Source organism: Duganella hordei (genome assembly GCF_040369125.1).
In the GTDB taxonomy this organism is placed as follows: Bacteria; Pseudomonadota; Gammaproteobacteria; order Burkholderiales; family Burkholderiaceae_D; genus Rugamonas; species Rugamonas hordei.
On the sequence record NZ_BPWI01000004.1, the window covers coordinates 57,672 to 173,014 of the forward strand.

General features: G+C 61.8%; 79 protein-coding genes, 2 tRNA genes and 1 pseudogene (2 of these 82 cut by a window edge). 28 read left to right on the plus strand and 54 right to left on the minus strand.

From position 1 onward, the window contains the following. From ABWW33_RS10935 to ABWW33_RS10975, 9 genes are all read right to left on the minus strand, one after another. Positions 1-385, minus strand: the 5' portion of a protein-coding gene (locus ABWW33_RS10935) for a DEAD/DEAH box helicase (protein ID WP_353401501.1). The gene continues 2,477 nt to the left of window position 1, outside the view; only the first 385 of its 2,862 coding nucleotides appear in the window; it begins with the start codon at positions 383-385; the stop codon falls past the left edge of the window. Then, a complete protein-coding gene (locus tag ABWW33_RS10940; RefSeq protein WP_353401503.1) occupies positions 372-2,321 on the minus strand; it encodes a hypothetical protein in 1,950 nt (649 codons plus the stop codon). Before ABWW33_RS10940 ends, ABWW33_RS10935 begins: the two co-directional genes overlap by 14 nt. Beyond that, complete coding sequence (locus ABWW33_RS10945; RefSeq protein WP_353401505.1) at positions 2,318-3,556, minus strand: hypothetical protein; 1,239 nt, start codon at positions 3,554-3,556, stop codon at positions 2,318-2,320. Before ABWW33_RS10945 ends, ABWW33_RS10940 begins: the two co-directional genes overlap by 4 nt. Positions 3,557-3,720: 164 nt before the next feature. Then, complete coding sequence (locus tag ABWW33_RS10950; protein WP_353401506.1) at positions 3,721-4,191, minus strand: ubiquitination-like system serine protease family protein; 471 nt, start codon at positions 4,189-4,191, stop codon at positions 3,721-3,723. Continuing rightward, positions 4,188-5,369 carry a ThiF family adenylyltransferase gene (locus ABWW33_RS10955; protein ID WP_353401508.1) on the minus strand — a complete coding sequence of 394 codons (1,182 nt, stop codon included), beginning with the start codon at positions 5,367-5,369 and terminating at the stop codon, positions 4,188-4,190. Before ABWW33_RS10955 ends, ABWW33_RS10950 begins: the two co-directional genes overlap by 4 nt. Continuing rightward, positions 5,344-6,093 carry a multiubiquitin domain-containing protein gene (locus tag ABWW33_RS10960; RefSeq protein WP_353401510.1) on the minus strand — a complete coding sequence of 250 codons (750 nt, stop codon included), beginning with the start codon at positions 6,091-6,093 and terminating at the stop codon, positions 5,344-5,346. Before ABWW33_RS10960 ends, ABWW33_RS10955 begins: the two co-directional genes overlap by 26 nt. 84 nt (positions 6,094-6,177) lie before the next feature. After that, a complete protein-coding gene (locus ABWW33_RS10965) occupies positions 6,178-9,561 on the minus strand; it encodes a UvrD-helicase domain-containing protein (protein WP_353401512.1) in 3,384 nt (1,127 codons plus the stop codon). Between the two features lie 2 nt (positions 9,562-9,563). Beyond that, positions 9,564-10,130 carry a hypothetical protein gene (locus ABWW33_RS10970; RefSeq protein ID WP_353401513.1) on the minus strand — a complete coding sequence of 189 codons (567 nt, stop codon included), beginning with the start codon at positions 10,128-10,130 and terminating at the stop codon, positions 9,564-9,566. Beyond that, the gene (locus ABWW33_RS10975) at positions 10,130-10,906 is read right to left on the minus strand and encodes an RNA polymerase sigma factor (RefSeq protein WP_353401515.1); all 777 of its coding nucleotides are present in this window, start codon (positions 10,904-10,906) and stop codon (positions 10,130-10,132) included. The genes ABWW33_RS10970 and ABWW33_RS10975 overlap by 1 nt, the downstream gene beginning before the upstream one ends. Before the next feature lie 453 nt (positions 10,907-11,359). Between ABWW33_RS10975 and ABWW33_RS10980 the strand changes: the two genes are divergently transcribed. The 6 genes from ABWW33_RS10980 (at position 11,360) to brxL (ending at position 24,904) form a co-directional block, all read left to right on the plus strand. Beyond that, the gene (locus ABWW33_RS10980) at positions 11,360-11,953 is read left to right on the plus strand and encodes a DUF1819 family protein (RefSeq protein ID WP_353401517.1); all 594 of its coding nucleotides are present in this window, start codon (positions 11,360-11,362) and stop codon (positions 11,951-11,953) included. Next, on the plus strand, positions 11,950-12,537 hold the full coding sequence (locus tag ABWW33_RS10985) for a DUF1788 domain-containing protein (protein ID WP_353401519.1): 588 nt from the start codon (positions 11,950-11,952) through the stop codon (positions 12,535-12,537). Before ABWW33_RS10980 ends, ABWW33_RS10985 begins: the two co-directional genes overlap by 4 nt. A gap of 74 nt (positions 12,538-12,611) precedes the next feature. Next, on the plus strand, positions 12,612-16,226 hold the full coding sequence (brxC, locus tag ABWW33_RS10990; RefSeq protein ID WP_353401520.1) for a BREX system P-loop protein BrxC: 3,615 nt from the start codon (positions 12,612-12,614) through the stop codon (positions 16,224-16,226). A gap of 92 nt (positions 16,227-16,318) precedes the next feature. After that, entirely contained in the window at positions 16,319-19,999 is a 3,681-nt protein-coding gene (gene pglX, locus ABWW33_RS10995; protein WP_353401522.1) for a BREX-1 system adenine-specific DNA-methyltransferase PglX, read from the plus strand. A gap of 220 nt (positions 20,000-20,219) precedes the next feature. Further along, complete coding sequence (pglZ, locus tag ABWW33_RS11000; protein ID WP_353401524.1) at positions 20,220-22,835, plus strand: BREX-1 system phosphatase PglZ type A; 2,616 nt, start codon at positions 20,220-20,222, stop codon at positions 22,833-22,835. Positions 22,836-22,843: 8 nt separating this feature from the next. Next, the gene (gene brxL / locus ABWW33_RS11005) at positions 22,844-24,904 is read left to right on the plus strand and encodes a protease Lon-related BREX system protein BrxL (RefSeq protein ID WP_353401526.1); all 2,061 of its coding nucleotides are present in this window, start codon (positions 22,844-22,846) and stop codon (positions 24,902-24,904) included. Between the two features lie 108 nt (positions 24,905-25,012). On the opposite strand, the gene ABWW33_RS11010 is transcribed toward brxL, so the two are convergent. The 10 genes and pseudogenes from ABWW33_RS11010 to ssb all read right to left on the minus strand — a co-directional run bounded on the left by ABWW33_RS11010 (position 25,013) and on the right by ssb (position 39,444). Then, complete coding sequence (locus ABWW33_RS11010; RefSeq protein ID WP_353401527.1) at positions 25,013-26,200, minus strand: S1 RNA-binding domain-containing protein; 1,188 nt, start codon at positions 26,198-26,200, stop codon at positions 25,013-25,015. Then, on the minus strand, positions 26,197-27,606 hold the full coding sequence (locus ABWW33_RS11015) for a GTPase family protein (RefSeq protein ID WP_353401528.1): 1,410 nt from the start codon (positions 27,604-27,606) through the stop codon (positions 26,197-26,199). The genes ABWW33_RS11010 and ABWW33_RS11015 overlap by 4 nt, the downstream gene beginning before the upstream one ends. A 101-nt stretch (positions 27,607-27,707) precedes the next feature. Continuing rightward, complete coding sequence (locus ABWW33_RS11020) at positions 27,708-29,960, minus strand: dynamin family protein (protein WP_353401530.1); 2,253 nt, start codon at positions 29,958-29,960, stop codon at positions 27,708-27,710. Positions 29,961-29,967: 7 nt separating this feature from the next. After that, on the minus strand, positions 29,968-32,385 hold the full coding sequence (locus ABWW33_RS11025) for a dynamin family protein (protein WP_353401532.1): 2,418 nt from the start codon (positions 32,383-32,385) through the stop codon (positions 29,968-29,970). Positions 32,386-32,553: 168 nt separating this feature from the next. Next, positions 32,554-32,727 (minus strand): annotated as a pseudogene (locus ABWW33_RS33120) (IS5/IS1182 family transposase); the annotation flags it as partial. A 191-nt stretch (positions 32,728-32,918) separates the two neighbouring features. Then, positions 32,919-33,353 (minus strand): hypothetical protein, encoded by a 435-nt coding sequence (locus ABWW33_RS11035; protein ID WP_353401534.1) that lies wholly within the window; start codon positions 33,351-33,353, stop codon positions 32,919-32,921. Next, positions 33,350-35,362 (minus strand): integrase, encoded by a 2,013-nt coding sequence (locus tag ABWW33_RS11040; RefSeq protein ID WP_353401536.1) that lies wholly within the window; start codon positions 35,360-35,362, stop codon positions 33,350-33,352. Before ABWW33_RS11040 ends, ABWW33_RS11035 begins: the two co-directional genes overlap by 4 nt. Beyond that, a complete protein-coding gene (locus ABWW33_RS11045; RefSeq protein WP_353401538.1) occupies positions 35,359-36,894 on the minus strand; it encodes a site-specific integrase in 1,536 nt (511 codons plus the stop codon). Before ABWW33_RS11045 ends, ABWW33_RS11040 begins: the two co-directional genes overlap by 4 nt. Further along, the gene (locus ABWW33_RS11050) at positions 36,878-38,179 is read right to left on the minus strand and encodes a tyrosine-type recombinase/integrase (protein ID WP_353401540.1); all 1,302 of its coding nucleotides are present in this window, start codon (positions 38,177-38,179) and stop codon (positions 36,878-36,880) included. The genes ABWW33_RS11045 and ABWW33_RS11050 overlap by 17 nt, the downstream gene beginning before the upstream one ends. Positions 38,180-38,943: 764 nt before the next feature. After that, the gene (gene ssb, locus ABWW33_RS11055; protein WP_176653429.1) at positions 38,944-39,444 is read right to left on the minus strand and encodes a single-stranded DNA-binding protein; all 501 of its coding nucleotides are present in this window, start codon (positions 39,442-39,444) and stop codon (positions 38,944-38,946) included. Positions 39,445-39,706: 262 nt separating this feature from the next. Here ssb and uvrA point away from each other — a divergent pair, with 262 nt between their 5' ends. Together uvrA and ABWW33_RS11065 are read left to right on the plus strand one after the other, a co-directional pair. Continuing rightward, entirely contained in the window at positions 39,707-42,553 is a 2,847-nt protein-coding gene (gene uvrA / locus ABWW33_RS11060) for an excinuclease ABC subunit UvrA (RefSeq protein WP_176653428.1), read from the plus strand. A gap of 8 nt (positions 42,554-42,561) precedes the next feature. After that, positions 42,562-43,467: an AraC family transcriptional regulator gene (locus tag ABWW33_RS11065; RefSeq protein ID WP_353401542.1), complete on the plus strand. Its 906-nt coding sequence runs from the start codon at positions 42,562-42,564 to the stop codon at positions 43,465-43,467. 3 nt (positions 43,468-43,470) lie between these two features. Here the strand turns inward: ABWW33_RS11065 and ABWW33_RS11070 are convergent, their stop codons facing one another. Further along, positions 43,471-45,279, minus strand: a complete 1,809-nt coding sequence (locus ABWW33_RS11070; RefSeq protein ID WP_353401544.1) for a DUF885 domain-containing protein — start codon at positions 45,277-45,279, stop codon at positions 43,471-43,473. 214 nt (positions 45,280-45,493) lie between these two features. Here ABWW33_RS11070 and ABWW33_RS11075 point away from each other — a divergent pair, with 214 nt between their 5' ends. Further along, positions 45,494-46,927, plus strand: coding sequence for an aldehyde dehydrogenase family protein (locus tag ABWW33_RS11075; protein WP_353401546.1), 1,434 nt, complete (start codon positions 45,494-45,496; stop codon positions 46,925-46,927). Here ABWW33_RS11075 and ABWW33_RS11080 read toward each other — a convergent pair. The 4 genes from ABWW33_RS11080 to ABWW33_RS11095 all read right to left on the minus strand — a co-directional run bounded on the left by ABWW33_RS11080 (position 46,896) and on the right by ABWW33_RS11095 (position 51,903). Further along, entirely contained in the window at positions 46,896-48,446 is a 1,551-nt protein-coding gene (locus ABWW33_RS11080; protein WP_353401548.1) for a carboxylesterase/lipase family protein, read from the minus strand. The two genes, ABWW33_RS11075 and ABWW33_RS11080, sit on opposite strands and share 32 nt — an antisense overlap. A gap of 84 nt (positions 48,447-48,530) precedes the next feature. After that, positions 48,531-49,154: an HAD hydrolase-like protein gene (locus ABWW33_RS11085; RefSeq protein WP_353401549.1), complete on the minus strand. Its 624-nt coding sequence runs from the start codon at positions 49,152-49,154 to the stop codon at positions 48,531-48,533. Between the two features lie 193 nt (positions 49,155-49,347). Then, positions 49,348-49,965, minus strand: a complete 618-nt coding sequence (locus ABWW33_RS11090) for a TetR/AcrR family transcriptional regulator (protein WP_176653423.1) — start codon at positions 49,963-49,965, stop codon at positions 49,348-49,350. Positions 49,966-50,037: 72 nt separating this feature from the next. After that, the gene (locus tag ABWW33_RS11095; protein ID WP_176653422.1) at positions 50,038-51,903 is read right to left on the minus strand and encodes a phosphoenolpyruvate carboxykinase (GTP); all 1,866 of its coding nucleotides are present in this window, start codon (positions 51,901-51,903) and stop codon (positions 50,038-50,040) included. A gap of 287 nt (positions 51,904-52,190) precedes the next feature. Here ABWW33_RS11095 and ABWW33_RS11100 point away from each other — a divergent pair, with 287 nt between their 5' ends. Beyond that, entirely contained in the window at positions 52,191-53,186 is a 996-nt protein-coding gene (locus ABWW33_RS11100; protein WP_176653421.1) for a D-2-hydroxyacid dehydrogenase family protein, read from the plus strand. Here ABWW33_RS11100 and ABWW33_RS11105 read toward each other — a convergent pair. Beyond that, positions 53,183-53,950, minus strand: a complete 768-nt coding sequence (locus tag ABWW33_RS11105; RefSeq protein ID WP_176653420.1) for an L-asparaginase — start codon at positions 53,948-53,950, stop codon at positions 53,183-53,185. The two genes, ABWW33_RS11100 and ABWW33_RS11105, sit on opposite strands and share 4 nt — an antisense overlap. Positions 53,951-54,079: 129 nt before the next feature. On the opposite strand from ABWW33_RS11105, the gene ABWW33_RS11110 reads away from it, so the two are divergent. Beyond that, a complete protein-coding gene (locus ABWW33_RS11110; RefSeq protein ID WP_176653419.1) occupies positions 54,080-54,565 on the plus strand; it encodes an asparaginase domain-containing protein in 486 nt (161 codons plus the stop codon). 18 nt (positions 54,566-54,583) lie between these two features. On the opposite strand, the gene ABWW33_RS11115 is transcribed toward ABWW33_RS11110, so the two are convergent. The 4 genes from ABWW33_RS11115 to dinB all read right to left on the minus strand — a co-directional run bounded on the left by ABWW33_RS11115 (position 54,584) and on the right by dinB (position 67,982). Then, the gene (locus tag ABWW33_RS11115; RefSeq protein ID WP_353401552.1) at positions 54,584-57,802 is read right to left on the minus strand and encodes a hypothetical protein; all 3,219 of its coding nucleotides are present in this window, start codon (positions 57,800-57,802) and stop codon (positions 54,584-54,586) included. A 118-nt stretch (positions 57,803-57,920) separates the two neighbouring features. Then, on the minus strand, positions 57,921-65,678 hold the full coding sequence (locus ABWW33_RS11120; RefSeq protein WP_353401554.1) for an SPM autocatalytic domain-containing protein: 7,758 nt from the start codon (positions 65,676-65,678) through the stop codon (positions 57,921-57,923). 172 nt (positions 65,679-65,850) lie between these two features. After that, the gene (locus ABWW33_RS11125) at positions 65,851-66,747 is read right to left on the minus strand and encodes a recombination-associated protein RdgC (protein ID WP_176653416.1); all 897 of its coding nucleotides are present in this window, start codon (positions 66,745-66,747) and stop codon (positions 65,851-65,853) included. 83 nt (positions 66,748-66,830) lie between these two features. Continuing rightward, positions 66,831-67,982, minus strand: coding sequence for a DNA polymerase IV (gene dinB / locus ABWW33_RS11130; protein WP_176653415.1), 1,152 nt, complete (start codon positions 67,980-67,982; stop codon positions 66,831-66,833). Positions 67,983-68,097: 115 nt separating this feature from the next. Between dinB and ABWW33_RS11135 the strand changes: the two genes are divergently transcribed. After that, positions 68,098-68,922 carry a substrate-binding periplasmic protein gene (locus ABWW33_RS11135; RefSeq protein ID WP_353401557.1) on the plus strand — a complete coding sequence of 275 codons (825 nt, stop codon included), beginning with the start codon at positions 68,098-68,100 and terminating at the stop codon, positions 68,920-68,922. On the opposite strand, the gene ABWW33_RS11140 is transcribed toward ABWW33_RS11135, so the two are convergent. Beyond that, positions 68,919-70,229, minus strand: coding sequence for an MFS transporter (locus ABWW33_RS11140; protein WP_353401559.1), 1,311 nt, complete (start codon positions 70,227-70,229; stop codon positions 68,919-68,921). The two genes, ABWW33_RS11135 and ABWW33_RS11140, sit on opposite strands and share 4 nt — an antisense overlap. 141 nt (positions 70,230-70,370) lie before the next feature. Here ABWW33_RS11140 and ABWW33_RS11145 point away from each other — a divergent pair. Next, positions 70,371-70,446, plus strand: a tRNA-Val gene (locus tag ABWW33_RS11145). Between the two features lie 22 nt (positions 70,447-70,468). Further along, a tRNA-Asp gene (locus ABWW33_RS11150) sits at positions 70,469-70,545 on the plus strand. A 50-nt stretch (positions 70,546-70,595) separates the two neighbouring features. On the opposite strand, the gene ABWW33_RS11155 is transcribed toward ABWW33_RS11150, so the two are convergent. Further along, entirely contained in the window at positions 70,596-71,645 is a 1,050-nt protein-coding gene (locus ABWW33_RS11155; RefSeq protein WP_353401561.1) for a Fic family protein, read from the minus strand. A gap of 69 nt (positions 71,646-71,714) precedes the next feature. Here ABWW33_RS11155 and ABWW33_RS11160 point away from each other — a divergent pair, with 69 nt between their 5' ends. From ABWW33_RS11160 to ABWW33_RS11175, 4 genes are all read left to right on the plus strand, one after another. Further along, the gene (locus tag ABWW33_RS11160) at positions 71,715-72,824 is read left to right on the plus strand and encodes a hypothetical protein (RefSeq protein ID WP_353401563.1); all 1,110 of its coding nucleotides are present in this window, start codon (positions 71,715-71,717) and stop codon (positions 72,822-72,824) included. After that, the gene (locus tag ABWW33_RS11165; protein WP_176653411.1) at positions 72,815-73,432 is read left to right on the plus strand and encodes an ABC transporter ATP-binding protein; all 618 of its coding nucleotides are present in this window, start codon (positions 72,815-72,817) and stop codon (positions 73,430-73,432) included. The genes ABWW33_RS11160 and ABWW33_RS11165 overlap by 10 nt, the downstream gene beginning before the upstream one ends. Positions 73,433-73,493: 61 nt before the next feature. Next, positions 73,494-73,976 (plus strand): cyclic nucleotide-binding domain-containing protein, encoded by a 483-nt coding sequence (locus ABWW33_RS11170; RefSeq protein ID WP_176653410.1) that lies wholly within the window; start codon positions 73,494-73,496, stop codon positions 73,974-73,976. Then, positions 73,973-75,103, plus strand: a complete 1,131-nt coding sequence (locus ABWW33_RS11175; RefSeq protein ID WP_353401565.1) for an AI-2E family transporter — start codon at positions 73,973-73,975, stop codon at positions 75,101-75,103. Before ABWW33_RS11170 ends, ABWW33_RS11175 begins: the two co-directional genes overlap by 4 nt. 41 nt (positions 75,104-75,144) lie before the next feature. Here the strand turns inward: ABWW33_RS11175 and ahpF are convergent, their stop codons facing one another. The 5 genes from ahpF to ABWW33_RS11200 all read right to left on the minus strand — a co-directional run bounded on the left by ahpF (position 75,145) and on the right by ABWW33_RS11200 (position 84,461). Further along, a complete protein-coding gene (gene ahpF / locus ABWW33_RS11180; protein ID WP_353401567.1) occupies positions 75,145-76,743 on the minus strand; it encodes an alkyl hydroperoxide reductase subunit F in 1,599 nt (532 codons plus the stop codon). A gap of 99 nt (positions 76,744-76,842) precedes the next feature. Continuing rightward, the gene (gene ahpC, locus ABWW33_RS11185) at positions 76,843-77,406 is read right to left on the minus strand and encodes an alkyl hydroperoxide reductase subunit C (protein ID WP_176653407.1); all 564 of its coding nucleotides are present in this window, start codon (positions 77,404-77,406) and stop codon (positions 76,843-76,845) included. Positions 77,407-77,568: 162 nt separating this feature from the next. Further along, positions 77,569-80,382: an EAL domain-containing protein gene (locus tag ABWW33_RS11190; protein ID WP_444550992.1), complete on the minus strand. Its 2,814-nt coding sequence runs from the start codon at positions 80,380-80,382 to the stop codon at positions 77,569-77,571. A 136-nt stretch (positions 80,383-80,518) separates the two neighbouring features. Then, positions 80,519-81,928, minus strand: coding sequence for an RCC1 domain-containing protein (locus ABWW33_RS11195; RefSeq protein WP_176653406.1), 1,410 nt, complete (start codon positions 81,926-81,928; stop codon positions 80,519-80,521). A gap of 187 nt (positions 81,929-82,115) precedes the next feature. Beyond that, the gene (locus tag ABWW33_RS11200) at positions 82,116-84,461 is read right to left on the minus strand and encodes a YgiQ family radical SAM protein (protein WP_176653405.1); all 2,346 of its coding nucleotides are present in this window, start codon (positions 84,459-84,461) and stop codon (positions 82,116-82,118) included. Between the two features lie 158 nt (positions 84,462-84,619). Here ABWW33_RS11200 and ABWW33_RS11205 point away from each other — a divergent pair, with 158 nt between their 5' ends. Beyond that, positions 84,620-85,129 (plus strand): DUF1269 domain-containing protein, encoded by a 510-nt coding sequence (locus ABWW33_RS11205; RefSeq protein WP_353401570.1) that lies wholly within the window; start codon positions 84,620-84,622, stop codon positions 85,127-85,129. Positions 85,130-85,174: 45 nt separating this feature from the next. Here ABWW33_RS11205 and ABWW33_RS11210 read toward each other — a convergent pair whose 3' ends face one another. The 4 genes from ABWW33_RS11210 to ABWW33_RS11225 all read right to left on the minus strand — a co-directional run bounded on the left by ABWW33_RS11210 (position 85,175) and on the right by ABWW33_RS11225 (position 90,021). Then, positions 85,175-85,453 (minus strand): DUF4404 family protein, encoded by a 279-nt coding sequence (locus ABWW33_RS11210; RefSeq protein ID WP_176653404.1) that lies wholly within the window; start codon positions 85,451-85,453, stop codon positions 85,175-85,177. A gap of 9 nt (positions 85,454-85,462) precedes the next feature. After that, entirely contained in the window at positions 85,463-85,672 is a 210-nt protein-coding gene (locus ABWW33_RS11215; RefSeq protein ID WP_176653403.1) for a VF530 family protein, read from the minus strand. Positions 85,673-85,758: 86 nt separating this feature from the next. Next, positions 85,759-87,888: a M3 family metallopeptidase gene (locus ABWW33_RS11220; RefSeq protein ID WP_353401572.1), complete on the minus strand. Its 2,130-nt coding sequence runs from the start codon at positions 87,886-87,888 to the stop codon at positions 85,759-85,761. Positions 87,889-87,891: 3 nt separating this feature from the next. Next, positions 87,892-90,021: a M3 family metallopeptidase gene (locus ABWW33_RS11225; protein ID WP_353401574.1), complete on the minus strand. Its 2,130-nt coding sequence runs from the start codon at positions 90,019-90,021 to the stop codon at positions 87,892-87,894. A gap of 216 nt (positions 90,022-90,237) precedes the next feature. Between ABWW33_RS11225 and ABWW33_RS11230 the strand changes: the two genes are divergently transcribed. Then, a complete protein-coding gene (locus ABWW33_RS11230; protein ID WP_353401576.1) occupies positions 90,238-90,603 on the plus strand; it encodes an MmcQ/YjbR family DNA-binding protein in 366 nt (121 codons plus the stop codon). A 517-nt stretch (positions 90,604-91,120) separates the two neighbouring features. Here ABWW33_RS11230 and ABWW33_RS11235 read toward each other — a convergent pair. From ABWW33_RS11235 to ABWW33_RS11260, 6 genes are all read right to left on the minus strand, one after another. Beyond that, positions 91,121-91,678: a TMEM175 family protein gene (locus ABWW33_RS11235; protein ID WP_176653399.1), complete on the minus strand. Its 558-nt coding sequence runs from the start codon at positions 91,676-91,678 to the stop codon at positions 91,121-91,123. A 279-nt stretch (positions 91,679-91,957) separates the two neighbouring features. Further along, on the minus strand, positions 91,958-92,368 hold the full coding sequence (locus tag ABWW33_RS11240; protein ID WP_353401578.1) for a type II toxin-antitoxin system Phd/YefM family antitoxin: 411 nt from the start codon (positions 92,366-92,368) through the stop codon (positions 91,958-91,960). 43 nt (positions 92,369-92,411) lie between these two features. Then, the gene (locus ABWW33_RS11245; RefSeq protein WP_353401579.1) at positions 92,412-92,906 is read right to left on the minus strand and encodes a hypothetical protein; all 495 of its coding nucleotides are present in this window, start codon (positions 92,904-92,906) and stop codon (positions 92,412-92,414) included. Further along, positions 92,903-93,349, minus strand: coding sequence for an SRPBCC family protein (locus tag ABWW33_RS11250; RefSeq protein ID WP_353401581.1), 447 nt, complete (start codon positions 93,347-93,349; stop codon positions 92,903-92,905). Before ABWW33_RS11250 ends, ABWW33_RS11245 begins: the two co-directional genes overlap by 4 nt. A gap of 96 nt (positions 93,350-93,445) precedes the next feature. Continuing rightward, positions 93,446-93,856, minus strand: coding sequence for a type II toxin-antitoxin system VapC family toxin (locus ABWW33_RS11255; protein ID WP_353401583.1), 411 nt, complete (start codon positions 93,854-93,856; stop codon positions 93,446-93,448). An 8-nt stretch (positions 93,857-93,864) separates the two neighbouring features. Further along, positions 93,865-94,101, minus strand: a complete 237-nt coding sequence (locus ABWW33_RS11260) for a type II toxin-antitoxin system Phd/YefM family antitoxin (protein ID WP_176653395.1) — start codon at positions 94,099-94,101, stop codon at positions 93,865-93,867. Positions 94,102-94,252: 151 nt separating this feature from the next. On the opposite strand from ABWW33_RS11260, the gene ABWW33_RS11265 reads away from it, so the two are divergent. Continuing rightward, positions 94,253-95,887 (plus strand): TonB family protein, encoded by a 1,635-nt coding sequence (locus ABWW33_RS11265; RefSeq protein ID WP_353401585.1) that lies wholly within the window; start codon positions 94,253-94,255, stop codon positions 95,885-95,887. 13 nt (positions 95,888-95,900) lie between these two features. Here the strand turns inward: ABWW33_RS11265 and ABWW33_RS11270 are convergent, their stop codons facing one another. Then, a complete protein-coding gene (locus ABWW33_RS11270; protein WP_353401587.1) occupies positions 95,901-97,082 on the minus strand; it encodes a GGDEF domain-containing protein in 1,182 nt (393 codons plus the stop codon). Positions 97,083-97,188: 106 nt separating this feature from the next. Here ABWW33_RS11270 and ABWW33_RS11275 point away from each other — a divergent pair, with 106 nt between their 5' ends. After that, on the plus strand, positions 97,189-97,656 hold the full coding sequence (locus ABWW33_RS11275) for a heme-degrading domain-containing protein (protein ID WP_353401588.1): 468 nt from the start codon (positions 97,189-97,191) through the stop codon (positions 97,654-97,656). Between the two features lie 12 nt (positions 97,657-97,668). Here the strand turns inward: ABWW33_RS11275 and ABWW33_RS11280 are convergent, their stop codons facing one another. The 4 genes from ABWW33_RS11280 to ABWW33_RS11295 all read right to left on the minus strand — a co-directional run bounded on the left by ABWW33_RS11280 (position 97,669) and on the right by ABWW33_RS11295 (position 101,574). Further along, entirely contained in the window at positions 97,669-97,881 is a 213-nt protein-coding gene (locus ABWW33_RS11280) for a SlyX family protein (RefSeq protein ID WP_353401590.1), read from the minus strand. Positions 97,882-97,929: 48 nt separating this feature from the next. Then, positions 97,930-98,391, minus strand: a complete 462-nt coding sequence (locus tag ABWW33_RS11285) for a cache domain-containing protein (RefSeq protein ID WP_413447752.1) — start codon at positions 98,389-98,391, stop codon at positions 97,930-97,932. 66 nt (positions 98,392-98,457) lie between these two features. Continuing rightward, positions 98,458-100,518, minus strand: coding sequence for a UvrD-helicase domain-containing protein (locus ABWW33_RS11290; RefSeq protein WP_176653391.1), 2,061 nt, complete (start codon positions 100,516-100,518; stop codon positions 98,458-98,460). A 63-nt stretch (positions 100,519-100,581) separates the two neighbouring features. Next, positions 100,582-101,574, minus strand: coding sequence for a zinc-binding alcohol dehydrogenase family protein (locus tag ABWW33_RS11295; RefSeq protein WP_353401594.1), 993 nt, complete (start codon positions 101,572-101,574; stop codon positions 100,582-100,584). A gap of 101 nt (positions 101,575-101,675) precedes the next feature. Here ABWW33_RS11295 and ABWW33_RS11300 point away from each other — a divergent pair, with 101 nt between their 5' ends. Then, a complete protein-coding gene (locus ABWW33_RS11300; protein ID WP_353401596.1) occupies positions 101,676-102,578 on the plus strand; it encodes a LysR family transcriptional regulator in 903 nt (300 codons plus the stop codon). A gap of 82 nt (positions 102,579-102,660) precedes the next feature. After that, positions 102,661-103,143, plus strand: coding sequence for an SRPBCC family protein (locus tag ABWW33_RS11305; RefSeq protein WP_176653388.1), 483 nt, complete (start codon positions 102,661-102,663; stop codon positions 103,141-103,143). 12 nt (positions 103,144-103,155) lie between these two features. On the opposite strand, the gene ABWW33_RS11310 is transcribed toward ABWW33_RS11305, so the two are convergent. Beyond that, complete coding sequence (locus ABWW33_RS11310; RefSeq protein ID WP_353401598.1) at positions 103,156-104,598, minus strand: dihydrolipoyl dehydrogenase; 1,443 nt, start codon at positions 104,596-104,598, stop codon at positions 103,156-103,158. A 96-nt stretch (positions 104,599-104,694) separates the two neighbouring features. On the opposite strand from ABWW33_RS11310, the gene ABWW33_RS11315 reads away from it, so the two are divergent. Next, on the plus strand, positions 104,695-105,585 hold the full coding sequence (locus ABWW33_RS11315) for an ArgP/LysG family DNA-binding transcriptional regulator (RefSeq protein ID WP_353401600.1): 891 nt from the start codon (positions 104,695-104,697) through the stop codon (positions 105,583-105,585). Here ABWW33_RS11315 and ABWW33_RS11320 read toward each other — a convergent pair. After that, the gene (locus tag ABWW33_RS11320) at positions 105,582-107,615 is read right to left on the minus strand and encodes a primosomal protein N' (protein ID WP_353401602.1); all 2,034 of its coding nucleotides are present in this window, start codon (positions 107,613-107,615) and stop codon (positions 105,582-105,584) included. The two genes, ABWW33_RS11315 and ABWW33_RS11320, sit on opposite strands and share 4 nt — an antisense overlap. Between ABWW33_RS11320 and ABWW33_RS11325 the strand changes: the two genes are divergently transcribed. Then, entirely contained in the window at positions 107,614-107,832 is a 219-nt protein-coding gene (locus ABWW33_RS11325; RefSeq protein ID WP_353401604.1) for a hypothetical protein, read from the plus strand. The two genes, ABWW33_RS11320 and ABWW33_RS11325, sit on opposite strands and share 2 nt — an antisense overlap. 567 nt (positions 107,833-108,399) lie before the next feature. On the opposite strand, the gene hemE is transcribed toward ABWW33_RS11325, so the two are convergent. Further along, positions 108,400-109,482, minus strand: coding sequence for a uroporphyrinogen decarboxylase (gene hemE, locus ABWW33_RS11330; protein WP_353401606.1), 1,083 nt, complete (start codon positions 109,480-109,482; stop codon positions 108,400-108,402). Positions 109,483-109,595: 113 nt separating this feature from the next. Between hemE and ABWW33_RS11335 the strand changes: the two genes are divergently transcribed. Both ABWW33_RS11335 and ABWW33_RS11340 read left to right on the plus strand, forming a co-directional pair. Continuing rightward, positions 109,596-111,560, plus strand: a complete 1,965-nt coding sequence (locus tag ABWW33_RS11335; protein ID WP_353401608.1) for a dipeptidyl-peptidase 5 — start codon at positions 109,596-109,598, stop codon at positions 111,558-111,560. A 6-nt stretch (positions 111,561-111,566) separates the two neighbouring features. After that, positions 111,567-115,343, plus strand: the 5' portion of a protein-coding gene (locus ABWW33_RS11340; RefSeq protein WP_353401610.1) for an SNF2-related protein. It continues 387 nt past the right edge of the window; the window shows 3,777 of its 4,164 coding nt (coding positions 1-3,777); the start codon lies at positions 111,567-111,569; its stop codon lies beyond the right edge, outside the window.

Below are 115,343 nucleotides of genomic sequence, written 5' to 3' on the forward strand. Positions count from 1 at the left end.
GCCGAAGGAACGGCATAGGGTCTCCGCCGGCAGGCTTCAGCGCGCAGCCCTTCAGCCGGTAGCAGGCACGTAGGAAAAATGACCATTCATCGCACCATTGGCGCTGCATCTCTGCATCCGAGCAGAGGATCACCACGCGTGAACTAGGCTTGTGCAGGAATTGGGTGGCGATCACGCCCATAGCCTGGCGCGTCTTGCCGGTACCGACTTCGTCGCCGAGGTACGCGAAGCCGCGCTTGCGCAGCAATGCCCACAGGCCGGCCACCGCTTCGGCTTGAAGCGCGGCCTGCTTGCTTGGTCGCGCCTTGCCTGCACCGTCAAAGTCGACATACGCTTGGACGGTGGCGCCGTTCATATCCTTGGGTAAAACGTTAGCCTTTGCCATTCGCATTCCTTTCCGCCATAGCGCCGTCAAACCAGTCCAGGAACTTGGCAGCGGCATCGCCGGCGCCATTGCGTTCGCGCAGCGTGCCGGGGCCGCGCAATAGTTTCTCAATCTCCGGTCGCAGCCCGACCAAGTCGGTGGCCAGGTGACGGTAGTCGGCGTCGTCGGGCGCAAGGAAACCGGAGGTGGCCAGCCCATCCCACGCGCACTGCAATTCGGCCAGTTGCACAAAGCGGCCAATCTGTTCTTGCGCGCTTTGAGCAGGCTGTACATGGATTGCGCGGTAGAGGCGGACCAGCCAGCGATGCGCCGTTTGTTGCTTTTTCTCAGCGCTGAAGGACTGCTGCAGATTCCAACTGGCTTGGAACAACGCATAGAAGTCGAAATCCGACTCCGCCCCGATGTCTTCACCGTCCCCGTCTAGGACCGTGCGCGCCTGGCGGCGGGTACGCTGCTGCGGGTCGTCGGAGGGGTCCACGGAGCACAATTGCGCCAACAGGTCCTTCAAGACCGGCGGCTGCTCGTACCCCAACTGGTCATCGTGTGCATTGACCTGAATAACCAGTCCACGCAGGTTTTTCGGCTGGTTGCTGTCGTCGCGGTACGTGATGCTAAAGGAACGCACCGGCTGTACCAAGCGCTGCGCAATGAGGGGCAAGTGGTGAACGCCGGCGGTCAGCGACGGCAATGGTACGGTGATTCCACCCACCGTCAGCTCGGGCTTGCGTACCGTGCCGCCGTCCGGCACAAAAATCTGACCGCCAAACGCACCGGCTTTCCAATCATAGTGCAACACTGCATCAAACGGAGGGAGCGGCGGGGCGCTTTCTTCCTCATCATCTGACTGCTCCGCAAGCGTATCTGGACTGATCGCTTGCAAAGCCGTTGGCCAGCCCATGGGTTCGTAGCGCAGCATCGCCTCTATGTTGGATAGCGATGGCGCTGGGTTGTCGCATAGCGCTGCGTGCGTGAAGTTGGCAGAGCCGACGTACAGGACGCCGCCGCTTCCTTCGTTTCCAAGCCAGATGCACTTGCCATGGCTGAAGGGAGGCTCGCCCGGCAGGATCGCGAACGCGCTGCGCTCTCGCTGCGCCGGCGACAAAGTGTTCATCGGAAAGCGAACGTCGTCCCCAAACCTGGTCGGCACGAAGGTGCATTGCTCCACGGGCAGTTGCGACATCAAACTCCCGGCATTGCTCCAATATGGCGAGGCTACGATGGCTTTGCGCCAAGGCTTGCCACTCCTGACAACGTCTATTAGGGATCGAGCCTTTGCCTTGCCGCCGATTTCGGCCGGCAAGGCTAGGTGCAGCGATGGCATGCCGGCGACGGGGCCAGCCAACCGGCTCCGGTTGCCCAGCGCCTTCTGCAGCGCCAACAATGTCGCGTCCACCTGCCCCTCTTCCTCACCGCGTTCGGCCGGCAAGAGCTGCAACACCTGTTCCCGCAGCCATTGCAATAAGGGCTTCAGTGCGTCGGCATGCTGACCGGTGACCCGCGTGGCGGCGACCACTTCGCGATTGATTCCCCATCCGGACAGCGTTAGGTTGCCACTGGCCACCGACAGCCATAAACCTTGGCCGCCACTGCGCAGCGCGCCGGATATAAGCATGATCTTGGGGTGGAAGCGGCCATGCCGCAGTCTGACCGGCAACAAGCCATATCGCATGTCACCTTTCGGCTCCGGATTAGCAGAACGGTCGCAAGCCAGCACGCAGCGTACTTGCTTCAGCCGCTGATTCATCTCCTGGCGAATGGCCTCCCCCCCCTGGAATTCCTCCAGGTCTTCGCCCAACAGCAGCGGGATGATATTGGCTTCGAAAAAGCGCGACGAAAAAGTGAAACTGGTGAACAGCACGTGCATCACATGCTGCGGGTCGAATTGCTGGACAATGTGCTGGATGGTTGCGCGCATCAATGGCGCCGGCTTCTTCATGCCGCATCCTTAAATAACTGGCGATGCATGATGGCGGCAGTCCCCAGGTAGTAGTCGTTCATCCATGGCGTACCCGAGGCCAGCCGGGCACGCGCGTCCGCCACACTGCGGTCGTGGGCGCTCAACACCTGCACGACATCGCCCTCCAGTACCAGCATCGGATCGCGGCGCCGTTCTCCCATGGACTTGTGATGGTAGTTAGCCAACGCTTCAACAAAGGCTTCCAGGCACGCTTCCGGTGTCGGGCCACCACGCACCAGCTCTCGCGCCAGGTCTTGCATGCGCTCGAGGCGTGGCCAGCTGGTCTCATCTCCCAATAATAGGAAAGCCCGCGCCCTCGGCTGCATGGCCGGATACAGGTCGCACAACTGGCGTGCCAGCGTACGCCAGTTGCCGCCGGGAGATGCGCGCAACAGATCGAACACATCCTGCAGTATCAACAAGAACGGTTCGCAGCGCGCAATGTCGCCAAGGCGCGCTTGCAACCGCGGCGATCTCAGGCGCAGGATACGGGCGCCCAATTCGTCCTTTTTCGATTGTTTGCCGAATTGGGCGGCCAGCGCGATGTGCGTTGCGTCGCCCAACAAGTTATCACTCAGAAACGTCAGCAGGAAGTCAGGGGCAAAGGTCGCCTCAAAGGCGCGGAACAAACCCGGGCGGCTAGCGAACAACTGCTGAGGCGACAGTTTCGGCACGCGCTTGCCGAGGTAGTCCTGCAGGGCCGCCACCAGCGATGCCACGGTTTGTCCGCGCCAGATCGCCTTCAGCGCGACGTGGATTGCGTCGCTGGCCTCCCCAGGCTCGAGGAATCTAGCGCGCATGCAGGTACCTCTGTAATACTGGAACAGGCCATTGGCTACCATTCCGGTGTGTGCGGCGTGAACCTCAAATGCCTCCGGTGCGCCAAACGACTGGCCGCCAAAACAAACCTCGCCTTTGTTTTCGTGCAGCCACCACTCGACCAGCCCTTCCATCAAGCGGTAGAAGCCGCGCATCTGTCCGCTCTTTTCCAGCATGGCGACGACGGCCCTATGCTCGAGCAGCCACTGGATCAACAACACGGCACGTACGCCGTCCAGCTGCCGCACCGTGGTAGCGAGAAAGGGCACGATTTCTCGCCCGTAAGCGCTCCAGACAGGCAACATGCCGAGCGGGTCGCGCGCTGCCGTGTTGCGGCTCAGCACTGGATCGGCAATCGTCATGTAAGGCAGTATTTGGTCTGGCGTGGCACGCATGCATGGTCCTGGTAAAATAATTGCCAATTATAAACAGTTATTTCAATATTAAAACTATCCAATTCTTCCCAACTCGCGCAGGACGAGTGAGAGGACCGCAACATCTTGCCCCGAGGCGAGCCGTCACTTGAGCGTTAGTACGCGACCATTGAGTTGTTCCTTCGTCAGTTGGTGAGCCACAGCTTGAAGCGTGACCACATACTTTGGAACGGTCGCCCCTTCGCCGGGCTGGCCGGGTTGGAGGCATTAAGCTCCGCTGCGGACGCGATGCTGGGTTGGGCACCCTTTAACTGGCCGAAGTGCATGGCTTTGGCTATCTTATCTCGGCGACGTTCCGTTTCAATCTGGGTATTAGACCAGGTACCGGACTCAAGCACGCGATTCCGCTGGATGACATAGTGGGACCGGCACTTCTGGTTCCAATTACCCACAGAAGGGTGAAGCGAGATGGATTCGCCGTCGAACGTCATGCGCCAGTCAGTCGGAGTGAATGGCGTCACCACACGGTCGCCGCAACCGCAGCAGCACGCGTGGACTGCGGTTGCGTAGTCCATCGAGATGTACAACACTCCCGCCTCTAGCTCACGCGGAACGTTTCGGACAAAACGATGCTCCAGGGTCTGATGGCGGATCACGACTGATCTCCATTGAGCAGCATGCCGCCGTCAGTCGTGTACGTGCTGTGATGCTCGTTCTCCAGGTCGCGATAGAAGCCGCGGAGCTTCTTCCACTTCACTACAGCCAGGCAAGCATTTAGTGCGTTGAGGTCCGCCACTTGGATGTTGGAGGCGTATACGTCCTGACCGCCGCCGCCCTCGAAAGAGATGCGACCCGCGTGAACGTGTTCGCGCTTCTCGGGCGTACTCGTCGTGACCCGCAAGATGCCGCCAAGGCTGCCATTCGAGAGCTCCAGCCCCATCCCGACGTCTATGAACGGAACTCCGAGCGCCTCCAGCTTGGCAACCACGGCACGCTTCTCCTCACCCGCATCCATGCTGATGAATGCGAATGTGATACCGTCGAGGAACCCTAGCGTTTCTGCGGTCATCTTGACGGCATGCGCCACGATGCCGCGATGCATCCGTTCGTAGATACCCTTCAGGTAGTGGACCTTCTTCGGGGCATCTCGCAGCTGCTCCAGGGACGGCGCTCCAGGCGCGCGGAATGCATTGTGCGAAAGGAAGTCGTCGTCATCGAAGAGCCGAATCTCCTTTACCGGCGTCTTCGCAACGAAGTCAAGAATGTAGCCGCCCGTCCCACCGGTACCCAGGATGCCAACCACCTCATTTTTCAGCTTGCTGGCAAGTGCGCCTAGACCCACTCGACTCGACGCCGTATCAAGATAGTTGAAAACGCTGTGTTCGTCTTCAACATCGGGGCTACGGTTCAACCGTGGGCTGAGGCCGTGCTGTAGGACGGCCGCCGGGCCAGCCAATATGGTTGCGTACGTGGACATCTTTGCGTAGTAGTCCGGATAACCGTCCTGGTTGGGCTTGCTGGAGAAGCTATGACGCGCAGTGAGCCCAAAACCAAGGTTGGTGTTTGGCGCCTGGTGAGAAATTCCAGGTAACGGCGATCCGTCCGCATTGCATGGAAACTCACCATCCCAATGGATCACGTGCGTTTCCGGCTTGCGCGTCTGATCACCTGCCAAGTCGAGTGTGGAAACCAGCGTGCCGGTGCGCACGCGACGCTGGGAATCCACATACGGAACCTCCCTCATGACCAAGAGGCTGCCCTCGATGCGGACGAGATATCCCTCAGCCCGCAGACGGGCCAGGTCGGGATTACGACTGAACAGTTCGTGTGACATTAAAGATACTCCCATGTTTTTTCACTTCAACAGACCCGCCTTCGCCGAGTTCACCGGCGTGCGGGAGCGAGGCCGCATTGCGGTACGTCATGGAGAACTTGACGTTCGTTTCAGGCGGCGCGTTAGGATGCGACAGTTTTACGACCTGTTCGAAGGTAACGTGCTTATCCGGCACCGTCTCCTCAACAGCGTTTACCACGATGACGTAACCTGTGATCGGCCGCGGGGCTACGATGAACCGCTCAATACCTGGAGCATCGAGATTGATCAGATCGTCTGGTTCAATCAGGCGATCCTCACCACCACGGACTTCCAGAAAGATTGCCTCCTCTTCCGACGGGGCAGCGAGCTCGTACAGAACGCTGCCCAGCAGCTCTGCATGGCCCCAGGCCATCTGGCGGTCGTTCAGAGTGAACTTGAAGTCGCGGTCGGATTTGAACGCGATGAAGCGCTCGGCACCTTTCCCTCGCAGGTCCACCGTCTCGTCGAGCCGGACGTCTTCGAAGTCGCCGGACGTCAACAGCGCGAACAGCAGGTAGTCGTTGCGACGGTCGAGCCCGGCGCAGTTGAGAATCTGCCGTCCCGTTGGGACCGGGTCCGGCACGTCGATGTGGCGGAAGGTAAGGTCATCCAGCGCGAAGCGGATGCGGTAAGTGGCAGCTTCCCGTAGAGGGCGATCCTCACGGATCGCGTCGCCAACGTCGTCAAAGTCAGGATGTTTCATTGGGTTCCTTAAGGTTGATGTGGTGAGATTTTTCTCGCCTACATCCCTCTAATCGGACCCGCCGGACTCAACCGGTAAATTTTTTCAGAAATTTTTGAAGAGTGTGCCCGGCGGTACCCCGCCACACACGAAGAACGCCGGACAGTTTGGACAAGTAGTGTCCGACGGACTGGTCTTGAATTCACCATCCCGGATGCCGCGGAAGATATCGCCCAGCTTTCCCTGTCGGTTGCTCAACTCTTTGGGGGATAGTGTTAGTGGCTTCGATTCGGAGTCCGCTAGATACACCAGCTCGACGTGTGCATCGGGGAAGGCGGCACGGGTTGCCAGCAAGAACGCAGCGGCCCCTACGTCCTTTCCGTCTTTGCTGGGCGCATGCCCAGTTCTCACCCGGCGGAAGGCACGCACGCCATTTCGCACCAGAATTTCATCCGGTCGGACCTCCACCTCAAAGTTTTCGAACGAGATGTGCAGCGCCGTTGGAGCCTCGACCTGCGCGCCGGCCCTCGAATCCAAAAAATACTGGAGCATCGTGGTCGCCATCGTGCGATAGTCATCCACGTAACCATGTCCATTCAGGCCGTGGGTGACAAACGCTTTCGAGAGCAAATCACCCAGCTCTTCAGCTGGCGCGCTTCCATGCGCCACGATGGCGCGGTAAACCTCACGGATTGCCTCATGCATCTGCATAAACGAACTCATCCGGCGGCGGCCTCCTACCTGAAGCAGATGAGTATAAAGAAAACGTCGAGCGCACGACTCGTAAAGTGCCACTGCATCAGAGCTGAAGCGTGGTGTGCCAGAAAGTGCAACGGAAATGGACACGTCGTCAGGAGCCGGGGGCATCACCGTAATCGGCGTCACAGTTCGCTCCGTGACTGTTCCAATGCGTCCGAGGAACGGCGACAGTGGCCTGGACCGGCTATTTGCTGTAGCAGTTGCCCCATAAAATGCTAGGTGATTCCTCGCGCGTGACATCGCGACATAGAAAAGGCACTCCTGCTCTTCATTGTGCGCCGCACGCCCAATCTCCTCAGCACTTCCGTGGCCACCAGCTACCATGCCTGCAGGCGGAGGGCACTTCGATGACTTGAACGATCCCGGGATCGAGTCTTGATTTACGCCTGCAATGTGCACTGCTTGAAACTCCAACCCCTTTGACCCGTGAATCGTCATTAGGCGCACAGCGTCAATACCTTGGGCTGCCGCAGGAAGTTGCCTCAGGTCCCTGTCATCCCGCAAACGCAAGAGCCTTCTTATGCGGTCGGAAAGCCGTTGAATCGGAAGCCCTTGTCCATTCGGCTGAACGCGGACAAAATTCATAAACTGCCATATCGCGATGCCCTGTGCACGCTCAGACACCCTGGTCGACGCAGCAATTCGCGCTGCCATCCTTGTCCGGTCCAAAAGAAGGGTCGTCAGGACGGTCCAAGGCTGTGAAGTTGCTCCGAAGCCCACAAAGGCTGATTGAAGGTTAGAAAGTGCGATCTGCCCGGCGGCAGTCAATTCATCTGGTGCGCCAACTTGCCATGCCCCGGCCTCCGCATCATTTTCACGCAAATATTCAAAGACGCGGACCACGTCCTCCAAATCCATCGCAAACTCTGGCAAGCAAGCGGCTCTGATCAGGCCCATGGCACGTCGGTCAATGAGGAGCGAAAGCAAAGCTACAAGGTCCTTCACTTCCGGGCGCTCAAAAAGGCTGCCCAAGAAAAGTACCGGAATACCGGCGCGCTCCAGGTCGCGTCCGACATCAGACAGCCGGTCATTTCCGCGGCACAGAACTGCTTGGTCGCGATAACGATAGCCCTTGGCACGCAGCTCTTCTATGTGATCCGCGATAGCAGATGTCAGCAGTGGTGTGCTGCCCACCTTGATAACCTCGGGTAGCTCGCCGCTCGGCCCTCTATCCGCATCAAGAGTTTTCTCACCGTCGGCAGCGGACATATTCGTTGCAAAGGTACAAAAGGCGTCGACCACTTCCGAAGTAGACCGGTAGTTGACTTCCAGGCTGTCGCGTACCGCGCCAGGGAAATCCTCCCGCCCAAAGCGGGACATGTTGAACGACGAAGCTCCGCGGAACCTGTAGATAGATTGTTTGGCGTCTCCAACCACCCACAGGTTTGCACCCGTAGGCTTCAAAGCCGTGAGGAGCCGCACGCTGCTGCGGTTTACGTCCTGGTACTCATCAACCAAGATGTGGTCATAGGCGCCCTGAAGCTGGGCTCTAACTGCTTTATCGGTTTCCAGCAGCAGCACCGGGCGCATGACCAAGTCACCAAAATCAATACATTGCGCGGCCGCTTTAAGCTCTTCATATCGCGCGTAGACCTTCGCAACCTCTGCTACCTTTTCAGCGGCAAGCACATCGCTTTCGTCGGACGCTGTAGCGCGCATCGAGGACGCCAGCGCCTGATACCCCGCCGCATCAACGACTTCATCCTTTGCTCGCGATACTGCATTCAAGATTTCAGCAACGGTCTGGGACGGGTCGTAGAGATTCCGGTAGTGGACTAGGCCGAGCCGTGGGAATTCGTTCTCAATGAGCTCTACAGCTTCCGTTCGATCCATCAACCGGGGGTCGGTAGGCAGGCCGCACCGGTCATTGAATCGACGTAGGATGTCCAAGCCAAAACTATGGAAGGTTCCTATGCAGAGTGCTGCAGCTTCCTTCGGCCGCTTCAGTGCGATGCGCTCGGCCATCTCAATTACGGCCTTATTCGAAAAGGTCAGGAGAAGGATGCGCCTTGGATCGACGCCCTCGTCTAACAGACTTTCAACTCTGGCCACTAGAGTACGTGTTTTACCAGTTCCAGGGCCAGCCTGAAGAAGAAACGCTTCACCGCGATGGTCCGCTGCGTCTTTTTGCTTTTTATTGAGAGGAATCTCAGTAGGCGCCGCAACAGAATCGACAGGAACAGGGGGAAGAAGAAGCGCATCAAGCATCTGCTGCGCCACGACTTCGAACGGTGCGCCTAGTCGCGCTGCGATGTGAGAGCAAGTCTGACCTTGGCCAACGTGGAGGTCGACCAAAAAAGGTCTGGGTAGAAGGAGCTCTCTGGCGAAGAGGTCCATTTGTACCTCTCGTCGCTGTCGCCGGCTGTAGTCAGCAACCCGGTCCATCCCGACCGGACTAGCCTCCGATATTCGAGTTGGGTCAATTTGGACAGCAGCCCAGGCGGCGTCTCCATCTCCTAGCTCGGCGTGACCGATTTCGTGCGCTACCAGGAAAGCCTGTTCAAATGGGCTTCCTACATTCTCGTGAACGATGAGAGGAATTTCAGCGTCAAAGCCTGCATGTGTACCATCTAGGATAGAAGCACCGGGGACACACGCCTCCACAGTAATCCCAAGGGCGTTTGCAATACCGACCACGAATTGATAAGGTATCCACGGGTCGCCTCCACGCTCAACTGCTTGATCGTGAAGCCGTTTGGCGTGTTGTCGCGCGAGCTCTACAGCGTCCATCGCTACTCGTCGTTAAGAAACTTCGATAAGGCATCTTCGTCGCACCCAGCCTCTCTCAGAATTCTTTCTAACGACACTTTTTCAGCTGCCACGGGCTTAGTGCTCGACTTGCTTGCGCGAAGTTGAGATGTCTGCGGGGGCAAGGCCAGATGGGCGAGAAGGACCTCTACTGTTGCATCAAGTGCCCGAGCCAGTTTCGCGAGTGCGCGAGAAGACACGGTTGAAGCCTCGATCCTACACTCGCGTAAAGCAAGGCCAACTTGAATCGGCAATCCCAACGTTTTGACTGCGTCAGTGAATGTCTTTGCTGGTGCCGCCTGCAAGGTATGCAGAGATATCGAAGCTTTCTGGAGTCTGCGCATACCTGCGTCCACAGCAGCGAGATCATCAGCGCTCAACGAACTATCGTCGTCGAACTCTCGGGACAGCTCTCTGGCAAGGTCCACAAGCTGTAATGAATACTCGGGATACTGCGAAAGATACCGCTGAAGTACCCCCGCTCCAGGCTCGAAATCCATGGCGAAGGCGTTTAGGACGTCTTCTCGTGTGTGAGTTGAAAGATCAGTCATCAAATCCTCCCCTTGCGTTCCAGACGCATCTTCAAAGAGACGAAGGCTTTGTCTCGATGCGTGCGGATGGTCTTCTCGGTCTTGCCCAACACCTTGCTTATGGAGTCAACCGAAGGGTCTTTTGACTCAATGGGAATTTCTTGGCGTAACATCTCGACGATCCTCCGTTGGAACTCAGGTAGGCTGTCAATCGCATCGTCGAGCAGTAACCGGTAATTTTTTTTGTCAAGTTCGTCGGCGTCAAAAGGGTTGTAGTTTCCGGCCGCAGCTTCCACCTGTTCGGAAACCTCCATCTCGCCCGACCCGAGCTCATCGCTGCGGTTCTCGTGCGTCCAATGTCGATTGCTGGCGTCTTGTCGAGCCGTGGCAATGGCCGAGTTAAAATTGATTTCGTAGTAATCCAAGCGATCCTCATACTCAGCGCGGTCGCTCATCAGGAGATCAACGAACCGGTCAACCACGTCCTCACGAATGTTCATTCTTGTGAGAGACTCCGTTTGGCTGCCAGCGTCCGCAGGCCGTGGTATGCGACGAACCACACGGCCAAGTAAATATTCGGTAAGTTTGTCGCGATGAGCGCCGTCTGGCAAGGTTCGGACGAAGTACAGCAATGCTTCTGCCGAAACGAAACCTGAAGCGGAGCTTGGCCACAGAGCTGCGCGAAGCACCAGTTCAGCGCCGCCAATGATTGTGATTCTGTCAATCTCGGCTTCAACGACTTCGCGCCGTGAATAAGGCGTGCCGTCCAGCTTGGTCTTCCGGAGGGGACGTGCCACAAATATTTCTCCTAGGCTTGCGCCTTCTAGGGGCATGCGTACCAGTGAATGGGGTCTCATTTTGCCGATTTACGATTTAACTTCTAAGCGTAATCTTTAATAGTGGCAACTATGTTATGTTGGAAATATACCATTAATCATTTGCGATTGGTAACAAAGCTTTAAGCCTTCAAACTTGTTGGGAGAAAGTTCAAGGGAAGGCGAACGAGATTTTTAGGCACTTGGCTGGGGGAACTCGGAGAAGAGTTCGGGAAGAATAATCAGCCGTATGGCCGAAGATGCATGGGCTAGGCCGGGAGTTGCCCAAGAGGCATTATTTCTCAACGGAAATGTTCGGGAGTGGCTCAGTTGGCATTGCGCTAGGGGAATGCGATCAGTTAGACTGATTAGCTTAAAGATAATTCGTTTGAAAGCTATGAAGCATTTACCCGTCGCCCCAATTATTGTACTTGCATGACCAGGTATAACGCAGAAATCTATGTAGGCGCTCTGCTTCCGCTTGAGAGCCGACGCATTGCTAAACTGTTGCTGACCTATCCCGACGCGGCGGCGTGGACATATGCCATCGAGACAGAAAATATCCTTCAGAAGAGGACCGCAGCCACTGCGGCTCGACAGGCCAGACTTCTACGTCGCCGGTTGACTATGTTGGATGCAGAAGGTTGGAAAATGATTGCCGAACGCGAAAGCGAAGTGGTCATCCAGATGCTCCTGGCGGCTGCCGTCAAACATAGCCTATTGTTGGGTGACTTTATGCTTCGCGTCTACGCGGACCGACAGCGACGACTTGAGTCGGTTCTGGTTCGGTCCGACTGGCAGGATTTTTTGGCTGAATGTGAACATCACGACCCGTCATTGGCCGGATGGCCCCAATCCACGAAGGACAAGATGCTTCAAGTCATCCTGCGCATTTTGGTCGAGGCGAAGTACATTGATAGTTCAAAGTCGATGAAGTTGACCCCCCAATCCCTACACCCCGATGTGCGGCGCTACTTGAACGAACACGGTGAATCCTATGTCCTTGAATGTCTGGAACGTGCAAGATGATTCTGAGCTTTGATGAACGCCTAAACCAAATCCTGCCGCGCGTGACATCGCGTGATTTCTTGGACAGCAAAGGCCTGGGCAATGAAATCGGTTTCTGGATTTTTGACTACCCGCCCGACCGCGAGCTAGAGCTGCGCGGCTTTCTGTATGGCACCGTATTGCCTGCGTTGACAAAACAAGTGCCGGCCCTGCGCGCCGACACCATCGATTTGCTTCAACTGGTGACTGGGCTACTGGAGGAGCGCAAACTGCTCGATAAAACTATCGACATGCAGCTTAGGAACGGCGACGACAGCACGCTGACGGCGCTGCGCTCAGTACTCAAAGAAGATAAAATTGCTCAAAAAATAGCGTCTAAGCACGACATTCCAAATCTCGACCTGTTGATTTTGACCGGCGTCGGTTCTGTGTACCCCATGCTCCGCACGCACACCTTGCTGTCAGCGCTGCATCCAATCATGGGTAACACTCCCCTGCTGATGTTCTTCCCTGGCCGCTACGATGGGCATTCACTGCGCCTGTTCAACACATTGGCTGAAGACCACTACTACCGCGCCTTCCGCCTAGTGCCAGAAACAATATAGCAACCTGCTCAGGCAATCCAGATAGTTCAAGCCGCCTGGCGGCACATTCCCGTTAATAATTAAGCCAGAATAATATGAAAATCAGCCAGCTTTTCCTCAAGCCAATCGACCGTCCCATCAATGGCGTAATCAAGGCCGACCAGATGGATGCTGCAAGCGTCTGGCAAGAGCTGGAAGAATACGTCGTAACCAAGCAGATTAGCGAATACCTGCGCAAGTTCTTTGACGCTTACTTGGCGGCCATCGACCGCCCGCATGACGCCGCCATCACGGACCGCATGGGTGTATGGGTGTCTGGTTTCTTCGGTTCCGGCAAGTCGCACTTCATCAAGATATTGTCCTATTTGCTTGAAAACATTGAGGCCTATAACCCCAACATCGGGGAGAAACGCAACGCTGCTCAGTTCTTTGACCATCAAAAAATCAAAGATGCCATGCTGCATGCTGATATTCAGCGAGCGGTGCAGGGCACGGCAGACGTCATCCTGTTTAATATCGATGCCAAAGCCAACAAATCCGACCCCGACGCCATCTTGCAGGTCTTCTTGCGCGTGTTCAACGAGAAGGTGGGCTTGTCGGGCGACTCTCCGCACATCGCGGACATGGAACGTCATCTCATTGCCAAGGGGGCGTTCGAAACCTTCAAGACTGCCTTTGCTGCCTCCAACGGTGGCGCTTGGGAGCAAGAGAGCGATGCGGTCGCATTTTACCGCGACGACATCGTGACCGCGCTCGCCCAAGCGTTGAAGATGACGCCAGAATCAGCTGGCAAGTGGTTCGACAATGCAAGAGCCGACTATCGCATCACCCTTGAAGGGTTTGCCAAGGTCGTCAACGATTACCTGAGTACTCGGCCCTCCAGCCACAAGGTTATCTTCTTGGTTGATGAGGTGGGCCAGTTCATCGGGGCCAGCTCCCCGCTGATGCTTAACCTGCAGACCATCACTGAGCAGCTGGGGGCTCAGTGCAAGGGCCGCGCCTGGGTCATAGTCACCAGCCAGGAAGATATCGACGCGGCTATCGGCGAAGACAACAAGTCCAAAGGCCAGGACTTCTCCAAGATTCAAGCCCGCTTCCATACCCGTTTGTCGCTGGCCAGCAGCAACACAGACGAAGTAATCGGCGAGCGCCTGTTGTCCAAGACGGAGGCCGCCCACGTTGCACTGCGCGATGCCTTCGCGAGCAAGAGTGACGTCATTAACAATCAGCTCGGGTTCTCGGGCAACTCCGTGACCTTGCGTGGTTACAAGGACGCCGCTGAATTCGTCACTTACTACCCGTTTGCGCCATACCAGTTCACGCTGCTGCAAAAGATTTTCGAATCCATCCGCAAGGTGGGCGCCACCGGCAAGCACTTGTCTCGCGGCGAGCGTTCGCTGCTTGATGCCTTCCAGTCCGCGGCTGTGCGCAATGCCAACCACGGCATCGACGTGTTGATTCCTCTGTACGATTTCTATCCCGCCATCGAGAGCTTCATTGACGGCGTCGCCAAGCGCTCGATAGACCAGGCGCCGGACAATCCCGGCTTGCAGTCCTATGACAGTTTGCTGTTAAAGGCGATGTTTCTGATTCGCTATATCCCCGACATCGTCAAACCGACCATCGACAACCTTGCCACGCTGTGCATCGACCAGATTGATGCGGACAAGCTCGCGCTCAAGCGCAAGATTCAAGAGAGTCTGGCGCGTCTGGAGCGGGAGCGCTTGGTCAGCCGTAACGGTGACCTGTGGTTCTTCCTGACGAACGAAGAGCGTGATGTTGCCCGCGAAATCGGTCATGTCGAGGTCTCAGCTGCTGAAAAGTCCCGTGAACTGGCAAAGCTGATTTTTGAGGATATTTTCAAGGACCAAACCAAGGTGCGTCACCGGGGCACCAAGGCCGACTACGAATTCAACCGCCTGCTTGACGGTGCTCCGTGGCGCCACGCCAACCACGTCCTGAGCTTTGAGGTGTTCACCCCGCTCGGTGATGAGTACGAACGGCTCCAGCCAGCACGTTGCATTCTGCGCAGCAGTGAAGGCAACGGCCGCGCCGTGGTGCGCCTGCCGGAAGGCGAACGGCTAGATATCGAATTGGCGCTATACCTGCAAATCGAGAAATACATCATCAGCCCCAAAGCCGACCAGGCCAGTCCGTCGCTCAAGCGCATCTTGGCCGACCGCAAGGACGAAAACCGCGAACGCCGTATGCGCTTGGTGCATCAGCTTTCCGAACTTATCGCATCAGGCGATTTTTACGCGCTGGGCCAGCCGGTTCAAATCAAGACCGCCAGTCCGGACAAAGTGCTCGACGAGCTTCTCAATTACCTCATCACCAATACCTACAGCAAGCTGCCATATCTCAAGGTGCGCCAGGTTGACGCAATAGCCGAAATCAAGGCCGTACTCAATGCGGACGACTTGGGCCAACATTCGTTGGGGCTGGACGGCGAAGCCGGCAATGCTCTCGCCATCAAAGAAATGCGCGACTACCTGCAATTGGCCGCCAGTCAGAACCGGGTACTGCTGTCAGACGTGGTCGACCGCTTTGCCGGCATCCCATGGGGCTGGAAGCCCGAGTGGGAAACAGTGCTGCTCATCGCCCGCCTGTTTATGTCCGGCGAAATCAAACTCATGCTCGAAGGTTCCGACCTGGACCCCGTATCCGCTGCCGACCCGCTTACCAAGTCCGTCCGCTTCAAGCAGGTATCTATTCTTAAGCGCAAAACGGCTGACGCCACTGCAATCAAACGCGCGCGCGAATTGTATAAGGAGCTGTTCCAGAAAATGGGGCGCGAAGAAGAAGACAGCTTGGTTGCCGACTTCCGTGCCCGACTAACGGATTGGCAAGCCGAGCTCAAAAGTTACGCTCATACCGCCGCCGCACCGCACTACCCTGGCAAGTCCGACATCGACGCCGCGCTCACCCGTATCGCTCAGCAACTTGCTACGCGCGACAGCTTTGCCTTCATCGAAGTCCTGCTGGCGGCTAAGAACGAGTGGCTGGATGCTGCGGACGACATTCACGACTTGGTCAACTTCTACAAGACCCAGATTGCCGCCTGGCGCAAGCTGCTCGATGGCCTGAGCGCGTTCGAAAGCAATCGTGAAGCGTTGACTAAAGTGCCTCAAGCCGCCACCGCCTTGGTTGACTTGGCCCATATCCGCGATAACCCCAAGCCCTATGGTCAGGTCAGCCGCATTGAGCCACTGCTGGCCTCTGTCACCGCCATCAATGAACAACTGGCGCAAGAAAAACGTGAAAGAGCCCTACTGTCCATCGATAGTAAGCTAGCCGAGGTGGAGGCGAAGCTCGGGGCAGCGGCAGCCAAGCCCGACCTCAGCAACAAAGCGCTGCGCCCGCTGCAAGCTTTGAAAGTTCGCATCGCCAGCCAGACTAGTATTGCGCAAATTATGCTTCTGCAAGCGGCAGGCGGCGATGCAATGGACGACGCCATCAACATCATTGAAGCGGCTGTGGCCAAACACCCAGACCATGTTGAGATGCCCGGTAATATCATAACGCCACTGCAGACCGGCCAGCCCAATGTGCCGACGCCTACGGTCAAGACCACCCGCGTTATCCGCGCTGCGGAACTATCCAGTAAAACGTATCTGGAAACCGAAGCCGACGTGGACGCCTATTTAAGCAAGCTGAAAGATGCGCTACTTACAGCAGTGCGTGCCGGTCAAATAGCGCGGATTCAATAACGCGTCCGATAGGACGCTTTAGCGCTTTTTCAACCTATCTAATGGCTGTCCTCACGCCAAGCGCGGGGCAGCTGAGAAAATTTACCTGACTCATGAACAAAGCCAAACTCAAGTCTTACGCCCCGCAAGCCCGAAAAGACTTCATTGCCGCCGTTACTGCCCGCGCCAATTTGCTCGGCTTGTCAGAAAGGGCTGGTAGGCTGGAGGTGACTATCAGCCAACCGCACGGCGACGCAACCGTGATTGCAGGCCAAGCCTGGCCTATTAAAGTCCACAGCCAGCGCCAACAACTCATCACTCGCATTCAAAAAGACGGCTTTGCCCAGACAATGGAAGCTGTGGCTTACACCTGGTTCAATCGATTTGCGGCTTTGCGCTACATGGAGTTACATGACTACCTGGGCCATGGCCACCGCGCACTTTCTAGTCTGGAAGGCGGCTTACCAGATATCCTCACTTACGCTGCGGAACTGGCCCAAAGTGGCGACTTAGTAGGGTTGAAGGCTGCTCTAGTGACGGAAATGAAGCTGGCCGGCAACCGCGATGGTGAACTTTACCGCCTTCTGCTCGTAGCTCAGTGCAATGCGCTCAGCAACACAATGCCGTTCTTATTTGAGCACATCGACGATGAGACTGAATTATTGCTGCCGGATAATTTATTGCGCACCGATTCTGTTATTGCCAAGCTTGTGGCAAGCATCGATGAGGAGGATTGGAAGGACGTAGAAATTATTGGATGGCTCTACCAATTTTATATCAGCGAGAAGAAAGAGGAAGTCATTGGGAAAGTAGTAAGGAGTGAGGATATACCGGCAGCCACTCAACTCTTTACTCCTAACTGGATTGTTAAATATTTGGTGCAAAATAGTGTCGGCCGAATATGGTTGATGGCCAACCCGGAAAGTTCGTTAAGGCACAACTGGCCCTATTACATAGAGCCCTCCAGCCAAACTCCTGAAGTACAAAGTCAACTTGAGGCCCTTATTCGTGTCCGGATAACTGAGGATGGCGGTAGCCTGAATCCGGAATCTATTACGCTGCTCGACCCCGCTTGTGGGTCTGGCCACATCTTGGTCGAAGCCTATGATTTGCTAAAGACTATCTACCTTGACCAAGGCTATCTGCCGCGCGCAATCCCCCGTCTGATTTTAGAGAAGAACTTGTCAGGGCTTGACATAGACGACCGTGCCGCCCAATTGGCTGGCTTTGCCTTGCTGATGAAGGCCCGTGCGGACGATAGGCGTCTCTTTGATTCCCCTGTTAAGTTAAACGTTCTTTCTTTGCAGGAAAGTAGCGGCCTGGATGTTGACGAATTGGCGCAGGCGTTGCATTCGTTCCTGGAACATGCTGGTGCACAGACCATAGGCACCGCTGTTGTAGAAGGATTGAATGTCAACGACCTATTCCCGGACTCCCTCCGACAGGGAAGTTTGGAGGAGTCTTTTACAGTCAATACCGGGGGCGGCTCGATGCGTGCAACAATCGGGTCACTCATTGCTACATTTTTACAGGCCAAGACTTTTGGCTCGCTGATTCAAATTCCGCAAGCACTAAATTTTCAATTGGAAGAACTAGCTGAATATTTGCAGCAGGCACTCGTGAGCGGCGACCTTTACGCCAAAGCAGCTGCACAGGATTTGATGCCGCTGGTGTCGCAGGCGCGAATTTTAGGTAATCGTTTTGATGCGGTCGTCGAGAATCCGCCTTATATGGGGTCACAATTCTTCAACGCCGACGTAAAGAAATATTTAAATAAATATCACCGTACGTGCGAAAAGGACCTTTTTTCCGCATTCATATCAAGAAGCGCGTTATTCTGCAAGGATAGTGGAATTGTCGGAATTGTAACATCGTTTACCTGGATGTTTATTTCTTCATTTGAAGAGTTGAGGAAGGAAATTCTTCGCGAAAGGACTCTTGCGTCGCTTATTCAACTCGAATATGATGCTTTCGAGGATGCGAAGGCACATTTGTGTACGTTTGTATTCAACGTGCAGCACGTAGCAAATTATGAGGCCTCTTTTGTAAGATTATCAGATTTTCGAGGTGCTGAAAATCAGGGGCCGAAAACTCTGGAAGCAATATCAAATCGCTCTTGTGGATGGTTTTATAATACAAGAAGCGATGATTTTTGGAAAATTCCTGGCAACCCTATTTCATATTGGCTAGATGCGGCTGCTTTCGATTCTTTTGAGAAGTTAGAAAAGATTTCTGACTTTGGGCGAGCCAGAATTGGAATGGCTACGGGTAAAAACGATTTATATGTCAGATATTGGCATGAGGTTGCTTGGAATAATTTAGGTTTGGGATTAACCCGCGAAAGTGCAATGGAAAGTGGAAAAAAGTGGTTTCCTTATGCAAAGGGTGGAGGTTTTCGACGGTGGTACGGCAATGTCGACGTTGTCGTAAATTGGCAAAACGATGGAGAGGTTTTGAGAAACACTCTGCATCCCTCTGGGAAACGGCTGTGGGCGCATAATTTCAACTTGAATGAAATATTTAAGCCAGCAGTTTGTTGGAACGTAATTGCTTCTACCGTCAATTCATTTAGATATCATGATAATGGTTTTCTATTCGATTCCGCAGCGGGGATTCTGCAAGCTAATTCCTCAGATAGCAATTACGCACTCTTGGGCTTGCTTAATAGCAAAATTTCATCATATTTGTTGCCAGCTCTGAATCCGACAATTAACCTCCCGCCTGGTTATTTAGAGCAAATGCCGGTTATCCTAAATTATGATTTTGATTCAGTTGTTGAGCTGATAGATATTTCTCGAAAAGACTGGAACTACCAAGAAACAAGTTGGGGTTTTGCCAAATCTCCAATTATTGAAAATGCTATACCACTTGCAATTGAGCAGGACTGGGGCCGTTGGCAAGGGAAAACTGAAGTTGCTCGCGCAACGGTAACTCGCCTGGAGACTGAGAATAATCGCTATTTCATACAAGCTTATGGTTTAGACGCTGTGTTATCGGCAGATGTTTTACCAAACGAGGTAACACTGGCCATCGCGGACCGCGAGAAAGACAGCCAGCGCCTGATTTCCTACGCTATCGGCTGCATGATGGGGCGCTACAGTTTGGACGAACCCGGTTTGATTTATGCAGATGCCGAGAACGTCGGATTCGATGCCTCCCGCTATGTCAAATTCCCTGCTGACTTCGACGGTATTGTGCCCTTGACGGACGAACTCTGGTTCGAGGATGAGGCTGCTTCCCGCATCCGTGAATTTTTGCTATCCGTTTGGGGGGCCGAAACGCTCACTGAAAACATGGCTTGGCTTGCCCAAAGCATTGGCCCCAAAACTGGCGAAACTCCGGATGAAACCATTCGCCGTTACTTGGCATATAAGTTCTACAAGGACCACCTGCAAACCTACAAAAAGCGGCCTATCTATTGGCTCTTTTCGAGCGGCAAACAAGGTGCGTTCCAAGCACTGGTCTACTTGCATCGCTATCATGAGGGCACACTCGCCCGCATGCGCGCCGAATATGTCGTGCCCCTAACGGGTAAAATTCAGTCCCGTATCGACATGCTGGAGAAAGACGCGGCGGCGGCCACTAGTACTGCTACCCGTAATAAGCTGACCAAGGAAGTTGAGAGGCTGAAGAAGAAACACGTCGAACTGCTGGCCTATGACGAACAACTCCGCCACCACGCCGATATGCGCGTTAGACTCGACCTGGACCACGGCGTTAAAGTTAACTATGGGAAATTTGGTGATTTGTTGGCGGAGGTGAAGACTGTGACTGGAGGCGCTAGCGATGATTGACCCGGATTGGATAATTTCTATCGCTCATGTCATGCCTGGAAACCGTGGTGCCTTTTGTCAACGTTGTGGGCGTGGTGCGCTGGCATGAATGACCTGTGTCTGATGGCCGCTGTAGAACTGCATGCGCAAAAAATTCTCATCACCGCGTAAGCTTCTGAATATCTATTTGACAGGGCGTAGGCCCGTAATACACCAGCGAAAACTAGTACAAGAAAAGAAAATGAGCCAACAACGCCTGTTTGATAGTTTGACCACATTGTTTGCCATCTACCCTGTGGTGTTCTGGCATGACGTGGAGGCCGAGTTTGCTTCTGCCGTCGATGGCCTTGCGCTGGATGGTGTGCAGTTGGTGCGCCTGGATGACAGCGCTTCGCTCCGAGTGAAGCTCGACATTGAGGGCGCCCCGGACCAGCGGTGGCTGATTTACAGCGTCAAGCCGGAGCCGGAGCCGGCCAAGGATTGGCTGCTCGATGTGCGAATGCGCAGCAAATCGTTTCGTGCGGACTCTACTTCCATATTGCTGGAGGATTTGGGGCTGAGCACGCAAGGACTGCGTGCTCATTTGAAGGAGCGTGCCAAGTTCCTGCGCGCCAAGGACCGCGTAGACCGTCTCAAACGCCTGGTCCTGCCGGGCGATGACGCGTCGGACCTGGACCGCAAAATGCTGGCGGTACTGACCCGCGCTGACGAACCCGAGTTGTTTGCCATGTTGCAGCGTCTGTACAGCGCTGTGGTGGTGGAAGGTGTGGCTGACTTGTCGGCACAGCCCAAAGCCTGGCAGGACATTGCCGCCAACGATTTGACTCCCGCTTTCTGGGAGTTGGTACAAGTCCAACTGGGCTATACCGATGTCAATCCGAGTCTACGCGACTTATTGTTGCGCATTCTGGTCACGGATTTCTGCCGAAGCCTACAGGGCGATGCACCTCGTCAGTTGGCCCATTTTGTGTTGCCTGACCGCAGCCTGGCTTCAAATGCATCAGTTTTTGTCGGCCGCTGGCGTTCTGACATTGCACAGTTCGCCAATTACGACGCACTGGCGCAAGCCGTGGCAAACGAGCTGGACCTTGTGAATTTGTTGTCGGGCCAGTCGGCCGAGCAATTGGTTGAGTGCATGACGTTTGAAGATGTCGAATTGCGGGTGGTGCAAGACCTCAAGAAGCGTATCGTCGCCGGCGCCGGTGCCAATATGGACGTCGTGCGCACGCTGATGGCGCGCCGCCGCGACGGGCACTGGGCTAACTCGCTGCTGGCCAGCGCTAACGAGCGCACCCGCGCTTTGGCCGCATGTTACGACGCATTGACCGCTGCCGCTGACTTCTTTAGCTTGAAGGCGGCCCACTCGTCGGGCTTCAGTTTTGTCGATGCGGGCACCGCATTTGCGCAATACCGAGATGAGCTGTTCCGCTTTGACCAGTTGTACCGGCACTTCCATACGGCGGCCGACGCGGTCGAGCCCATGGGCTGGGCCGTGTTGCACGAGCTGCGCGAGACGATTGAAGGCGTGTACTCAGGCTGGTTCATCCCGCACTTGAGCGCCGCTTGGTCAAAAGTAATAGAAGGACCACAAGGTTTGCTGAACAACTGGAACCTACCTGATGTGACGCCACAGCAGGAATTCTATGAGCGCAAGGTGCTGCCGCTGTTTGACGGCGGGGTTAAACGAGTGTTTGTAATAATTTCCGATGCGTTCCGGTATGAGGTGGCTCAGGAGCTGGTGCAGCACACCAACAGCAAGAGTCGCTTCAAGGCATCGCTGGACGGTATGCTGGGGGTGTTGCCCAGCTATACAGCGCTGGGGATGGCCTCGCTGCTGCCGCACGAGACGCTGGCCTACAAAGAGAGCGCCAACCTTGATGTGCTGGCCGATGGACATGCCGTAGCTACGCTGGAACAGCGTAGCGAACACTTGCAGCGCTTTGATGGCTTGGCCGTCAAGGCCGAAGACCTGATGGGACTGGGCAAAGAGAAGGGGCGGGAGCTGGTGCGCGACCAGCGGCTTGTTTACGTCTACCACGACCGCATCGACATGACTGGCGACAAGCAGGCGTCAGAGACCAAGACCTTTGAGGCGGCCGCGCAGACGGTGCAGGAACTCTCTAACGTGCTGGGTTTCATCATTCATAGCCTCAATGGCTCCACCGTGTTGGTTACGGCCGACCACGGATTCATGTATCAGGAATCGGCGCTCGATGAATCAGATAAATCCACGCTGGATGACAAGCCCGCAGGAACATTGAAAGCCAAAAAGCGCTACCTGATTGGCCGTGATTTGGGCGCAACCCCCAAAGCCTGGTCTGGTAATACGGCGGTGACGGCTGGCACCACTCAGGAAGGCAGTCTGGATTTTTGGGTGCCTAAGGGAGCCAGCAGGTTCCATTTTGCCGGCGGGGCACGCTTCGTCCATGGCAGCGCCATGCCGCAGGAGATTGTGGTGCCAGTCATCACCGTGCGGCTCAGCGAGGCAGAAAATGCCAAGACCAAATACGTCAGCGTTAGCCTGTTGGGCGCCGTAAACAAGGTGGTGACGAACACGCAGCGCTTCGAGTTTATCCAGACAGATGCGGTGTCGGAGCGGGTGCTGGCTCGTTCTGTCGTGGTCTCGCTGCGCGATGGCTCTGATAACGACAAACCCATCAGCAACGTGCAGTCCATCACTTTTGACAGCACATCGCAGCTGCTTGATGAGCGCAAGCGCTCGGTTTTGTTGACTGTGCTGGCTGGTGCGCATGACCCGCACAAGCACTATGATTTGGTGATGCGCGATGCCGTGAGCAACGTGGAGGTGCTGCGCTTGCCGGTCAAGGTAGACTTAGCCTTTGGTAACGACTTTTGAACATTGAAATGATGCAAACTCCGACACCCGCAGCAATATCCGCTCATGAACTGCCGGATACTAGCCTCGACACGTTGCTCAACACCCACTTTGCTGGAAAGGTCGTGCGCAAGGACCTGACCAAGCTGATTAAAGAGGGGGCGAACGTGCCGGTGTACGTGCTGGAGTACCTGCTCGGCATGTATTGCGCGAGCAATGATGAAGCCGTCATCCAGAATGGCCTAGTCAACGTCAAGCGCATCCTCACGGAAAACTACGTGCGCGCTGACGAGGCGGAGAAGGTCAAATCCAAGGTGCGCGAGAGCGGCACATACAAGGTCATCGACAAGGTCACCGTCAAGCTCAATGAAAAGCGGGACGTGTATGAGGCGTTGCTATCCAACCTGGGCGTGAAAAATGCCGAGATTTCCAGCAGCTATGTGCGTCAGTTCGAAAAATTGCTGGTGGGTGGCATCTGGTGCATCGTCACACTGAAATACTTCTATGAAGAGGACCAGAAGGGGTCACCGTTCACGGTAACGGAGCTTAAGCCCATTCAGATGCCGAACATGGACATGGCGGCCCTATACGAGGCGCGCAAGTCGTTTACGGATGAGCAGTGGATTGACGGCTTGATTCGCTCGACCGGCATGGAACCCAGCCACTTCAAGGAGCGCGTGAAGTGGCACCTGCTGGCGCGTATGGTGCCGCTGGTGGAGAACAACTACAACTTCTGCGAACTCGGCCCGCGGGGCACCGGAAAAAGCCATATTTATAAGGAAATCAGCCCGAACAGTATTCTGGTATCGGGCGGACAAACCACCGTGGCCAACTTGTTCTACAACATGAGCGCACGGAAGGTAGGCTTGGTCGGCTTGTGGGACGTGGTGGCATTTGATGAAGTAGCCGGCATCAACTTCAAAGACCACGACGGCGTGCAAATCATGAAGGACTACATGGCATCAGGCTCATTCAGCCGGGGCCGGGAGTCCATCAATGCCAGCGCCGCGATGGTCTTTGTGGGAAACATCAACCAGAGCGTGGAGTCGTTGGTCAAGACCTCGCACCTGTTGGCGCCATTCCCGGAAGCGATGATTGACTCAGCATTTTTTGACCGCTTCCATGCCTATGTGCCGGGCTGGGAAATTCCCAAAATGCGACCGGAGTTTTTCACAAACCAGTATGGCCTGATTGTCGACTATCTAGCCGAGTACCTGCGCGAGATGCGCAAGCAAAGCTTCGCCGACGCCATCGACAAGTGGTTCAAGCTGGGCAATAACCTGAACCAGCGCGATACCATCGCCGTGCGGCGCACGACTTCAGGCCTGCTCAAGTTGATATGTCCTAACGGCGAATACACTAAGGACTCGGTGCGAAAATGCTTGGAATACGCGCTAGAGGCACGGCGTCGCATCAAGGAGCAGCTCAAGAAGATTGGTGGCATGGAGTTTTACGACGTCCATTTCAGCTACATCGATATGGAGGATGGCGTGGAGCGCTTCGTGACTGTGCCCGAACAATCGGGCGGCGCGCTGGTACCTGAAGGCCGCTTGAACCCTGGGACCTTGCACACCATTAGCATGGGCTCGTCCGAAATGCCCGGGATATACCGGCTGGAGATTCAATCTATTCCAGGCTCTGGAAAAGCGAACGTATCAGGTGTGGCACCACGTGAAGCTGTACGGGTGGCGTTCGACTATTTCAAAGCCAACTCATCCCGTGTCAGTGCGTCTATCAAGCCGGGGGAGCGTGACTTCCACACTCATTTGGTTGAGCTGCAGAACAGCGGCGCGCCGCAGGCACTCACCCTTGCAAGTTTCATTGCTCTATGTTCTGCAGCCTTGGCGAAACCGGTACAGTCACAGCTAGCTGTCATGGGAGATATGAGCTTGGGCGGCACTATTGTGCAAGTGCGCAACCTGGCGGAATGCATGCAGGTGGCGTTCGATGCCGGGGCTAAGCGCATCCTGTTACCAATGTCGAGTGTGTCGGACATTGCGACGGTCCCGGGCGAGTTGTTTGCCAAGTTTCAGACGAGCTTTTACTCCGACCCCGTGGATGCGGTTTTCAAAGCACTCGGCGTCGAATAGTCGAATTTCTTTGAGTGGTTTTGATTTTTGAAGTCGGTTTCGGTCCGTCACGAATGTCTCCGGCTGCACTGTCTAACTCTAGGTCTTCAATACCTTCGAGAAAATTGGTTAGCGTTTTGTTCCCTGTAGTCGGCGCATCCGCAATCCGATCCGCTTGCGTTCGACATCGATATCTCGGATCGTGACACTGACCACATCACCCACCTTGGGTGCAGCTGAGTCGTCGGGGTAGGCATGCTTGAAATCGGACTGGAAAACCAATCCGCTGATCCCGGCCATGATTTCAATGAGGACACCAGCTTGCGTCAGTTTCTTGATCTTGCCGTCCAACTTGTTGCCGACAGCCAAGCGCGCGGGAACCTGCTCCCATGCGTCTGGCGCCACAGGCTTGGCACTGAGTGAGATTTTCTTTTGTTCCAGGTCTATTTTTATCACCCGTACTTTGATCATCGCACCCACTTCAATAGTCGCCGCTAGCGGCCCCATCTGGCTGCTATGGAGTAGGCCAACTATTCCGCCCACGTCGACAAAGGCTCCGAAGTCAGCGATGTTTTTCACGACTCCGTCCATCATGTCACCTTGGCGTAAGTTCGCCAGGAAACAGTCGCGAGCTTCTTGCATGACCTGCTTGCGCGATGCAATCACTCGGTTGGCGCTGCGGTCCAGCTCCAGCAATTTCACTTCGACTAACGTGTCCAGCAAGAGGTCAACATGCTTTCCTGGACTCAGATCGATCTGTGAATGCGGGATAAATCCCTGAATGCCGCGATAGCTGACGCTGTAGCCTCCCTTCATTGGCATCTGCAGCAACATCTTGATGCTGCTGTTGCCATCGAATGCGTGGACTAGCTCGACCCAACGCAGCATTTTCTTATAGTTCAGATGCGACAGCGCAACGCCATCAGGCGTGACGCTGGCAACCAGGTTGACGTAGTCGCCCAGTTCGATTTCCAGCAGTTCGTCTTCGATGAATTCGGCCAGTGGGATTAAATGCTCGGCACCGTCGCCCAACTTGATGACCGAGTACAGATGGTCGATGCCGACGACCTGCCCGGTCAGAATTGCGCCCTCTACCAATTCCACGCTGGTTTCCAGCGTCGCGTCGGGCGACATGGGCAAATGGCCCAGCCGTAATGCCTGGTTTTCCGTCTCCAGCCCTTGCATACGGACCTTAAGCCGGCGCAGCTCAGCGTTGCGGCGGTCGCCGAAACTGTCCAGGAAAGTACGAACTAGGGTCTCGTTACTGTAATCAGCAAGAAACTGCAGGATGGGATCGCTCGATTGATGGAGTTTCATGATGAAGTTTCGATATAGGGCTCTGAACTGACATGCAACATTGATAACGTCAGCAGGGTAGCGACCACTTTCTGTGGTGCGGCTTCGCCGACCAGTGCCCTTGAGGTGTCGATCAGGCGAACAAAGCCACTGTTCATCTGCGATATGGCAGTGGCATAAGGACTGGCGAGACCCTTTTGCAAATATTGCTGTAGGTCCGGTGCATCGGCGGATAAGTCGCGAAAGGCTAGGTCAGCCGCCGCAAAAAAATATCGCGCGGGGGCCAGCGTAGCGTTCAGCTGCGGCAGCCAGTAATGGGTCCACCAAGCATGCAGCGGATGATCCGACGGAAGTTCCAAGCCATCCAGCATCAGGCGAGTGTCTTGTTGAACGTCGGCGCCCAGCTGGCGAAGCCAAGCGGCCTGCAGCTTGGCGTAGCGTTCGGCATCGCCAAGGCCGATTAGCCGGTACATATTCATCCCGCCCAGAAATTCGTCTCCCTTGCGCGCCTTATACAACATCATCCCCGCGCGCTCCAGCACTTGCTGCGTGAGCTGCAGGCGCGGCCGGATGGCCCATTCATCGCTCCAGGCTTGAATGGCAGGCAGCCACGGATGCTGAGGTTCCTGCTCGTCCTGCAGCGGCGCCAATAGATGGCGCCAGCAACTCTGTCGGAACCACTGTAGCTCGGCAAGTGACATTGCGGAGAAGTCGGCGCTTAACACAAGTAAGTCCAGCTGCTCAGGTTCTTCGTCCAGCTCGCTCCATGCTTCCAGTACCCTAGCGCGTGCCAGCGCTTCCAAGCGACTGCGATCTTCGGATGGGCACTGAGTGATGATAAACAGCAGGCTGCAGCGGTCGCCAATGAAATCTGCCCCTGCAATTGCCTGCAGGAATTCTGTTAATCTATCTTGGTTCCACTCCCCGTCCAGGCGGCTGGCCTGGCACACATAACCCAACGCCAGATTCCAGTGGCCGGTCAACAGCGTGCTTGCGTCGCTTTCCGCTAATGCGTCGTCGCCCGAATTCCAGCCGGGCATGTCGATTAGCGCCAGACGCCGCGCGCCCTCGCCGTAGCCGTCGCCCTGCCGTAAGATTAGGCGTGATTCGGGTACGGCTAGGCGCAGACGATGTCGCATGGGATCGAACGCCGATAACTCAGCGCGGTGCGGAAAGTGCTCGTAGCTAGCGAGTGGCACACCTGGCTTAGCGTCGTGTGGACGCTCCACCAGAAGCAGTTCCGCTTCAGGACCGTAAGTGATTTCCAGAGGCAGCCTAGTCTGGCGTTCAAGTGAGCTGATCGGCAGCAGCGCGACCGGAATGCAGGGACCCAGCAATTCGCGCAGGAAGCGCGTTTTGCCGGCTGAGAATTCACCTATCACCCTTACCGTCAGTACGCTGTCAGGCGGTGCGACTGGCGCGCTCATGTGAGCGCCGAACTGCTGTACCGTCTCGAAAAGCTTAGTGGCGGAGGTCGCGGTGCCTGTTGGCACCGGTTCCGGCGTCGCTATCTCGGAATGCAGAGGCCTCACTGCACCAACAACCTTAGGCTGGAGCGCAGGCCATCTGCTTCCGTTCGCAGCGCCTCCAAGGTCGCCTGCTGCTCAGCCGGTGCAGCATCGACAGCCAACGTCAGCTCCGTCAGCTCAGCCAGTCGCTCGCGGATCATGGCATCCGCCCGCTCTTCCCAATGATGCTTGACGAGTAGCCGGAGCATTTCTACCATGGCCTCACTTTGCTGAACATACACTTTGCGCCATTGTGCCAGCGCCTGCTCAACATATCGCAGGACCAGCTGTGCCCGGTCCTTGGTCTGCTGGGCTAGCAACTCCAGCGCCTGCTGTTCGGTACGAACGGTAAGCTCATCCAGATCAGCCTTCAACATTGCCAGCTCCTTGCGGTTCTGCTCCAGCGCCCAGCCACTCAGCTTATGTTCCTCCGCCAGTCGTGCGCTGCGTGCCAAATCGCTGCGGTAGGAAAGTATCCGTTCATCAGCTGCGCGTAAGTCTTGCTGCTGCTGTGCATAGGCATCGGGGTCTACCACGCTAACTTCCTGCGGACCATCTAGGGCGCTACCGATGCGTTCGCCCCAGTAGCTGAACGAAATCGCCTCCAGCATGCCCAATTTATCAATTACCGCTGGCGGAACGCCGACCACTTTGCCGCCGATCTTGGTCGCTTTCAACACTTTAACCGTCTTGGTCGCGGCTCGAGCAACCTTAGCGGCGTTCACCGTGATCTTGGCCAGCTTGGCACCTTTTCCCACTACAGCGGCGATCTTGGCGCCGGCAGCTGCCGGGTTAATAAACATGGTGCCAATATCGGCCACCTCGCCCAGAATGCGGCCCAGGATCGCTCCCTTGTTGTTGCCGTTTACCTGCGTGATCTGAGGTAAAGGCTGAGTCAACAAAGCATGGCGTTCACGCAGAGCCTGATGCAGCGCATGGCGGTGCGTTTCGCTGTCGGGAATGCCGCCAATCCCACGAGTCTGATCCAATTGCGCCTGGGTCCGCTGCTTTTCCTCCAGCGCACTCTGCAATGCCGCCATCCGTCCGACATCGAGGAAATCTTGGCTATCAACCGGCTGGGGCGGTGGCAAGCGCAGCTGGAACTCCTGCTGCGCCGACGTCGGTAGTTTCAGCGTGCCATACGCGACCGACAGTTCCTGCATGTCACGCGCCAGCGCATCGAGCGCACACTGCTGAGCCTCGGTTCCCGCCGCCACAAAGTCTGCCCACTGCGCCTCTTCCGGAATCGACGCAGCTAGCCTAGACATGGCAGCATTAAAAGCGATACCGTGCCGATCAGCCAGTTCTTTGGCGGTTGCAGCGCTTGCCGTTCGGTCTGCCGTAGCTTGCACGTGCACGTCAGCCTTCAACTCGGTCAACGCCATTTTGCGGCGCAGCAGTTCGGCGTGTGCTGCTTGGCGTGCTTCCACGCTGTCGCTGTGGCAGGCACTTTGCATCAGTGCGTTCTGACCCAATGCATTTTCCAGCAGCGGCGTCAGTTCGGCGCGCAGGCGCTGCAAGCGGATGCCGGCCAAAGAGCTACGCGCTTCACACACGAAACGGATCACCGCTTCTCGGCCCATGCCAGTTTTATTGACCGGCGTGATGCCGATGCGCAGCTTGCTTCCCTCTTCAATCTGAGCCTCCCACGCATGCAGGTCAGGCGCCTTCTCCCCGGCTGCGACCGCACGTTCCACTTCATCCCAGCGCGTCGCCAGAACGGTGACGTGTTTGCCCATGGTTCGAATGCGCTCTAGGGTGGCCAGGTCACCGGCATCTGGACCACGCGGTGGAATCAGGTAGAGCACAGTATCCGCCTGCTGTATCTGCGCCAACGCATATTGCTGATTGGCTTGCGACATGCCGCCCAAGCCGGGCAGGTCCACCAGCACAGCCCCCGACAGCCATTCCTGTGCCAACGTCAGCAAGGCAAAGGCGGCATTGGGCGGCGCCTGGACCACGGCGGCTGAAAATTGTTCGGCAGTTAGTTCACGAGAGGTACCGTCCACATTGACCAGTTGCATCCGGGTGCCGACGCCATGCTCGATAAAGGTCGGCAGCGCAGTAGTCTCCTCCATTGCCGCTGGCAACCAGTCACCGCCGACTAGCATGTTAACTAGGCTGCTTTTTCCTACAGTAAACGCGCCTGCCAATACGATACGCAGTGGACGCTCTGGCTGCAGCACGCTGTCAGCCACTTGCAGCATGGGCTGCTGCCACGCGGCGGGCAACGCGGCGTTCAACGCATCAAGCCAGGTTTCAGATAATTGCATAGAATCCTCACGCATCTAATACGGATTGCGTCATGGCGATCACCTCAGCCAATGCGGCGCAGCCTTCTTGCAACTGTGCCTTGCGCGCGCTGATTTCAGCCGAGCTTTGCTGCAGTAACAATTGCACTTCCTGGCGTTGCGCTCGCTTGGCGTTTAGTGGTTCCATCAACTGCTCTTGCACGCAAGACTCCAGTAATTTGGACTGCTCCAAGAAGACCGTTCGCACCGCCGCAGCCAAGTGCTCATTCAGGTAGGCGACGGTGTCGTCCAGCTTGGCCACTGTGTTGCGCGTCAACTTGCGCATGCCGTCGGCAACCAGCGTTTGCCGTTCCTGCAGTGCAGCTGCTTTAGCGCGCTCGGTATCCTTAGCCAATTTGACCTGCTGTTTTTCTAAGCGCTTCTTGGCCATTTCTAGCGAAATGCGCTGGCCGGACAACTCTTCTTCTTCGCGCATAATTCGTGCTAGTGACTCTTCCTTGCTTTCGATCTTGCGATGCAAGTCCTGGCTTTCGCGCTGATGGGCTCGCAAGGCAGAGTCATCCGTCACAGTGACTGTTTCATAAGTCGCGCTCAGCCATAAGAAACCGCTGCCCCAATTGCTGGATTTGCGCGTATCCGAATGGCGCTCCACCGGCGGTGGAGGCCCCAGACTGTCGAGACGGGCCGCCAACCTCGCCATATCGGCTTCCGCCTGAACGCGCTTCCTGTCGCTGACGGTCTTGGCCGCAATTTCCTGGTCCAGCTCGTGCAACTCATCTTCAGTCTTGTCAATCTGGCTTTTCAACTTGGACAGCTCGCTGCGATGTTCTTCAATACTTGAAAAATCTAGGTCCAGCACACTTTCTATGCGCGGCAATTCGATATGAATCTGACCCAGCTCAGACTCGATCTGCGACGCATGTTTTTCCATGCGCTCTACATAATTGGCACGCAGTCCGGCCAGCGTTTGGGCGATCTTTTTCTTTTGCGCCTGCCATTGCAGGTCGAGCCTACCTGCAACATCGGCGAGCTGTGCCTCCAGTTCAGGTGGCAATGCGATCCTGCTTACGTTGCCTGCGAGCTGGCGCGCTATATATGTCTCGGTGATCTGGTCAGCTATCGCATGTTTGAGCAAGGAAATTGGGCCAGTCATCGCGGCGAGCACGGTTTCACTCTGGAATTGACCGGCGCGCTCATGCTCTTCGCGTGAATCACGGGTTTCGCGCTGCTCTTCCTGCTCCAGGTCGACCACGTCCATTTCCAGCCGCGCCAGCTGGAGGCGCTGTTTGTCCAGTGGCTCATCGGACTCAAGTTGCCGGAGTTCTTCGCTGACGCGTTCGACCAGCTGTTTTTGGATTGTTCTTAGCTGCTGCAACGGCTTGAAGAGAATCTGTTGCATGGCTTCGCCGCTGCTCACCATTACGGCTATGCGGCTACGCAATTCATCCATGCCGGAGCGACGGCGCTTTTCTGCATCTGCATCCTCGCCCCATTTGGCGCTGACCGGCAATAGATGTTCGCTGTCTGTCATCGTGGCCAGCTCCAGCGGATGCTTGGCACCCAGCGCCTGAGCGAAATTTTCTTTGAGAATATCCAGCTTGGCCCTCACCCGCTCCGCTTCGGGCATTTCCTGATCCTGCTTATCCTCCGGGTCTAGTACCTTATCCCATTTATTAATAACGGTAATGAATTTTCGGAAGTTGTTCTGCAAGCTGTCGGTGAGGAAATTCCATTCGGACTCGGAACCGCCCAGCATATCCGTCGATTGCACCCACAACGCGATGTGCGAGCTCGCAATGGCTTTGCGGGTGATCTGCTCGTGATGCTTGACGACGGTTTGCAGGCCAGGTGTGTCTACGAGCACCAAGTCCCGCCGCAGTAGCGGATGATCCAAGAAGACATCGATATGACTGACCGTCTTGCGGCCGTCACGATTGCTGATGTCGAGTTCCGTTCCCCAACGGCGCAGGGCATTATCGTCTTCCCAAGCGATCTCCTGCTCGCGGCCGTCGATATAGTGGATGACGATGTAGCGCTCTTTGCGCTCAGGGGGGAGGCCGCGCAGGAAGGTATTGACTGCGGTTGTGGTTTCCAAGGCGTAAGGAAGTAGCTCAATTCCTAGCAGCGAGTTCAATAGCCTCGACTTGCCACGAGTGAATTCGCCGAGAACCACAATCTGGGCAGCAGTTGCTTCCAGCGCTCCGCGAAGGTCCGCGAAGCGTGCATGAGCGCTCTTAAGCTCGACACTCCCAAACTGCGAGAACAAATCTTCAGTTCGGTTTAGATAATCTTTTGCTACCTGCACCTTTCGTTGGCGTTGCGTTAGGCTATCTACCAGTATTGAGTTTTCCCGAGGGGTCATAAAAACTTTCAAAAAAGAAGGCATTCCAGCAGGAAATTGAATGATTAACACTTTAGCTCTGAAGCAAGAAAAATGGAAGCTCAAGGACGCGCTAATCAATCGACGATTTGACGCCGACGGGGACTTTACGAACAAGCAAGGTTGGCTAATGGCCGAGATGTGGCGTTGACGCGGTGCATCCGCCCGAAGTTGGATGGACTTAGTCGCTAAATTTTTCCCAAGTTGCGCACTTCGGCGCGCTTAAGACGCAACTCAGGTTTCAATTATCGTGAGGCGTCGGCCGGCCAGCACCAGATTGCCGAAGCCGAACAGGGTGAACATTTTGTGCGGTGTTTTTGGCGAGGCCGCGATACCGCACTTTGCGGTGAGCACGAGGTTCTTCACGACATCGAACGGATGCTAAATTTTCGCGCGCACGCTCGCTTTCAGATGCTTGGGCTTTTTCGATCCGGCGCACCGGGTTGTTTTCAAGCAACGCCTTGCTTCGAGTGCTTCATCGCGAAGTACCAGGTTACGGCATTCCCTGATTTTCCAGACGCTTCCACACGCAGTTAGCCTGCGTCGCCGAACACAGCCACGTCGTCGCCGTGCAGCAGCAGGTGTGCTCGCGTATCGTATCACTTCACCTCTTTGCTTCTGTCTCGATGAGGCTTGGGCAGCGGATTGTTCAACATAGCAATGGTCACACCTTTGCGCTCAGCATTGATCGCCCAAATTACGAACTGCTCGATCAAGAGATTGTTCTCTGCCTGCAGCCGGGCTGACTTGGCTTGGTGGCGCTTCACCTGCATCAGCGCCGCACGTATTCGTTCGTCCTGCGGTTCGCCTCTGGAGCGAGGCAAAGTACCGCGCAAGGTATCTTTCTTGAGGGAGAATGCGTTGGCAATCTCTGGATACTCAGCGAAGGTAAATCTAGAGTATCGTAGTCCAGTGAGGCTCTCGACTGCGTCGAGTAGCAATTCCCACGTGAGTTTCCCACTCCATGAGTCGAGAGTATCGAGTACGATGGAGATGCGCTCCTCAGTAAGGTCAGGTGCGCGAATCTTCTTCATGCCAGCGTCTTCTTCCGTCGCACCTTTACAAACCTGACTGGGTGCACGTTGTCCGTCGTGATGAGCGGAGCATTCGTCACATCCAATCGAATACGAGCGCCTAATGGCACCTTGGGGTCTTCCAGAATCGAGAGCAATGCATTGACTCGATCCAAAGTTTTGCTCTGGTGTTCGACCCAGGCGTCGGCGCCGTACTCCTCGGCGGTCAGCGCCTCACGCGCCTGCTTTAGAAGGTATTCGGTCTCACTCCGAAGCTGTCGCAGGTTAGTTTCTTTGTGTGCGTCGCCCTTGATACACTCTTGTTCTTCACAATTGGAGCAGTCTCGATACATCGGGCATGGTTCGCTGGCGAAGTCATGAGCGCACCAGCCATACTCGGTCGTATGTGCCGCTGTCAGCCCCAAGCGGCCGGCCTCTGCACGGGTTACCAGTCGACGTCCAGAGATATACATGGGCTCCATTTGCGATGTAAAGCCACCCTTCAAAGCTTTGCTAATCGGCGCCTGCACTTCGTCAGAAGTCATGTGGTCATATGGCCTGTTCTGCGCGACGTCCTTGCGGCCAGAGAAGATTGCAATCTCGGCGCTACTGAGTCCGCCGGTCTGAGCTAGCATGTTCAGGTAGTGACGGAGCGCGTGGAAACGGAAGTCGATTCGCGAGCCATCGTCCTGGGTATATCTAAACTGGTCAAAAATAGACGGTCTGTCCCTCGAGATGCAAAAGCGAGCGTCTAAGGCAGCATAGCTAACGCAGCCGAACATACAAAGAAACGGCGCCTTCCGAATAGACATATCGTTTCTACGTGTAATAGCAACGGCGTCTTGGCACAATAAAGAAGGGTCTCCGGGTACGTATGGGAATGTTGGTGGAAGCATGTCCAGCACAGCCCTTTCTACATCCACATAACTGTACATCACACGTCTCCCGCTGAATGAAACGGTTTCTAGCTTTTTGGTTGACTGAGCCCATACTAAGGCAGCGCGTGACAACTCTGCATCGCCCCACAGCAACAGAGCAATCTCGCGCGTAGTGAGCAATAATTTTCCCGCCAGATGCTTAGCGCCAGGATGTACGAAGAGCTTTTGAGGGTTGGCCGTGTACCAGGCCGCAATCTCTTGAGCCGGGGTAGACACCTTCAGGAGATTTTTGATGGCTACACGAGCAACCGGCACCATTTCAGTCGGCAACCACTTGGTGGTGTTTTCGAAACCCTTGGAACCGGGCCACCTCACACCTAGCTTCCCGCGGAATTCCCCCTGTCCTTCCACTAGACAGTTTCGTCGTATTCTTAACGCCTCGTTGACCCGTTCGGGAGCGCTGAGCATCAGTGCACAATAGCTTGAAAGCACAATATCGCCGACTTCGGTGGCGGAATAGAAAATGCCAGCTAATCCGCGAAGCACTGCAGCAGATGGAAGTTTATTTTCTCTTGCAGCCAATGCCTCTTTCGAAATGCGAGAACCTATCTCCTTAGGTTTCTTCTGACCGTGCTCCCAGGGAGTGCGCAGTCCTATCAGGCGTTTAGTGCGGAGAAGTTCTGCAATGATCTTCAGCTGACCTGCAATGCGATAGGCAATCCCAGGTTTAAAACGTTCCACCGCCAATTCTACTGCGGTATCCAAGACATCAACGTCGATGGCCGTAGGTCGGAAGCCCTTATTCCGAGTACCTAACGCCGCTTCAAGACACCTCAGTGTGGCGAGTCGCGCCCCGAAGGTGACAACAGGACGATAATCTTGCAAATATATGATGACAGCCTTTGCGAAGTCGAGGAATGGCTGTGCCATACACGGCGCTTGCACATTTAAGCGGGCTGCTTCCAAGGTGCTGAAAATTAATCGCTGCATTGTGTTGTGTCCTTTGAGGCGCCCGCCCTCCCACACGTTCAGATCAAACTTGAGTCTGGCATCGAACAACTCAGAATTTCGACAAAGCGCTATAAACGCCTTCAGATTGGCTTCAGGAGTTAGTTCAGCTCGAGGAGTAAATTGCAGCACGCATGCAGTCATACGGTGTCCCTCACGGCAGCATTTTGACGTTGCTCAAACGCTTTAGCACACAATGCGATCACCTCCTCAATAGCACGAATCGTCTCATCATTTACTGCTGCCATCCGCTCATCACCTGTCCATCTTTCTCGCTCCTTTGACAGCCTCATTAGGACCTCTTCGTGGGGAGCATCGAGCCAAGGCTCAAAGCGGAAGCAGGTGTAACAAGCTACCGGTTTGTTGAAAGCGCAGCCTTGGCATTTGCCAGCGCAGCTTCCTACCGGTTTCGGTGCAACCCGAAAGTCAATGATCCGGCTACCTAGCGCGCCCTTATGAGTCGCGTGCGCCTCGTCTGTAACTAACTGTCCTTTAAAGGCTCGTGCGAGCGGAGCAAGAGCTGCGCCCATAGCCCTGTCGATATTCGCCACAATCTTGGGCGATGCAGCCACGTACACGTCAACGTGTTGCAGGTCCACGTGACCCAGTCGGTTCGCAATCAACACCTTGCTTGCCCCCTCTTCCGCAAGTCGAGTCCCGAAAGTGTATCGGAAGCGTCTTGTCGCCAGCGGCATCGGTGCATAGTGCAGCCGGGAAGTGGGCGGGGCAATTGGCCTCATGAGCGTATTAAACCGTTGCGCCAGCCCACTCGGCGTACAGTGCCCAAAGAACAAGTCGCCAGATGGGCGGCCCTTGCGGCGACTATTGATCATGACTACAGACTCTGGGAAGAAAGCAGATTCATTGTTGTGTGCTTTCTGCTGTAGAAGATCGACGTACTCCGCCATGAGCGACCCTGTTTGGGGGGTGATGTCGAACTCAAGGAAGCTAGCACGCATATGGACTGCGCCTGTTTTCGCCTGTGGCAGCTTGAGCACGCCGTTGGCAATATCGAAGTCGCCAATCTTGAGTGAAGCGTACTGAGAAATGCGTCCGCCACAGGCTAGTAGCAATCGAGTAAGCAAAAGCGTCCACAAAGGAAGCTCATTTCGCCCATATGCAGCGTTTACCGAGGAGTACAGCGCTGTGTACTCTTCCTCGCTTAGCGGGCCATCAACTGGGTTGCGAGTTCTTACCGCTTCGCCTTTTTTGTTGCCAGGCTTACGGCGCTCGGCGAGATAGTTAGCGCATTCTGGTTTCACCCCAGGGAGTTCAAGGTCTACCCATTTTTGAAGCAATGCGCTGAGGGTCCCCAGTCGGAACAAGTCGTTCGCATCCAGCTTCGCCGCATAATTCGAAATATGCAAAGAAGTAAAGGCCCCATCAGGACAACTTTCAAGTCGCTCTGTGAAATGGCGAAATGCATACTCTAAATTTTCGACGTAACTCCCAGCGTTTCCTTTCAAAAAAGGAATTAAGCAATGTTTAAGAGCCGGCACAAAATTGCTGTACCCATTAATATGCTTTCGGAAGTCTATTCGTAAGTCAAATGGCCCGTCAGTCCATTCCCAAACTTCCTTCTGCGGATCGAGACTAGAACCACTCCTAGTGAATACTAGGGACGGAAGGCCGATGGCAAGTGCGGACGAGAAGCTGATTTCATTGATTTGGGACATCGAGTTTTTCTTGTAATTTTAAGGAAAGTTCACGGCCCTTCCGAGACGCGTACCGCCGGGTATAGTTCACTGCGCTCTTGGAGTTATCGGCCCAGCCTTGCTGCTCATTGCGAGCTTTTTCCTCAACCGCGTCGGAGAGTTGCATCAACTCAGCTTGCTCAGAAAACCGTTCATTCCAAGTGTGGCGCATAACGTGGCTAGTCAGGCTAACGGGAAGCCCCGGACAAGCCTGCCGTAGCTGTAAAAAAATTTTGTCAATACTTTTTGCGGACAGCGGTTGGCCGTCATCCGCAACGAAGAGCTGTGGATACTTTCGAGCAGCCTTAATCTTTCGCCTGTGCTTGTTGATATATTCCCAGACCGCTCGCATGATGGCTGGGCGGAGCTCAATTTCTCGGTCATTTGTTTTGGCGTTCGGTTGAATTAGTCGAGGGTCTTCTTTTGCATCCGCTCGCCGTAAGATGCGTAGCTTCGGAAGTTGGGGATTCAAGTCTGCAATCTGCAGCCCGAGCAATTCGCCGCGTCTCATGCCAGTTGCCAGCAATAGCACAACAATGAGCCAGTTCCGCTGACGGACAAAACCACGCTTCCACGGGTTGCTCGCGGAATCTGGATGTACGGCCGCGCATAGGCGGTCCTGCTCATCCTGAGAGAGGCCTTGCCTCGCTCCTAGTTTGGCTCGCTTAGAGACCGGAGGAATATGCCCTCGAAATGCCTTCAAAGCGCGAGCGCTCTCAAGTTCAAGCTTATTCCGCAGGTTCGGAAGTAAAGTTGCCCCAACATACGTAGCCAAATAACTTAGATAATCAGCGATATATCGGAGTCGTGAAGCTTGGGTGGCGACGTCAACGGCGTGCGCATCACGTTCTGCCGATTTTCGGCGCATACGAATGCGCTTGATCTGCACGACGGTGGCTTGGCCGGACTCTGCATCCTCGGAAGAAAGGTCGATGACGCGGTACTGGGCTATTTCAGCTAAACGATTGAGCTCTGGCAAAGTCAAGAACTGACCTTGATGTAGGCGCTGCAGCAAATCAATCTTCGCGCTACGTAACCAGCGGTAAAGTAGAGCTAGCGTCGCGCAAACGGAATGAATTGTGTTCGCGGCTTTCCCGCGAGTGCGGAAGCCGGCCAAGTACAGCGTTGCCTCGTGTACGGGTAAGCCCCCCGGCCTACTTAGCACAGAGTGCCTCTCGCCGTTTCGGAACCGGACACGCTTTGCGATGAATCTTTCCATTTCGTGAAAATTCTCGACGCCGTGCTTCTTACACTTCTCTATTGCCATGCCATCTTCCTTACAACCGAACGGTTAAAGTTACACGGAAACGGCCCCATCTTTTTCCAACTCGGCAACGTGGATTCCGCCCTCAACAATCAATGTGCCACATAGGTAGTGGCGCCTGCAATCGCAATATCGGACGGTTTGGCAGATGGCTTTTTCCTCGGTATACGAAGTGTATTGGCTCTACAACAGCCGATGGTCAAGGCAGTATGGGTTTCAAGATATGCGCCCCAAAGGCGCTGCTCCCATAGAACGCTAGACCGTGAACGGAGGCGCTTCGTCCCTCGGAACAGAAGTCAAAATCTTAGGCCATGGGCAGTTGACAATGCTCGGCAGCTCTAACGATGGCTGCGCGTATTCTGTTTGAGTCCGAAGCTAGGATAACGGCGCTGCGGTTTTGATGAAGGATCAGCTTTAAATAAAATTTCAAACAAGCTTTGTGCTGTTCGCGTAGACAAATACCTTTAGCGTGGCAATGTCTATCGCCTGGTTGCCGGCTACCGCGAGCGCGAGGAACTACAGTTTCTACAGGTCAGCGGACAAACTGTGTCCAGTTACATCAATGGACCTACTCCCAATCGCTGCCAATGCAAATGCGCTGCTGCGCCATCGATTTTCGCAGCTGGGGCTGATGTACCCACAATTTGCGCTGAGTGGTAGTCGGCAGTTGAGGGGCTGAATCGCAAAATAGAATGTGGGCAAAGAAAAAGCCCGCCTTCCTTGGGAGGAAGCGGGCTTTAACCAACAAAACTACAACTAAGTGGGTTCTAGAACGGAATATCGTCATCCATGTCCGAGAAGTTCGGTGCCGGTTTCGGCGCCGGGCGCGGTGCCGGGGCGGCCATTTGCGGACGCGGTGCCGGTGCCTGGCGCTGTTGTGGCGGGGCTTCGTAGCCGCCGCCGTCGTCCATGCCGCCGTCGCCCCCCATGCCCTGGCGGCCACCCAGCATTTGCATCTGCTCGGCGATGATGTCGGTCGCGTATTTCTCGACGCCGTCCTTGTCGGTGTACTTGCGGGTCTGCAGGCGGCCTTCGACGTAGACCGACGAGCCTTTTTTCAGGTACTGGCCGACGATTTCAGCCAGGCGGCCGAAGAACGAAATACGGTGCCATTCGGTGAGCTCTTTCTGCTCGCCGGTGTTGCGGTCCTTCGATTTGTAGGATGTCGCCACAGCAATGTTGGCGATCGCGTCACCGCTAGGCATGTAGCGAATTTCCGGATCGCGACCCAGATTGCCGACGATGATGACTTTGTTGACTGATGCCATGTATAAAACTCCTGAGTAACGGCGGCCGCACGGGCGGGCTGTTTAACAAATGCTAAACGACGATTATAGTCGAACGACACGCGAGGGCTATCATTTTCGGCATCCGTCCCCATCTGCCGAGGTCGGCGTGAAGTTGAAACGTCGCAAGAAAATACTGGTATTATATACAGTGTCAAGCCACCCGAATGCGATCCAGCTCAAGGTCGGCGCAAGTAATCAAACCCGGCTATAGTTACGGGTTGACTCTAAAGGCCAAATATCCATGGAACAGATCCGCATCCGCGGCGCACGCACGCACAACCTCAAAAACATCAATCTCGACCTGCCGCGCAACAAGCTGATCGTGATTACCGGCCTGTCCGGCTCCGGTAAGTCATCGCTCGCTTTCGACACGCTGTACGCCGAGGGCCAGCGCCGCTATGTGGAATCCCTGTCGGCCTACGCCCGCCAGTTCCTGCAACTGATGGAAAAGCCGGACGTCGACCTGATCGAAGGCCTGTCGCCGGCGATCTCGATCGAGCAGAAAGCCACCTCGCACAACCCGCGTTCGACCGTCGGCACCGTGACCGAGATCCACGACTACCTGCGCCTGCTGTACGCGCGCGTCGGCACGCCTTACTGCATCAACCACCCGGACAACGCGCTGGCCGCGCAAACCGTCTCGCAGATGGTCGACGCCGTGCTGTCCATGCCGGAAGCGACCAAGCTGATGATCCTGGCGCCGGTGGTGGCCAACCGCAAGGGCGAGCACTCCGACCTGTTCGAGCAGATGCAGGCCCAGGGCTTCATCCGCTTCCGCGTGCAGAGCGGCACGCACGACGCCAAGATCTACGAAGTGGACGACCTGCCCAAGCTGAAGAAAACCGAGAAGCACACCATCGACGTCGTCATCGACCGCGTCAAGGTCAGCGCCGATATCAAGCAGCGCCTGGCCGAGAGCTTCGAGACCGCGCTGCGCCTGGCCGACGGCCGCGCCGTCGCCCTGGAAATGGACAGCGGCGCCGAACACGTCTACTCCAGCAAGTTCGCCTGCAACGAGTGCGGTTATTCGCTGCAGGAGCTGGAGCCGCGCCTGTTCTCGTTCAATAACCCGATGGGCGCTTGCCCGGAATGCGACGGCCTCGGTCACATCGAGTTCTTCGATCCGAAGCGCATCGTCGCCTTCCCCAACCTGTCGCTGGCTTCCGGCGCCGTGAAAGGGTGGGACCGCCGCAACCAGTTCTACTTCCAGATGCTGTCCAACCTGGCGGCCTTCTACGAGTTCGACCTGGACCTGCCGTTCGAGCAGTTGCCGAAGACGGCGCAGGAAGTGATCCTGCACGGCTCGGGCAAGACGCAGATCCCGTTCAGCTACGTCAATGAGCGCGGCCGCACCGTCGTCAAGGAGCACACGTTCGAAGGCGTGGTGACCAACCTGTCGCGCCGCTACCGCGAGACCGATTCGATGGCCGTCAAGGAGGAACTGGCGAAGTTCATCAACGAGAAGAAGTGCCCGTCGTGCGACGGCGCGCGCCTGCGCGTGGAAGCGCGCTACGTCAAGGTCGGCACCGGCAAGCAGGAAAAGGCGATCTACGAGATCGCCGAAAAGCCGCTGCGCGACACGCTGACCTTCTTCGAGCAGCTGAAACTGAAGGGCGCGAAGAAGGAGATCGCCGACCGCGTGGTCAAGGAGATCATCTCGCGCCTGCAGTTCCTCAACAACGTCGGCCTCGACTACCTGTCGCTCGACCGCAGCGCCGATACGCTGTCCGGCGGCGAGGCGCAGCGCATCCGCCTGGCCTCGCAGATCGGCTCCGGCCTGACCGGCGTGATGTATGTGCTCGACGAACCGTCGATCGGCCTGCACCAGCGCGACAACGACCGCCTGATCGAAACGCTGAAGCACCTGCGCGACATCGGCAACAGCGTGCTGGTGGTGGAGCACGACGAGGACGCGATCCGCACCGCCGACTACATCGTCGACATGGGCAAGGGCGCCGGCGTGCACGGCGGCGACATCATCGCCCAGGGCACGCTGGCCGACATCCTGAAGAACAAGCAGTCGCTGACGGCCCAGTACCTGAAAGGCACGCTGAAGATCGCTGTGCCGAAGAAGCGCCATGTGGCCGATCCGGACAAGCAGCTGGTGATCACCGGCGCCACCGGCAACAACCTGAAGAAGGTCAACCTGAACCTGCCGGTCGGCCTGATGACCTGCGTGACCGGTGTGTCCGGCTCGGGCAAATCGTCGCTGATCAACGACACGCTGTATCCGGCGCTGTCGCGCCACCTGTACGGCTCGCAGACCGAACCGTCGCCGCACGACTCGATCAGCGGCCTGGAACACTTCGACAAGGTCATCTCCGTCGACCAGGCGCCGATCGGCCGCACGCCGCGCTCGAACCCCGCCACCTACACCGGCCTGTTCACGCCGATCCGCGACCTGTTCGCGACGGTGCCGACGGCCAAGGAACGCGGCTACAGCGCCGGGCGCTTCTCGTTCAACGTCAAGGGCGGCCGCTGCGAAGCCTGCCAGGGCGACGGCGTGATCAAGGTCGAGATGCACTTCCTGCCGGACGTCTACGTGCCGTGCGACGTCTGCCACGGCAAGCGCTACAACCGCGAAACGCTGGAAGTGCACTACAAGGGCAAGAACATCACCGAGATCCTCGACATGACGGTGGAGGACGCGCACGAGTTCTTCAAGCCGGTGCCGCTGATCGCCCGCAAGCTGCATACGCTGCTGGACGTGGGCCTGGGCTACATCAAGCTTGGCCAGAGCGCGACCACCTTGTCGGGCGGCGAGGCGCAGCGCGTCAAGCTGTCGCTGGAGCTGTCCAAGCGCGACACCGGCCGCACGCTGTATATCCTGGACGAGCCGACCACCGGCCTGCACTTCCACGATATCGACCTGCTGCTGAAGGTGATCCACCGCCTGCGCGACCAGGGCAACACGCTGGTCATCATCGAGCACAATCTGGACGTCATCAAGACGGCCGACTGGATCGTGGACCTGGGACCGGAAGGCGGCGCGGGCGGCGGCAAGATCATCGCCGCCGGCACGCCGGAAGACGTGGCGGCCAATCCGGCCAGCGTCACCGGCAAATATCTGCAGCCTCTATTGAAGTAAATCTCATCGTGAAACGGGATATCCCGCCGTCGCCCCTCGATCACATGATCGCCATCGTGCAGCAGCATGTGCGGCACGACGACAGGGTGGCGACGGCGATCCCGTTCCTGGCGCTGTACCATTCCTCGCAGCCGACGTCCGTCACGCGCGGCGTGCTCAAGCCGTCGTGCTGCATGATCCTGCAGGGCAGCAAGCGCGTGCACCTGCCGGACGACGTGCTCGATTACGGTCCGGGCGAATACCTGGTGGTGTCGGTGGACATGCCGGCCGCCGGCCATGTCGTCAACGCCACGCCGGACCAGCCCTACCTGTTGCTGAACATCGAACTCGATCCATCGGAAATGGCAGCCGTCGTGATGGAAGCGAAGATCGATATCGAATCGCCGCAGCCGGTGCGCGGCGCCTTCGTCGGCAAGTCCGATCCTGAATTGCAGGAAGCCTTGTACAAGCTGGTGCGCTTGCTCGATGCGCCGCCGCAGGAAGCGGCGTTCCTGGCGGTGGGCGTGAAGCGGGAAATCATCTATCGCATGCTGACCGGCGCAGGCGGCCGCCAGCTGTACCAGAACATTGTGCTCGACCAGCAGGACCGCGGCATCAGCAAGGCCATCGCCTGGCTGAAGGATCATTTCGACCAGCCGGTCAAGGTCGAGGACCTGGCGCAGGCCACCAACATGAGCGTCTCCAGCCTGCACCACCGCTTCAAGGCGGTGACGACGATGGGGCCGATGCAGTATCAGAAGCAGCTGCGCCTGCAGCATGCGCGTGCGCTACTGCTGGGCGGCGACGTCGACGCCGGTACCGCCGCGTACAAGGTAGGCTACGAAAGCCAGTCCCAGTTCAGCCGCGAGTACCGGCGCCTGTTCGGCGCGCCGCCGATGCAAGATATGAAAAAGCTGCGATCGGCGGCGGTGTAGCGATTACTGCGCGGCGGTTCGGGTCTGCTTCAGCTTCTCCGCGCTGACCCATTCCTTGATGTGCGTTTCCAGCACATCCATCGGCAGCGCGCCGGCGCCCAGCACCTGGTCGTGGAAGCTGCGGATATCGAAGCCGGAGCCCAGCTCTTTACGAGCGTAGTCGCGCAGTTCGAGGATCTTCAGCTGGCCGATCTTGTAGCCCAGCGCCTGGCCCGGCCACACGATGTAGCGGTCGGTCTCGCTCTGCACTTCCACTTCCTCGATGCCCGAGTGGTCGTGGAAGAAGTCCACCACCTGCTGGCGGTTCCATTTCTTGTAATGCAGGCCGGTGTCGACCACCAGGCGGATCGCGCGCAGCATCTCATCCTGCAGATGGCCGTAGTAGCTGTATGGATCCTTGTAGAAGCCCAGCTCCTCGCCCAGACGCTCCGAGTACAGCGCCCAGCCTTCGGCATAGGCGGTGTAGTTGCCCTGCTGGCGGAAGGTCGGCAGTCCTTCGATTTCCTGTGCGATGGTCAGCTGCATGTGGTGGCCCGGCACGCCTTCGTGCAGCGCGGTGGTTTCGATGTCGATGGTGGAGCGATGTGCGAAGTCGCCGGTGTTGACCATCACCCGGCCGGCGCGCTTGCCGTCCGGAGAACCTGGCATGTAGGCGGCGGCGGACGCCCCCTTCTCGCGGAATTCCTCGACCGGCTTGATTTCCACTTTACCCTTAGGCAGCACGCCGAACTGTTGCGACAGCTGCGTGTACATCTGGTCCGTATATTTCTGGTACAGGTCGATGATCTCCTGACGCGATTTAGGATGCAGCTCGGGCTTGGCGGCCACCGCCTTGTTAAAGCTCTTCAGGTCCTTGTAGCCCAGCTTCTGCGCCGTTTCCAGCATCTGCGACTCGATGCGCTTGACTTCGGACAGGCCCAGTTGATGAATCTCTTCCGGGGTCATGTCGGTCGTGGTCGACGACTTGGCCTTGTACGCATAGCGCGCCGCGCCGTCCGGCAGCGACCACATGCCGACGTCCTTGCGGCCGTGCGGCAGGTACTTGGTCCTGGTGTAGGCGGCCAGCTTTTTATACGCCGGGATTACATCCTTCTGCACCGTCGCCAGCACCGCCTTGCTCAGGCGCGCCTTGTCGGCGTCCGAGAACTCTTTCGGGAATTTCTTCAGCGGCTCGGCGAAGGGCGAATCGGCCGGCTTCATCGCCGCCACGTCCTCGCACTGCTTGACGATTTTCGGGATCAGGAACTGCGGCGGCATCAGGTGGTCATGCACGCCTTTCTCCATCTGCACGCGGGTCTCGTCGAACAGCTTCGGCAGCGCGTGCAGGCGCGTGATGTAGTCCTCGTAGTCCTTCACCGTCTCGAACGGCAGCGCGGAGATGAGCATAGGCGTGTCGATGTGGATGCCGGAGTTTTGCGCCAGCGGCATCTCCCAATCCTTGAAGCGCGCGCCGTCGACGTTCTGGCGCAGCTGGCGCACCATCAGTTCGCGGTTCAGTTGTTCCTGCAGCGGGAAGCCGGTGGTGTCGAGCGCCTCGAAGCGCTTGAGGAAGTCGCCGCTGACCTTGATGTCGGCATCGATGCCCGCCTGCGAGAAGTCCGACCATTTGTCGTTGTAGCGCTTGTCGCCCAGCAGCGACGCCCATTCGGGGCTGGAGCGCATCGTGTATTCCCACTGTTCCTTGATCAGGTTGTTCAGCGCCGCGCGACGGCTCTCCAGGTCGGGAGCCGCGCTGTCGGCATGGGCCACACCCAGGATCAGGGAGAACAACAGGGCGCTGGCGACGCCGATGCGGGTGGTTGCAGTTGTCATGTCTATAGGCCTATCGAAAAAATGGTGAGCTTGCACTGTAAGCCGGCGCCCATCGCGGCGCTCACGGATTGAGACGAAATGTTGAAATACAGGCATGGACTGCATTTTTCCAGGATCGGCAGAATCAGGCAAACATGCGGCAGGAATCGGACTGACGCGCGCGGCGGCGAATTTCTAGAATGGCGCCATCTCATCAGACAACCGGAGTTTTCTCATGCGCAACATCGATCAGATTTACATCAACGGCCAGTTCGTCACGCCGCACGGCACGGAACTGGCGGGGCTCGTCAACCCAACCACCGGCCAGCTCGCCGGCCAGGTGCGGCTGGGCGACGTGGAAGACACGCGCCGCGCGGTGGCCGCCGCCAGGGCCGCGTTCCCCGCGTTCTCGCGCACCAGCAAGGAACAGCGCGGCGCCTGGCTGCAACGCCTGCACGACGCGGTGCTGGCGCGCGCCGACGAATCGGCCGCCGCGCTGATGGAGGAATACGGCGGCACCTCGGCCAGCAGCATCGGCCGCTCGCGCTATACCGCCAACATGTTCCTCGACGTGAGGAAGGTGATGGACGATCACGCGTTCGTCAAGACGGTGGGCAAATCCAAGGTGGTGCTGGAGCCGGTCGGCGTGGTCGCCATCATCACGCCGTGGAATTCCAGCGCCTGGTTCGTCGCCAACAAGGTGGCGACGGCCATCGCGGCCGGCTGCACGGTGGTGGTCAAGCCGAGCGAGTTGAGCGCCGTGCAAAACCAGATCCTCACCGAGTGCATCCACGCGGCGGGCCTGCCGCCTGGCGTGGTCAACATCGTCAACGGGCGCGGCGACGTGGTCGGCGCGGAACTGAGCGTGCATCCGGACATCAACAAGATTTCGTTCACCGGCTCCACCGTGGTCGGCAAGACCATCGCCCGCGCGGCGGTCGACACCATGAAGCGGGTGACGCTGGAACTGGGCGGCAAGGGCGCCAACGTGCTGCTGGACGACGCCGATTTCGACAAGGCCGTGCCGGCCGCGATCATGGCCTGCTTCATGAACAACGGCCAGGCCTGCATCGCCGGCTCGCGGCTGCTGGTGCCGGAGCACAGGCTGCAGCAAGTCAAGCAATTGGCGAAGGCGGCGGCCGAAGCGGTCAAGGTCGGCGATCCGCGCGATACGTCGGTGGCGCTGGGACCTATCGTCACGCGCAAGCAGTACGACCGCGTGCAGCACTACATCAACGCCGGCATCGCAGAAGGAGCCGAGCTGCTGACGGGCGGACCGGGCAAGCCGGAAGGGCTGGAGGCGGGCTACTTCGTCAAGCCTACGGTGTTTGCCGGCGTGACACCCGCCATGACGATCGCGAAGGAAGAAATCTTCGGGCCGGTGCTGTCCATCCTGACCTACCGGACGGAGGAGGAGGCGATCGCCATCGCCAACGACACGCCTTACGGCCTGCAAGCCTATGTCAGCTCGACCGACCTGGTCCGCGCCAACCGCGTGGCGGACCAGCTGATCGCCGGCCGCGTCCACATCAATGGCGTGCATGACGATCTGATCGCGCCGTTCGGCGGCTTCAAGCAATCGGGCATAGGCCGCGAGTTCGGGCCGTACGGGCTGGAGGCGTATCTGGAGCCGAAGGCTATTCTCGGCGCAGCGGCCCAGTATCGCTAAATGCCGGCAGCGGATTTGCCTTGAGCTGGGCTTCGCCGCCGATGCGCAGTACGGACGCCGCGGTGCCATCGTATGCCGGCCAGGCCGGCAAGCCTTTCCCGTTCGGGCTGCCCGTGCGCGCGAAGTTGACCCAGGTGTCGGCTAGCCTGCTGGCCAGTTGACGGTCCGCGGTGGTCCAGGCACGCCGGTCCAGGTGAAGATTGTCGAACACGTACTGGATCTCGGCGCCGTGACCCGCTCCGCAGCCATAGCCGCAGGGATTCTCCGGCTGCGCAGGCTGGTGGGCGAAGAAGTAGACATACGGTTTGGCTCGCCCGTACTTCGCCTGCAGGCCTGCCCAATGCGCCATGCGCCAGCCCCACCAGTCGTTGGTCAGCTGAACGAGGGAGGCCTTGGCCTGGACATCCGTGGCGCCGGGATAGGCGGCCAGCACGGCATCGGATGGCGCATGGCCGAGCAGCTTGGCCACCAGCTCGCGGTGCCTGGCTGCCGTGAAATCGCTGGTGCCCAGGATCTCCGGCGCCAGGTCCTTGCCTTCTTCGGCGTTCCATCCGACCAGCAGGGGCACGTCATTCTGGCGGTGATTGCGATAGGTCGAGGTCAGGTCTTCGCGCAGCAGGCGGCCGTCGACTATCGTACGCGGCGACCAGGCCGCCTTTTGCAAGGCTTCGACGCTCAGCGCGCGCAGGGCGGCCAGATGTTCCGCCCCCATCGCTTTGCCGGCAGCCAGCCCTTCCGCTTCGGCGGTCTTGCGGTCGAACTGGCTGTTTTCCTTGGCGTTGATCGGCATGGCGTCGTTGCCGCTCTCGGCGATGGCGCGCTGGAACAGGCCCTTGGCCAGCGGCGATGCGACCAGGATCGCGACGGATTCGCCGCCGGACGACTCGCCCACTATCGTCACGCGGTCCGGGTCGCCGCCTAAGGCCGCGATGTTGTTCTTCACCCAGCGCAGCGCCGCGATCTGGTCCAGCATGCCCTGGTTTCCGGAAGCCTTGTCCGGCGACTCGGCCGTGAGCTCCGGGTGGGCAAAGAAACCGAATATACCGAGGCGGTAATTCACCGTGACGACGACGGCTCCGCGCTGCGCCAGGTTGGCGCCGTTGTACAAGGGCTGCGCAGCGGTGCCGCCGTAATAGCCGCCACCATGTATCCAGACGATCACCGGCAGGCGCTTCGCTTTTTCAGGCGCCCAGACATTGAGATACAGGCAGTCTTCGCTTTTGGGATTCGTGATCCACGGCGCGGTCTGGGCGCAGGCCGCCGCGTAGCTGCCCGCTTCCTTTACGCCTTGCCACGGCACGACGGCTTGCGGCGCCCGCCAACGGAGATTGCCGACAGGCGGCGCCGCGAAGGGGACGCCCAGATAGGTGTTCAGCGTACCGGCGCGCAAGCCGGTGATTTCGCCGCCCGTCACTTTCACGGGGCTGGTCAGCTGGACAGGTTGCGCCATCGCTGGCGACAACAACATCGACAGCGCGCAGGCTGCCATGAACTTGGGCGAAAAACTCGACATCATCATTCCAGACGCTAAATCGGCGAAGGGAAATAGTACTAGCCGGCAGTATCCGGAAGAGTGCGAATTTCGTCAGCTGCCATTACGAAATTAACCAAGCCGGGCCAGTTCGGCGACTTGCCGGAATACCTGCGCCGGCTGCTCGGCGATCAGCGCCTCGACATGATTGAAGCCCCACGCCACCGCGCCGAAATCGATGCCGGCTTCGGCGGAGACTCGGGCGTCGCGGATTTCGTCGCCGATCAGCATCGTCTGCTCGCGCGCGACGCCGGCGGCGGCCAGCACCTTGCGGATCTTAGGCAGCTTGCCGAACAGCGAGGCGCCGCATTCGAACTGGCTGAACAGCGCGGCCAGCTCCGGACCCAGCACCGCGACCACATTGCTGCGCGAGTTGGAGCTGACGATGGCCAGCATCAGACCTTGCGCCTTCAGCGCGCGCAACACGTCCGCCATGCCGTCGAACAGGCGTATGTCGGCAAGGCTGCGTCCCATGGCGGAACGCATGAAGGTGGCGATGGCCGGCACTTTCCACAACGGGATCTCGTGGATCGCCATCACCTGCCGCGCGTCGAGGTTGCGCAACTCCTGCTGGCGGCTGCGGTCCATGCGCCTGAAGCCATACTTGTCGGCGGCCTGGTCGAACACGTTGACGAAGACCGGCAGCGTGTCGGCAAGTGTTCCGTCGAAATCAAAGATGATGAGCTTGCGGTTCAAACGATCCTCAGTACAGTACGAAATCCTCGTTACAGCTTGGCAGCGAGCGCAGGATACACCACAAACGGCTGGTCGCCACGAAGTACAGTCCGACGGGGATTAGCAAGAGTAAAGCGGCCATGATGCGCTCCTTATTTTCGCACATGTGTGCGAAACTGGTTGAAAAAAAACCGCAGACGGACTGCGGCCAGTTTTATTCCATGTCGTTGAAACTTTTGTAGGTCGAGATCAGGCGGCTGAAGGCGCGCTGCATGTGGCGGTGGGCCTGATCGTCATGCAGGAAACGGGTATCGTGGATCAGCCCCACGATCAGGCTGTAGATTTCGTAGACCAGCTGGCCGGCGTCGGTGTCCGGGCGCAGGTGGCCGAGTTCCACCGCCTGCAGGATGGTCTTGCGCAGCGAGGCGCGCCAGGCCACGGCGCCTTGCTGCAGGCGGTCGCGCAGCGGGCCGGTCTGGTCATCGAACTCGAAGGCGCCGGCGCTGTACAGGCAGGAGTTGCGCAGTCCCTCGTCACAGGCGCGCTGCGACCAGGCGCCAACCATCGCCATCAGGCGCGGCAGGCCCTTGGGCTGTTGCAAGGCGGGCATGAACACTTCCTGGGCGAAGCGGCGGTCGTATTCATCGAGCACGGCGGCCTGCAGGCTTTCCAGCGACCCCACGCGCGAGAACACGCCGCTCTTGCTGATGCCGGTGCGCTTGGCCAGCTCGCCGAGCGACAGCTTGCCGATGCCATCCACCGCCGCCATGTCCAGGGCGGCGTCGATGATGGTGGCGTAAGTCGCCTCGCTTTTTGCAGTCAGGGTATCCATGAGCCCAACTTTAGCACACCTGTGCGAAATTACAAGCAAAAAAAACCGGGATCAACCGACCCCGGTTTTGAATTAGCGCGCCAGGCGCTTTTCCAGTTCGGCTTTGACGGCCGTCAGTTCGGCCGGCAGGTGGTAGGCCAGCTTGGCGAACAGTTCTTCGTGCAGCTTCAGCTCTTCACGCCATGCATCCTTGTCGATCGAGGTGATCGTCTCGAACTCTTCCGGCGAGAACGGAATGCCGTCCCACTTCAGGTCGCCGAAGCGCGGCGTGGTGCCGAAGATGTTTTCGATGCCGCCGGCTTTGCCTTCGATGCGCTCCAGCATCCACTTCAGCACGCGCATGTTGTCGCCGAAACCAGGCCAGACGAAATGGCCCTGCTCGTCGGTGCGGAACCAGTTGACGCAGTAGATCTTCGGCAGCGCGGCGGCGTTGGCCTTGCCCAGCTTCTCGCCCATGTTGAGCCAGTGCTGGAAGTAGTCGCTCATGTTGTAGCCGATGAACGGCAGCATCGCGAACGGGTCGCGGCGCACGACGCCCATCTGGCCGGCGGCTGCTGCGGTGGTTTCGGAACCCATGGTCGCGGCCATGTATACGCCTTCGACCCAGTTGCGCGCCTCGGTCACCAGCGGCACCGTGGTCGAACGGCGGCCGCCGAAGATGAAGGCCGAGATCGGCACGCCGGCCGGATCATCCCAGGCCGGATCGATCACCGGATTCTGCGTGGCGGCCACGGTGAAGCGGGCGTTCGGGTGCGCGGCCTTGGTGCCGGATGCCGGCGTCCAGTCCTTGCCCTGCCAGTCGATCAGGTGCGCCGGCGCTTCCTTGGTCAGGCCTTCCCACCAGATGTCGCCGTCGTCGGTCAGCGCGACGTTGGTGAAGATGGTGTCCGAACCCAGCGACGCCATGCAGTTCGAGTTGGTGCGGGTGTTGGTGCCCGGCGCCACGCCGAAGTAGCCGGCTTCCGGATTGATCGCGTACAGGCGGCCGTCGGCGCCCGGCTTGATCCAGGCGATGTCGTCGCCGATGGTGGTGACTTTCCAGCCGTCGAAGCTCGCCGGCGGGATCAGCATCGCGAAGTTGGTCTTGCCGCAGGCCGAAGGGAAGGCCGCCGCGACGTAGTGCTTCTTGCCTTCAGGCGATTCCACGCCGAGGATCAGCATATGTTCGGCCAGCCAGCCGGCGCCGTCGGCCTGGGCGGCTTGATGGCCCATGTTGGAGGCGATGCGCAGCGCGAAGCACTTCTTGCCCAGCAGCGCGTTGCCGCCGTAGCCCGAACCGTAGGACCAGATTTCACGGGTCTCCGGGAAGTGCACGATGTATTTGGTGGCGTTGCACGGCCAGGCGACATCCTTCTGGCCGTTGACCAGCGGCGCGCCGACGGTGTGCACGCACGGCACGAACTCGCCGTCGGTGCCCAGCACGTCATACACGGCCTTGCCCATGCGGGTCATGATGCGCATGTTGACGGCGACGTAAGGCGAATCGGACAGCTCGACGCCGATGTGGGCGATCGGCGAACCCAGCGGGCCCATCGAGAACGGCACCACGTACATCGTGCGGCCGATCATGCAACCGTCGAACAGCGGGTTCAGCGTGGCGCGCATTTCCGACGGCGCCATCCAGTTGTTGGTCGGGCCGGCTTCTTCCTTGGTGGCCGAGCAGATGAAGGTGCGGTCTTCGACGCGGGCGACGTCGGTCGGGTCGGAGCAGGCCAGGTAGGAATTCGGACGCAGTTCCTGGTTCAGCTTTTTCATGGTGCCGGCGGCAACCATTTCAGCGCACAGGCGGTCGTACTCTTCCTGCGATCCGTCGCACCAGTAGATGCGGTCCGGTTTGGTCAGGGAAGCGATTTCCGCCACCCAATTGATCAGCTTTTGCTGTTTGATGTAAGCTGGGACGTTCAATGCTGCAACGCCACCCATGACGGGTTGATTCATAGTACCTCCAATGCCAATTAAAATTCTGCTCTGCATGCGGCAGGATCGTCGTCAGCTTTTGGCTTCGCTCAGATGCCCATTCGTAATGGGTCGGCGGGGTCACGGCGGTCTTGCGCGGGCCCGGATTGGTATCGACAGGCCCTCATTTTTGAGGCGATTGTACACCCGTCAATAGGGGTTCCATACAAAAATGTAGGAGAATTGGTTGAGTAAAGTAGTAAGCTATTCGGCTTCTTTTCGAACGCGTTATTTCCCTACGAAATCATTGATAAGATCGGCTAACTTCCATGAAAATCGCGATTCTTGACGATTACCAGAATGCAACTGCGGACCTCAAATGTTTCGATTTGCTGCGTCCATATGAGGTAAAAGTGTTCAGCAATACCACCAAGGGATTGGGCCAGCTGGCGATCCGGCTGGCCCCGTTCGACGCGGTGGTATTGATACGCGAACGCACCGCGCTGAACCGGGCGCTGCTGGCCAAACTGCCGAACCTGAAACTGATTTCGCAGACCGGCAAGCTGGCCGGCCATGTCGATGTCGCCGCGGCCACGGAGCTGGGCATCGCGATCGCCGAAGGGGTCGGCTCGCCGACCGCGCCGGCGGAACTGACGTGGGCGCTGATCATGGCGGCGGCGCGCAAGATCGTGCCGTACGCCAGCAATCTGAAGGATGGGCTGTGGCAGACGGCGTCCATCAACCCGCAGCTGAACGGGCTGGGCGTGGTGCTCAAGGGCCGCACGCTGGGCATCTGGGGCTACGGCAAGATCGGCCAGATCATCGCCGGCTACGGCCGCGCGTTCGGCATGCAGGTGATCGTCTGGGGCAGCCAGTCCAGCCGCGACAAGGCGCTGGCCGACGGCCATGCGGCGGCCGAATCGCGCGAGGCGCTGTTCGAGCAGTCCGACGTGCTGAGCCTGCACCTGCGCCTGCATCCGGATACGCGCGGCATCGTCACCGCCGAGGACCTGGCGCGGATGAAGCCGAGCGCGCTGTTCGTCAACACCAGCCGCGCCGAGCTGGTCCAGCCGGACGCGCTGGAGCAGGCCCTGCCCAAGGGCCGTCCCGGCTACGCCGCGCTGGACGTGTTCCCGTCGGAACCGCTGGCCGCCGATTCGCCGCTGCTGCGCATGCCGACCGTGCTGGCCACGCCGCACCTCGGTTACGTGGAAAAGGATAGCTACGAGCTGTATTTCCGGCACGCGTTCCAGAACATCGTCGATTTTGCCGCCGGCACCTGCGACAAGATCAATAATCCGGAGTACAAGGCCAACGCGCGCTAGTCGGTCTGTTCGGGAATTTCCGGCAGGCCGGTCAGGTTGATGCGTGGCTCCGGCATCACGTGGACCTTGCTCCACAGTCCGGCCCAGCCGGGCGGCCAGGCGATGTCCGGGCCGGCGTACGGCGGCAAGGTGGCGCGCACCGGGATCACCGGCACCGGCGGCATCTCGGTCAGCGGACCGCCGTCGGGACGCGCCATGTCCAGGCTGTACATATAGCCGGGCAGCAGCGCATCGCACACGCCGGCGAACCAGGCGGTGTGGTCTTCGTCCCGGCCCAGCGCCTGCGCCAGCCCTTGCGGATCGAATTTGGCCAGCGCGTGGATCAGCTCCTCGGTGGTGGCGCCCGGGGAATCGCCCCAGCCCATCACCGGATTGACGTTGTAGTCCGCGCCCGAGCCGTACCAGCCTTCGCGCCAGGGGCGCTGCATCCAGTCGCGCTGGCCGGCGAACAAATGCCAGCGCCAGTGCAGGCCGGACGGCTTGGGCCAGGAATACAGGTACAGCCGCTGGTAGCCGGCCCGGTGCAGCTCGCGCACCAGCGCCATCAGCCGGGCATGGGGCATGCGGTCGGGCGGCGCTCGGCGGAACAGGATGGCCTCGCCGTCGGCGAACTGCACCTCGTCGGTGGACAGATTCAAGTCCAGCGTCCTCGCCTCGCTGCCGAAACGGGCCGAAATCCAGCCGGTCAGCAGATTGACCGACGTGATGACGCCGTAGCCGCGATGGCGATGAAAGATGACGGTTCCGGGAGCGAGCGCTTTCATGGTATCGAAACGAACAAAGAAACCAGTGTAGACATAGTATGCCCAACTTTCCAGCCCTTGGAGCGACTCTTTTGCGTTGGCGGTTTGGGTTATGATGCGCATCATTAATCCATCCTGAGCACCGAAATCATGACTCTGCGCATCCTCGCCACCGGCGGCACCTTCGACAAACACTACAACGAACTGAACGGAACCCTGGGCTTCGCCGACAGTCACGTGCCGGCGCTGCTGGCCCGTTGCCGCCTGACGGTGGATGTGGCGCTGGAGCAATTGCCGCTGATGGATTCGCTGGACATGGTCGACGCCGACCGCGAGCGCATCCTGGCGTCGTGCCGGGCGGCCGGCGAGAAAGCCATCGTCATCATCCACGGCACCGACACCATGCCGCAAACGGCCGCCGTGCTGGGCCCGGCCAACCTGGGCCAGACCATCGTGCTGACCGGCGCCATGATTCCCTACGAGATCGCCAATTCGGACGCGATGTTCAACCTCGGCTTTGCCTGCGGTGTCGCGCAAATCCTGCCGCCCGGCGTGTATGTGGCGATGAACGGCAAGATCTTCGCGTGGGATAACGTGCAGAAAAACAAAGCGGCCGGAGTGTTCCAGCCGCTCTGATTGCCTCACTCCGATTGCCTATTTGCGCGGCGCGGCCAGCAAGTCCTTCGCTTCGGGCAACAGGGTAGCCAATTGCAAGCCGTCGGGTGCGGCCAGCATGCCGGCGCCCTCGGACAACGGTCTCTGCATCGCCAGCGGCGATCGCGCCGCGGCGCCCGGCTGCTCGACGTTGAAGGCGGCCAGCGCCTGCACCATGCCGCCCACCTTCTCCCGCATCGAATTGCCGCCCTCCGCCATCAGCGCGCCGTGCGGCAGCTTGGCCGCCGCCAGCGCGGCCAGTTGCGCCGTGCTCAGGCCGGCCGTCTGCGCGGTCGTGAACACCACCGCCTGCGCCGTCGTCAGCGCGCCGAACTGCGCGGTCGACAAGGCGGCCAGCTGCGCGCTGCCCAAGGCCAGCAAATCGCGCGTCTCGATCGCCGCCAGGTCGTCCGATCCCAGCGCCGCCAGCAGCGACTTGCTCAGGGCGGCGACCTGGCTCGACGTCAGCGCCACGATCTGATCCGTCCTCAGCACGTCTCCGCCGGCCAGGTGCGCGGTCGGCAGGGCGGCGATCTGGCGCACCGTCAACGCCGCGATCTGCGCCGTGCCGAACGCTTGGAGCTGCTCCGGCAGCAGTTGCGCGATGGTCGCCGACGTCAGCCCGCCGACCGCGGCCGTGCCCAGCGCGGCCAGCGCATCGCTGCCCAGGCCGCGCAACTGCGCCGCCACCAGCGAGGCCGCCTGCGCCGCGTTCAGCGCGGCGACCTGCGCGGTCGACCAGGCCGCCAGTTGCGCCGAACCCAGGCTGACCACCACCTGCGTCGACAACGCCGCCATCTGGCCGTTGCCGATGGCCGCCACCTCGTCCGCCGACAAGGCCTGGTATTGCCTCGAAGTGAGCGCGGCGAACTGCGCGGCCGTCAACGCGGAGAACTGCTCCAGGCTCATGGCGGCGATGCTGGCGGTGGACAGCACGCCGACCTGCCGCGCCGCCAGCGCCGCGATCTGCTGCGTGCCCAATGCCGCCAGCGCGGTGCTGGACAAGCCGGCGATCACCGCCGTGTTCAGCGCCGCCAGATCGGCGGTTTCCATGCTCGCCACCACGCCGGCCGACAGCGCGCCGAACTGCGTGCTGCTCAACACCGCGCTCTGCGCGCCGCTCAACGCGTTGATCTGATCGCTGCCCATCGCCTGCAACTGGTCGGTGCGCAGGCCGGCGATGGCGGCGGCCTTCAGGGCGGCGATTTCCGCCGTCTGCATCTGCGCCAGCACGTCGCTGGCCAGCGCGGCGATGTGCTGGCTGCCCAGGCCGGACGCCTGCGCAGTGGTTAGTCCCAGGATCTGGTCGCTGCCCAGCACCGCCAGCTGCGCGGTGCGCAGGCCGGCGATGGCCGCGCCGCTCAGCGCGGCAAAGTCCTGCTGCTCCATCCCCGCGATGACATCGGTCGACAAGGCGGCCAGCTGGGCGCCGCTCAGCGCGGCGGCTTGCGCCGTGGTCAGCGCGATGGCCTGCGCCACCGTCATGCCGGCCAGCGCGGCGGTGCGGATCTGCGCGATCTGGCCCGGCGTCAGCAAGCCGATCTGATGGTCGGCGCCGCCCAGCACGGCAAACTGCGCCGAGGTCAAGCCGGCCAATGCCCCAGCTGGCAGCGCCGCTAGCCCGGCGGCCGAAATGGCGGCCAGGTTGGCCGTCGACAGTCCGGTAAATTGTGCCGGATTCAACCTGGCCAATTGCGCCGTGCTGAGCGCCTGGAACTGGTCTGCGCTCAACGCGTTCAGGCTGGCCGAGCCCAGCGCCAGCAGCTGGCGCGGCACCAGTGCGGCGATGTGGTCGGCGTCCAGCAGGGCCAGCAGGCGCGGCGCCAGGCCCGCCACCGCGGCGGCGCTGAGCGCGGCCAGGTCGGCCGTCTCCATCGCCGCGAAGGCGTCGTCGCTCAGCGCGTTCATCTGGCGGCTGTTCAGTGCCGCCGCCTGCGCCGTGCCCAGCGCGGCGAACTGTCCGGCGCTCAGGGCGGCGATCTGCTGGGTCTTCAGTCCGCCGATGGCGGAGGTCCTGAGTGCGGCCAGGTCGCCGCCGTCGAGCATGGCGATCGCCTGCGTCGTCAGCATGCCCAGCTGGGAGGCGTTCAGCGCCGCCGCCTGGAGGCTGGTCAGCGCGGCGGCCTGCTGCGCCGTCAGGCCGGCCAGCGCCGCCGTGCCCAATGCCGCCACCTGCGCCGTGCCGAACAAGCCGAAATCGCCGTCGCCGTTGACGCCCAGCGCCGCCAGTTGCGCCGAGGTCAGCGCCGCCATCACCGCCACCCGCAGCGCCGGCAATGCCGTCGCGTCAAGCGCGGCGATGTCGTCGGTGCTTAGCGCCGCGAACTGGCGCGGCGTCAGCGCGGCCAATTGGGCGCTGCTGAACGCATGCAGCTGTTCGCCGTCCAGCGCCTGCAGTTGCGCGGTGGTCAGCGCGGCGATCGCGCCGGTGCTCAGCGCGCGCAGGCGCTCGCCATCCAGCGCGTGGATCTGGGCGCTGCGCAGCGCGCCGATTTGCTTGCTGTGTATCGCCGCCAGCTGGTCTAGGCTGAGCGCCAGCAACTGCTCCACGGCCAGCGCGCCCATCTGGTGCGAACCGAGCGCCGCGATGTCGCGCGTTTCGATGGCCAGCAGTTCGGTCGCGCTCAGTTGCGTCAGCAGGGCCGTGCCCAGCGCCGCCATCTGCCTGGTGGAGAAGGCGACGATCTGGTCGGTGCGAAAGATGCTCCCGCCCTCCTCGCCGCCATGGTGCCTCGGCAGCGCGGCGACCTGCCCCAGGCCCAGCGCGGCGATCTGCGCGGTGCCCAGCGCAAGCACCTGCTCCGCGCCGAGCCCGGCAATCATCGCCACCGGCAGCACCGCGACTTGCCCGGTCCGCAACGCCGCCAGCGTATCCGGCTGCAAGCCCGTCACGCCGCGCGCCGACAGCAGCGCCGCCTGCCCTACCGTCAGCGCCGCCGCCTGCTGCGGCGTCAGCGCGGCCATGAAGGCGGTGCTGGCCGACGCCTGGTTCAGCGAGTAGGCGCGCAGCGCTGCGATATCGTCCGACTGCAGCGCGGCGACGCCATCGGCCCGCAGTGCGCCCAGCTGGGCGCCGTTGAGCGTGTTGGCCTGCGCGGTCGTCATCGCGGCAATACAATCGGCCGACAGGCGGGCGATGTCGGCCGTGGTCAGGCTGGCGATCAGGCGGGTGCCGCCGGCGGCGAACTGGGCCGGGGTCAGGTTGCTGTCGAAGCTCATCTTGTTTCCCTTTAGGTGGTTTGGTGACCACTGCTAGCAGAGGGAAAAAGAAACATTTCGGAAAAAATAATGACGAAAAAAAGCCCGCCGTGGCGGGCTTTCCTGACCGGCGCCTGGCTTACTTCGGCGCCGCCAGCAACGCGTGGCTGGATGCGGCCTGCAAGGCTTTCAGGCGCAATGCCTCGCGGTCCGACTGCCCGGCCGACGCCGGCTGCCCGGCATCGCGGAACTGCTGCAGCACATCGGCCATGCGCGCGGCTTGGGCCGCCAGCACGCCCGGCTCGCCGCCGTCGAAGTTCAGGCCGCCGCGTGGCGCCTCCGCGGTGTCGCTGGCGAAGGCCGACAGCGCCTGCGCCATGCCGCTCACCTGCGCGCTCATGCCCTGCTTGAACCAGACGTCGGCCGCCGTATGCTGTCCGCCGTCGGCCGTGGTGTAGCTCGAGGTCAGGCCGATGATGTTGCCGTGGTCCACACTGCCGTCCGCCTGCACATCCAGGTTCAGGCTGGTGATGCGCAACTCGGCCAGCGTCTTCAGTTCGCCGGCCTGGCTGACGCCGTCCGCGTTGGCGTCGACCCACACGCGCAAATCGCCAAAGCCGCCGTCCAGCGCGCTGACCTTGCCGTCGTGGTTGCTGTCCAGCGCCGCCAGCGCTTCGTAGCCGTTGCCGGCGCTCGCGCCGCCGGCCAGTTTGGTGGCCGAGCCGAACAGTTCGCTGCCGTCGTTGATGACACCGTCGCCGTTGCGGTCCAGCGCCAGCAAGCCGTCGCCGGGTCCCACCCAGCCGGTGGCGCGCTGCTGGCCATTGGCGGCCAGGTCGAAGCGCACGCCGGCGTCCAGCCCCAGCGTTTGCACGCCGTTGCCGTCGAGGTCGAGCACCAGCGGCGTGACGAACGGCATGGCGTTCAGCTGCGCGGTGCTGAAGGCGGCTTTTTGCGCCGAGCTCAGACCGTTGTACTGGGCGCTCGACATCGCATGCGTCTGCGTCGTGGTCAGCGCCGACAGCTGCGCCGGCAGCATGCCCTGCATCTGCGTCGGCGACAGGGCGACGATCTGGCGCGTGACCAGGCCTGCAATGTCGCGCGTTTCAATCGCCGCCAGGTTGGCAACGGTCAGGTCGGCGATCACCGAGGTGGCCAGCGCGCCCAGCTGGGCCGACGACAGCGCCGCCACCTGCGCCGCCGTGAACTGGTCGCTGCTGCTGGCGTTCGGCAGCATGGCCGCCATCTGCGCCACGCTCAGCGCGGCGATCTGCGCCGTGCCGAGCGCCAGCAGCTGGTCGTCGTGCAGCGCGCGGATCACGCCGGTGTTCAGCGCGGCGATGTCGGCGGTGTCGATGGCGGCCATATCCGACGCCTGGATCTGCGACATTGCCGCCGAGCCGAGCGCGGCAAACTGTGTCGCAGTCAATGCACGCAGCTGGGCCGTCGTCATGTTGGCCAACAGGCTGCCGGCGGTCGCGTTCAGCTTCAGCGGATTGATCGCGGCCACGTTGGCGGTGCTGAGCGCCGCCACTTGCGTCCCGCTCAGGGTGTCCAACTGGGTGCTGCTCAGCGCCGCCATCTGCGCGGTGCCCAGCGCGGCCAACTGGTTCGATGTCAGCGCCAGTATCTGCTGGGTCTGGAGGCCGGCGATGGTCGCCGTTTTCAACGCGGCCACATCGGCCGTTTCCAGCGCCGCCACCACCGTCAGTTGCAGCGCGCCCAGCTGGGCGCTGGTCAGCGTCGCGGCCTGGGCCGTGGTGAGTGCCACCGCCTGCGCCGCGCTCAGGCCGGCCAGGGCGCTGGTGCGCAGCGCGGCGATCTGCGCCGTGCTCAGCGCCGAGATCAGCTCGGCATTGCTGCCCAGCGGATCCGATCCCAGCACCGACAGCTGCGCCGAGCTCAGTCCCGCCAGCGCCGTCGTGCTGAGCGCGCCGAGGTTGGCGGTGCTGATGGCTGCCACGTCGCCGGTCGACAACACCGCCAGTTGCTGCGAGCTCAGCGCGTGCACCTGCGCCGAACTGAAGCCGTTGATCTGCTGCGTGTTCAGCGCCGTCAGCTGCGCGCTCTTCAGCGTCGCCACCTGGGCCGTGGTCAGGCCGACCAGTTGCGACAGCGTCAATCCGCCAAACGAGGCCGAGGCCATGCCGCCCAGCGCGCCGGTACCGAGCACCGCGATGTCGCCGGCCGCGAGGCCCGCCAGCGCGTCGCTGGTCAGCGCACCGACCTGCACGCTGTTCAGCGCGGCGATCTGCGCGGTATTCATCGCCGAGACCTGGGCGCTGCTCAGCACCGCCACTTGCTGGCTCTGCAGCGCGGTGATCTGGCGCGTGTTCAGCGCGTTGAGCTGCGAACCGCTCAGGCTGGCAAACAGCGAGGCGGCGAGGCCGGCGACGGCCTGCTGGCTCAACGCGGCCAGGTTGGTGGTCGACAGGCCGACGATGGTCTGGCTGGCCAGCGCGCCGATTTGCAGGCTACTGAGCGCGCCGAACTGCGCGGTCGTCAGCGCACCCAGCTGGAGGCCGCTCAGCGCCGCCACCTGGTTGTTGTTCAGGGCCGCGATCGCGGCGGTCTTCAGCGCGGCCACGTCGGCCGCTTCCAGCGCGGCGATGTCGTTGGTGGACAATGCCGCCACCTGCGCGCTGCCCAGCGCGCCCGCCTGCGCGGTGCTGAGGGCGACGATCTGGCGCGTGCTCAGCCCGGCCAGCGCGGCGGTGCGCAGCGCGGCGATCTGCGCCGTCGTCAGTTGGTCGATATGGCTGGCGCCGCCGGCGTCCGTGCCCAGCACGGCCAGCTGGTCCGAGCTCAGCGCGGCGATCGCCGCCGTCTTCAGCGCGGCCAGGTTGGCGGTGTCGAGCGCGGCGAGCGCGGCGACGCTCAGATTGTCCAGCTGCTGCGAACCAAGCGCGGCCACTTGCGCGCTGGTCAACGTGCGGATCTGCGCGCTACCCAGGGAATTGAGCTGCAAGCTGTTGAGCCCGGCAATCTGGCGCGTGCCGAACGCCGCCGTCTGCGCCGTGTTCAGGGCAGTCATCTGCGCGGTGTCCAGCGCGGCCACGGCCGCCGTCGACAACGCAGCCATGACGGCCGTCTGCAGGCCGCTGATCGAACTGGCCGCCAGTCCGATCGTCTGCCGGCTGCCCAGCGCCGCCACCTGCGCGGTCGTCAATGCCGCCACCTGCTGCGAGGTCATCAGGCTGGTCTGCTGCGAGCTGAGCGCAGCGATCGCGCTGGTGCGCAGGGCACCGATGTCCTGCGATTCGAACATGAAGATCTGCAGCCATTGCAGCGAGGCCACCTGGGTGCTGCCCAAGGCGGCCGCCTGCGCGGTCGTCAGCGCCTTGATTTGCGGCGTATCCATTCCCTGCAGCGCGTTGGTGCTCAAGGCGGCGATCTGGGCGGTGCTCAATGAGGCGAACTGCCCGCTGCGGCCGTCGGCACCCAGCGCGGCCAACTGGTCCGAATTCAGCGCCGCAATCGCCGCCGTGCTCAGACCCGGCAGCGCGCGGCTGTCCAGCGCGGCCACGTCGTCGGTCGACAGGCCGCGGATTTGCCTGGAACCCAAGCCGCCCAGCTGCGCCGAACTGAAGGCGAGGATTTGCTGGGTGCCCATGGCGGCGATCTGGTCGCTGCCGAGCGCGGCCAGTTGCTGCGATCTCAGGCCGGCCAGCTGCTCCGCCGTCAGCCGCGATATGGTGGACGTCGGCAGCGCGCTGATCGCGCTGGTCGACAGCGCCGCCAGGTTGGCGGTCGACAGCCCCAGCAGCGTATCGCTGGACAGAGCGCCCAGCTGGCGACTGCTCAGCGACGCCAGTTGCCCGCTGGTCAAGGCGCCCAGCTGTACGCTGGTCAGCGACGCGATCTGGTCGGTGGACAGGCCGGCGATGGCGGCCGTGCGCAGCGCCGCCATATCGACCGCTTCCAGCGCGGCGATATCGGTGGTCGACAGCGCCGCCAGCTGCGCGCTGCCCAGCGCGGCCGCCTGGGCCGTGGTCAGCGCGACGATTTGCCGGGTACTCAAACCGGCCAGCGCGGCAGTGCGCAGCGAGGCGATTTGGGCGGTGGTCAAGTTGCCGATAAAGCTGGCGCCGCTGCCGGCCGGGTCGTTGCCCAGCACCGCCATCTGCGCCGAATCGAGGGCCGCCAGCGCAGTGGTCCTCAGCGCGCTCAGCACGCCCGTTTGCAGCGCGGCCAGATCGGCCAGCGACAGGTTGTCGATCTGCTGCGAACCGAGGGCACCGACCTGAAGCGACGTCAACGCATTGACCTGGCTGGTGCTCAGGCCGTTGAGCTGGTCGCTGTTCAGCGTGGCGACCTGGCGCGTGCTGAGCGCGGCGATCTGAGCCAGGCTCAGGCCGCTAAGCAGGCTGACCGGCATGGCGGCGATCACAGCCGTACTCAGGCTGCCGACATCGGCCGGCTGCAGGCCGGCGATGGCCGACGATTTCAGCGCCAGCACCTGGCTGCTGTTGAGCGCGGCCACCTGGACGCTGGTCAGCGCCGTCACCTGGGCGGCGTTGAACGCGGCCACCTGCGATGTGCTCAGTCCGGCCAGCGCGTTGCTGCGGATCGCGGCCAGGTCAGCCGTTTCCAGCGCGGCGATATCGTCGCTTGACAAAGCGATCAGTTGGGCGCTGGTCAGCGCCGCCGCCTGGGCGGTATTCAGGGCCGCCACCTGGGTGGTGGTCAGGCCAGCCAGCGCGGTGCTGCGCAGGGCCGCAATCTGCAGCGTGCTCATCTCGCCGATCTGGTTGCCGGACGAGCCGCCGCCGAGTCCGCTCAACTGATCCGAGCGCAGCGCGGCGATGGCCGAGGTGTTCAGGGCCTTCAACGCGGCGACGCTGAAGGCGGCGATATCGGCCGACGAGAGGCCTGCCACGTTGCGTGAGCTCAGGCCCGGCATTTGCAGTGCCACCATGCTGGCGACTTGGGCGGTGCTGAGCGCGGCCAGCTGGTCGCTGCCGAGGACCGCAACCTGCTGCGAGCTGAGACTGGAAATCTGGGTGCCGGTCAGCGGCGCGATCTGCGCGCTGGTCAGCGCGGCGGCATAGACGGTACCCAGCGCAGCCAGGTTGGCGGTGGCGAAGCCGGCCACGGCCGCCGTCGGCAGCGCGGCCAGCTGCGCGGCATTCAGCGCCTGGAATTGCGCGATCGTCATCACGGACAACTGCGCGCTGCCCAGCGCGGCAAGCTGGCTGGCGGTCAGTCCGTGGATCGCCGCAGTGGCGAGGGCGGCGAAGTCCAGCGGGTCCAGCGCACCGACCGCTTGCGCGCCCAGCGCCTGCACTTGCGCGCTGCCCAACGCGGCGACCTGGGTGGCAGTCAGCGCCACCGCCTCGGCGGTGGTCAGCCCGGTCAGCGCGGCGGTGCGTAATGCGGCGATCTGGGCGGTGTTCAAGGTCTGCACCTGGCCCGTGCCCAGCACGGCCAACTGGTCCGAATTGAGACCAACAATGGCGGCGGTGCGCAACCCGGGCAGGCTGGTGGCGTTGAGGGCGGCCACATCGGCCGTCGACAGGTTGGCCAGCTGCAGCGAACTGAGCGCGCCCAGTTGTGCCGACGTCAGGCTGTGGACTTGCGCGCTGCTCAGCGCGTTCAGTTGCGCGCTCGACAGGGCGGCGATCTGGCGCGTGCCCAGGCCGGCGATCTGCGTCGTATCCAGGTCGGCGAAAGCGGCGCTGCCCAGCGCGGCGATGGCGCCGGTGTTGAGCACGGCCAGGTCCTCGGCTTCCAGGCCGGCAAGGCCGGCGGAGCTGAGCGCAACAAACTGCCTGCTGCTCAGCGCGGCGATCTGGGCGGTGGTGAACGCCCGCACTTGCGCGCTACTCAGCGCGCCAATTTGCGAGGTCAGCAGGTTGCCGACGACATTGGTGCGCAAGGCCGCCACGTCGGCCGTTTCCAGCGCCGCCAGTTGCGCCGACGACAAGGCGTTCAGCTGGGCGCTGGTCAGCGTGTTGGCCTGCGCCGTGCTCAGCGCGGCGATCTGGGCGGTGCCCAGGCCGGCCAGCGCGGTGCTGCGCAGCGCCAGCACCTGGGCCGTGCTCAGTTGGGCGAACAGGCTGCCGTCGTCCCGTCCCAGCTCAGTGGCCTGGGACGACGTCAGCGCCGCAATGGCGCCGGTGCTCAGCGCCTTCAGCGCGGCGCTGCCCAGCGCGGCGAGATCGCCGGTCGACAGGCCGGCCACCTGGGCGGTGCCGAAGGCGCCGATTTGCGCGCTGGTCAGCGACTGCACCTGCAGACTGGTCAACGCCGCGACCTGCGCGCTGGTCATGGCGGCGAAGTGGCGCGTGCCGAGGCTGCCCAGCTGCGTGCTGCCCAGCGACGACAACAGCGCCGTTCCCAGCGCCGCAACGGCGGCCGGGCTCAATGCCGCGAGGTCGGCGCCCGGCAGGCCGGCGATCGATGCGGTGGACAAGGCAGCCACCTGCCTGCTGCTCAGCGCGGCGAATTCGGCGGTGGTGAGGGCGCCCAGCTGGCTGCTGCTCAGCGCCGCCATTTGCTGCGTGGTCAATCCGGTGATGGCGGCGGTTTTCAGCGCGGCCAGGTCAGCCGTTTCCACCGCGGCCAGTTGCGCCAGCGACAAGCTGCTCAGTTGCGCGCTGCTGAGCGCGGAAGCCTGCAGCGTCGACAGCGCCACCACCTGGTCGGTCGTCATGCCGGCCAGCGCCGCGGTCTTCACCGCGGCCAACTGGGCCGTGCCCAGCAGACTGATCTGATTGGTGGCGCCGGCGCCCAGCTGGGCGAACTGGTCGGACGTCAGCGCGCCAACGGCGGCCGTGCTCAGCGCCTTGATGCCGGCACTACTCAGCGCGGCCACGTCGGCGGTCGACAGGCCCAGCACCTGGCGCGAACCGAAGGCGCCGATCTGCAGTGAATTGAGGGCATGGACCTGGGCCGTGCCCAGCGCGGCGACCTGGTCGCTGCTGAGGACGATGATATGGCGCGTGCCGAAGCCGGCCAGTTGTGCCGTGCTCAGCCCGGCCATCAGCGCGGTGCCCAGCACCGGCACGGCCAGCGGATTGAGGACGGCCAGGTCGGCGCTCGGCAGGCCGGCGATGCTGGCGCTGGACATGGCGCCGATCTGGGCGCTGCTCAGCGCGGCGAATTCGCCGGTGGTCAGCGCACCCAGCTGGGTGCTGCCCAGCACCGCGATATTGCGGGTCGACAGCGCGGCCAGGGCCACGGTTTTCAGCGCGGCGAGATCGGCCGTTTCCATGGCCGCGATGGCGGCGGTGGTCAGCGCGCTCAGTTGCACGCCCGTCAGCGCCGCAGCCTGGGCGGTGCTCAGCGCCACGGCCTGGTCCGTGCTGAGCGCACCCAGCTGCGCCGTGCTCAGCGCGGCGACCTGCTGCGTGGTCAGCGCGGCGATGCCGCGGCTGCCGATGGCGGTCAGGTCGTCGGACGACAACGCGGCCAACTGGCGCGTGGCCAGCGACGCCAGTTGCCTGGTCGTCATCAGCGCCACCTGACCGGTCGACAGGCTGGCGAGATTGGCAGTGTTCAGCGCCGCCAGGTCGGCCGTCTCGAAGGCTGCGATGGCATCGGTGCTCAGTTGGGTAAATGCCTGGGTGCCCAGCGCGGCCACCTGCGCGGTGGTCAGCGCGGCGATCTGGCTGCTGATCAGTGCCCCCATCAGGCCGGAGGGCAATGCGCCGGCGGCGTTCAGCACGGCCGGCTTGAGCGCGGCGAAATCCTGCGTGGTCAGCACCGCGACATTGCTGGTAGCCAGGTAGGCCAGCTGCTGGCTGCTGAAAGTGGCAAGGTGATCGGTGCGCAGCGCCGGCACTTGCAGCGAATTCAGCGCGACGATGTCCTCGGTCGTCCACGCCAGAACGTCTTGTATGGTGAGATCGTTGGCGAGCTGCTGCGTGGTAAGCAGGGGGACGAACGTAGACATCGCGAGTTCCTATTTTGATAACACTAATCACTATAGCAGAATTCGCCTTAATTTCTACATGGCAACGAAATTATTTTCGGGTTTTATGTCCAAAATTACATGAAAAAAGCCGCAAAATCAAAGACTTTGCGGCATTCTTAACCAACAGGCAACGGCTGGGTTGGTATCTTGATCAGGCTTTCGCTTCGCCGCCCAGCGCCTCGACCACGTCGGCCATCAGCTTGGCCAGTTCCCCCGTCATCAGCATGAAATCGCCGTCGAAACGCTCTTCATCGTTCTTGGTGCTCGATTCCTTTTCGCTGATCACGTCCAGCGCCTTGACGCCCTTGATCGCCAGCGACTCGGTCAGCACGAAGGAGATCTTGCTGTCCCAGGTCATCGCCAGGCGCGTGCACTGCTTGCCGGCGGCGATATGGCGGCGCACTTCGTCCGCTTCCAGCGTGTGGCGCACATAGCGCACCGCCGCCTTGCTCTCGCCGGTGGCGCGCAGCTCGGTGTCCATGTCGACCGTGAAGCCGGACGGCGCATCGTCGGCCTGCAGCCACTCGGTCATCACGCCGACCGGCGAACGCTGCACGCGCAGGCTCTCCAGCGGCAGCTTGTCGACCGCCTTGAGCAGCAGCTTGATCACTTCGTCGGCCTTGGCCGGGCTGGCGGCGTCGACCACCAGCCAGCCGTTGACCGGATCGATCCAGGTCCAGACGTTGCTGCGGATCGAGAACGCGCGCGGCAACAGTTCGTCGGCGACGCGCTCCTTGAGCTCCTTCATGGCTTTCTTGCCCGGCGCAAAACCTTGCGCCTCTTCCATTTCGGCGGCGCGGGCCTTGGCGACCTGGTTGATGACGGTGTTCGGCAACAGTTTCTTCTCGGTGCCCAGCAGGATCAGCATCTGCTGGTTGACCACGTGCACCAGGCCGCCGTTAGGGCGCGGCGTGTCCCATCCCTGGCGCAGCAATTCATTGCTGGTGGCTGGCACGAAGGAGTGAGGAGCGAGCGCGGCTTCCAATTGTTCCGGGGTAAAGGCCCAAGGGGCCGGCAGACGGTAAATCTGAAGATTCTTGAACCACATGAGTATTTAGCCTTGTTTCAGTAATGCCAGGGGAGCGCCATTTTACACGCTGACGGCAGCGCCGGACCGATTGTGTTGCACAGCTAGGCGAACAATTCGCCTTGCCGGGGGGCTGGCGCCTGCGGGCCGGCGCCGGGCGGCTCCAGCGTGCTGGCGCGCACGCCCAGCAGGCGCAGCTTGCGTTGCAGCGGCACCCGCTTGAGGCATTCGCGCGCGGCCTGCAGGATGGCCGCGCCGTCGGCCACCGGCTGCGGCAAGGTGACGTTGCGGCTGACGATCTGGAAATCGTCGAAGCGCAGCTTGATGCTGATGGTGCGGCTGACGTAGCCTTTGCGCTTGAGATCGTCCGCCAGGCGGTCGCACAGCTTGGTCAGGATGGATGACAAGGCGTCGCGGTCCTGGCGCGCGTGCAGGTCGCGCTCGAAAGTGGTCTCGCGGCTGATCGACTTGCTTTCGGAGCTGGTGGAAATTTCGCGGTGGTCGACGCCGCGCGCGGCCTGCGCCAGCCAGGCCGCGTAATGGGCGCCGAAATGGTCCTGCAGCAGGCCGGCGTCGGCCTCGGCCAGCTGGCCGATGGTGGCGATGCCCAGCGCCGCCAGCTTCTCGGTGGCCTTGGGGCCGATGCCGTTGATCTTGCGCACGCCCAGCGGCCAGATGCGGGCCGGGATATCGTCGTAGCCGAGAACGGTCAGGCCGTTGGGCTTGTCCAGGTCGGAGCAGATCTTCGACAGCAGCTTGTTGGGGGTCACGCCGATCGAGCAGGTCAGGCCGGTGGCGTCGCGCACGGCCTGCTTGATGCGCTGCGCCAGCTCGCGCGTTTCGCCTTCGACGCGGGTCAGGTCGATATAGATTTCATCGATGCCGCGGTCCTCGAAATCGGGCGCGATGGCGGCCACGGCGTTTTTGAACAGCCGCGAATAATGGCGGTAGGCGTCGAAATTGACCGGCAGCAGGATCGCGTCGGGCGCCAGCTTGGCCGCCTTCATCATGCCCATCGCCGAGCCGACGCCCAGCGCGCGCGCCTCGTAGGTGGCCGTGGTGATCACGCCACGGCCGACGTAGTCGCGCAGCCGGGCGAAGCGGCGGCTGCCGTCGGCCTGCGGCACCGGCTGGGCGTCGCGGCCGCCGCCGATGACCACCGGCAAGCCGCGCAACTCCGGATAGGTGAGCAGCTCGACGGAGGCGTAAAACGCGTCCATGTCGAGGTGGGCGATGCGCCGAGGATCTTCTACCATGTGCCGAAATATCACTGTGAATGCATACAGTATCCACGGAAACATATCGCACCGCAAGTGGGCACGCCGTCCGCGGCCGATGTTACACTGAAGTAAATAAGCGCCCGTCACCGCCATGTACAGACACTTCGGACTCCCGCTGCTGTTCTTGTTCGCGCCCCTGGCCGCCGCCACGCCGGCGGCTTGTCCCGAGGCGCGCATCGGCATCAGCGACCTCGGCTATACCTCGTTCCGCAATGGCGAGGGCTACGGCGGCATCGCCGTCGATCTGGTCGGCGAGATCGAGCGCCGCACCGGCTGCCCCTTCCACGTCGTCTGGTACCCGCACAGCCGGCTGTTCGCGCAATTTCTCAGCGACCAGCTGCAGGTGACCGGCGCCGCCCTGCATACTGCCGAGCGCGACCGCCACGGCGTCTGGATACCCTACGCCTATTCCCAGTTCGAGCTGCTGCTGACCAATCAGAGCGGCGGCCCGTTCCACAGCCTGGCCGACTTCGTCGACAACAGCAGCGCGCGCCTGAACGTCAGCCGCGGCATCTCCTATCCGCCCAGGCTGCTCGCGCAGATGGACCGCCTGGCCAAGCTGGGGCGGCTGGAATACGTCAACGATTACGCCGTGGCGTTCCGCAAGATCCAGGCCGGCCGTGCCGACGGCATCCTGGCGCCGCGCACCATCCACCTGCTGCACCAGCGCCAGTTTCACCTGGTCGGCGCGATGACTGCGGCCACGCTGGAGGAATCGCCGCGCTCGGTGATCGGGCTGTACGTGTCCACCACGCTGGTCGGCGCGCCGACGCGACAGCGCTACATCGACGCCATCCGCGCGATGGTAGTCGACGGCACCGTGCAAAGCCTGTATGCGCGCTATCTCGGCGACGAGGTCGCCCGCGAGATCTTCAGCGGCGGCGTCGGCGGCATCCTCGATCTGATGCCTCGTTAGAGCGGCCGGCGCGCGGCCGCCAGCACCAGCACGGCGCCGGCCACCAGGCTGGCCGCCAGCAGGTAGATGCCGCTGGCCGTGCTGCCGGTCGCGTCCTTGATGGCGCCGACCAGGTAGGGGCTGGCGAAGCCGGCCAGGTTGCCGACCGAATTGATCAGCGCGATGCCGGCCGCCGCCGCCGCGCCGCCCAGCATGGCGGTCGGCAGGCTCCAGAAGATCGGGAAGGTGGTCAGGATGCCGGCCGTGGCGACGCTGAGCGCGGCCATCGCGACGACGGTGTTGTCGGCATACAAGGTGGCGCCGACCAGGCCCAGCGCGCCGGCCAGCGCGGCGGCGGCCGCATGCCAGCGCCGTTCGCCGCTGCGGTCCGAGTGGCGCGCGGCCAGCACCATGACCACGGCCGCGATGCCGTAGGGGACCGCCGTCAGCAGGCCGATATCGAACACGTCCTTGACGCCGCTGTTCTTGACCAGCTGCGGCAGCCAGAAGCTGACGCCGTACAAGCCCATGACGAACAGGAAGTACACCAGCGCCAGCAGCCATACCGTGCCGTTGGCTAACACCCGCGCCAGCGGCATGTGCCGCTGCGCCTTGCCGTCGTCGGCGATGGCGCGCTCCAGCAGCCGCTTGTCGTCCTCGCCCAGCCAGCTGGCGGAACGGATGCCGTCGTCCAGGTAGAACAGGGTCCAGATGCCGATCAGCACCGACGGCAAGCCCTCCAGCAGGAACAGCCATTGCCAGCCGCTCAGTCCGTAGCGGCCGGCGAACGCCGTCATGATCCAGCCCGACAGCGGCCCGCCGACCACGCCGGCCACCGCCACGCCGCTCATGAACAGCGCCACCATGCGCGCGCGGCGATGCGCCGGATACCAGTAGGTCAGGTACAGGATGATGCCGGGGAAGAAGCCCGCTTCGGCGGCGCCGAGCAGGAAGCGCAGCAGGTAGAACGTGGCCACGCTGTTGGCGAACATCAGCGCCGACGAGATCAGGCCCCAGCTGATCATGATGCGGGCGATCCAGATGCGCGCGCCGGTGCGCGTCATCAGCAGGTTGGAGGGCACCTCGAACAGGAAGTAGCCGATGAAGAAGATGCCGGCGCCGAGGCCGTAGACGGTGTCGCTGAAGCGCAGGTCGGCCAGCATCTGCAGCTTGGCGAAGCCGACGTTGACGCGGTCCAGGTAGGCGGCCACGTAGCACAGGAACAGGAAGGGCATCAGCCGCCAGCTGACGCGGCGGTACAGGGCATCGAGGTGGTCGCTGCGGTGCATGGCGTGGGTTTCCTTGTTGTGGTTCGTCGCGGCGCCCATGGTGACACCGCCGGGCCGGCTTGCGCAGCCATTTTTCAAATTATTTACAAAAACCCTTGCGGAATCGATAAACCAGCTTGTAGAATACGGCCTCGTTCAGCAGTTGCAACACAGTAGTGATGAAACGCTGATATGTTTTCTGGGTGCTTAGCTCAGTTGGTAGAGCGGCGCCCTTACAAGGCGTAGGTCGGGAGTTCGACCCTCTCAGCACCCACCAAGGAAAACAGACAAACGAATTTGGAGCGGTAGTTCAGTTGGTTAGAATACCGGCCTGTCACGCCGGGGGTCGCGGGTTCGAGTCCCGTCCGCTCCGCCAAATTCCTTTAAGGGCCCGATTCGTCGGGCCCTTAATCATTTCCGCTCCCGTTATTTCAATTCATACCAGGTACCGCGTCCGCTGCCGCGCTGGACCAATTGGCCGCGCTCGACCAGGTTTCGAAAATGCGGCTTCAAGGTGTTGCGATTACCCGCAGTGAGGCGGACCGCATCGGCCATCGTCACCCGTCCATGCTCGCGGACGAACTCCACTATCTGCAACGACAAGCCGGGTAATGCCGCCAGCACCATATGTTCCCGCTCTATCTTCTTCTCCAGCCGGCGTACTTGTTCGGCAAGAGAGCGCAGGAAGAACAACAGCCATGGCTGCCAATCTGGCGCATTACTGCGGATCGTGGCTTGGGTCTGCCTCAGGGCCACGTAATAGGCTTCCTTATTTGCTTCGATGACGCTTTCCAGCGAACTGTAGGGAACATAGGCATAGCCGGAGCGCAGCAGCAGCAAACTAGTCATTATGCGGCTGAGCCTCCCGTTACCATCTTGAAATGGATGGATCTCCAGGAAGACCACGGCGAAGATAGCGATCACCAGCAGAGGATGAAGTTTCGTACGACGCAACTCTTGCGCGGTCCATTCCACCAGTTCCCGCATCAGGCGCGGCGTGTCGAACGGTGTGGCCGTCTCGAACACAATGCCCAACTGCCTACCGTCCGCATCGAAAGCAGCCACGCTGTTGGCGCTGGTCTTGTACTCACCCCGATGCCGCTCATCCTTTTCGCTATAACGCAACAGCATCAGGTGCAACTGCTTGATGTGATTCTCGTTGACCAGCATGTCTTGCCAGGAGTGGAACACCACATCCATAAGCTCGGCATAGCCCGCCACCTCCTGCTCGTCGCGCGTGGCAAAGGACTTGATGTCGAGGTTGGACAGCAATTGCGCCACCTCGCGGTCAGATAGCCGGCTGCCTTCGATGCGGGTGGATGAGCCTATGCTCTCGATGGTGGCGACACGGCGCAGCGCGGATAGACGGTCTGGCGCAAGCCTGCCCAAAGCGCGCCAGGCGCCCTTGAATTCGTCGATCCGGGCAATCAGATTCAGGATCTCCGGCGTAATGTGCAGAGTATCTGTGCGCAGCATGTAACCGATAATACACCCATTTACACCCAATTAAGTCCTGGCTAATCTTGTGAGTGTTATCCTTCCCACATGATTGCTTTCCCTCCCTATCTGCGTTTCCGCACCCGCATGGCGCATCATGCGCTGGTGCGGTTCGCGGCCAGCCTGCAAAGTTCGCTTGAGTACATCCTGCTCGGTTTCGCGCCGGTGATGATCGGCTTGATCGCCTGTGTCGCGCTGCCGGGATTGTTCGCGGCGACGCAGCCATGGCCGCAGGCGCTGGGCCTGTTCGCCGGGCAGACGCTGCTGGCCAGCGCGCCGGTGTGGCTGCTGCGCAAGCGCCTGCTGCCGGCCGACGTGCTGCTGTGGAGCCGGCCGCTGCCGATTCCGCCGCGCGCGCAGTGGGGCGCCAACGCGGCGGTGGCCGGCATGCTGGTCGGCCCCTTGTCGCTGGCCTATGCCGTGTCCACCGCGATCTGGCTGTACCAGTGGCCGGACTGGCTGCGGCCGGTGGCGCCGCGGGCGCTGCTGCTGACCATCGCCTCGCTGCTGCTGGCCTGGATCATCTCGACGCTGACCTTGGCCTGGCGCGCCCGCCTGCCGGCCGCGCGCAAGCCCGGCCCGGCGCGGCCCGTGCCGACTGCCTACCTGCCGCGCCGGCGCGGCACCACGGCTTTTTATTACTGGCGCCAGCTATTCTGGCTGCCGTTCTGGCGCGCGGAGAATGTGATCGGCATGCAGCAGACCGTGCTGCTGCTGGCCTCCCTGCTCAGCATCGGCGTCTGGCTATGGCATCCGCCCGTCGTGCCGCCGGCGCTGTGGGGCCTGTGCGCGGCGCTGACGCTGATGCTGCTGACCGACCGCGGCGACAAGGCGGTGGCCGAACAAATCCTGCTGCTGCGCCCGGTCGCCGGCGCCTGGCCGATCAATGCGGAACGGCTGTTCCGCCGCGCCATGCTGTTCGCGCTGCTGCCCGGCCTGTGCGTGCTGGCCTGGTTCGCGCTGCTGACGCTGGGCCACGCCGGCCGCGCAACCAGCGCCGGCTACAGCACCACCGTCGCCACCGTCTGGCTGTGCTTTGCCGCCATCGCGCAGATCGCCGTGGTCTCGCTGCGGCGCCTGAGCGTTCGCGGCCGCGTCGGCCTGGTCATCGGCGCCATCGTCATCCTCACCGCCATCGGAAGCGAACTATGGAATTGAAACCCGTGCTCAGCATGGAAAAACTGAGCTTCGAATACACCAGCCATCCGCTGTTCCGCCAGTTCGACCTGCGCCTGGGCGCCGGCATCACCTGGCTGCGCGGCGAAAACGGCGCCGGCAAGACCACGCTGCTGAAACTGGCCGGCGGCGCGCTGACGCCGCATGCCGGCACCATCACGCTGGACCAGCTGGAGATCCGCGCCCAGCCGCTGGCCTACCGCCTGCAGTGCTACTACTGCGGCGGCGACACGCCGCAGCTGCCGTGGCTGACCTTGCGCGAGATGCTGGACCTGCATCTGTCGCTCTATCCCAACACCGACCCGGCGCCGCTGAACGCCGAACTGCGCGCCTTCCACCTGCTGCACGCGCTGGACCAGCCGGTCACCACGCTGTCGCTGGGCCAGCACAAGAAGATGCAGCTGTCGCTGGCGCTGGCCTTGCCGGTGCGGCTGCTGCTGATCGACGAGCCCTTCAACGGCCTCGACGCCGACGCCATGGCCTACCTGCGCGAGCAACTGGCGGCGCCCGGGCGCCTGGCCCGCCAGTGCATCCTGCTGACCAGCCACCTGGACCCGGCGTTGCCGCTGGCCGCTACCGTGCAACTTTAAGTTATCATGGGAACGATAAAAGCTGAGCCGGCCCGGCCCACGTTCCCTGCACGGAGTTCCCTTGATCTTTGGTTTCCTCAAATCGCCCGAGTTGTCGCCGCGTTTGCTGCGCCTGAAGGAATCGGCGCTGTTCGCCACGCTGACGCCGCTTGAACTGAAGATCGTCGACGGCCTGATGCACGAACGCCGCTACCTGGCCGACGAAATCATCTTCGACGAGGGCGAGGAAGGGCAGGCGCTGTACCTGGTGATGTCCGGCCGGGTGATCATCAGCCGCCAGTTCGGCGCCACGCGCGAAGTGGTGACCGAACTGTCGCCCGGCGCCTTCTTCGGCGACCTGGCATTGCTGGACAACTCGCCGCGCAACGCCCAGACCCGCGCGCTGGACAACTGCGAGCTGGCGGTCTTCTTCCGCGCCGACTTCATGGGCCTGATGGAGACCGACGCCGTCATCGGCTACAAGATCGCGCTGGCCCTGGCGCGCCACATCGGCAGCCGGCTGCGCGACTGGATGACCGGCAAGCCGCAAGTCGAGGCCTTATGAACCTGCTGCCCACCCAGCAGCGCGCCGGCCCGGTGGTGTGGAGCGGCATCATCGCCGCCACCTGCATGCTGCTGTTCCTGCTGCAGCAGATGCTGTTCCTGGCGATTCCCTTCCTGCTGGGCATCGTGCTGTACTACATCCTGCAGCCGCCGATGCAGCGCCTGATCCGCATGGGCGTCAGCCACAATGCCGCCACGCTGATCGTCGGCGGCGTGTTCGTGCTGCTGCTGGTGAGCGCGATCCTGGTGGCGGTGTTCTGGGACTTCGGCCCGTCCTCCGACCCGTGGCAGGAAATGCTGGGCAAATACATGACCGGCGGCCTCGAGTTCGTGCGCCACACGATGCTGGCGCTCGAGCGGCAATTCCCCATCCTCAAGGAGATCAAGCTGGCCCGGACGGTCAACAGCCGCGTCAGCGCGTTCACCGGCAGCTTCGTGCAGAAGCACCTGACCGATATCCTGGTGTCGGTGGCGGCCTGGCTGCCGTCGCTGCTGCTGGCGCCGTTCCTGACCTTCTTCTTCCTGCGCGACGGCCTGCGCTTCAAGAAGTTCCTCGCGCGCGCGGTGCCGAACGCCTTCTTTGAAAGAACGCTGTGCCTGCTGCACGAGGTCGACCAGACCGCGCACCGCTATTTCCAGGGCCTGATCAAGCTGACCATCCTCGACACCGCCGTGCTGGCGCTGGGCCTGTGGGCGATCGGCGTGTCGTCGCCGCTGGTGCTGGGGCTGATCGCGGCGATGCTGGCGTGGGTGCCGTACGTCGGCTCCATCGTCGGCTGCGTGCTGGTGGTGATGGTGGCCTCGACCGACGCGCCGTCCGATCCGTCGGTGGCCTACCTGGCCATTTGCGTGTTCATCCTGGTGCGGCTGCTGGACGATTTCGTGTTCATGCCGCTGACCCTGGGCCGCAGCCTGCACATCCATCCGCTGATCACCGTGCTGATGATCTTCATCGGCGGCTCGGTGGCCGGCGTGGCCGGGCTGATGCTGGTGCTGCCGCTGCTGGGCGTGGTGATGGTGATCGGCGAAACCATCGGCAAGCTGATCACCGACGCGCGCCTGCGCGCGCGCCACCGCAACGCCATGGCCCTGCGCGCCAAGCAGGCCAGCGCCGACCTCGTCATATAAAAAAGGGCCGCTGAGAGCGGCCCTTTTCGCACTGCCGGCGCTTACGCCGTCATCGCCTGCTGCTGGGCCGACTCGGCCACCACTTCCTCGTCGTCCGAGCGGATCAGGTGATCGAAGGCCGACAGCGCCGCCTTGGCACCGTCGCCGGTGGCGATGATGATCTGCTTGAACGGCACCGTGGTGACGTCGCCGGCGGCAAACACGCCCGGCACCGAGGTCTGGCCGCGCGCGTCGACTTCGATCTCGCCGTGGCGCGACAGGGCCACCGTGCCTTTCAGCCATTCGGTATTGGGCACCAGGCCGATCTGCACGAACACGCCTTCCAGCTCGACCTTGTGCGACACGCCGCTGTTGCGGTCGGTGTAGCTCAGGCCGTTGACGATCTTGCCGTCGCCGTGGATCTCGGTGGTTTGCGCCGAGGTGATCACGGTGACATTCTTCAGGCTGTGCAGCTTGCGTTGCAGCACCGCGTCGGCGCGCAGTTCCGCGCCGAACTCGATCAGCGTCACATGCTTGACCAGGCCGGCCAGGTCGATCGCCGCCTCGACGCCGGAATTGCCGCCGCCAATCACCGACACGCGCTTGCCCTTGAACAGCGGGCCGTCGCAGTGCGGGCAGTAGGCCACACCGTGGTTGCGGTATTCCTTCTCGCCCGGCACGTTGATTTCGCGCCAGCGGGCGCCGGTGGCCACAATCACCGACTTGGCCTTGAGCACGGCGCCGGAAGCGGTCTGTACCTCGACCAGCTTACCGACCGGCACCAGCTTGCTGGCGCGCTGCGTGTTCATGATGTCGACGTCGTATTCCTTGACGTGCTGCTCCAGCGCGATCGCGAATTTCGGGCCGTCGGTTTCCTTGACCGAGATGAAGTTCTCGATCGCCAGGGTATCCAGCACCTGGCCGCCGAAACGCTCGGCCAGCACGCCGGTCTTGATGCCCTTGCGGGCGGCGTAGATGGCCGCGGCCGCGCCGGCGGGGCCGCCGCCGACGATCAGCACGTCGAACACGTCTTTCTTGCTCAGCTCGGCCGCCTGGCGCACGCCGGCGTTGGTGTCGAGCTTGGCGAGGATTTCCTCGACGTTGGTGCGGCCCTGGCCGAAGTGCTCGCCGTTCAGGAACATCATCGGCACGGCCATGATCTGGCGCTCCTCGACTTCTTTCGGGAACACGCCGCCGTCGATGGTGGTGACCTTGATGCGCGGGTTAATCACCGACATCGCGTTGAGCGCCTGCACAACTTCCGGGCAGTTGTGGCAGGTCAGCGAGATGAAGGTTTCGAAGCTGTAATCGCCTTCCAGGTTGCGGATCTGCTCGATCACGGCGTCGTCGAATTTGATGGTGTGGCCGCCGACCTGCAGCAGCGCCAGCACCAGCGAAGTGAATTCATGGCCCATCGGCACGCCGGCGAAACGCACGCCGATGTCGGTGCCTGGGCGGTTGATGCTGAACGACGGTTTGCGTTCGGCGTCGTCGGCGCGCTTGACCAGCGTGATCTTGTCGCTCAACAGGACGATTTCCTGGAGCAGTTCTTCCATCTCGCGGGCTTTGGCGCTGTCATCGAGAGAGGCGACAATCTCAATCGGCTGTACCACTTTTTCCAGGTAAGCCTTCAACTGGGTTTTGAGAGTTGCGTCTAACATGATTTTTTCCTTTTCTACAAATATTTAGGCGTATGCCGGGCCGGACGCCCGGACCGGCATCGCGGTAACTACTTGTGTGCTGCAGTCTTGTTCAAAGACTTAGATCTTGCCGACCAGGTCCAGCGATGGGGTCAGGGTAGCTGCGCCCTCGGTCCATTTAGCTGGGCAAACTTCGCCTGGGTGCGATGCCACGTACAGCGCTGCCTTGACCTTGCGCAGCAGTTCGGAAGCGTCGCGGCCGATGCCGTTGTCATGCACTTCCAGCACTTTGATCTTGCCTTCTGGATTGATGACGAAGGTGCCACGGTAGGCCAGGCCTTCTTCTTCGATCATCACTTCGAAGTTGCGCGACAGGGTGCCGGTCGGGTCGCCGATCAGCGGATAGTTCACTTTCTTGATCGCGTCCGAGGTGTCGTGCCATGCTTTGTGGGCGAAGTGGGTGTCGGTCGATACGCCGTACACGTCCACGCCCAGCTTGGCGAATTCAGGCTGGTGATCGGCCAGGTCTTCCAGTTCGGTCGGGCACACGAAGGTGAAGTCGGCTGGGTAGAACATCAAGACGGACCACTTGCCCTTCAGGGACTCGTCGCTCACGTCGATGAACTTGCCGTTTGCGTATGCGGTTGCCTTGAATGGTTTGATTTGGGTATTGATCAGAGACATTGTGGTTTCCTCGTTGGGTTGTGAATCATTGAGACGCCAGTGTAAGGCGTTTTGACTCATTTGCGAAATTGATTGTTCCAATAGTTTCAATACGTTTTAACTATTGATAGCGCAAAGAGATAGCTATTATCTCCGTTCCGGGCGAAAAAAGAGGGATGCTGCTCAGTTGAGCGGCGGCTGGGCCCTCAGCAGCGCGTCGAATTGCTCGGCGGGCATGGGGCGGGCGAACAGGTAGCCCTGGCCGTAGTCGCAGCCGGCGGCGGCCAGCAGGTCGCGCTGTTCCGGCGTTTCCACCCCTTCGGCGATCACCCGCAGGCCCAGCTTGTGGGCCATGACGATGATCGCGTCCGACAGGGCCATGTCGCTGGAATCGGGCGCCAGGTTGCGGGTGAAGCTGCGGTCGATCTTCAGGTAGTCGATGTCGAACTTCTTCAGGTAGGACAGCGACGAGTAGCCGGTGCCGAAATCGTCCAGCGCCACCTGGATGCCGGCGTCGCGCAGCTGCAGCAGCTTGTTGCTGACCGCCGTGTTGGCGTCCAGCAGCAAGCCTTCGGTGATCTCCACCACCACCGACTGTCCCGGCAGGTCCAGCGTGCGCAGGTGCTGCAGCCAGGCGTCGTAGGAACCGTCCTCGCGCTGGAACTCCAGCGGCGACTGGTTGACGCTGACCTGGAACGCCGGATGGTGCTCCTGCCGCCAGCGCTTGACCCACAGCACCGATTCGCGGAACACCCATTCGCCGATGTCGATGATCAGGCCGCTGGCCTCGGCCAAGGGAATGAATTCCAGCGGACTGACGACGCCGCGCTGCGGGTGGTTCCAGCGTATCAGCGCCTCGGCCTTGTGGATGCGGCCGGTCCTCAGGTGCACGATGGGCTGGAAATACAGTTCGAACTGCTTGCCCTTGAGCGCGCCGCGCAGGTCGTTGGTCAGGCGCATGCGGTTCAGCGCGGCCACCTGCAAGGTCGGCGTGAAATAGCTGAAGCGGTTGCGGCCGGCGCCCTTGGCCGCGTACATGGCCTGGTCGGCGTGCTTGAGCAGGTCGTCGATGTCGAGCGCGTCGTCCGGGTACAGCGTGATGCCGATGCTGGCCGAGACGAAGGCCTGCTCCTGGCCCAGCTCGAACGGCTGCAGCAGGCTGTCGATGATGTTCTGCGCGATGGTCTCGACCCGCTCGCCGCCATCGTGGCCCAGCTCCGACAGGATCACCGTGAACTCGTCGCCGCCCAGCCGCGCCACCGTGTCCGACTTGCGCACGCAGGCGCCGATGCGGCGCGCCGCGTCGACCAGCAGGATGTCGCCCTGGTGGTGGCCCAGCGTGTCGTTGACTTCCTTGAAGTGGTCGAGGTCGATGAACAGGATGGCGATGCGCGACTTGTCGCGCTGGCTCTTGAGCATGTCGTGCGCCAGCCGGTCGTGGAACATGCGGCGGTTCGGCAGCTGCGTCAAGGTGTCGAAATTGGCCTGTTGCCAGATCAGCGTCTCGCTCTGCTTCTTGGCCGTCACGTCCTCGATCATGCACAGGTGGTGCGGATGGCTGCCCTGCTCGGTCTCGATGGCGGTGATCGACACTTCGATCCAGGTCATGCCGCCGTCCGGACGGAACAGCCGGCTGGTGACCTTGAAGTTGTCGATCTGCTGCGCCGTCAGCAGCGCCATCTGCGCCTTGACCTGGCCCACGTCCTCCGGGTGGCCCACCTCCAGCCATTTCATCGCGCTCAGCTCCTGCTGCGAGCGGCCGACGATTTCCTGGTAGCGCGGGTTGATGTCGCGGTATTCATAGGTGATCGAATCGATCAGCGCGATGCCCAGCGGCGACGCCTCGAACATGGTGCGGAAACGCTGCTCGCCCTTGCGGATCGCCTCCAGCGCGCGCTTGCGTTCGCGCGCCAGCAGGCTGAAGTGGATCGCCGCGCCCAGCACCAGCAGCAGCGCGGCCACGCCCAGCACGCGGTACAGCCACAGCAGGCTGGTGCGGCCGTTGTCGAGGTTGTACATGAAGCCGTCGAAATTGGCCTGCCGGGGCAGCAGGCCCAGCCCGGCGTACACGTCGGCGATGTGGCGCCAGCGCTCCGGGTTCATGTAGCCGATTTCCACCAGCACCGGCTGCACCAGCGGCACCATCTGGCGCGCCTCGTACAGCAGGTGCTGGCGGTCGTTGCGGCGCGAATACTTGGTGAGGATCAGGTCGGCCGCCTCCTCCTGGTGGCTCATCGCCCATTGCCAGCCGCGCATGCTGGCGGCGCGGAAGGCGCGCGCCCGCGCCGGATGGTTGGCGATCTCGTGCTCGCTGGTGAACAGGTTGTCGCCGTAGAAATCGATGCCCACCGCGCGCGGACTGTAGATATCGTAGGGGAAGCCGACGCGGTCGAAGATGTCCGGCTCGTTGGTGGTGAACACCGCCATCGCATCGACCTTGCCGCTGACCAGGTCGTCCGGATTGAAACTGGGCTCGACGCGCTGGTAGCTGGTGGGCGGCACGCCTTCCTTGAGCAGGTAGGCCAGCAGTTCGTCGGCGCTGCTCAATTCGTCGGTCAGCGAGCCGACCATCGCGCGCTTGCCGATCAGGCGGCGGATGTCCGGGTCGGCGGCGGTCTGGCGCATCGCCAGCGCGTACGGCGAATGCTGGAAGATGACGCCCAGCACCACCACCGGCTTGCCGGCCAGCCGCGCCAGCAGCAGGCCGCTGCTGCCGACGCCGTACTCGGCCTTGCCGGCGATGACGTCGCGCTCCGGCTGGTTGCCGTCGCTGCCTTCGAGGATGCGCACGTCCAGCCCCGCCTCGCGGTAATAGCCCTGCTCCAGCGCGGCGTAGTAGCCGGCGAACTGGAACTGGTGCGCGTGCTTGAGCTGCAAGGTGACTTTTTCCTGCGCGCCGGCGGCGCCGGCCACGCCCAGCAGCAGCGCCAGCCATACCGCGCCGCCACGGCGCGGGGCCGGAGTGATCAAAGCGAAGGCAACATCGCGTAATCGCACCGAGGGTCCCGAGGGAAATGAACTGGATATAGTGTAGCTGTTTCAGCCCGGAAATCGTGACTCTCCGCCATCGGCCACGCGCAAAAAGCAACGGACGGCCAGGCTTGCGCCTGCCGTCCGCCGTATGGGTCCCGGGCTAGTTGGGGATGCTGACCGGGACCGGCTGCTGGGCGTTGCCGCCGTTGCCCAGCTGGCCCTCGGCGTTGCGGCCCCAGCCCCACAGCGAGTTGTCCGAGCGCAGGCCGAAGCTGTGCGCGGCGCCAGAGCTGACCGAGATCCAGGTGGTCGCCGTACCGATCTGCACCGGCGTCGGGGTGTCCGGGCCGCCGTTGCCGAGCTGGCTTTCGGCATTGCTGCCCCAGCCCCACAGCTGGCCGTCGCGGGTCACCGCCATGGTGTGCGCGGTGCCGGCAGAGACCACCGCCCAGTTGTTGGCGACGCCGATCTGCACCGGCGCCGACACATTGGCCGAACCGTTGTTACCGAGCTGGCCGCTGGCGTTGTTGCCCCAGGCGTAGAGGGAGCCGTCGGCGCGGATCGCCACCGAATGCAGGCTGCCGGCCGACACCGACGACCAGGTCGATGAACCGAGCTTGGCCGGCGCCGAGATATCCACCAGGCCGCCGTTGCCGACCTGGCCGCTGCCGTTGCCGCCCCAGCCGTACAGATTCTGCGTGTCCTTCTGGATGCCCAGCGAATGGGTGTCGCCGGCGGCTACCGTTTGCCACAGCGTGGTGCCGATCTTGGTCGGCACCAGCCGGTCGATGGTGGTGGTGTCGCCCAGCTGGCCGTTGAAGTTGCGGCCCCAGGCGTACAGCGCGCCGCTGGTCTTGATCGCGAACGCGTGGCCCTTGCCGGCGGCGACGAAGGCCCAGTCGGTGTCCTTGCCGATCTTGGCCGGCGTGGCGTGGTCGACCGTGGTGCCGTCGCCCAGGCGGCCGTTCTGGTTGAAGCCCCACGACCAGATGGTGCCGTCGGTGCGCAGCGCCACGACGAACTGCTCGCCCACCGCCACCTGCTTCCAGATCGTGCTGCCGCCGGATACCAGCACCGGCGTGTTGCGGTCCAGGCTGGTGCTGTCGCCCAGCTGGCCGCGGATGTTCGAGCCCCAGCTGTACAGGTTGCCGTCGGCCTTGCGGGCGATGGTCTGCAGGCCGCCGGCCACGACGTTGGTCCACGGCGCGATCACGCTCAGCGTGACGCTGCCGGAGATGCCGTCCTGGGTCGCGGTGAAGGTGTCGCTGCCGACCGCCTTGGCGGTCACCACGCCGCTGGAGAAGATGCTCGCCACCGCGCCCGTGCCCTTGAAGGTCCAGACCACGCCGCTGGCCGTGTTCAGCGCCTTGGTGCTGTTGTCCGAATAGGTGCCGGTGGCCGTCAGCGTCTGGCTGGTGCCGATCGGCATGGTCGAGTTGGCCGCCGTGACGGTGATGGATTTCAACACCGGCACCGACGGCGTCGAGGAACCGCCGCCACCGCCGCCGCAGGCCGCCAGCACGGCGAACAGGGGAGCCAGCAACAGGGACGAGAATTTAAAATTTTTCATGATCTTCCAGTTCACAGAATGAGGTCTGCGGAGCAATCAGTGTAGCCACAAGCGGACTGCGCACATCGCCGGAGCAGGACTGAATTATCCATGCAATTGCGTCGATGGGGGTATTTAACAACATTTCTTTAGGGGAAAAAGCGAAAAAAAAAAGCAGCGAGGATGAAGACCGCTGCTTTTTTTCATGCTACTTGCGTCCGCGCGGTGGCGGCGCGGGGCCGCGGGCCGGCTTCTTGACCTTGATGGTGTCGAGGATGGACGCGCGCGGCTTGGTGTCGAGCGACTGGCGCGCCGTCAGCGAGCCGGTCAGCGCATTGGCGCGCGGACCGCGTTGCTGCGGCTGGGCCGAGGCCACGATGCCGGACTTGGCGCCCTTGGCCGCCGGCGCCGGGCCGGACGGCGTGCGGCGGCTCGGGTCGGACAGGCCGCCTTCGCCGGCGGTCCAGCTCGGGATCAGGTGCTTGTCGCCGTTGCCGATCAGGTCGCCGCGGCCCATGGCCACCAGCGCCTCGCGCAGGATCGGCCAGTTCTCCGGATCCTGATAGCGCAGGAAAGCCTTGTGCGTGCGGCGGATCTTGCCGCTGCGCGCGGTTTCGACGTTTTCCGAATCCTCGGTCACCTTGTGCAAGGGGTTCTTGCGCGTGTGGTACATGGTGGTGGCCATCGCCATCGGCGTCGGCATGAAGGTCTGCACCTGGTCCAGCTTGAAGTTGTTCTTCTTCAGCCACAGCGCCAGGTTCAGCATGTCGAGGTCGGTCGTGCCCGGGTGGGCGGCGATGAAGTACGGGATCAGGTACTGCTTCTTGCCCGCCTCCAGCGAGAAGCGGTCGAACATTTCCTTGAACTCGTCGTAGGCGCCGATGCCCGGCTTCATCATCTTCGACAGCGTGTTCTCTTCGGTGTGCTCGGGCGCGATCTTCAGCAGGCCGCCGACGTGGTGGGTCACCAGTTCCTTCACATACTCCGGCGAACGCACGGCGATGTCGTAGCGCAGGCCCGACGAAATCAGGATCTTCTTCACGCCGGGGATGGCGCGCGCCTTGCGGTACAGCGAGATCAGCTTGCTGTGGTCGGTGCCCAGGTTGACGCAGATCGACGGGTACACGCACGACAGGCGGCGGCACGACTGCTCGATCTTCGGATCCTTGCAGGCCAGCCGGTACATATTGGCGGTCGGGCCGCCGAGGTCGGAAATGGTGCCGGTGAAGCCCTTGGTCTTGTCGCGGATGTGCTCGATCTCGCGCAGGATCGACGGCTCGGAACGGCTCTGGATGATGCGGCCCTCGTGCTCGGTGATCGAGCAGAAGGTGCAACCGCCGAAGCAGCCGCGCATGATGTTGACCGAGAAACGTATCATTTCCCAGGCCGGGATGCGGGCCTTGCCGTACGACGGGTGCGGCGCGCGGGCGTAGTTCATGTCGTAGACGCCGTCCATCTCGTCCATGCGCAGCGGCAGCGGCGGCGGATTGAGCCAGACGTCGCGCTCGCCGTGCGCCTGCACCATGGCGCGGGCGTTGCCGGGATTCGATTCCAGGTGGAACACGCGCGAGGCGTGGGCGTACATCACCGGATCGGTGCTGACGGTTTCATACGAGGGCAGGCGCACCACGGTCTTGTCGTGCTTTTCCCTGGCCATGGCCTGGCGTTCTTCGCGGCTCATGATGCGGATGGTCTTGACCACCTCGACCGGCTTGGGCTCGACCATGCCTTCGTTGACCTCGGCCTCGGCGCCGCCGTTGCTGGTGGCGCAGGACGAGGAATTGGCCTGCACCATCATGTACGGGTCCGGATGGGTGTCGATCTTGCCCGGCACGTCGACCCGGGTGCTGTTGTGCACGCCCCAGTCCTCGCCCGGCAACCAGCCGGCCGGCACCATGAAGGCGGTGCCGCGCAGGTCGCGGATGGACTTGATGTCCTCGCCGGCGGCCATGCGGTGGGTCAGGTCGACCAGCGCGCGCTCGGCGTTGCCGAAGATCAGCAGGTCGGCCTTGGAATCGGTCAGCACCGAGCGGCGTACCTTGTCCGACCAATAGTCGTAGTGGGCGATGCGGCGCAGCGAGGCCTCGATCGAGCCGATGACGACCGGCGTGCCGGGGTAGGCTTCGCGCACGCGCTGGGCGTAGACGGTGACGGCGCGGTCGGGACGCTTGTTCGGCTCGCCGTTGGCGGTGTAGGCGTCGTCGGAGCGGATCTTGCGGTCGGCCGTGTAGCGGTTGACCATCGAGTCCATGTTGCCGGCCGTGATGCCGTAGTACAGGCGCGGCTTGCCGAGCGCGCGGAAGGCGTCGGCCGAGTGCCAGTCCGGCTGGCTGATGATGCCGACGCGGAAGCCTTGCGCCTCCAGCAGGCGGCCGACCAGCGCCATGCCGAAGCTCGGATGGTCGATGTAGGCGTCGCCGGTGACGAGGATGACATCGCACTCGTCCCAGCCGAGCGCGTCCATTTCGGCGCGGGACATCGGCAGGAAAGGCGCCACGGCAGCGCGGGCAGACCGCTTGGGGACGGTCGCAAATAAGTTGGCAGGGGAGTTCATATCGGACAGCATTGTACCGGAAATGCCTCCGTTCCGCTCATGACTATAGGAAAATTTCTTTAGTATTCAAACACTTGAGTGACAATGATGGTAAATCTACATTGCTTTACCCGGCAGCTTTGCTATAACAAATAGATCACCACCGCAGGGAGACCATCATGCGACGCCGACTTTATTTCATGCTGCCCAACATCCAAAGCGCCCGTTCCATGCTGGACGAGTTGCTGCTGGCCCGGATCGAAATCGGCCACATGCGCTTCATGGCCAGGGATGCGCTGCCCGACGACATGCCGGACGTCAGCTTCGTGCAAAAGACCGACCTGGTGCACGGCGCCCAGCTGGGGGTGGTGATCGGCGCGATAGTCGGTCTCGGCGCGGGCGTGTTCCTGACCATGTTCCCGGTCGACGGCATGACCTTGCGCACGGCGGCCATTCTGCTGGTGACTTTGGGTGGGGCGCTGTTCGGCGGCTGGGCCTCCGGCATGAACGCGGCGGCCGTGCCGAACACGCGGCTGCGCCAGTTTGCCGACCGCATCGCGCAGGGCCAGGTACTGTTGATCGTGGACGTGCCGGTGCGGCGCGTTGAAGAAATCGAAGAGATGATCGCCAAGCGTCATCCCGAAATCAGCTTTGGCGGTATGGAACCGCCGATGCTGGCGTTTCCGTAACGCCGGCTGCCCGGGGACTTAGGTTCCCCGGGTCCTTCCTCCGCTTTAAATCCCCATGCTAGACAGGATATTGCCCAGCTCGCGCAGGGCCGGCTCCAGTTGCGGATGCTGTGCCGCGAACTTGGCGGAGATTTCCTGGGTGCGTTCGGCCAGGCCGTAGGTGGTGCTCGGGCCCGGTTCGGCTTCGGCCGCGCGCCGCTCCAGCAGCAGCTTGATGTCGCCGTCCAGCTGCGTCAGCAAATCCTTCAACTCGTCGTCGATCGGACCGGCGCTGGCCAGGTTGCTGCGCAGGGAGCTCAGTGATTCCTTCAGATTGCTGTCCATATTAGTCCCCTAGTCGGTAAATTTCGTGGCCACGTAAAGTTCTTCGACCCTGGCTCTGGCCCACGGTGTCTTGCGCAGGAATTTCAGGCTGGACTTGATGCTGGGATCGCTGATGAAACAATTGATGTCGATCCGCTGGCCCAGCTGGTCCCAACCGTAATGCGCGTGCAAACGGGTGACGATGGCTTCCAGCGTTACGCCGTGCAGTTCGTTGCTCATGTCTTCTATCTTACTCATAAAAAAAGATGCCGGACTCGATTCTTACACAAATCGAGTCCGGCATCTTGTTCGTTGCTCAACCTTGCTTACTTCTCAGTCAGGCCGCGGCGCTCCAGCAGCGGCTCGATGGTGGCATCGCGGCCGCGGAACTTGCGGTACATGTCCATCGCATCCATGGTGCCGCCGCGCGACAGCAGCATCTTGCGGAACCAGTCGCCGTTCTTGCGCAGCATGCCGCCGTGCTCGTTGAACCAGTTGACGGTATCCGCGTCGAGCTTTTCCGACCACAGGTAGCCGTAGTAGCCGGCCGAGTAGCCGCCGGAGAAGACATGCGAGAAGTAGGTCGTGCGGTAGCGCGGCGGCACCGGCGCGTAGTCGACGCCGGCCGCCTTCAGCGATGCCGCCTCGAAGCCCAGCAGGTCGGTCGGGATCTGCGACGCGCCCAGCTGGTGCCATTTCTGGTCCAGCATGGAGGCGGCCAGGTACTCGGTGGTGCGGAAGCCCTCGTTGAATTTCTTCGACGCGATCACCTTGTCCAGCAGCTCCTGCGGCATGGCCGCGCCGGTCTGGTAGTGTTTGGCGTAATTGGCCAGCACTTCAGGCCACACCGACCACATCTCGTTGACCTGCGACGGGAACTCGACGAAATCGCGCGGCACGCGGGTGCCGGAGAAGCGCGGATAGTTCACGTTGGAGAACATGCCGTGCAGCGCATGACCGAACTCGTGGAAGGCGGTGCGCAGCTCATCGTAGGTCAGCAGCGTCGGCTCGCCGGCGTTCGGCTTCGGAATGTTCAGGTGGTTGGCGATGATCGGATGCGTGCCCATCAGCTTGGACTGCGACACGTAGGCATTCATCCAGGCGCCGCCGCGCTTGTTGCTGCGGGCGTAGTAGTCGCCGATGAAGATGGCCAGCTGCTTGCCGTCGGCATCGAACACGTCCCACACGCGCACGTCCGGATCGTAGACCGGCAAGTCCTTGCGTTCCTTGAACGTCAGGCCGTAGACCTTGTTGGCGGCGAAGAAGACGCCGTTGGTCAGCACGTTGTTCAGTTCGAAGTAGGGCTTGAGCTGGTTCTGGTCGAAATTGAAGCGCTCGGCGCGCACCTTGTCGCTGTAGAACGACCAGTCCTGGGCGGCCAACTGGAAGCCGCCGTTTTCCTTGTCGATCACCTGCTGGATCTCGGCGCCTTCCTTCTTCGCGTTGGCGACGGCCGGGCGGGCGAACTCGGACAGCATCTTGTTGACCGCTTCCGGCGTTTGCGCGGTCTGGTCTTCCAGCGAGTAGGCGGCGAAGTTGGGGTAGCCCAGCAGCGCCGCTTTTTCCGCGCGCAGCCTGGCCAGCTTCAGCACGACGTCCGTGTTGTCGAACTTGCCGCCGTGGCTGCCGCGCGCCAGCGAGGCGGCTATCAGGCGTTCGCGCACGGCGCGGTTGGTCAGCACCGCCAGGTTGGCCTGGCCGGTGGTGTTGACGACGGGGATGGCGAACTTGCCTTCCAGGCCGCGCGTCTTGGCGACGGCGGCGGCGGCGTCGATCGCCTTGTCCGACATGCCGGCCAGCTCTTCGCGGGTGTCGACGATCAGCGCCGATGCATTGGCTTCTTCCAGCACGTTCTGCGCGAAGCTGGTCTGCAGCTTGGCCAGCTCGCCGTTCATCGCCTTCAGTTTTTCCTTGTCGGCGTCGGACAGCCTGGCGCCGGCGCGCACGAAGTCGGTGTTGTAGCGCTGCAGCAGGTATTTCGACTCGGCGTCCAGATGCAGCTTGTCGCGCTTGTCGTACAGCGACTTGATGCGCGCATACAGCTTGGCGTTGAGGCGGATCGCGTCGCTGTGCGCCGACAGCTTGGGCGACAGCTCACGCTCCAGCGCCTTGAACGTGTCGTTGGTGTTGGCGCCGGACAGGCTGAAGAACACGGTCGACACGCGCGACAGCAGCTGGCCGGACTTTTCCAGCGCGACGATGGTGTTGTCGAAGGTGGCCGGTTTCGGATTGTTGGCGATGGCCTCGATCTCGGCGGCGTTGATGCGCATGCCTTCGGCGAAGGCCGGCGCGTAGTCTTCGTTCTTGATCTTGTCGAACTGCGGATAGCCCCACTGCAGCGGGCTGACCGTGGCGAACGGATTACTGGCCGGCAGCATCGATGCCGGTTCGGCCGCGTACGCGCTGCCGCAGACGGCCGCCACGGCGGTCGCGATGAAGATATTGGTCTGGTTCATGGATTATTTCCCGGTCAGGCCGCGGCGTTCCAGCAGCGGTTCGATGACGGCGTCGCGGCCGCGGAAGTTGCGGAACAGGTTCATGGCGTCATCGGTGCCGCCGCGCGACAGCAGCTTGGCGCGGAACCAGTCGCCGTTTTCACGCTTCAGGCCGCCTTTTTCCTTGAACCATTCGACGGTGTCGGCGTCCAGTTTTTCCGACCACAGGTAGGCGTAGTAGCCGGCCGAGTAACCGCCGGAGAAGCTGTGCGAGAAATAGGTGGTGCGGTAGCGCGGCGGCACCGGCGCGAAATCGACGCCCATGTCCTTCAGCGATTGCGCTTCAAAGCCCAGCACGTCGGTCGGGATCTGCGCCGGCGTCAGCTGGTGCCAGCGCTGGTCCAGCAGCGAGGCCGACAGGTACTCGGTGGTCAGGAAGCCCTGGTTGAATTTCTTGGTGGCGATGACCTTGTCCAGCAGTTCCTTCGGCATCGGCGCGCCGGTCTTGTAGTGCTTGGCGTAGTTGGCCAGCACTTCCGGCCACACGGCCCACATCTCGTTGACCTGCGACGGATACTCGACGAAGTCGCGCGGCACGTTGGTGCCGGAGAAGCGCGGGTACTTCACATTCGAGAACATGCCGTGCAGCGCATGGCCGAACTCGTGGAAGGCGGTCTTCACTTCGTCGTAGGTCAGCAAGGTCGGCTCGCCTGCGGGCGGCTTGGGAATGTTGAGGTGGTTGGCCACCACCGAATGCGTGCCCAGCAGCGACGATTGCGAGATGTACTCGTTCATCCATGCGCCGCCCTGCTTGTTGCTGCGGGCGTACATGTCGGCCAGGAAGATCGCCAGCTGCTTGCCGTCGGCGTCGAACACGTCGAACACGCGCACGTCCGGGTTGTACACCGGCAGGTCCTTGCGCTCCTTGAACGACAGGCCGTACAGCTTGCCTGCGGCGTAGAACACGCCATTGGTCAGCACGTTGTTCAGTTCGAAGTAGGGCTTGAGCTGGTTCTCGTCCAGCGAGAAGCGCTGCGCGCGCACCTTGTCGGTGTAGAAGGCCCAGTCGGCCGCATCGATCTGGAAGCCGCCTTTTTCCGCATCGACCACCGCTTGCAGGTCGGCCGCTTCTTTCCTGGCGTTGTTGACGGCCGGCTTGGCCAGCTCGCCCAACAGCTTGTTGACGGCGGCGGTGTCGTGCGCGGTCTGGTCTTCCAGCGAGTAGGCGGCGAAGTTGGCATAACCCAACAGCGCGGCTTTCTCGGCGCGCGCCTTGGCGATCTTCAGCACCACGTCGCGGTTGTCGAATTCACCGCCGTGGCTGCCGCGCGCCAGCGACAGGGCCATCAGCTTCTCGCGCACGGCGCGGTCGGTCAGCACGGCCAGCGGCGGCTGGCCGCTGGTGTTGACCACGGCCACCAGGAACTTGCCGTCCATGCCCTTGGCTTTGGCGGCTGCCGCGGCGGCGTCGATGGCGGCGGCGCTCATGCCGGCCAGTTCGGCGCGGGTGTCGACCACCAGCGCCGAGGCGTTGGTTTCCTTCAGCACGTTCTGGGTGAAGGTGGTTTGCAGCATGGCGATGGTGCCGTTGATGGCTTTCAGTTTTTCCTTGTCGGCGGCCGACAGCTTGGCGCCGGCGCGGACGAAATCGGTGTGATAGCGTTCCAGCAGGTGCTTGGACTCGGCGTCGAGCTTGAGCGTGTCGCGCTTGTCGTACAGCGACTGGACGCGGGCGAACAGCTTGGCGTTGAGGAAGATCGTGTCGTTGTGGGCGGCCAGCTTCGGCGACATTTCGCTGTCGATGGCGTCCAGCTTGTCGTTGGTGTTGGCGCCTTGCAGGTTGCTGAAGGTGGTTTGCACGCGGGTCAGCAGCGCGCCGGATTTTTCCATCGCGACGATGGTGTTGTCGAACGTGGCCGGCTTCTTGTTGTTGGCGATGGCGTCGATTTCCTTCAGCTGGATGCGCATGCCCTCGGCGAAGGCCGGCAGGAAGTGCTCGTCCTTGATCTTGTCAAACGCCGGGTAGTGGAACGGCAGCGTGCTGGCGGCGGCCAGCGGATTGCCGGCCAGCGAGGCGGCCGGCGCCGCGAGTACAGTCTGGGAAAACGCCAGGCCGAGAGCGGCCGCGATGACTAGCATTTGAGGACGGGACATGGTTGCATCTTTCAATAAACGCCAAGGAAAAATGCTGACGCGGCGAAGCGCAGCATGGAAGCGCAAGATCATATCAGGGTGATATGGCGGTAGTCACTGGCAAAAAATGCTGCACTGCACTTGATCGGAAAGCAAGACGGTTTTCCGAAGAAAGCTCTGTATTGTTAGTAATTTTACAGCTATGCTGACGTCCCGACGCAACAATCGACCGTAGAAATGAATACCCAACAACTGAAACGCCATTGCCTGCAATTTCCCGGCGCCGTGGAGACGCTGCATGGCGAGCCGTCGAACATCCTGGTCTACAAGGTCGAGGACAAGACCTTCGCGTATTTCAAGACCAGCGAGCCGGAGCGATGGCGTTTCAGCGTGCGCGTCACGCCGGACCGCTTCCTGGAGCTGACCGACATGCCGGGCGTGAAGCCGGCCCGCTACATGGGCCGCTTTCACTGGGTGACCATCGTCGACGTCAGCCAGTTCCCGGCCGACTACCTGGCCGAACTGGTGGCCGGCTCGTACCGCCGCGCGGTGGAGTCGCTGAGCAAGGCCAAACAGAAAGCGCTGGGCGGGACTTCGGCGTAGGATTATGAGGCGCGTCAAAGAGGCTAAATAACGCGCGACGTAGAGTACATGGATTGTCAGGAGGAAATCTGATGAACGCGATCAATCACGAGGAACTGGAAAAGCTCAGGCCACAAATTCTCGCCGCACTGGAAGATCCCAACTAAACTATCTTGCCAGGACCATCCAAGACCTTGCAGAAGCGATAGGAATCGACGAACGTACCTTCGTGCGGACCATGAAATCCGATCCGGAACTTCGAGGTAAATTGAAGCTATACCCCGGCAGGTCGGAAAACGGGGAATTGCTACTCACCACGCGAGATAAATTCTACAAAACCGCACCTTGGCGTGCACAATTTCTCGATATGTTCGCCAACGACCGCGCGTCCCTGGATGATGTGGTCTGAAACGGCGCCATATCTCGAGACGTTGCGCACGTCTGTCCTTCTGATTGTCATCGCCTCGTTCGGCGGGCTGGTGCTATTTGGGCTAAAGATATCCGTCCGAGGCCAGTCGAACTACGAACAAGCGCTAAATTAACGCCGTTCAAATCGACGGTCGGGGATGAACCAGATCGCGGCAACCACAACGTAGATCGCGAAGCCCGCCATCGGTTGCACGCACGACACCGCGATGCCTGCCGCGTACAGCAATGTGGAGAGCTTGCCCTTGCGATCCTTGCCCAGCGCGACCTTCACCGCCTCGTTGTTCGACGCCAGGCACCTTGCCAGAACAAGGTAGGCGACGCTGGACATCAACAACACAAAGCCATAGCAGGCCAGCGGCACGGCGGCGAAATGGTTCTCGCCCATCCAGCCCGTGACGAACGGCACCAGCGACAGCCAGAACAGCAGATGCAGATTGCCCCACAGCGCACCGCCGGTGACCTGGCCGACGGTGTGGATCAGGTGATGGTGGTTGTTCCAGTAAATGCCAACGTAGACAAAGCTCAGCACGTAGCTGAGGAACACCGGCCACAAAGGCTGCAGCGCCGCCCAGTCCGCTCCATGCGGCACCTTCAGCTCCAGCACCATGATGGTGATGATGATGGCGATGACGCCATCGCTGAATGCCTCAAGCCTACCCTTGCCCATGTTTACTCCTCTGTGGAAATGTAGGCCAGCATAACGACGCTGCCGGTTCAATTCAAGTGTGGATGCATCGCCTGTCAGCGCAGGGCCGATTTGACGTCTCGATTGATCAGCCTCCTAGCTGCGCAAGAAGCTGTATGCCCAAGGCAGACAGTAATTCCACTTCGGTCCAACTGCTAAACGCCAAGGCATCGCCAGGACTGGTCATCAAGCGTTCAGCGAGTTGACTGCCGGATTCAGGAAGCAGGAAAGCCATCAAGATACTGGTGTCGATATACCGCATCAGAAGCGGTCCGAATCGCGCATTTTACGTATGAATTCCGCTGCCGGCTCGCCCAGATAACGAATGCCGGCCCGGTGTTCGGTCAAGCTGGGGACATGCTGGCGCGGCGGATCGCTTTTCACGATCTTGACGACTGCTTTTCCACGCTTGGTGATCGTCACCTGCTCACCGCCTTCCACCAACTCGATCAGCTTGCTCAGCTGCGCCTTCGCTTCGGCCAAAGAAAACGTGCACATGAGAACCTCCTGACTATCTGGATGGTCATCAGATCGTAGCACCACATCCTCGCAAGCATCAAGAAAACTGCGCAAACGACTCGGCAAAAAATACCGCTGCACACAAAATTCCATGGAGAATTCCTCCCCTGTAATTGCGTGACCGGCTTGGCGTCGAGGCAGCTTATGCTTCACTGGCATTCCATGTCAGCCATGACCGTACTACAACCTGTGCAATTTAACTTTGCACTTCAAAAATAATGTCGGACCAACCGTTGGCAAATGGAGGCAGGGCGAAATTCTTTAGCAGAGTCTGAAATGAGGTGCGGGATTCTGCAACGGTTCCATAAACACCTCTTTCCGCCAATTCCAGCTCGTCGGCAATGCCATCCAACTCGTAGTAAAGCGACCGCTCCAAGCCTGTCGCGTTCACGATGTGGAGCGCCGACTTTAGATAGCGCCAGAGATTGCCATCTGGCGCGACGGAGGCATGCAAAGTACCAAGCAGCCAATTTCCCGCCTGCTCGCCATCAGCCTCGCCCTGAACGGCGTTGAGATCATCAATCAGCCGTTCGCGTGGTTTATGCCAGGAGACTTCGATGATTTCAAAAGGGGGCGCGTCCATCGCGCCGATCACAGCAAGCGCCCACTCTCTCGCCTCGTCATCGTTGCATATGCCGGCTTCGATACCCACTACAAAATACCTGGCGATGGTGGCGAGAGCAAGCGTCATTCGCGAATCTCGGCCTCGACCAGCTGGCCCAGCAAAACCAACGACTCCTGCCAGCCGAGATAGCACATCTCCGCAGGAATGACCTCCGGTATGCCTTCCTGCACAACCTTCAGCTCGACGCCGCAGAACACTGCCCGCAGTGTCACCGTCGTCTGCATCGTGCCCGGCAGGTTCGGGTCGTCGAATACGGCGGTGTAACGCAGGCGCTCATTCGGCACCAGTTCCAGATATTCGCCGCCGAAGGAGTGGCCGCCGCCGGTAGTGAAGTTGGTGAACGACATCCGATAGCTGCCGCCGACCTTCGCATCCATTTGATGCACCTTGCCGGTGAAGCCATTTGGCGGCAGCCATTTGGCCATCGCGTCGGCGTCCAGGAAGGCGCGGTACACACGCTCCGGCGTAGATTTGAGAACGCGTTGCAGTTGAACAGTATTCGTCGTCATGATTAATCTCCTGAAAAGTAGAGGACCACCCTCTGTATGCTACGACGAACGAGGACAGTAAAAATCGACACTTAACGTCAGCATATCTTTGCCCATCTAGAGCAGGTTGACGGAAATTCCTAGAATATTACCTGCGACGGCCATGCCATGATCCAGCGTGAACACTGTTGCACCATGACCTGCAGCGATGGCAAGGTGTAACGCGTCACCAGCGCGCAGCGCCGTTTGCCAGCCGCTAAGCAGTAACGCGGCATTGCGATGGTCGGCATCAAGCACCGCAAGACGGCGAAATTGCGGCGATACCAACCGCATGTAGACATCGATGACATCCTTCGCCTGCGCATCAGTCAACTGCTTTGTGCGCAACTTTACTCCCAGAGCCGATAGCAATTCGAGCTCGGACCAACTGCTGATGGCCAGAGGCTCCCCTACACTCAGCATGAAGGCTTTCGCGACAGCGCTGTCGGCTTCTGGTGTCAGATAGGCGATCAGGACGCTGGTGTCCACGTATCGCATCAGTAGCGATCGGTATCCCGGAGCCGCCGGATAAAATCGCCCGCCGACTCATCCTGATGGGGAAGGCGCGCCCTTAATTCATCGAGGGTAGGAAATTGCTGCGGAACAGACTTGCTCGCCACGATTTGAGCCACCGGACGGCCGCGCTTGGTGATCGTGACTTCTCCACCCGCCTCCACAAGAGCAATCAGGCGGCTCAATTGGGCTTTGGCCTCGGCTAAGGTAACGGTTTCCATGGTTTCCCTGCTGACTATCTTGATGACCACTTCAGGATATCACGCCTTACCGCTCGCCCAGAACACCGACAACCTGTCTTGGCCGTAATAGACAAATAAATAATTTCACCCTATTCTACCGTTTTCAAATTTGAAACATTAAGGATACGCCATGCCCCGTACCACGACTCCTTTGCGGCTGCTGGCCGCCGCGCTGGGCATTTCCGCATCGTTCGGCCTGAGTGCCGCCGGAGTCGAGCGCACGGCGGCCGTCGCCGATTTCTCCACCTGCGCCAAGCCCGAGTGGCCCAAGGAAGCGCTGCGCAAGGAACAGACCGGCACGGTGACGTTGGCCTTCCTGATCGACGCCGACGGTTCCGTTGGCGATTCCAAGGTCACCAGGTCCAGCGGCTTCCCCTTGCTGGACGAGGCGGCGATAAACGGACTGCGCCGCTGCCATTTCAAGCCCGGGACCGTCGACGGCCGCGCCGCCAGCGCCTGGATGCAGATGCAATATGTCTGGACCATCGAAGGCCCTTCCAAGGTGAAGGTCAATCAGCAGGAGGTGGACCAGTACCGCGCCACCGCGCTGGCCGGCGATCCGGAAGCGCTGTACCTGCTGGCCAAGGCCTACAGCAACGGCGCCCCCAACCAGGCGGTCAGCCTGGCCACGTTCCGCGTGACGCTGGACGAGGGCCTGGCGCAGGCCCAGTTTGAACTGGCCCACCGCCTGTCGACCGGCACCAATGCGCCGCAGGACCACAACGAAGCGGCGGTCTGGGTGCGGAAAGCCGCCGAGGGCGGCCTCTCCGCCGCGCAGTTGAAACTGGGGTCGCTGCACGAATCGGGCACCGGCGTGCCGCGCGACTACGCGATGGCGATGGACTGGTACCGCAAGGCTGCGGCCCAAGGCAACCACGCGGCGGAAAACAATCTCGGCGTCTTGTACGGCAACGGCCGCGGCGTCAAGCAGGACTACGCCGAAGCGGCCGGCTGGTACCGCAAGGCGGCGGAAGGCGGCAATACCTGGGGGCAAGCCAACCTGGGCCGCTACTACCTGTACGGCTATGGCGTGGCGCAGGACACTCAGCAGGCGCAACTGTGGCTGCAGCGCGCGTCGGACAAGCACAACGCCGCCGCCGACGGCGACCTGGCCATGATGTACCTGACCGGGCGCGGCGTGCCGATCAACGACGAGGATGGCATCAAGCACCTGCGTCGCGCGGCGCAGGGCGGCGACGTGCCGTCGCAGATCCGCCTTGGCCTGGCGCTGACGCATGGCGTGCGCGTCGCCGCCGATCCGGTCGAAGGCGTGTCCTGGCAACGCGTGGCGGCCGAGCATGGCAACGCCATGGGGCAGAACAACCTGGGCTATGCCTACGAAACCGGCAGCGGCGTGGCGCAGGACTATGCCAGCGCCCGCGACTGGTATGTGCGCGCCGTGGCGCAGGGCAACGGCGCGGCCCAGGCGGCGCTGGGCGGCCTGTACGAACACGGCCAGGGCGTGGAGAAGGACGTGGTCAAGGCCGCCGGCCTGTACCAAGCCGCCGCCGACCATGGCAACGCGGACGGCATGCATCGCCTGGCGGCGTTGTACGAGGCGGGCCTCGGTGTCGAAAAGAATTTGGCGCTGGCGGCATCGCTGTACGAGAAGGCGGCGGGCCTGGACTTCGAGCCGGCGATGCGACGCCTCAGCGCCGCCTATGCCAAGGGTGAACTGGGCCTGCAGCCAAACACGGGCCTGACCCACATCTGGCAGGAGACGGCCGACCGCCGGGCCGCGCGCGGCGGCTTCGCCTTCCGCTAGTGGACGGTAACCACTAGGCCAGTCCGGCCAGCTCCGGCTGCACGTCCTGCGCATCGAGGGTGCAGCCGCGTCCGAGCGCCTTGGCGCGGTACAGCGCGACGTCGGCGCGCGACAGCATCGCTTCGATGGTGTCGGCGCCGGCCGCGCGCATCGCGAAGCCGGCGCTGTAGGACAGTTCGAAGCCCAGTTGCGGCATGGCGTTGGCCGCCAGCCAGCGGCGCAAGCGCAGGTCGTAGGCCAGCACGGCGGGCGCATCGGCATGGTTGAGCAGCACGCAAAACTCTTCGCCGCCGTAGCGGCCGACCATGTCGCCGGTGCGGCTGACCGCCTGCAGCGCCTGCGCGAACACGCGCAGCGCGCGGTCGCCGGCATCATGGCCGCGCTTGTCGTTGATGAGCTTGAAGTAGTCCAGGTCCAGCATCAGCACGCCGACCGGATTCTGGTAGCGCGCGCCGATGGCCAGGTCGGCCGTGGCCCGTTCCAGCCAGGCACGGCGGTTCAGGGCGCCGGTCAGGCCGTCGACCGTGGCCAGCCGCTGCAGTTCGCGCGCGGCCTCGTCGCGGTGCGCCAGCAGGATGGCCGCCAGCGACAGCACCACCGTCACGTTGGCCACCAGCGCGAACACCAGGTTGACCAGGTGCGGCGCGAAGAAGTTGGGGAAATCGGCGGTGTAGAAGGCGCCCAGCACGCCGCGCCAGGCGGTCACCACCATCTGCGCCAGCAGCGAGATCACCAGCAGCCAGCGCCAGCGCCCGACCGTCACCTGCGGCGCGCGGCACAGCGCGTAGACCACCGTCGCCATCTGCAGCGTCAGCAAGCCGTTCGACCAGCCGACGCGGAAGGCGTAACTGCTGAAGCCGACGCCATAGCCGACCGTCAGCAGCGCGGCGATCACCGCCGGCGCGCGCGCGGTCGCGGCGCGGCCGCACCACAGGTCGAAGGCGGCGGCGTTGAGCGCCATGCCGCCGGCGATGCAGGCCATCGACAGCGTCGACAGCAAACGATCCATCAACGATTGGGGCGGGAACTGGCTCGACAGCAGCAGCAGTACCCAGCCGGCCGTCTGCATCAGGATGCCGGCCTGGGCGCGGTGCGCCGTCTGGTTGACCCGCCCCATAAAGTACGGCAAGGCGGCCGCCATCACCAGCATGTTCAGCGTCATGACGAAGAGCAGGGAGGATACGTCGATATGCATGGATGGCTTGAAAGGTCAGGCGGAATGCGGCTCGCAACGGATCAGTATAGCGTACCAGGCACGTGGTCGGCTAAACTCGCAGCTTGTCACCCACACAGGAACATCGATGGAAAATTACGCGGAACTGCTGGAAACCCTTGCGCAGCAGGAAAAAGAGTTGCAATTTGCCGCCTTCGACAGCGATGCCGCGCTGGCGCTGGGCTTGAAGGTGATCGAGCTGGCCAGGCAGCAGGGCAAGGCCATCACGGTCAATATCACCGTCAACAGCAAGGTCCTGTTCCATCACGCGATGCAGGGTGCGTCGGCCGACCAGGCCGACTGGATACGCCGCAAGAACAATGTGGTGGCGCGCTTCGGCCGCTGCTCGTTCTACATCGGCATCGACCACAAACATCGCGGCGTGGCCTTCGACGAGATCAAGTACCTGGACCCGGTGGACTACGCGGCCAACGGCGGCGCCTTCCCGATCGCCATCAAGGACACCGGCATCATCGGCACGATCACCGTCTCCGGCATGCGCCAGGCGGAAGACCATGCGATGGTGGTGGAAGCGCTGCGCGCGGTGCTGGCCTGAACCAGCAGTGAATCAGTAGTGCGGCGGCGGCTCGTGCGCGAGGGCGCCGCCGCCACCGCTCTGGGCCTGGTCGCGCACGTGCTGGACCAGCGCCGCGCACATCTGCTCCAGCTTGTCGATCTGTTGCTGCTGCTCGTAGACGCGCTGGTTCAGCGACTCCACCAGGTGCTCCTGGTGCGCCAGTTTGATTTCGATATCGATAAAGCGGTCTTCGGTGATGCTCACGGCATGCTCCCTGCTGGAAAGCATGCATTGTACCGCCCTTGCTTCAGCTTACTTCAGGTACACCCCGCCGCAGACCACCATGTCGTCCTCGGGCACGCAATACATGGACTTCGGCTCGATCTTGCCGCTGACCGGGTTGGTGAATTTATAGTCCTGCCAGAACGGCTGCTTTTTCTTCGCCAGCTCGACCCGCTCCTTGACGAAGGCCTTGCCGTCGACGTCCTTAATTTCCATCAGATTCTTGCCGATCATCTTGGCGTTGGCGCCATGCGCGCGCACCACGCCGTCGAGGCCGTAGACCGTCAGGTACAGGTCGCGGTCGGTGAACGGACCGTCCTTCTTGTCGATTTCGGCATAGGTTTTTTCCTTGCCGTTGGCTTTCAGGAATTTGAGGGCCTTCTGCACCATGGCCTCGGCTTCCGGCTTGGTGGCAAATTCGGCCGCCTGCGCCGACGGCAGCAGCGCGCAGGCCAGCATGAGAGCAGCGAAAAATCGAGTACGCAAGGTCACCTCCGATGGAATCGAGCCGGATCGGCCCGAACCGATGCTAGCACATAGCGGCGCCACAGCAAGCGCTTATGCTTTCGGTGTGGCTAAAAGTTCCTTCATCCTTGCCAGCCTTTCCTTCGGCGAGATCACTTCCGATTCCATCGGCACGGCGGTGCCGACGTCGAGCTCCATCTCCTTGATGAAGCGCGACGGGTCGCAATGCACCTGCTCGCCGGCGCGCTTGCGCTTCTTGCACCAGGTGATCTGCAGGGTGCGCTGCGCGCGCGTGATGCCGACATACATCAGGCGCCGCTCTTCCTGCACGCGGGCGGCGATGGTTTCGGCCGGCGCGTCGGGATCGCCCTTGTGCGGCAGGATGCCTTCCTCGACGCCGACCAGGAACACGTGCGGATACTCCAGCCCCTTCGACGCGTGCAGGGTCGACATGCGCACCGCGTCCGGATCCTCGTCCTGGCCTTCAAGCATGGACATCAGCGCCACCATCTGCGTCAGCTCCAGCACGTTCTTTTCCTCGCTGTCGCGGTCCTTGCCGCCGCGGCCGCGCTCCTTGAGCCAGTTGGTGAACTCCAGCACGTTCTGCCACTTGCCCTGGGCGGCGCGCTCGTCGAACATATCGTAGAGGAAGGATTCGTAGTTGATCGCTTCCAGCAGGTCGTCCAGCACCTGCGCCGCGTTGTCGCCGCTGCCGCTCGGGCCGGGCCGGCTGGCGCGCGCCTCGAGGTTGTTGATGAAGTTGCAAAACTCGCGCAGCGGCAGCAGCTGGCGGTCGTTCAGCAAGCCTTCGATGCCGCCCTTGAACACCGCCTCGAACAGCGAGCACTGCCATTGACCGGAAAAGGTGCCCAGCGTTTCCAGGGTCGACTGGCCGACGCCGCGGCGCGGCGTGGTCACCGCGCGGATGAAGGCCGGGTCGTCGTCGGTGTTGGCCAGCAGGCGCAGGTAGGAAATGATGTCCTTGATCTCGGCCTTGTCGAAGAAACTCTGGCCGCCGGAGATCGTGTACGGTATCCGTTCCTTGCGCAGCGCCTGCTCGATGATGCGCGCCTGGTGGTTGCCGCGATACAGGATGGCGTAGTCGGACCACTTGTTCTTGCGCTGGAAATGGTCGGCCGAAATCATGATCGCCACCTGCTCGGCTTCCTGATCGTCGTTGGCCATGCCGAGCACGTTGATCGGCTCGCCCAGGCCGTGTTCCGACCACAGCGATTTCTCGAACAGCTTCGGGTTGTTGCCGATCACCGCGTTGGCCGCCTGCAGGATGCGCGTGGTGGAGCGGTAGTTCTGCTCCAGCTTGATCACCTGCAGGTCGGGGAAGTCGGTCTGCAGCGTCTTCAGGTTTTCCACCGACGCGCCGCGCCAGGCATAGATCGCCTGGTCGTCGTCGCCCACGGCGGTGAACATCGGTTTCTTGCCGATGCCCGTCACCATCAGCTTGACCAGCTCGTACTGGCAGGTGTTGGTGTCCTGGTACTCGTCCATCAGCAGGTAGCGCAGGCGGCGCTGCCACTTGTCGCGGATCGGCTCGTTGTTGCGGAACAGCTCCACCGGCAGCCGGATCAGGTCGTCGAAGTCCACCGCCTGGTAGGCCGACAGCGTGGCCACGTAGCTGGCGTAGATGCGGGCCGACTGCGCCTCGTCCTCGTCCTTGGCCTGCTGCAGCGCGATCATCGGATCGACCAGGCCGTTCTTCCACAGCGAGATGTCGGTCTGGATGCGGCGCACCACCTGCTTGTCGGTGGTGATGGCCAGGTCCTGGATCAGCGAGCCGCAATCGTCGCTGTCCATGATGGAAAAGCGGTCCTTGAGGCCGACGCCGTTGGCTTCCTGGCGCAGGATCTTGACGCCCAGCGAGTGGAAGGTGGAGACGGTCAGCTGCTTGGCCTGCCGGGGCTGCTTGAGCAGCTTGGCGATCCGCTCCTGCATCTCCAGCGCCGCCTTGTTGGTGAAGGTCAGCGCGGCGATGGTGCGCGGATCGTAGCCGCGGTCCTCGATCAGGTGGGCGATTTTCTGCGTGATCACGCGCGTCTTGCCCGAGCCGGCGCCGGCCAGCACCAGGCAGGGGCCGTCCAGGTAGGTCACCGCTTCGCTCTGCGGTACGTTAAGGCCGAATTGTGGTGCTTTGGACATCGAGGGGCGCTATGGCTGGGAAAATGGCTGAGGAACAATCAGCCATTGTAGCAGCGCCGCCGCTCAGAATCCGGACAGCACGATCTTGCCGATGGTGCGGCGGCCTTCCAGCGCCTCGTGCGCGCGACGCAGGTTGGCGGCGCTGATCTTGCCGTAGACCTCGCCCAGGGTGGTTTTCAGCTTGCCGGCGTCGATCAGCGCCGCCACTTCGTTGAGCAGCTTGTGCTGTTCGATCATGTCCGGCGTGCCGAACATCGAGCGGGCAAACATCATTTCCCAGACCCAGGTCACGCTCTTGGCGAACAGCTTGTCCATGTCCAGTGGCGCGGTGTTGTGGACGATGCTGACCACCTTGCCCTGCGGCGCGATCACCTGCGCGATGGCGTCGAAGTGCGGATCGGTGTCGCTCAGGCACATCACGTAGTCGACGGCATTGACGTCCAGCGCCAGCAGCTGCGCCGGCATGTCGCCGTTGTGGTCGATCACGTGGTCGGCGCCCAGCTCGCGCACCCACTGGGCCGATTCCGGGCGGGAGGCGGTGGCGATCACCTTCAGGCCGGCCAGCTGTTTGGCCAGCTGGATGGCGATCGAGCCGACGCCGCCGGCGCCGCCGATGATCAGCACGCTCTTGCCGGCATCGCCGCCGTCGCGGCGGATGGCCAGCCGGTCGAACAGCGCTTCCCAGGCCGTGATCGAGGTCAGCGGCAGGGCGGCGGCGTGGTCGAAGTCCAGGCTGGCCGGCTTGCGCCCGACGATGCGCTCGTCGACCAGGTGGAACTCGCTGTTGGCGCCGGGGCGCACGATGCTGCCGGCGTAATACACGGTGTCGCCGACCTTGAACAAGGTCGCGTCCGGGCCGACGGCGGTGACGGTGCCGGCCGCATCCCAGCCCAGCACGCGCGGGGCGGCGCCGGCCGCTTCGCCGGCGCGCACCTTGGTGTCGATCGGATTGACGGAAATGGCTTCGATCTTGACCAGCAGATCGCGGCCGGTGGCGGCCGGAACGGCGATTTCCACGTCCTGCAGGGCGGTGTTGCTGACGGCGATGGCTTTCATGGCGTTTCCTCTGAATAAGTTTGGATGGACGCAGTATGGATCGCCTGATTTAGTTTGATAATTGGCATAATGATGAAATCATTCTTCACCAAAACAATCAAATGGCCCTGGACCTGACCGACGTGGCACTGTTTGTGCGGGTATGCGTCACCCGCAACCTGTCCGCCGCCGGGCGCGAATTCGGCCTGTCGCCGGCCGCCTCCAGCGCCCGCATGGCGCAGCTGGAAACGCAGCTGGGCGCGCGCCTGCTGCACCGGACCACGCGCCAGATCACCGTCACGCAGGAGGGCGAGGCCTTCCTCGAGCAGGCCCGGGTCCTGCTCGATTCCGCCGAGCAGGCGGTGGCGTCGGTCGGCGGCGGCAACGCGCAGGTGCGCGGCCTGCTGCGGGTGGCCTCATCGGTCACCTTCGGCCGCGCCCACATCATGCCGGCGATCGCCGAATTCCTGCGCAGCTATCCCGAAGTGCAGCTGGACCTGCGCCTGGCCGACAGCCATCACGACCTGGCGGCCGACGGCATCGACGTCGCCATCCGCATCGGCCCGCTGCGCGACTCGGCCCTGGTGATGCGGCCACTGGCGCGCAGCCGCACGGTGCTGTGTGCGTCGCCGGCCTACCTGAAGCAACACGGCACGCCCCAACATCCATCCGAGCTGACGCGGCATCAGTGCCTGGTGATGCAGGCGATGGATCCATGGCATTTGCGCGACCCGGACGGCAAGGAATTGAACCTGCGCGTCAGCGGCCGCTTGCGCAGCGACAGCGGGCTGGCGGTGCGCGACGCCGCCGTCGACGGCCTGGGCATCGCGCTGCTGGCGACCTGGCACGTTAGCGAGCAACTGCGCAGCGGGGAACTGGTGCGCATCATGCCCGGCTACCAGTCGGACGAGTCGATGATTTCAGCGGTCTACCTGAACCGGAAGTTCCTGCCGCCCAAGAGCCGCGCCTTCATCGATTTCTTTTCCCGGCGCTTCAGCACCGATCCCGCCTGGGAGCAGTACTGATGCGCCGCATGAAGCACGGGCGGCATTTGCGTTACCATGCGGGATTGGCGCCCGGGGGCGTCGCGCTTTTACGGTTAGTACTATGAAATTCGAACATTTAATTGAAATTAACGATCCACTCAACCCGCTGATCGATGCGCTGAGCATCAAGCAGCTGTGGAGCGGCCTGGTGCTGCGGGCCGAATCGCCGAAGCTGTTTGTGCCGCACCTGGACGAATGCATGATCGACGAGCGCAGCGACAACGGCTTCCGCCGCCGCCTGCGCTACGGCGACCTGGTCATTGAAGACCGCGTGCTGCTGGAACCGATGCGCAAGGTGCGCTACCAGGTGGCGGCGCAGCAGGACATCAGCGAATCGAGCCTGACGATGACGATCGAAACGCCGACCGACGACACGCTGTACGTGCGCTTCCAGTACGAAGACGGCCACGACGCGGCGACCGACGCCGCCAACGCGATGTACGATGAATTCCGCCGTTCGGCCTACCAGGAATCGGACATCGACACCATCCGCGTGCTGCGCGACCTGGCCGCGCAAGGCCGCCTGGACGCGATGCTCAACTGACAGCCTGCGGTTTTACGGCGCGGGAGTGCTATCGACGCATGCGCAGTCATGCGCCGGCGCGTTGGCCAGGTGATGCGACAGGTCGCGCAGCGCGGTGCGCACGCCTTCTTCCACCACCGGATGGTAGAACGGCATGTCCAGCATGGCGCTGACGGTCAACCCGGCCTGGCAGGCCCAGGACAGCAGATGGCCGATGTGCTCGGCACGCGGCCCCACCATCTCGGCGCCCAGGAAAACGCCGCTGCCGTACTCGGCGTACACCCGCAGCAGACCCTTGTTTTGCAGCATCACACGGCTGCGGCCCTGGTTGTGGAACGACACCTTGCCGACGGCGAAGCGGCCGGCGTGGCTGACGCACAATTCCCCGTAGCTGGCGCCCAGCGTGGCGATCTGCGGCTCGGTGAAGGCGATCGTCAGCGGCGTGCGGCGCAGGCCGGGCTGGACCGTCGGGTAGCGGGCAGCGTTGTCGCCGGCGATGCGGCCCTGATCGGCCGCCTCCGGCAATTGCGGACGCTCGTTGTCGGCGTCGCCGGCGATGAAGATGGCGCTCTGCCCACATTGCATGGTGCGCTTGTCGTACAGCGGAATGCCGTGGTGATCGCGCTCCAGGCCGGTGTTTTCCAGGCCCAGCTTGTGCACGTTCGGCCGCCGGCCGATGGCCGACAGCAGGTAGCTGAAGCGTTCGGTGCGCTGCTCGCCGTTGGCGTCCTCGCTGGTGACGGCCAGGCCGTCGCCGTCGCGCTCGACGCGCACCACGCGGGTCTTGAAGCGCACGTCCAGCTCGTCCATCATGGCGTGGCGCGCCACCTCCAGCACTTCCGGATCGGTCAGCTGCGCGACGCTGCCGCCGCGTCCGAACACGGTCACGCGCACGCCCAGCCGCGCCAGCGCCTGGCCCAGCTCCAGCCCGATGACGCCGGTGCCGGCCACGGCGATCGATTCCGGCAAGTCGTCCCAATAGAACACATCGTCGCTGGTGATCACGCGTTCGCCGGCGGCGCGCCACTCGTCGGGCACGATGGGCGTCGAACCAGTGGCGATGACGAAACGCTCGGCCTCGACCAGCGTGTGCTCGTCGATCTGCAATAGGGTGGGGCTGAGGAAGCGCGCGTGGCCGTGCAGCTTGTCCTCGGCCGGATAGCCGTCGACGCTCTCGACCACGAAGCCGACAAAGCGGTCGCGCTCGCTGCGCACGCGCGCCATGACGGCCTTGCCATCGATGCGCACTTCGCCCGGATGCACGCCGAACGCCGGCGCCGCCTGCAGCATGTGCGCCGCCTCGGCCGCCGCGATCAGCAGCTTGCTCGGCATGCAGCCGACGCGCGCGCAGGTGGTGCCGTAGACGTTACCTTCGATCAGCAACGTTTTCTTGCCGCCGGTGGTGGCGGCGCGGTAGGCCGTCATGCCGGCCGTGCCGGCACCGATCACGGCGACTTCGGTTCGTAGGGTTTTCATAGGGAATAGTCTACTCCGATTGCGCAATCGAGTTTTACTTGCGGGCAAAACAGTATTAGTATCGCTTATCGTTTTCTATTTTTATAAGTGTTGCTTATGGGATCCTTGGACTATCGCGCGCTGGCCGTGCTGGACGCCGTTGCCAGCCAGGGCAGCTTCGAAAAGGCCGCGCTGGCGCTGGGCATCAGCCAGTCCGCCGTATCGCAGCGCATCAAGGCGCTGGAGGATGCCGCCGGCCGGCTGCTGATCGTACGCGGCCAGCCCGCGGTGCCGACCGGACTGGGACAGCGGCTGGTGTCGCACCACCGCAACGTCAGGCTGATGGAAGCGGCGCTGGATATCGACCTGGGCAACAAGGTCAGCATGCCGGAGATCGCGCTGGCGGTGGATGCCGCCAGCCTGGCGACCTGGTTCCCGATGAGCTTGCAACCGCTGCTGTCGCCGCCGCGCTGCCAGCTGAACGTGCAGCTGGCCACGCAGGAGATGGCGCTGCACCTGGTGCAGGAAGGCAGCGTGTTCGGCTGCGTGGCCGCCGCCCAGGAGCACGCCAGCCCGCACGCCAACGGCCCGGACATCACGCCGCTGGGCAAGATGCGCTACGTCTGCGTGGCGACGCCGGTGTTTGCCGGCCATTGGTTCGGCGACGGTTTTTCCGTCGAGGCGGCGCGGCTGGCACCGGCCGTGGCCAGCGATACGGACATGATGGCTGGCTTCCTGCAGCAGGTGCTGGACCTGAAGGGTCCGTATCCGCGCCACCTGATGCCGCTGTCGGCGGCCACCAGCGAATGCGTCTACGGCAGCCTGGGCTATGGATTGATGCCGCAGATGCAGGTGTCGCGCGCGCTGGCGGAGGACCGGCTGGTCGACCTGGCGCCCGGCCGGCATGTCGACATGGCGCTGAACTGGCACGCCTGGAACCTGGACACGCCGTTCACCCGCGCGCTCAGCGAGCAGGTCGTCGCCACCGCCCAGCGCTTCCTGATTTAAATATCCAGCGGATCGACTTCCAGCGACCACTTCACGCGGCTCTTCATCTCCCGCAGAGTGAGCAGCCACTCCTTCAGGAACGCTTGCAGCATGGGCCGCGACGCCGATTCGACCAGCAATTGCGCGCGGTCGACGTTGTGCACGCGGGTCATGCTCATCGGTATTGGATCGTTGATCGTGATGCCCGGATGCTCGACGCAATCGCGGGCGATGGTCAGGAATTCGATGGCCGTCGCCAGCTCGGGCGCCTCGGCCCGCAGCAGCGCCTGGAACAGATAAGGCGGCAGGGCGGCCTGCTCGCGTTCCTCCAGCAGCGCCGACGCGAAATGGTCGTAATCGTGATGCACCACCGCGCCGTACAGCGGATGCTGCGGATAGCGGGTCTGGATCAGCACCTCGCTGGCGCTGCCGCCTTCGGTCTGGGCGGCGCGGCCGGCGCGGCCCGCCACCTGCATCAGCTGCGCAAACAGGCGCTCGCTGGCGCGGTAGTCCTGCGAAAACAGCGCCGTATCCGGATTCAGGATGCCGACCAGCGTCAGTTTTTTGAAATCATGGCCCTTGGCCACCATCTGCGTGCCGATCAGGATATCGACCTCGCCCCGGTGCACGGTGTCGAAGGCTTCCTGCGCGCTGCCCTTCTTGCGGGTCGAATCGGCGTCGATGCGCAGCACCCGCGCCTCCGGGAACAGCGCCTGCAAGCCTTCCTCGACGCGCTGCGTGCCGCGCCCCAGCGGCTGCAGGTCGACGTTGCCGCAGGTCGGGCAATGGCGCGGGATGCGCAGCTCCAGGCTGCAATGGTGGCAGCGCAGCCGGTGTTCCGGACGGTGCAGCACCATGAACGAGGTGCAGCGCGTGCATTCGCTGATCCAGCCGCAGGATTCGCAGCAGATCACCGGCGCATAGCCGCGCCGGTTCAGGAACAGCAGCGACTGTTCGCCGCGCTCCATGCGCTGCCTGATCGCCGCGATCAGGTGCGACGTCAGCCCGTCCTTGGGCTTGTCGCGCTCCATGTCCAGCAGCTTGACTTGCGGCAGCACCGCGTTCTTGACGGCCCGCTCGCGCAACTCCAGCTTGCGGTAGCGGCCAGACTGGGCATGGTGCCAGCTCTCCAGCGACGGCGTGGCCGAGCCCAGCACGATCGGTATGCCCAGCTGCCAGGCGCGCCACACGGCCAGGTCGCGCGCCGAATAGCGCAAGCCTTCCTGCTGCTTGTACGAGGGATCGTGCTCTTCGTCGATGACGATCAGCTTCAGCTTGGGCAGCGACGCCAGGATGGCCAGCCGCGTGCCGAGCACGATGCGCGCCTTGCCCTGGTGCGCGGCCAGCCAGTGCAGCATGCGCTCGCCTTCCGACAGGCTGCTGTGCAGCGTCGCCAGCATCACGCCGGGGAAGCGCGCGCGGATATTGCCCTCCAGCTGGGGCGTCAGGTTGATTTCCGGCACCAGTATCAGGATCTGTGCATCCGGTTCGCGCGCCAGCACCTGCGCGCAGGATTGCAGATAGACCTCGGTCTTGCCGCTGCCGGTCACGCCGTACAGTAGCGTCGGCTTGAAGCCTTCGGCCCCGCCGATGGCGTCCGCCGCTTCCTGCTGCGACGGGTTGAGCACCGGCATGTTCAGCGGCGTGCCGTCGTGCGGCACGTCGTGCTTGGCCAGCTTCTTCAACGCGCGGTCCAGCGCCACCGTGGTCAGCACGCGCAGGTTCTTGGGCAAGCCCGGCAGCGCCACCTCGCCCAGCGGACGCTGGTAGTAGTCGGCGGCAAAGCCGGCCAGCGCCAGCCATTCCGGCGCCAACGGTCCCAGTTGGCTGCGCACGGCCAATGCGTCTTTCAACTTATCCACCGGCACATCGGTTTCGGCCACCACGCCGACGATCAGCCCCATCACCTCGCGGCGGCCGAACGGCACCAGCGCCAGCTGGCCGACTTGCGGCTGCTCTGCGGCATCGCAATGCCAGCGGTAGTCGAAAATCGCGTTCAGCGGCGTATCAAGCGCAATCTGAAGGATGCAATGGTGGAAAAGGCCCGACATGGATCCTGTCACAGTAGAAAATTCATGCGGCAATTCGGCGGAAATACCGCCACAACTGGGGCGCTTTGAAGTATCCACAGTTTTTGTGGATAACTTTGTGGACAAAGAAAACTTAATCCCCGGAAAGCACGGAGATACAACTTGCCGCTGCCGTAAACCGGGTCAAAATTCAAAATTATTTCTCTTTAAAATCAATCACTTGGAAAACGGTTCCTAGGAGACGGAAAAATCGCTTTTTTTTCCCGCGTCTGTGCATAAGTGAAGTATTTAGGATGCTATTTTGTGCCGAAATCAAGCATTTTTTGGTACTTATCCACCGATGTCGCAGAGCACAATACGCGGTTTCTGATAACAAATTTAATACAGACCTCAGCGGCAAGGTTTATCCCTTCACAACTTCGTTATCAAGGGTAAAACTTTGCCCAAAAATCGTGCAACGCAACATAAAGCTCATGCAAAACAACAACATTATGGCTAAGTCACGGTTTACTAAGTACTTTTATTTTTTATCCACAGTTTTTGTGGATAACTTTGTGGACAATGACGAAATAAACTACTTTCACTCTGACGTCAAGGTTTACGACTTGCTAAATATTGTCGCTATGACCTCATATTTTATCGTTTAGTATCAATCACTTACGAGATTCTCCCGGGCTAGGAAAAATGCGCTGCCTTTTATTTCCGCAGCAAAAAAAATTGTGCATAAGTCGGTATTGTTTCCCTGCGTTCAGCAATGAAAAAGGGCACGTCTCAGCTGAAACGTGCCCCATGTTTGCAAACTACATCAGGCTGCGCGCTGGGCCTTGCTATAGCTGTGAACAGCTTCGACCATGGCCGCGACGTTCTCTGGCGGCGTGAACTGCGAAATGCCGTGGCCCAAATTAAATACGTGTCCGTTGCCGTCGGCGGGCTTGCCGAAGGCGTCCAGCACCTTATGCACTTCGGCGCGGATCTGGTCCGGGCTGGCGAACAGGATGGCGGGGTCCAGGTTGCCCTGCAGGCCGACCTTGTGGCCCACCAGCTTGCGCGCCTGGGTCAGGTTGACGGTCCAATCCAGGCCCACCGCGTCGGCGCCGATGTCGGCGATCTGCTCGATCCACTGGCCGCCGCCCTTGGTGAAGACAATGGCCGGAATCTTGACGCCGTCCTTGTCACGTTTCAGCAGGGAAACTACCTGCTGCATGTATTTGAGCGAGAATTCCTGGTAGGCGCCGTCGGCCAGCGCGCCGCCCCACGAGTCGAACACCATTACCGCCTGGGCACCGGCGTCGATCTGGGCGTTCAGGTACTCGGCCACGGCCTTGGCATTGATGCCCAGGATGTGGTGCATCAGGTCGGGGCGGTTGTACAGCATCTTCTTGATGGTGTGGAACTCGCGCGAGCCCTGGCCTTCGACCATGTAGCAGGCCAGCGTCCACGGGCTGCCGGAAAAGCCGATCAGCGGCACGCGGCCGTTCAATTCGGTGCGGATCTGGGTGACCGCCTTGAACACGTAGTCCAGCGAGCCCAGTTCCGGCGCGCGCAGGGCCAGCACGTCGGCCTCGGTTTTCAGCGGACGCTCGAATTTCGGACCTTCGCCTTCGACGAAATACAGGCCCAGGCCCATCGCGTCCGGCACCGTCAGGATGTCCGAGAACAGGATGGCGGCGTCCAGCGGGAAGCGGTCCAGCGGCTGCAGCGTCACCTCGGTGGCGTAGTCGGGATTGGTGGCCAGGCCCATGAAGGAGCCAGCCTTCTGGCGCGTGGCGCGGTATTCCGGCAGATATCGCCCCGCCTGGCGCATCAGCCACACCGGCGTGTGGTCCGTCGGCTGGCGCAACAACGCGCGCAAGAAGGTGTCATTCTGGAGCGGGGCAAATTGTGGCATGGAAGGCAATCAAAATCGGTCAAAGGACTATTATCGCATCCCACGCGGATTTTTTTGCTGGATGATAGTCCGTTCATTCTCTATCATGCGTAGCACCCGACTTTGGAGATGTCATGAGCACCACACCCACCATCACCGCGCCCTACGGCGCCTGGCCATCGACCATCAGCGCCGCGCGCGTGGCCGCCGGGGCGACGCCTTTGTCGTCGCTGATGCTGGGCGGCGCCGATGGCAGCGACATCTTCTGGCTGGCCGGCCGCGCCGCCGAGGCGGGCCGCAACACCTTGCAGCGCCATCACGGCGCCATCATCGACGAACTGACGCCGGCGCCCTTCAATGTGCGCAGCCGCGTACACGAATATGGCGGCGGCGCCTATACGGTGGACGGCGATACCATCTATTTTTCGCATTTTGCCGACAACCGCGTCTACAAACTTGATCTGGTCGACGATGACGCGGCTCCGGTGGCGGTGACCCGGGCCGGCAAGCAGCGGTTGGCCGACTTTGTGGTCGACCGCGCGCACGGGCGCCTGATCGGCGTACGCGAGCTGCATGGGGACGATCCGCACGCCCAGCCGGCCAATACGATCTGCGCCATCAACATCGCCACCGGCGACGAGACCGTGCTGGCGCAGGACGCCGATTTCTACTCCTCGCCGCGCCTGTCGCCGGACGGCCGCTCGCTGGCCTGGCTGAGCTGGGACCACCCGCGCATGCCGTGGCAGGGCACCACGCTGTGGCTGGCCGAGGTGGGGGACGACGGCACGCCGGCCGCGCCGGTGCGCATCGCCGGCGGCGCCGAGGAATCGGTCTGCCAGCCGGAATGGTCGCCGGACAGCCTGCTGCACTTCGTCTCCGACCGCAGCGGGTGGTGGAACCTGTACCGTCTGTGCCGCGACCGCCAGCGCACCGAGGGCCTGTGCCCGATGGAGGCGGAATTCGCCTCGCCGCACTGGACCTTCGGCAATTCGATGTACGGCTTCCGCTCGGCCTCGGAAATCATCTGCACCTATATAGTCAAGGGCGTGAGCCGGCTGGCGCGCCTGCTGCCGGGCAGCGGCAAGCTGGAGGCGATCGCCAATCCATACGAGGAAATCCGCGAGCTGCGCGTCGGCCCCGGCTACATCGCGATGCTGGCCGGCGGCCCGACCATCCCGCTGGAGCTGGCGCGCATCGACTTCACCGAGGAGGGCGTGGAAATCCTGGCGCAATCGATCGAAGACCTGCCGGATGAGGCTAATCTCTCCATCCCGACCAGCATCAGCTACGCCAGCGCCAACGGCCGCACCTCGCACGCCTTCTTCTACCCGCCGCGCAACCGCGACGTGGCGGCGCCCGAGGGAAGCAAGCCGCCGGTGATCGTCATCAGCCACGGCGGCCCGACCGGCATGACCGTCAACACGCTGAACCTGAAGACCCAGTACTGGACCAGCCGCGGCTTCGGCGTGCTCGATGTGAACTATGGCGGCAGCACCGGCTTCGGCCGCGCCTACCGCGACCTGCTCAAGGGACAATGGGGCGTCGTCGACGTCGAGGATTGCGTGGCCGGCGCGCAGGCGCTGGTCGAGCGCGGCCTGGCCGACGGCGAACGCCTGATCATCCGCGGCGGCAGCGCCGGCGGCTTGACGACCTTGTGCGCGCTGACCTTCCACAACGTCTTCAAGGTCGGCGCCAGCTACTACGGCGTGTCGGACCTGAAGGGCCTGGACCAGGACTCGCACAAATTCGAATCGCACTACAACGAATACCTGATCGCACCGCAACCGCAGGCCGAGGCGCTGTACCAGGCCCGCTCGCCGATCAACCACACCGACAAGCTGGCACGCCCGATGATCTTCTTCCAGGGCCTGGACGACAAGGTCGTGCCGCCGCAGCAGTCCGAGATGATGGTCGACGCGCTCAAGCAGCGCGGCGTACCGGTGGCCTACGTGCCGCTGGAAGGCGAAGGCCACGGCTTCCGCAAGGGCGAGAACATCATCCGCACGCTGGAGGCGGAGCTGTACTTTTACCAACGGATGTTTGGCCTGCACGACGCCGCGGCCACGCCGCCGGTGCACATCGATAACCTGAAAGACTGACCCCGCATGGCCGACGCTAAGCTGCTCGCCGAATTTGACGCGCTTGAATTCAACGAAAAAATGATACTCGCGCTGCTCGCCCTGATCGGCGAGCCGGTGGGCCGCACCGCCATCCTCGATCACTTGAACATGGCGCGCATCGAGGACAAGGACGGCAACAGCTACAGCGTCGGCACGCTGGACGAGTCGATGCGCAAGCTGGAGCGGCTGGCCTTCATCAGCGTGGTCACCGGTCGCGGCTTCGTCTGCAACCCCAAGCTGCGCTGGCCGGCGATGCGCGCCTCCATCGGCACCCACGCGCTGGACGACTTGTGCAATGCCTACGACGAACTGGTGCCGATGCGCCAGACCTGGAACAGCGTCGAACCGCGCAGCTACCGCGCCGGCATGGCGCGCCTGCGCATGGGCCTCCTGCGCGGCCAAACGCCGCAGCAGATCCAGCCGATACTGGCGTTCTGCCTCGGCAGCTATGAGGCGGCACAGCTGCATCCCATCGTCGACATCTTCGGCCGCCCGTTCGAACCGGGCATGCTGGCGCGCGTGCACCCGCTACTGCAGGACGACGTGCTGGCCGTGCTGCTGCAAAACGCCCGCCACGAATTCCTGACCGTGCCGGTGATACGTGAATTCTGCGAACAGCACATGCAGCGTCGCCTGGCGATGAAGGACGACATCAACCCCGAACTGCGCATGGCGCTGGCCGAAGACGCCATCCTGTGCGGCCGCCTGGACGACGCCAAGCGCTACCTGGAACGCACCGGCGGTCCACAGAGCCAGTACCTGGCCAGCATCGTCGTGCTGCTGCGCGGCGCCACCGGCGCTGCCATCGTCGGCTTCGACGCGGCGCTGAAGACGCTGCGCCGCGAAACCGGCAAGCGCAAGCTGCTGTTCGCCGGCATGGGCAGTCATTTGTACCTGCTGTCGCTGATGCGCAGCGGCGATGCCAAGCATCTGAAGGCGGCCGAGGCATACCTGGAAATCGCCGTGCGCATGCCGCAGAACCACGATACCGCCGTCTACCAGCAGATCGACATGCTGCGCCAGATCCGCGCCGGCACCATGCAGACCGACGCCGTGGCTGCGCTGGCGTGGGAAACCAGCCTGCAGACGCAGATGTTCCAATGCCTGCTGTACTTCTGGCTGTCGCTGCCGCAGCTGTCCGAGCGCAAGGCGCAGTTGCAGGAACTGGCGCAGAACGCAGAACGCGCCGGATACCTGTTCATCGCCGGGCAAGCGGCCACGCTGCTGGGCCACCTGGGCGACGTCGAGCAGCAGCGCCACGCCAACGCGCTGCGCTCGCGCCTGGGCTATCCGGACATGAGCGTCTGGTTCGAACGGCAGGAAGCATGGCAGCGGCAGCTGTCGGCGCTGATCAACCTGCAGCAGCCGGCCGCGCCGGACGCCGTCGGCAGCACGCGGCTGGTGTGGATGCTGAACTACGATAACCGTCACGGCTTGACCGATGTCGCTCCCGTCGAGCAGAAGCGCGATGCGCGCGGCCTGTGGAGCAAGGGCCGCGCCGTCGGCCTGAAGCGGCTGCGCTTCGAGTCCGAGCAGTTCGATTTCCTCACGCCGCAGGATGTGCGCGCATCCGAGGCGATCTCGGTGGCGCACCGCAGTTACCAGTCCAGCGGCCTCGCCTACGAGATCGATCCGCAGCGCGCCGCGGCGGCGCTGATCGGCCATCCGCTGCTGTTCTGGGCCGACGCGCCCGACACGCGGGTGGAGATGCTGGCCGGCGAGCCGGAACTGCTGATCAAGAAAAGCCCCGGCAACCTGGAACTGCGCCTGCAACCGCCGATCCCTGACGACAGCTCGTCGGTCATCGTCACCAAGGAGACGCCGACCCGCCTGCGCGTGGTCACCATCCTCGACGAGCACCGCCGCATCGCCGCCATCGTCGGCGACGCGCTGCACGTGCCGGCGCATGCGGAGCAGCAGGTGCTGCACGCGATCAGCTCCATCTCGTCGCTGGTGACGGTGCAATCGGAAATCGGCGGCGCCGCGCCGGACATGGAACAGGTGGAGGCCGACACGCGTTTGCACCTGCACCTGCTGCCATATCAACACGGCCTGAAGATGCAGGTGCTGGTGCGGCCGCTGGCCAACGGCGCCTACTACGCGCCGGGCGCCGGCGCGGACAGCGTGATCGCCGACGTCGGAGGCAAGTCGGTGCAGGCGCGCCGCAAGCTGATCGACGAACGCGACGCCGAGCGCGAACTGATCGCCAAATGCCCGGTGCTGGAATCGGCCGAGCAGGAACACGGCGAATGGCTGCTGGGCCAGCCGGCGCTGTGCCTGCAACTGCTGGTGGAGCTGCAGGAGCTGCCGCCGGACGGCATCGTGCTGGCCTGGCCGGAAGGCGAGAGCTTCCGCGTCACCGCCAAGGTCGAGACCAAGCAGCTGCGCCTGGCCATCAAGAGCAACAAGGACTGGTTCGCGGCCAGCGGCGAACTGCAGATCGACGAAGACAAGGTCATGGACCTGAAGACGCTGCTGGAGCTGATGCAGAAGAGCCAGAGCCGCTTCGTGGAGCTGGGCGAGAACCGCTACCTGGCATTGACCGAGGAACTGCACCGCCGCCTGCGCGAGGTGTCGGCCTACGGCGAGATCACCGCCGACGGCGTGCGCCTGCATCCGCTGGCGTCGTTCGCGCTGGAGGAGCTGGCCGACGACATCGGCGGCCTCAAGTCGGACAAGCTGTGGAAGGAGCACCTGGAGCGCATGGCGGCGCAGGCGGCCTTCGTGCCGCAGCTGCCGAGCACCCTGCAGGCGGAACTGCGCGACTATCAGCTGGAGGGCTTCAACTGGCTGTCGCGCCTCGCCAACTGGGGCGTGGGCGCCTGCCTGGCCGACGATATGGGCCTGGGCAAGACGCTGCAGGCGCTGGCGCTGATCCTGTCGCGCGCGCCGCAAGGCCCGACGCTGGTGGTGGCGCCGACCTCCGTCTGCATGAACTGGATCAGTGAGGCGGCCCGCTTCGCGCCGACGCTCAACGTCAAGCTGTTCGGCGCCGGCGACCGCGCGGAGACCATGTCCACGCTGCAGCCCTACGACCTGGTGGTGACCAGCTACGGCCTGCTGCAGCTGGAGGCCCTGCTGTTTGCGGGCGTACAGTGGAACACCATCGTGCTCGACGAAGCACAGGCGATCAAGAACGGCGCCACCAAGCGCTCGCAGGCCGTGATGGCGCTGAAGGGCGCGTTCCGCATGGTGGCCACCGGCACGCCGCTGGAGAACCACCTGGGCGAGTTGTGGAACCTGTTCCGCTTCATCAATCCGGGCCTGTTGGGCAGCATCGAATCGTTCAACCTGCGCTTCGCGGCGCCGATAGAAAAGCCGCAGGACCATCGCGCCGAGGTGGGCGCGCGCAACCGCCTGCGGCGCCTGATCCAGCCGTTCATGCTGCGCCGGACCAAGGCGCAGGTGCTGACCGAGCTGCCGTCGCGCACCGAGATCACGATGGAAGTCGACCTGTCGGCGGAAGAGACGGCGCTGTACGAATCCCTGCGCCGCGCGGCGCTGGAAACGCTGGCAGCCGTCGAAGGGCCTGCCGAGAAGAAGTCGATCCAGATCCTGGCCGAGATCATGAAGCTGCGCCGCGCCTGCTGCAATCCGAACCTGGTGGCGCCGGAGCTGGGCCTCGGCAGCAGCAAGCTGGCAGCGTTCGCGCACCTGCTGGAAGGGCTGCTGGAGAACAAGCACAAGGTGCTGGTGTTCAGCCAGTTCGTCGATCACCTGAGTTTGATCCGCGCGCACCTGGACGCCAACAACATCAGCTAC

Bases quoted from the DNA above. Each gene is read 5' to 3' on its own strand.
- ABWW33_RS10940 (WP_353401503.1), bottom strand. From the start codon at position 2,321: ATGAAGAAGCCGGCGCCATTGATGCGCGCAACCATCCAGCACATTGTC.
- ABWW33_RS10945 (WP_353401505.1), bottom strand. From the start codon at position 3,556: ATGCGTGCCACGCCAGACCAAATACTGCCTTACATGACGATTGCCGAT.
- ABWW33_RS10955 (WP_353401508.1), bottom strand. From the start codon at position 5,369: ATGTCACACGAACTGTTCAGTCGTAATCCCGACCTGGCCCGTCTGCGG.
- ABWW33_RS10960 (WP_353401510.1), bottom strand. From the start codon at position 6,093: ATGAAACATCCTGACTTTGACGACGTTGGCGACGCGATCCGTGAGGAT.
- ABWW33_RS10965 (WP_353401512.1), bottom strand. From the start codon at position 9,561: ATGGACGCTGTAGAGCTCGCGCGACAACACGCCAAACGGCTTCACGAT.
- ABWW33_RS10970 (WP_353401513.1), bottom strand. From the start codon at position 10,130: ATGACTGATCTTTCAACTCACACACGAGAAGACGTCCTAAACGCCTTC.
- ABWW33_RS10980 (WP_353401517.1), top strand. From the start codon at position 11,360: ATGACCAGGTATAACGCAGAAATCTATGTAGGCGCTCTGCTTCCGCTT.
- ABWW33_RS10985 (WP_353401519.1), top strand. From the start codon at position 11,950: ATGATTCTGAGCTTTGATGAACGCCTAAACCAAATCCTGCCGCGCGTG.
- brxC (WP_353401520.1), top strand. From the start codon at position 12,612: ATGAAAATCAGCCAGCTTTTCCTCAAGCCAATCGACCGTCCCATCAAT.
- pglX (WP_353401522.1), top strand. From the start codon at position 16,319: ATGAACAAAGCCAAACTCAAGTCTTACGCCCCGCAAGCCCGAAAAGAC.
- pglZ (WP_353401524.1), top strand. From the start codon at position 20,220: ATGAGCCAACAACGCCTGTTTGATAGTTTGACCACATTGTTTGCCATC.
- brxL (WP_353401526.1), top strand. From the start codon at position 22,844: ATGATGCAAACTCCGACACCCGCAGCAATATCCGCTCATGAACTGCCG.
- ABWW33_RS11010 (WP_353401527.1), bottom strand. From the start codon at position 26,200: ATGAAACTCCATCAATCGAGCGATCCCATCCTGCAGTTTCTTGCTGAT.
- ABWW33_RS11015 (WP_353401528.1), bottom strand. From the start codon at position 27,606: ATGAGCGCGCCAGTCGCACCGCCTGACAGCGTACTGACGGTAAGGGTG.
- ABWW33_RS11020 (WP_353401530.1), bottom strand. From the start codon at position 29,960: ATGCAATTATCTGAAACCTGGCTTGATGCGTTGAACGCCGCGTTGCCC.
- ABWW33_RS11035 (WP_353401534.1), bottom strand. From the start codon at position 33,353: ATGAAGAAGATTCGCGCACCTGACCTTACTGAGGAGCGCATCTCCATC.
- ABWW33_RS11040 (WP_353401536.1), bottom strand. From the start codon at position 35,362: ATGACTGCATGCGTGCTGCAATTTACTCCTCGAGCTGAACTAACTCCT.
- ABWW33_RS11045 (WP_353401538.1), bottom strand. From the start codon at position 36,894: ATGTCCCAAATCAATGAAATCAGCTTCTCGTCCGCACTTGCCATCGGC.
- ABWW33_RS11050 (WP_353401540.1), bottom strand. From the start codon at position 38,179: ATGGCAATAGAGAAGTGTAAGAAGCACGGCGTCGAGAATTTTCACGAA.
- ssb (WP_176653429.1), bottom strand. From the start codon at position 39,444: ATGGCATCAGTCAACAAAGTCATCATCGTCGGCAATCTGGGTCGCGAT.
- uvrA (WP_176653428.1), top strand. From the start codon at position 39,707: ATGGAACAGATCCGCATCCGCGGCGCACGCACGCACAACCTCAAAAAC.
- ABWW33_RS11070 (WP_353401544.1), bottom strand. From the start codon at position 45,279: ATGACAACTGCAACCACCCGCATCGGCGTCGCCAGCGCCCTGTTGTTC.
- ABWW33_RS11075 (WP_353401546.1), top strand. From the start codon at position 45,494: ATGCGCAACATCGATCAGATTTACATCAACGGCCAGTTCGTCACGCCG.
- ABWW33_RS11080 (WP_353401548.1), bottom strand. From the start codon at position 48,446: ATGATGATGTCGAGTTTTTCGCCCAAGTTCATGGCAGCCTGCGCGCTG.
- ABWW33_RS11090 (WP_176653423.1), bottom strand. From the start codon at position 49,965: ATGGATACCCTGACTGCAAAAAGCGAGGCGACTTACGCCACCATCATC.
- ABWW33_RS11095 (WP_176653422.1), bottom strand. From the start codon at position 51,903: ATGAATCAACCCGTCATGGGTGGCGTTGCAGCATTGAACGTCCCAGCT.
- ABWW33_RS11100 (WP_176653421.1), top strand. From the start codon at position 52,191: ATGAAAATCGCGATTCTTGACGATTACCAGAATGCAACTGCGGACCTC.
- ABWW33_RS11105 (WP_176653420.1), bottom strand. From the start codon at position 53,950: ATGAAAGCGCTCGCTCCCGGAACCGTCATCTTTCATCGCCATCGCGGC.
- ABWW33_RS11110 (WP_176653419.1), top strand. From the start codon at position 54,080: ATGACTCTGCGCATCCTCGCCACCGGCGGCACCTTCGACAAACACTAC.
- ABWW33_RS11115 (WP_353401552.1), bottom strand. From the start codon at position 57,802: ATGAGCTTCGACAGCAACCTGACCCCGGCCCAGTTCGCCGCCGGCGGC.
- ABWW33_RS11120 (WP_353401554.1), bottom strand. From the start codon at position 65,678: ATGTCTACGTTCGTCCCCCTGCTTACCACGCAGCAGCTCGCCAACGAT.
- ABWW33_RS11125 (WP_176653416.1), bottom strand. From the start codon at position 66,747: ATGTGGTTCAAGAATCTTCAGATTTACCGTCTGCCGGCCCCTTGGGCC.
- dinB (WP_176653415.1), bottom strand. From the start codon at position 67,982: ATGGTAGAAGATCCTCGGCGCATCGCCCACCTCGACATGGACGCGTTT.
- ABWW33_RS11135 (WP_353401557.1), top strand. From the start codon at position 68,098: ATGTACAGACACTTCGGACTCCCGCTGCTGTTCTTGTTCGCGCCCCTG.
- ABWW33_RS11140 (WP_353401559.1), bottom strand. From the start codon at position 70,229: ATGGGCGCCGCGACGAACCACAACAAGGAAACCCACGCCATGCACCGC.
- ABWW33_RS11155 (WP_353401561.1), bottom strand. From the start codon at position 71,645: ATGCTGCGCACAGATACTCTGCACATTACGCCGGAGATCCTGAATCTG.
- ABWW33_RS11160 (WP_353401563.1), top strand. From the start codon at position 71,715: ATGATTGCTTTCCCTCCCTATCTGCGTTTCCGCACCCGCATGGCGCAT.
- ABWW33_RS11165 (WP_176653411.1), top strand. From the start codon at position 72,815: ATGGAATTGAAACCCGTGCTCAGCATGGAAAAACTGAGCTTCGAATAC.
- ABWW33_RS11175 (WP_353401565.1), top strand. From the start codon at position 73,973: ATGAACCTGCTGCCCACCCAGCAGCGCGCCGGCCCGGTGGTGTGGAGC.
- ahpF (WP_353401567.1), bottom strand. From the start codon at position 76,743: ATGTTAGACGCAACTCTCAAAACCCAGTTGAAGGCTTACCTGGAAAAA.
- ahpC (WP_176653407.1), bottom strand. From the start codon at position 77,406: ATGTCTCTGATCAATACCCAAATCAAACCATTCAAGGCAACCGCATAC.
- ABWW33_RS11195 (WP_176653406.1), bottom strand. From the start codon at position 81,928: ATGAAAAATTTTAAATTCTCGTCCCTGTTGCTGGCTCCCCTGTTCGCC.
- ABWW33_RS11200 (WP_176653405.1), bottom strand. From the start codon at position 84,461: ATGAACTCCCCTGCCAACTTATTTGCGACCGTCCCCAAGCGGTCTGCC.
- ABWW33_RS11205 (WP_353401570.1), top strand. From the start codon at position 84,620: ATGCGACGCCGACTTTATTTCATGCTGCCCAACATCCAAAGCGCCCGT.
- ABWW33_RS11210 (WP_176653404.1), bottom strand. From the start codon at position 85,453: ATGGACAGCAATCTGAAGGAATCACTGAGCTCCCTGCGCAGCAACCTG.
- ABWW33_RS11215 (WP_176653403.1), bottom strand. From the start codon at position 85,672: ATGAGCAACGAACTGCACGGCGTAACGCTGGAAGCCATCGTCACCCGT.
- ABWW33_RS11220 (WP_353401572.1), bottom strand. From the start codon at position 87,888: ATGAACCAGACCAATATCTTCATCGCGACCGCCGTGGCGGCCGTCTGC.
- ABWW33_RS11225 (WP_353401574.1), bottom strand. From the start codon at position 90,021: ATGTCCCGTCCTCAAATGCTAGTCATCGCGGCCGCTCTCGGCCTGGCG.
- ABWW33_RS11230 (WP_353401576.1), top strand. From the start codon at position 90,238: ATGAATACCCAACAACTGAAACGCCATTGCCTGCAATTTCCCGGCGCC.
- ABWW33_RS11235 (WP_176653399.1), bottom strand. From the start codon at position 91,678: ATGGGCAAGGGTAGGCTTGAGGCATTCAGCGATGGCGTCATCGCCATC.
- ABWW33_RS11245 (WP_353401579.1), bottom strand. From the start codon at position 92,906: ATGACGCTTGCTCTCGCCACCATCGCCAGGTATTTTGTAGTGGGTATC.
- ABWW33_RS11250 (WP_353401581.1), bottom strand. From the start codon at position 93,349: ATGACGACGAATACTGTTCAACTGCAACGCGTTCTCAAATCTACGCCG.
- ABWW33_RS11260 (WP_176653395.1), bottom strand. From the start codon at position 94,101: ATGGAAACCGTTACCTTAGCCGAGGCCAAAGCCCAATTGAGCCGCCTG.
- ABWW33_RS11265 (WP_353401585.1), top strand. From the start codon at position 94,253: ATGCCCCGTACCACGACTCCTTTGCGGCTGCTGGCCGCCGCGCTGGGC.
- ABWW33_RS11270 (WP_353401587.1), bottom strand. From the start codon at position 97,082: ATGCATATCGACGTATCCTCCCTGCTCTTCGTCATGACGCTGAACATG.
- ABWW33_RS11275 (WP_353401588.1), top strand. From the start codon at position 97,189: ATGGAAAATTACGCGGAACTGCTGGAAACCCTTGCGCAGCAGGAAAAA.
- ABWW33_RS11290 (WP_176653391.1), bottom strand. From the start codon at position 100,518: ATGTCCAAAGCACCACAATTCGGCCTTAACGTACCGCAGAGCGAAGCG.
- ABWW33_RS11295 (WP_353401594.1), bottom strand. From the start codon at position 101,574: ATGAAAGCCATCGCCGTCAGCAACACCGCCCTGCAGGACGTGGAAATC.
- ABWW33_RS11300 (WP_353401596.1), top strand. From the start codon at position 101,676: ATGGCCCTGGACCTGACCGACGTGGCACTGTTTGTGCGGGTATGCGTC.
- ABWW33_RS11305 (WP_176653388.1), top strand. From the start codon at position 102,661: ATGAAATTCGAACATTTAATTGAAATTAACGATCCACTCAACCCGCTG.
- ABWW33_RS11310 (WP_353401598.1), bottom strand. From the start codon at position 104,598: ATGAAAACCCTACGAACCGAAGTCGCCGTGATCGGTGCCGGCACGGCC.
- ABWW33_RS11315 (WP_353401600.1), top strand. From the start codon at position 104,695: ATGGGATCCTTGGACTATCGCGCGCTGGCCGTGCTGGACGCCGTTGCC.
- ABWW33_RS11325 (WP_353401604.1), top strand. From the start codon at position 107,614: ATGGATCCTGTCACAGTAGAAAATTCATGCGGCAATTCGGCGGAAATA.
- ABWW33_RS11320 (WP_353401602.1), bottom strand. From the start codon at position 107,615: ATGTCGGGCCTTTTCCACCATTGCATCCTTCAGATTGCGCTTGATACG.
- hemE (WP_353401606.1), bottom strand. From the start codon at position 109,482: ATGCCACAATTTGCCCCGCTCCAGAATGACACCTTCTTGCGCGCGTTG.
- ABWW33_RS11335 (WP_353401608.1), top strand. From the start codon at position 109,596: ATGAGCACCACACCCACCATCACCGCGCCCTACGGCGCCTGGCCATCG.